112 protein-coding genes, 1 tRNA gene, 1 riboswitch and 2 other annotated features (1 of these 116 running past the window's edge) are annotated in these 115,343 nt (G+C 29.6%); of the genes, 12 read left to right on the top strand and 101 right to left on the bottom strand.

The genetic code is table 11. The features are described from left to right. The 8 genes from purH to dnaN all read right to left on the bottom strand — a co-directional run. Positions 1-1,275 carry the 5' portion of a bifunctional phosphoribosylaminoimidazolecarboxamide formyltransferase/IMP cyclohydrolase gene (gene purH / locus BR69_RS0109370; RefSeq protein WP_027632967.1) on the bottom strand. It extends 228 nt beyond the left edge of the window, so the window shows 1,275 of its 1,503 coding nt (coding positions 1-1,275); its start codon is at positions 1,273-1,275; its stop codon lies beyond the left edge, outside the window. A gap of 23 nt (positions 1,276-1,298) precedes the next feature. After that, complete coding sequence (gene purN, locus BR69_RS0109365; RefSeq protein ID WP_027632966.1) at positions 1,299-1,901, bottom strand: phosphoribosylglycinamide formyltransferase; 603 nt, start codon at positions 1,899-1,901, stop codon at positions 1,299-1,301. Continuing rightward, positions 1,889-2,887 carry a phosphoribosylformylglycinamidine cyclo-ligase gene (purM, locus tag BR69_RS0109360; RefSeq protein ID WP_027632965.1) on the bottom strand — a complete coding sequence of 333 codons (999 nt, stop codon included), beginning with the start codon at positions 2,885-2,887 and terminating at the stop codon, positions 1,889-1,891. Before purM ends, purN begins: the two co-directional genes overlap by 13 nt. An 11-nt stretch (positions 2,888-2,898) precedes the next feature. Next, complete coding sequence (gene purF / locus BR69_RS0109355; RefSeq protein WP_034849630.1) at positions 2,899-4,314, bottom strand: amidophosphoribosyltransferase; 1,416 nt, start codon at positions 4,312-4,314, stop codon at positions 2,899-2,901. Between the two features lie 21 nt (positions 4,315-4,335). Next, the gene (purC, locus tag BR69_RS0109350) at positions 4,336-5,037 is read right to left on the bottom strand and encodes a phosphoribosylaminoimidazolesuccinocarboxamide synthase (RefSeq protein ID WP_027632963.1); all 702 of its coding nucleotides are present in this window, start codon (positions 5,035-5,037) and stop codon (positions 4,336-4,338) included. Positions 5,038-5,092: 55 nt separating this feature from the next. Beyond that, a complete protein-coding gene (purE, locus tag BR69_RS0109345) occupies positions 5,093-5,569 on the bottom strand; it encodes a 5-(carboxyamino)imidazole ribonucleotide mutase (RefSeq protein ID WP_027632962.1) in 477 nt (158 codons plus the stop codon). 75 nt (positions 5,570-5,644) lie between these two features. After that, entirely contained in the window at positions 5,645-9,409 is a 3,765-nt protein-coding gene (locus BR69_RS0109340) for a phosphoribosylformylglycinamidine synthase (RefSeq protein WP_027632961.1), read from the bottom strand. 628 nt (positions 9,410-10,037) lie between these two features. Continuing rightward, positions 10,038-11,141 carry a DNA polymerase III subunit beta gene (gene dnaN / locus BR69_RS0109335; RefSeq protein ID WP_027632960.1) on the bottom strand — a complete coding sequence of 368 codons (1,104 nt, stop codon included), beginning with the start codon at positions 11,139-11,141 and terminating at the stop codon, positions 10,038-10,040. 268 nt (positions 11,142-11,409) lie between these two features. On the opposite strand from dnaN, the gene BR69_RS0109330 reads away from it, so the two are divergent. Beyond that, positions 11,410-13,323, top strand: a complete 1,914-nt coding sequence (locus BR69_RS0109330) for an NAD(+) synthase (RefSeq protein ID WP_278246091.1) — start codon at positions 11,410-11,412, stop codon at positions 13,321-13,323. A 280-nt stretch (positions 13,324-13,603) separates the two neighbouring features. On the opposite strand, the gene BR69_RS0109325 is transcribed toward BR69_RS0109330, so the two are convergent. Further along, positions 13,604-14,026, bottom strand: a complete 423-nt coding sequence (locus BR69_RS0109325; protein WP_027632958.1) for a YaaR family protein — start codon at positions 14,024-14,026, stop codon at positions 13,604-13,606. Positions 14,027-14,200: 174 nt separating this feature from the next. Between BR69_RS0109325 and BR69_RS0109320 the strand changes: the two genes are divergently transcribed. The 3 genes from BR69_RS0109320 to BR69_RS0109310 all read left to right on the top strand — a co-directional run bounded on the left by BR69_RS0109320 (position 14,201) and on the right by BR69_RS0109310 (position 18,440). After that, positions 14,201-14,737, top strand: coding sequence for a chromate transporter (locus tag BR69_RS0109320; RefSeq protein WP_027632957.1), 537 nt, complete (start codon positions 14,201-14,203; stop codon positions 14,735-14,737). 2 nt (positions 14,738-14,739) lie between these two features. Next, positions 14,740-15,264, top strand: coding sequence for a chromate transporter (locus BR69_RS0109315; RefSeq protein WP_027632956.1), 525 nt, complete (start codon positions 14,740-14,742; stop codon positions 15,262-15,264). 566 nt (positions 15,265-15,830) lie between these two features. Beyond that, on the top strand, positions 15,831-18,440 hold the full coding sequence (locus tag BR69_RS0109310) for a calcium-translocating P-type ATPase, PMCA-type (RefSeq protein ID WP_027632955.1): 2,610 nt from the start codon (positions 15,831-15,833) through the stop codon (positions 18,438-18,440). 456 nt (positions 18,441-18,896) lie between these two features. Here BR69_RS0109310 and BR69_RS0109305 read toward each other — a convergent pair whose 3' ends face one another. The 4 genes from BR69_RS0109305 to BR69_RS0109290 form a co-directional block, all read right to left on the bottom strand. Continuing rightward, a complete protein-coding gene (locus BR69_RS0109305; protein WP_027632954.1) occupies positions 18,897-19,382 on the bottom strand; it encodes a GAF domain-containing protein in 486 nt (161 codons plus the stop codon). Positions 19,383-19,523: 141 nt separating this feature from the next. After that, complete coding sequence (locus BR69_RS20270) at positions 19,524-20,345, bottom strand: ComEC/Rec2 family competence protein (RefSeq protein WP_051623556.1); 822 nt, start codon at positions 20,343-20,345, stop codon at positions 19,524-19,526. A gap of 248 nt (positions 20,346-20,593) precedes the next feature. After that, positions 20,594-21,436 (bottom strand): CvfB family protein, encoded by an 843-nt coding sequence (locus tag BR69_RS0109295; protein WP_027632953.1) that lies wholly within the window; start codon positions 21,434-21,436, stop codon positions 20,594-20,596. A 16-nt stretch (positions 21,437-21,452) separates the two neighbouring features. Then, a complete protein-coding gene (locus BR69_RS0109290) occupies positions 21,453-21,956 on the bottom strand; it encodes a gamma carbonic anhydrase family protein (RefSeq protein ID WP_027632952.1) in 504 nt (167 codons plus the stop codon). A gap of 371 nt (positions 21,957-22,327) precedes the next feature. Between BR69_RS0109290 and BR69_RS0109285 the strand changes: the two genes are divergently transcribed. Both BR69_RS0109285 and BR69_RS20265 read left to right on the top strand, forming a co-directional pair. Next, complete coding sequence (locus BR69_RS0109285; protein WP_027632951.1) at positions 22,328-25,327, top strand: vitamin B12-dependent ribonucleotide reductase; 3,000 nt, start codon at positions 22,328-22,330, stop codon at positions 25,325-25,327. Between the two features lie 515 nt (positions 25,328-25,842). Then, positions 25,843-26,202 carry a rhodanese-like domain-containing protein gene (locus BR69_RS20265; RefSeq protein ID WP_034849628.1) on the top strand — a complete coding sequence of 120 codons (360 nt, stop codon included), beginning with the start codon at positions 25,843-25,845 and terminating at the stop codon, positions 26,200-26,202. 22 nt (positions 26,203-26,224) lie between these two features. Here BR69_RS20265 and BR69_RS0109270 read toward each other — a convergent pair whose 3' ends face one another. The 26 genes from BR69_RS0109270 to BR69_RS0109140 form a co-directional block, all read right to left on the bottom strand. After that, positions 26,225-27,190: an ABC transporter ATP-binding protein gene (locus tag BR69_RS0109270; protein ID WP_027632950.1), complete on the bottom strand. Its 966-nt coding sequence runs from the start codon at positions 27,188-27,190 to the stop codon at positions 26,225-26,227. Next, entirely contained in the window at positions 27,190-28,170 is a 981-nt protein-coding gene (locus BR69_RS0109265) for an ABC transporter ATP-binding protein (protein WP_027632949.1), read from the bottom strand. The genes BR69_RS0109270 and BR69_RS0109265 overlap by 1 nt, the downstream gene beginning before the upstream one ends. Before the next feature lie 262 nt (positions 28,171-28,432). Beyond that, positions 28,433-29,254 carry an ABC transporter permease gene (locus tag BR69_RS0109260; RefSeq protein WP_027632948.1) on the bottom strand — a complete coding sequence of 274 codons (822 nt, stop codon included), beginning with the start codon at positions 29,252-29,254 and terminating at the stop codon, positions 28,433-28,435. Between the two features lie 2 nt (positions 29,255-29,256). Then, positions 29,257-30,204, bottom strand: a complete 948-nt coding sequence (locus BR69_RS0109255; protein WP_027632947.1) for an ABC transporter permease — start codon at positions 30,202-30,204, stop codon at positions 29,257-29,259. Positions 30,205-30,268: 64 nt separating this feature from the next. Beyond that, positions 30,269-31,837, bottom strand: a complete 1,569-nt coding sequence (locus BR69_RS0109250) for an ABC transporter substrate-binding protein (protein WP_027632946.1) — start codon at positions 31,835-31,837, stop codon at positions 30,269-30,271. 629 nt (positions 31,838-32,466) lie between these two features. Next, positions 32,467-32,817 (bottom strand): hypothetical protein, encoded by a 351-nt coding sequence (locus BR69_RS0109245; RefSeq protein ID WP_027632945.1) that lies wholly within the window; start codon positions 32,815-32,817, stop codon positions 32,467-32,469. A gap of 94 nt (positions 32,818-32,911) precedes the next feature. After that, complete coding sequence (locus tag BR69_RS0109240; protein WP_027632944.1) at positions 32,912-33,877, bottom strand: ABC transporter ATP-binding protein; 966 nt, start codon at positions 33,875-33,877, stop codon at positions 32,912-32,914. Beyond that, positions 33,877-34,896, bottom strand: a complete 1,020-nt coding sequence (locus BR69_RS0109235; protein WP_027632943.1) for an ABC transporter ATP-binding protein — start codon at positions 34,894-34,896, stop codon at positions 33,877-33,879. Before BR69_RS0109235 ends, BR69_RS0109240 begins: the two co-directional genes overlap by 1 nt. Positions 34,897-34,909: 13 nt before the next feature. Then, entirely contained in the window at positions 34,910-35,827 is a 918-nt protein-coding gene (locus BR69_RS0109230; RefSeq protein ID WP_027632942.1) for an ABC transporter permease, read from the bottom strand. Positions 35,828-35,842: 15 nt separating this feature from the next. Next, positions 35,843-36,799, bottom strand: a complete 957-nt coding sequence (locus tag BR69_RS0109225) for an ABC transporter permease (RefSeq protein WP_027632941.1) — start codon at positions 36,797-36,799, stop codon at positions 35,843-35,845. Positions 36,800-36,853: 54 nt separating this feature from the next. Beyond that, on the bottom strand, positions 36,854-38,578 hold the full coding sequence (locus BR69_RS0109220; RefSeq protein WP_027632940.1) for a peptide ABC transporter substrate-binding protein: 1,725 nt from the start codon (positions 38,576-38,578) through the stop codon (positions 36,854-36,856). Between the two features lie 46 nt (positions 38,579-38,624). Continuing rightward, positions 38,625-40,178, bottom strand: a complete 1,554-nt coding sequence (locus tag BR69_RS0109215; protein WP_027632939.1) for a hypothetical protein — start codon at positions 40,176-40,178, stop codon at positions 38,625-38,627. A 569-nt stretch (positions 40,179-40,747) separates the two neighbouring features. Further along, positions 40,748-40,930 carry a hypothetical protein gene (locus tag BR69_RS21150; protein WP_027632937.1) on the bottom strand — a complete coding sequence of 61 codons (183 nt, stop codon included), beginning with the start codon at positions 40,928-40,930 and terminating at the stop codon, positions 40,748-40,750. A 594-nt stretch (positions 40,931-41,524) separates the two neighbouring features. Then, positions 41,525-41,671, bottom strand: coding sequence for a hypothetical protein (locus tag BR69_RS21690; protein WP_207640763.1), 147 nt, complete (start codon positions 41,669-41,671; stop codon positions 41,525-41,527). A gap of 121 nt (positions 41,672-41,792) precedes the next feature. Next, positions 41,793-41,894, bottom strand: a riboswitch (SAM riboswitch). A gap of 44 nt (positions 41,895-41,938) precedes the next feature. Then, on the bottom strand, positions 41,939-42,349 hold the full coding sequence (locus tag BR69_RS0109195; protein WP_027632936.1) for a hypothetical protein: 411 nt from the start codon (positions 42,347-42,349) through the stop codon (positions 41,939-41,941). A gap of 208 nt (positions 42,350-42,557) precedes the next feature. After that, a complete protein-coding gene (gene asnA / locus BR69_RS0109190; RefSeq protein WP_027632935.1) occupies positions 42,558-43,577 on the bottom strand; it encodes an aspartate--ammonia ligase in 1,020 nt (339 codons plus the stop codon). 76 nt (positions 43,578-43,653) lie between these two features. Further along, positions 43,654-43,902: a binding site (T-box leader), on the bottom strand. Between the two features lie 52 nt (positions 43,903-43,954). Next, on the bottom strand, positions 43,955-44,233 hold the full coding sequence (locus BR69_RS0109185; RefSeq protein WP_051623555.1) for a DUF1653 domain-containing protein: 279 nt from the start codon (positions 44,231-44,233) through the stop codon (positions 43,955-43,957). A 436-nt stretch (positions 44,234-44,669) separates the two neighbouring features. Further along, a complete protein-coding gene (locus BR69_RS0109180) occupies positions 44,670-46,127 on the bottom strand; it encodes an amino acid permease (RefSeq protein ID WP_027632933.1) in 1,458 nt (485 codons plus the stop codon). 570 nt (positions 46,128-46,697) lie between these two features. Continuing rightward, the gene (locus tag BR69_RS0109175; RefSeq protein ID WP_027632932.1) at positions 46,698-48,032 is read right to left on the bottom strand and encodes an ABC transporter substrate-binding protein; all 1,335 of its coding nucleotides are present in this window, start codon (positions 48,030-48,032) and stop codon (positions 46,698-46,700) included. Between the two features lie 49 nt (positions 48,033-48,081). Then, entirely contained in the window at positions 48,082-48,903 is an 822-nt protein-coding gene (locus tag BR69_RS0109170; RefSeq protein WP_150112257.1) for a carbohydrate ABC transporter permease, read from the bottom strand. Beyond that, a complete protein-coding gene (locus BR69_RS0109165) occupies positions 48,893-49,774 on the bottom strand; it encodes a carbohydrate ABC transporter permease (RefSeq protein WP_027632930.1) in 882 nt (293 codons plus the stop codon). Before BR69_RS0109165 ends, BR69_RS0109170 begins: the two co-directional genes overlap by 11 nt. Continuing rightward, a complete protein-coding gene (locus BR69_RS0109160) occupies positions 49,755-50,813 on the bottom strand; it encodes an ABC transporter ATP-binding protein (protein WP_160169944.1) in 1,059 nt (352 codons plus the stop codon). The genes BR69_RS0109165 and BR69_RS0109160 overlap by 20 nt, the downstream gene beginning before the upstream one ends. Positions 50,814-51,116: 303 nt before the next feature. Next, the gene (locus BR69_RS0109155) at positions 51,117-52,265 is read right to left on the bottom strand and encodes a double-cubane-cluster-containing anaerobic reductase (RefSeq protein WP_027632928.1); all 1,149 of its coding nucleotides are present in this window, start codon (positions 52,263-52,265) and stop codon (positions 51,117-51,119) included. A gap of 348 nt (positions 52,266-52,613) precedes the next feature. After that, complete coding sequence (locus BR69_RS0109150) at positions 52,614-53,390, bottom strand: dimethylarginine dimethylaminohydrolase family protein (RefSeq protein ID WP_051623554.1); 777 nt, start codon at positions 53,388-53,390, stop codon at positions 52,614-52,616. 273 nt (positions 53,391-53,663) lie between these two features. Next, a complete protein-coding gene (locus BR69_RS0109145; protein WP_242840676.1) occupies positions 53,664-55,670 on the bottom strand; it encodes a methyl-accepting chemotaxis protein in 2,007 nt (668 codons plus the stop codon). Between the two features lie 244 nt (positions 55,671-55,914). Beyond that, the gene (locus tag BR69_RS0109140; protein ID WP_027632925.1) at positions 55,915-56,388 is read right to left on the bottom strand and encodes a GNAT family N-acetyltransferase; all 474 of its coding nucleotides are present in this window, start codon (positions 56,386-56,388) and stop codon (positions 55,915-55,917) included. 628 nt (positions 56,389-57,016) lie between these two features. Continuing rightward, positions 57,017-57,271, top strand: a binding site (T-box leader). 120 nt (positions 57,272-57,391) lie between these two features. Here BR69_RS0109140 and brnQ point away from each other — a divergent pair. After that, positions 57,392-58,726 carry a branched-chain amino acid transport system II carrier protein gene (gene brnQ / locus BR69_RS0109135; protein WP_027632924.1) on the top strand — a complete coding sequence of 445 codons (1,335 nt, stop codon included), beginning with the start codon at positions 57,392-57,394 and terminating at the stop codon, positions 58,724-58,726. Between the two features lie 213 nt (positions 58,727-58,939). Here the strand turns inward: brnQ and BR69_RS0109130 are convergent, their stop codons facing one another. Next, entirely contained in the window at positions 58,940-59,752 is an 813-nt protein-coding gene (locus BR69_RS0109130; RefSeq protein WP_027632923.1) for a RelA/SpoT domain-containing protein, read from the bottom strand. 279 nt (positions 59,753-60,031) lie between these two features. Between BR69_RS0109130 and BR69_RS0109125 the strand changes: the two genes are divergently transcribed. Together BR69_RS0109125 and BR69_RS0109120 are read left to right on the top strand one after the other, a co-directional pair. Next, positions 60,032-60,301, top strand: a complete 270-nt coding sequence (locus BR69_RS0109125) for a DUF1294 domain-containing protein (RefSeq protein WP_027632922.1) — start codon at positions 60,032-60,034, stop codon at positions 60,299-60,301. A gap of 371 nt (positions 60,302-60,672) precedes the next feature. Next, positions 60,673-61,002: a hypothetical protein gene (locus BR69_RS0109120; RefSeq protein WP_027632921.1), complete on the top strand. Its 330-nt coding sequence runs from the start codon at positions 60,673-60,675 to the stop codon at positions 61,000-61,002. A 260-nt stretch (positions 61,003-61,262) separates the two neighbouring features. On the opposite strand, the gene BR69_RS20255 is transcribed toward BR69_RS0109120, so the two are convergent. The 36 genes from BR69_RS20255 to dapF form a co-directional block, all read right to left on the bottom strand. Continuing rightward, positions 61,263-62,210 carry a tyrosine-type recombinase/integrase gene (locus BR69_RS20255; protein WP_051623553.1) on the bottom strand — a complete coding sequence of 316 codons (948 nt, stop codon included), beginning with the start codon at positions 62,208-62,210 and terminating at the stop codon, positions 61,263-61,265. Positions 62,211-62,375: 165 nt separating this feature from the next. Continuing rightward, positions 62,376-63,188 (bottom strand): sporulation transcription factor Spo0A, encoded by an 813-nt coding sequence (gene spo0A / locus BR69_RS0109110; protein WP_027632920.1) that lies wholly within the window; start codon positions 63,186-63,188, stop codon positions 62,376-62,378. 174 nt (positions 63,189-63,362) lie between these two features. After that, positions 63,363-64,571, bottom strand: coding sequence for a SpoIVB peptidase (gene spoIVB, locus BR69_RS0109105; RefSeq protein WP_027632919.1), 1,209 nt, complete (start codon positions 64,569-64,571; stop codon positions 63,363-63,365). A gap of 229 nt (positions 64,572-64,800) precedes the next feature. Further along, positions 64,801-66,498: a DNA repair protein RecN gene (gene recN / locus BR69_RS0109100; RefSeq protein ID WP_027632918.1), complete on the bottom strand. Its 1,698-nt coding sequence runs from the start codon at positions 66,496-66,498 to the stop codon at positions 64,801-64,803. A gap of 22 nt (positions 66,499-66,520) precedes the next feature. Further along, positions 66,521-66,970, bottom strand: coding sequence for an arginine repressor (locus tag BR69_RS0109095; RefSeq protein WP_027632917.1), 450 nt, complete (start codon positions 66,968-66,970; stop codon positions 66,521-66,523). Continuing rightward, the gene (locus BR69_RS0109090) at positions 66,967-67,818 is read right to left on the bottom strand and encodes an NAD(+)/NADH kinase (protein ID WP_027632916.1); all 852 of its coding nucleotides are present in this window, start codon (positions 67,816-67,818) and stop codon (positions 66,967-66,969) included. The genes BR69_RS0109095 and BR69_RS0109090 overlap by 4 nt, the downstream gene beginning before the upstream one ends. Positions 67,819-67,842: 24 nt before the next feature. After that, a complete protein-coding gene (locus BR69_RS0109085) occupies positions 67,843-68,652 on the bottom strand; it encodes a TlyA family RNA methyltransferase (protein ID WP_027632915.1) in 810 nt (269 codons plus the stop codon). A gap of 10 nt (positions 68,653-68,662) precedes the next feature. Beyond that, positions 68,663-70,531, bottom strand: coding sequence for a 1-deoxy-D-xylulose-5-phosphate synthase (dxs, locus tag BR69_RS0109080; RefSeq protein WP_027632914.1), 1,869 nt, complete (start codon positions 70,529-70,531; stop codon positions 68,663-68,665). Between the two features lie 27 nt (positions 70,532-70,558). Continuing rightward, entirely contained in the window at positions 70,559-71,428 is an 870-nt protein-coding gene (locus tag BR69_RS0109075) for a polyprenyl synthetase family protein (protein WP_027632913.1), read from the bottom strand. Beyond that, on the bottom strand, positions 71,428-71,646 hold the full coding sequence (locus BR69_RS0109070; protein ID WP_027632912.1) for an exodeoxyribonuclease VII small subunit: 219 nt from the start codon (positions 71,644-71,646) through the stop codon (positions 71,428-71,430). Before BR69_RS0109070 ends, BR69_RS0109075 begins: the two co-directional genes overlap by 1 nt. A gap of 18 nt (positions 71,647-71,664) precedes the next feature. Further along, positions 71,665-72,858 carry an exodeoxyribonuclease VII large subunit gene (gene xseA / locus BR69_RS0109065; protein ID WP_027632911.1) on the bottom strand — a complete coding sequence of 398 codons (1,194 nt, stop codon included), beginning with the start codon at positions 72,856-72,858 and terminating at the stop codon, positions 71,665-71,667. Beyond that, positions 72,848-73,696, bottom strand: a complete 849-nt coding sequence (locus BR69_RS0109060) for a bifunctional 5,10-methylenetetrahydrofolate dehydrogenase/5,10-methenyltetrahydrofolate cyclohydrolase (protein WP_027632910.1) — start codon at positions 73,694-73,696, stop codon at positions 72,848-72,850. The genes xseA and BR69_RS0109060 overlap by 11 nt, the downstream gene beginning before the upstream one ends. A 13-nt stretch (positions 73,697-73,709) precedes the next feature. Beyond that, positions 73,710-74,114 (bottom strand): transcription antitermination factor NusB, encoded by a 405-nt coding sequence (gene nusB / locus BR69_RS0109055; RefSeq protein ID WP_027632909.1) that lies wholly within the window; start codon positions 74,112-74,114, stop codon positions 73,710-73,712. 146 nt (positions 74,115-74,260) lie between these two features. After that, entirely contained in the window at positions 74,261-74,644 is a 384-nt protein-coding gene (locus tag BR69_RS0109050) for an Asp23/Gls24 family envelope stress response protein (RefSeq protein ID WP_027632908.1), read from the bottom strand. A gap of 82 nt (positions 74,645-74,726) precedes the next feature. Further along, the gene (locus BR69_RS0109045; protein ID WP_027632907.1) at positions 74,727-75,236 is read right to left on the bottom strand and encodes a SpoIIIAH-like family protein; all 510 of its coding nucleotides are present in this window, start codon (positions 75,234-75,236) and stop codon (positions 74,727-74,729) included. A gap of 37 nt (positions 75,237-75,273) precedes the next feature. After that, the gene (gene spoIIIAG / locus BR69_RS0109040) at positions 75,274-75,858 is read right to left on the bottom strand and encodes a stage III sporulation protein AG (protein WP_027632906.1); all 585 of its coding nucleotides are present in this window, start codon (positions 75,856-75,858) and stop codon (positions 75,274-75,276) included. An 11-nt stretch (positions 75,859-75,869) separates the two neighbouring features. Next, positions 75,870-76,454 carry a stage III sporulation protein AF gene (spoIIIAF, locus tag BR69_RS0109035; protein WP_027632905.1) on the bottom strand — a complete coding sequence of 195 codons (585 nt, stop codon included), beginning with the start codon at positions 76,452-76,454 and terminating at the stop codon, positions 75,870-75,872. 4 nt (positions 76,455-76,458) lie between these two features. Continuing rightward, entirely contained in the window at positions 76,459-77,652 is a 1,194-nt protein-coding gene (gene spoIIIAE / locus BR69_RS0109030) for a stage III sporulation protein AE (protein WP_034849623.1), read from the bottom strand. A 9-nt stretch (positions 77,653-77,661) separates the two neighbouring features. Beyond that, positions 77,662-78,048: a stage III sporulation protein AD gene (gene spoIIIAD, locus BR69_RS0109025; RefSeq protein WP_027632903.1), complete on the bottom strand. Its 387-nt coding sequence runs from the start codon at positions 78,046-78,048 to the stop codon at positions 77,662-77,664. 8 nt (positions 78,049-78,056) lie between these two features. Beyond that, the gene (gene spoIIIAC / locus BR69_RS0109020; RefSeq protein ID WP_027632902.1) at positions 78,057-78,254 is read right to left on the bottom strand and encodes a stage III sporulation protein AC; all 198 of its coding nucleotides are present in this window, start codon (positions 78,252-78,254) and stop codon (positions 78,057-78,059) included. Positions 78,255-78,279: 25 nt separating this feature from the next. Continuing rightward, positions 78,280-78,801: a stage III sporulation protein SpoIIIAB gene (spoIIIAB, locus tag BR69_RS0109015; RefSeq protein ID WP_051623552.1), complete on the bottom strand. Its 522-nt coding sequence runs from the start codon at positions 78,799-78,801 to the stop codon at positions 78,280-78,282. Then, positions 78,791-79,720: a stage III sporulation protein AA gene (gene spoIIIAA, locus BR69_RS0109010; RefSeq protein ID WP_027632900.1), complete on the bottom strand. Its 930-nt coding sequence runs from the start codon at positions 79,718-79,720 to the stop codon at positions 78,791-78,793. Before spoIIIAA ends, spoIIIAB begins: the two co-directional genes overlap by 11 nt. 326 nt (positions 79,721-80,046) lie before the next feature. Further along, complete coding sequence (locus BR69_RS0109005; RefSeq protein ID WP_027632899.1) at positions 80,047-80,436, bottom strand: CD1247 N-terminal domain-containing protein; 390 nt, start codon at positions 80,434-80,436, stop codon at positions 80,047-80,049. Positions 80,437-80,627: 191 nt separating this feature from the next. Further along, entirely contained in the window at positions 80,628-81,185 is a 558-nt protein-coding gene (efp, locus tag BR69_RS0109000) for an elongation factor P (protein WP_027632898.1), read from the bottom strand. Positions 81,186-81,427: 242 nt separating this feature from the next. Continuing rightward, positions 81,428-81,925 (bottom strand): shikimate kinase, encoded by a 498-nt coding sequence (locus BR69_RS0108995; RefSeq protein WP_027632897.1) that lies wholly within the window; start codon positions 81,923-81,925, stop codon positions 81,428-81,430. A gap of 4 nt (positions 81,926-81,929) precedes the next feature. Beyond that, positions 81,930-82,301 (bottom strand): hypothetical protein, encoded by a 372-nt coding sequence (locus BR69_RS0108990; protein ID WP_027632896.1) that lies wholly within the window; start codon positions 82,299-82,301, stop codon positions 81,930-81,932. Between the two features lie 9 nt (positions 82,302-82,310). Then, positions 82,311-82,733, bottom strand: a complete 423-nt coding sequence (locus tag BR69_RS0108985; RefSeq protein WP_027632895.1) for a hypothetical protein — start codon at positions 82,731-82,733, stop codon at positions 82,311-82,313. After that, positions 82,718-83,407, bottom strand: a complete 690-nt coding sequence (locus tag BR69_RS0108980; protein WP_027632894.1) for a hypothetical protein — start codon at positions 83,405-83,407, stop codon at positions 82,718-82,720. The genes BR69_RS0108985 and BR69_RS0108980 overlap by 16 nt, the downstream gene beginning before the upstream one ends. After that, positions 83,404-83,853 (bottom strand): hypothetical protein, encoded by a 450-nt coding sequence (locus BR69_RS0108975; RefSeq protein WP_027632893.1) that lies wholly within the window; start codon positions 83,851-83,853, stop codon positions 83,404-83,406. The genes BR69_RS0108980 and BR69_RS0108975 overlap by 4 nt, the downstream gene beginning before the upstream one ends. Beyond that, positions 83,831-84,253, bottom strand: a complete 423-nt coding sequence (locus BR69_RS0108970) for a prepilin-type N-terminal cleavage/methylation domain-containing protein (RefSeq protein ID WP_027632892.1) — start codon at positions 84,251-84,253, stop codon at positions 83,831-83,833. The genes BR69_RS0108975 and BR69_RS0108970 overlap by 23 nt, the downstream gene beginning before the upstream one ends. Continuing rightward, positions 84,246-84,674 carry a hypothetical protein gene (locus BR69_RS0108965; RefSeq protein WP_027632891.1) on the bottom strand — a complete coding sequence of 143 codons (429 nt, stop codon included), beginning with the start codon at positions 84,672-84,674 and terminating at the stop codon, positions 84,246-84,248. The genes BR69_RS0108970 and BR69_RS0108965 overlap by 8 nt, the downstream gene beginning before the upstream one ends. Beyond that, complete coding sequence (locus BR69_RS20250) at positions 84,661-85,110, bottom strand: type IV pilin protein (RefSeq protein ID WP_034849620.1); 450 nt, start codon at positions 85,108-85,110, stop codon at positions 84,661-84,663. Before BR69_RS20250 ends, BR69_RS0108965 begins: the two co-directional genes overlap by 14 nt. Before the next feature lie 9 nt (positions 85,111-85,119). Further along, entirely contained in the window at positions 85,120-86,268 is a 1,149-nt protein-coding gene (locus BR69_RS0108955) for a type II secretion system F family protein (protein WP_027632890.1), read from the bottom strand. A gap of 1 nt (position 86,269) precedes the next feature. Then, positions 86,270-87,628, bottom strand: a complete 1,359-nt coding sequence (locus tag BR69_RS0108950; protein ID WP_051623551.1) for a GspE/PulE family protein — start codon at positions 87,626-87,628, stop codon at positions 86,270-86,272. Between the two features lie 86 nt (positions 87,629-87,714). Further along, a complete protein-coding gene (locus tag BR69_RS0108945; RefSeq protein WP_027632888.1) occupies positions 87,715-88,770 on the bottom strand; it encodes a hypothetical protein in 1,056 nt (351 codons plus the stop codon). A gap of 11 nt (positions 88,771-88,781) precedes the next feature. After that, positions 88,782-89,606 (bottom strand): diaminopimelate epimerase, encoded by an 825-nt coding sequence (gene dapF, locus BR69_RS0108940; RefSeq protein WP_027632887.1) that lies wholly within the window; start codon positions 89,604-89,606, stop codon positions 88,782-88,784. Between the two features lie 152 nt (positions 89,607-89,758). On the opposite strand from dapF, the gene BR69_RS0108935 reads away from it, so the two are divergent. Next, a complete protein-coding gene (locus tag BR69_RS0108935; protein ID WP_027632886.1) occupies positions 89,759-91,453 on the top strand; it encodes an Rqc2 family fibronectin-binding protein in 1,695 nt (564 codons plus the stop codon). Positions 91,454-91,497: 44 nt separating this feature from the next. On the opposite strand, the gene BR69_RS0108930 is transcribed toward BR69_RS0108935, so the two are convergent. The 23 genes from BR69_RS0108930 to mraZ all read right to left on the bottom strand — a co-directional run bounded on the left by BR69_RS0108930 (position 91,498) and on the right by mraZ (position 112,821). Further along, positions 91,498-92,616 carry a THUMP domain-containing class I SAM-dependent RNA methyltransferase gene (locus tag BR69_RS0108930; protein ID WP_027632885.1) on the bottom strand — a complete coding sequence of 373 codons (1,119 nt, stop codon included), beginning with the start codon at positions 92,614-92,616 and terminating at the stop codon, positions 91,498-91,500. Positions 92,617-92,774: 158 nt separating this feature from the next. After that, positions 92,775-94,043 carry a uracil permease gene (uraA, locus tag BR69_RS0108925; RefSeq protein WP_027632884.1) on the bottom strand — a complete coding sequence of 423 codons (1,269 nt, stop codon included), beginning with the start codon at positions 94,041-94,043 and terminating at the stop codon, positions 92,775-92,777. 61 nt (positions 94,044-94,104) lie between these two features. After that, the gene (pyrR, locus tag BR69_RS0108920) at positions 94,105-94,641 is read right to left on the bottom strand and encodes a bifunctional pyr operon transcriptional regulator/uracil phosphoribosyltransferase PyrR (RefSeq protein ID WP_027632883.1); all 537 of its coding nucleotides are present in this window, start codon (positions 94,639-94,641) and stop codon (positions 94,105-94,107) included. A 156-nt stretch (positions 94,642-94,797) separates the two neighbouring features. Continuing rightward, positions 94,798-95,715, bottom strand: a complete 918-nt coding sequence (locus BR69_RS0108915; RefSeq protein ID WP_027632882.1) for an RluA family pseudouridine synthase — start codon at positions 95,713-95,715, stop codon at positions 94,798-94,800. Next, positions 95,715-96,170: a signal peptidase II gene (gene lspA / locus BR69_RS0108910; protein WP_423219675.1), complete on the bottom strand. Its 456-nt coding sequence runs from the start codon at positions 96,168-96,170 to the stop codon at positions 95,715-95,717. Before lspA ends, BR69_RS0108915 begins: the two co-directional genes overlap by 1 nt. Positions 96,171-96,181: 11 nt before the next feature. Further along, positions 96,182-96,787 carry a TraR/DksA C4-type zinc finger protein gene (locus BR69_RS0108905; RefSeq protein WP_027632880.1) on the bottom strand — a complete coding sequence of 202 codons (606 nt, stop codon included), beginning with the start codon at positions 96,785-96,787 and terminating at the stop codon, positions 96,182-96,184. Positions 96,788-96,983: 196 nt separating this feature from the next. Further along, a complete protein-coding gene (gene aroF, locus BR69_RS0108900) occupies positions 96,984-97,784 on the bottom strand; it encodes a 3-deoxy-7-phosphoheptulonate synthase (protein WP_027632879.1) in 801 nt (266 codons plus the stop codon). Positions 97,785-97,889: 105 nt separating this feature from the next. After that, positions 97,890-98,498, bottom strand: coding sequence for a DivIVA domain-containing protein (locus BR69_RS0108895; protein ID WP_027632878.1), 609 nt, complete (start codon positions 98,496-98,498; stop codon positions 97,890-97,892). A gap of 11 nt (positions 98,499-98,509) precedes the next feature. Next, positions 98,510-99,277: a YlmH family RNA-binding protein gene (locus tag BR69_RS0108890; RefSeq protein ID WP_027632877.1), complete on the bottom strand. Its 768-nt coding sequence runs from the start codon at positions 99,275-99,277 to the stop codon at positions 98,510-98,512. Then, complete coding sequence (locus BR69_RS0108885) at positions 99,277-99,735, bottom strand: cell division protein SepF (RefSeq protein ID WP_027632876.1); 459 nt, start codon at positions 99,733-99,735, stop codon at positions 99,277-99,279. Before BR69_RS0108885 ends, BR69_RS0108890 begins: the two co-directional genes overlap by 1 nt. 27 nt (positions 99,736-99,762) lie before the next feature. Beyond that, the gene (locus tag BR69_RS0108880) at positions 99,763-100,422 is read right to left on the bottom strand and encodes a YggS family pyridoxal phosphate-dependent enzyme (RefSeq protein WP_027632875.1); all 660 of its coding nucleotides are present in this window, start codon (positions 100,420-100,422) and stop codon (positions 99,763-99,765) included. 87 nt (positions 100,423-100,509) lie between these two features. Beyond that, complete coding sequence (locus BR69_RS0108875) at positions 100,510-101,250, bottom strand: DUF881 domain-containing protein (protein WP_027632874.1); 741 nt, start codon at positions 101,248-101,250, stop codon at positions 100,510-100,512. Positions 101,251-101,262: 12 nt separating this feature from the next. After that, on the bottom strand, positions 101,263-101,604 hold the full coding sequence (locus BR69_RS0108870; protein ID WP_027632873.1) for a small basic family protein: 342 nt from the start codon (positions 101,602-101,604) through the stop codon (positions 101,263-101,265). Positions 101,605-101,619: 15 nt separating this feature from the next. Continuing rightward, positions 101,620-102,342, bottom strand: coding sequence for a DUF881 domain-containing protein (locus BR69_RS0108865; RefSeq protein ID WP_027632872.1), 723 nt, complete (start codon positions 102,340-102,342; stop codon positions 101,620-101,622). An 11-nt stretch (positions 102,343-102,353) separates the two neighbouring features. Beyond that, on the bottom strand, positions 102,354-103,130 hold the full coding sequence (locus BR69_RS0108860) for a cell division protein FtsQ/DivIB (protein WP_027632871.1): 777 nt from the start codon (positions 103,128-103,130) through the stop codon (positions 102,354-102,356). Positions 103,131-103,655: 525 nt separating this feature from the next. Further along, a complete protein-coding gene (spoVE, locus tag BR69_RS0108855) occupies positions 103,656-104,753 on the bottom strand; it encodes a stage V sporulation protein E (RefSeq protein ID WP_027632870.1) in 1,098 nt (365 codons plus the stop codon). A gap of 21 nt (positions 104,754-104,774) precedes the next feature. Continuing rightward, entirely contained in the window at positions 104,775-105,752 is a 978-nt protein-coding gene (mraY, locus tag BR69_RS0108850) for a phospho-N-acetylmuramoyl-pentapeptide-transferase (RefSeq protein WP_034849618.1), read from the bottom strand. Positions 105,753-105,810: 58 nt separating this feature from the next. Further along, the gene (locus tag BR69_RS0108845) at positions 105,811-107,178 is read right to left on the bottom strand and encodes a UDP-N-acetylmuramoyl-tripeptide--D-alanyl-D-alanine ligase (RefSeq protein WP_150112259.1); all 1,368 of its coding nucleotides are present in this window, start codon (positions 107,176-107,178) and stop codon (positions 105,811-105,813) included. 9 nt (positions 107,179-107,187) lie between these two features. Then, positions 107,188-108,633, bottom strand: coding sequence for a UDP-N-acetylmuramoyl-L-alanyl-D-glutamate--2,6-diaminopimelate ligase (locus BR69_RS0108840; protein ID WP_027632867.1), 1,446 nt, complete (start codon positions 108,631-108,633; stop codon positions 107,188-107,190). 99 nt (positions 108,634-108,732) lie between these two features. Further along, complete coding sequence (locus BR69_RS0108835; RefSeq protein WP_027632866.1) at positions 108,733-110,907, bottom strand: stage V sporulation protein D; 2,175 nt, start codon at positions 110,905-110,907, stop codon at positions 108,733-108,735. A gap of 24 nt (positions 110,908-110,931) precedes the next feature. Continuing rightward, positions 110,932-111,417 carry an FtsB/FtsL family cell division protein gene (locus BR69_RS0108830; protein ID WP_027632865.1) on the bottom strand — a complete coding sequence of 162 codons (486 nt, stop codon included), beginning with the start codon at positions 111,415-111,417 and terminating at the stop codon, positions 110,932-110,934. Positions 111,418-111,435: 18 nt separating this feature from the next. Next, positions 111,436-112,377 carry a 16S rRNA (cytosine(1402)-N(4))-methyltransferase RsmH gene (rsmH, locus tag BR69_RS0108825; protein WP_027632864.1) on the bottom strand — a complete coding sequence of 314 codons (942 nt, stop codon included), beginning with the start codon at positions 112,375-112,377 and terminating at the stop codon, positions 111,436-111,438. 15 nt (positions 112,378-112,392) lie between these two features. Then, on the bottom strand, positions 112,393-112,821 hold the full coding sequence (mraZ, locus tag BR69_RS0108820) for a division/cell wall cluster transcriptional repressor MraZ (RefSeq protein WP_027632863.1): 429 nt from the start codon (positions 112,819-112,821) through the stop codon (positions 112,393-112,395). A gap of 391 nt (positions 112,822-113,212) precedes the next feature. Between mraZ and BR69_RS0108815 the strand changes: the two genes are divergently transcribed. After that, positions 113,213-113,309, top strand: a tRNA-Sec gene (locus BR69_RS0108815). 231 nt (positions 113,310-113,540) lie between these two features. On the opposite strand, the gene BR69_RS0108810 is transcribed toward BR69_RS0108815, so the two are convergent. Together BR69_RS0108810 and BR69_RS0108805 are read right to left on the bottom strand one after the other, a co-directional pair. Beyond that, positions 113,541-113,984 (bottom strand): GNAT family N-acetyltransferase, encoded by a 444-nt coding sequence (locus BR69_RS0108810; protein ID WP_027632862.1) that lies wholly within the window; start codon positions 113,982-113,984, stop codon positions 113,541-113,543. Positions 113,985-114,220: 236 nt separating this feature from the next. After that, entirely contained in the window at positions 114,221-114,847 is a 627-nt protein-coding gene (locus tag BR69_RS0108805; RefSeq protein ID WP_034849614.1) for a DUF3862 domain-containing protein, read from the bottom strand. Between the two features lie 264 nt (positions 114,848-115,111). Between BR69_RS0108805 and BR69_RS0108800 the strand changes: the two genes are divergently transcribed. Then, a partial coding sequence (locus tag BR69_RS0108800) for an HTH domain-containing protein (RefSeq protein ID WP_027632860.1) occupies positions 115,112-115,343 on the top strand: 232 nt, incomplete at its 3' end.

The following is a 115,343-nucleotide window of genomic DNA, read 5'->3' as shown; positions in this document are numbered from 1 at the left end:
TACTTGTCCTCCTCCAATCCCAAGGGTCATTCTATCTTTTGCTACCACAATGGCATTAGACTTCACATATTTTACTACCTTCATAGCAAAAATTAAATCATCTAATTCTTCCTTAGTTGGCTCTTTTTCTGTAGCAACCTCTATATTCTTAATTAAATCCTTATCTTCCTCTTGAAGAAGGATTCCTCCGTCTACAGATACCATATAATTCTTTGCCCTAGGCTTATTTTTACACTTTATTACCCTAAGATTCTTTTTAAGTTTAAGAATTTCTAAGGCTTCCTCTGTAAAGTCATCAGCTATTATAACCTCTAAAAATATTTCAGTAAGTCTTTCAGCTGTTTTTTTGTCTACTATATTGTTAAAAGAAACTATACCTCCAAAGATAGATATAGGATCACATTTATAAGCCTTCTCATAGGCATCTAATACATTCTCTCCTAAGGCCACTCCACAAGGACTATTGTGTTTTAGAGCACAGCAGGCTATTTCATCAAATTCATTTACAACCCTCCATGCTATATCTATATCCTTTATATTGTTATAGGATAATTCCTTACCATTTAGGATTTCAAAATTATTAAGTGCTCCCTCTTCAATTGAATTTACATAATAAGCTGCTTTTTGGTGAGGATTTTCTCCATACCTTAAATCACCATGTTTCCTATAGGTTAAGGTTAAATATTCATCATATTCCTCCCCTTCCTTAAGAAAATTACTTATAGCAGCATCATAGGAACTAACCAGGTTAAATACTTTAGAAGCTAAGTACCTTTTTGTGCTATAGGCAACCTGATTATTTTCCTCTATTTCCTCCATAACCTTTCCATAATCCTTTTTATCACTAAGTACAACTACATCTTTAAAGTTCTTTGCTGCTGACCTTAGCATGCTAGGCCCACCTATATCAATAAATTCTATTTTTTCTTCAAAGGATATGTCTTCCTTTACCTTCTCAAAGAAAGGATAAAGATTAACTACTACATAATCTATTGTTTCTATACTGTTCTCTTTTAAGGTCTCCATATGATTTTTATTATCTCTTATTGCAAGGATTCCCCCATGAATTATTGGATTTAAGGTTTTTACCCTTCCATCTAACATTTCTTTAAAATTTGTTACTTCACTAATTTCAATAACCTTTATGCCATTATCTCTTAAATATCTATAAGTCCCTCCTGTAGATATTATCTCTACCCCTTTACCTTCTAAAAACTTAGCAAATTCTACTATTCCTTCTTTATCATAAAGGCTTATTAAAGCTCTTTTTTTCATATAAATCACTCCTTAAAAGAAAACTATTTAAGTATCTCTACTCTTCCATTTGTTATTCTAACTTTATTTTCTGCTATAAGCTTAATTGCCTTTGGAAGTATATAATGTTCTTTCTCCATAACCTTCTTTTGAAGGTCCTCTTCATTATCATTAAAATCCACTTCTACAACATTTTGAAGAATTATTGCTCCTTCATCTATATTTTCATTGACGAAATGTACAGTGCAACCACTTATCTTCACTCCACTTTTAATAGCTGCCCTATGGACATTTAGACCATACATGCCTTTACCACAAAAACTAGGAATTAATGAGGGATGAATATTTATAATTTTATCTTTAAAAACTTTAAGTATATCTCCTTTTAATATGGATAAGAATCCTGCAAGGACAATTAAATCCACCTTATCTTCTACAAGGCTTAGCACTTCATCCCCTAAAGTTTCTCTGCAAACTTTTTTATCTACTACATAAGTTTTTATATGGTTTTTCTCTGCCCTTTTAAGTCCATAGGCATCTTTATTATCACTTATAACCATCTCTATATAGGGGTTTAAATTCTTATTATCTATTATAGCTTGAAGGTTGCTCCCTCCACCTGATACTAGTACCGCTATTTTAAACATATTCCATCCCCTCCACAGGCTATATATCCTATTTCATAGGCTTCCTCTCCCATGGATTTAAGCTCTTTTAAAATCTGAGGTTTTATATCTTTATCAACGCAAAGTATAAAGCCTATTCCCATATTAAAGGTGTTATACATATGGTCTTCTTCTATACCAAAGCCCTTAATATAATTAAATATTTCTGGTATTTTATAAGAATCTTTATTTATTACAGCAGTATACCCCTTAGGTAACATTCTTGGAACATTCTCTATAAATCCCCCTCCAGTTATATGACACATAGCTTTTATATTGAAGGTTTCTAAAAGTTTTAATATAGGTTTTACATAAATTTTAGTAGGAGTTAACAATACTTCTCCTATGGTTTTTCCATTAAAGTCTTCCTCGTAATTATTTATAAGTTTTCTAACTAAAGAGTATCCATTAGAATGTAATCCTGAGGAAGATAGTCCTATAAGGACATCTCCTTCTTTCACACCTGTTCCATTTACAATTTTTTCCTTTTCTACAATTCCCACAGCAAATCCTGCAATATCATACTCCCCTTCTTTATAAAAACCTGGCATTTCAGCAGTTTCTCCTCCAATTAAGGCTGCTTCACTTTCTATACATCCCTCAGATACTCCATATACAATATCACTTGCTGTTTTTGCATTAAGCTTTCCACAAGCAATATAATCTAGAAAAAACAAAGGCTTTGCTCCATGACACAATATATCATTAACACTCATAGCCACACAGTCAATACCTACTGTATCATATTTATTCATCCTAAATGCTATTTCAAGCTTAGTTCCTACTCCATCTGTTCCCGAAACTAGGACTGGCTTCTCATAACCACTTGGTAATTCTAGCATTCCACCAAAGCTCCCTATATTATTTAGGACTAAGTTTGTCATGGTTTTGCTTGCATATTCCTTTATAAGCTTTACTGCATTATATCCCTCTTCTATATTAACTCCTGCATCTTTATAAGTAATCATTAAACTCACCTCTAATTATTATTCTCTTCTATAATCTCACTAGGTGGAGCCATAGGATATTCCCCATTAAAACATCCAAGACAAAATCCTTTACTCTTTCCGAAGGATTCTAAAAGCCCATCTATGGTTATATAAGCTAAGGTATCCGATCCTATATTAAGTCCTATATTCTCTATCTCTTGAGTAGCACCTATAAGTTCACTCCTATAAGGGGTATCTATTCCAAAGTAGCACGGATATTTAACCACAGGAGAAGATACCCTAAAGTGGACCTCCTTGGCTCCTGCCTTCTTTAAAATATCAACTAATCTTTTAGAAGTTGTTCCTCTAACTATGGAATCATCTATTACCACAACTCTTTTATCCTTTATAACAGACTTTAAAGGATTTAATTTTACTGTTACAGTTTTCTCACGTAGTTCCTGAGAAGGAGCTATAAAGGACCTTCCTACATATTTGTTTTTTACAAACCCTATTTCAAATGGTATACCTGATGCTTTAGAAAATCCCATAGCTGCCGGTAATCCTGAGTCTGGTACTCCAATGACTATATCAGCCTCCACCGGGGATTCCTTATAAAGAATCTCTCCTGCCCTAAATCTCGCCTCATAAACATTAATATTATCTATTGTAGAATCAGGTCTTGCAAAATATATATATTCAAAAGAACAGGTTTCACATCTAGTTTTCTCTGAATAACTTAAGCTTTTAATACCCTTATCATCTATTATTACAATCTCCCCTGGTTTTACATCTCTTATAAACTCCGCCCCCACTGTATCTAAAGCTGCGCTTTCTGAGGATAAAATATAGGTATCATTTATCTTACCTATGCAAAGTGGTCTAATACCATTGTGATCACGAACCCCTATAAGCTTATCTTCTGTTAACATTACTATCGCAAAGGATCCCTTTACTGCCTGTAATGTGCTAAATATAGCTTTTTCTAATCCTTTTTTTGCATATCTTGCAATAAGTCCTAATATAACCTCTGAATCTATTGATGTTTGAAATATAAATCCTGAATCCTCTAAAAGCTCTTTTATAACCTCTGCATTAACTAAATTCCCATTATGGGCTATGGCAATATTTCCAAGCTTTCCTTGAGTTAAAAGAGGCTGTGCATTATCCTTACAACTATCCCCTGCAGTAGAGTATCTTACATGACCAATAGAAGCTTTACCATTTAGACTTTTTAGGGTTGTCTCCTTAAAAACCTCTGTAACAAGTCCCATATCCTTTTTACAAATTATTTTTTCTTCATTAAGAACAGCTATGCCTGCACTTTCTTCTCCCCTATGCTGAAGAGCGTATAGTCCGTAATAAGTTAATGCTGATACATCTAAGTTATCCTTAGAATATACTCCAAATACCCCACATTCTTCTTTAAACTTATCTAGCTCCATGTCTAAAATAGGACCTCTCATAATCTTAATTCCTTTCTTTAATTATCCGATTCTATTTAATATTTCTTCGTAAGCTTCCTTAACACTCCCCATATCTCGTCTAAATCTATCTTTATCTAATTTCTCATTAGTTGTTCCATCCCAAAATCTACAAGTATCTGGAGATATTTCATCTGCTAGTAATATTTCTCCATTAAACCTTCCAAACTCTAACTTAAAGTCTATAAGCTTTATATTTTCTTTAATAAAGAACTCCTTTAATATCTTATTTACCTTTTTTGTGATTTCATATATCTTTTCTAATTCTTCAAATGTGGTAAGTCCTATGGCTACTGCATGATGATCATTTATTAATGGATCTCCTAAGTCATCATTTTTATAACAGATTTCATAAACTTCATTTTTAAGTTCATATCCTTCTTTAAGTCCCAATCTTTTTGCCATACTACCTGCCGCTACATTCCTTGTAATCACTTCTATAGGAACTATTTCAACCTTTCTGCAAAGCTGTTCTCTTTCATTTAACCTTTTTATAAAGTGGGTAGGTATTCCTTCTTTTTCTAATAAGGTAAAGAGTTTAGATGTTATCATATTGTTTAATTCGCCCTTACTCTCTATTTGTCCCTTCTTTTCTCCATTAAATGCTGTAGCATCATCTTTATAATAAACTATAACCTTATCTTCTTCTTCACACTTAAATATTTTCTTTGCCTTTCCCTCATATAACATTTCTTCTCTCTCCATAATTTTCTCTCCTTCTCCTTTAATATTTATTCAAATACTTTATAATCTTAATATTTTATAAAGAAACATCCTCATTTTCTTCTATAAATTTTTTCTTCATATCTTTTCTAAATTCTAGGATCTTTTCTTGAATATTTTTATATTTTACTCCTAAGATTTCTACTGCTAATATACCTGCATTATAACTATTGTTAATTCCAACAGTAGCAACTGGTATAGACTTTGGCATTTGAACAATGGAATAAAGAGAATCAGCACCATCTAAGGCAGCATTTATAGGAACCCCTATTACTGGCAATACACTATGGGAAGCTATAACCCCTGGAAGATGGGCTGCAAGTCCTGCACCTGCTATTATTACTTCATATCCATTCTCTTCTATATATTTTAATGTTTCTATAAGTTTTTCTGGAACCCTATGGGCAGAGAGTATAAAAGCCTTATACTCTATACCAAACTCTTTTAAAGCCTTTGCTGCTCCCTTCATAATATCAGTATCTGATTTACTTCCGAAAAATATTGCTACTTTCATATAATCTCCTCCAATAAATTTAAACTTAACATCACATTAAATCTTATAATCATGAATTAAACCTATTTTTTATATTTATTTAGTAAAATAACTTACTCCTGACTTAAATATCTTATCATCAAAACTGCCTTCTATATTTTTATAAAGATTCTCTCCAATCCTCTCACTATGACCCATCTTTCCAAGAACTCTACCACATGGACTAGTTATTCCCTCTATACTAAATATAGATCCATTAGGGTTACACGGAATATGATTAGAAGGATTCCCATCCTGATCCACATATTGAGTTGAGACTTGTCCATTTTCTATAAGTTTTTTTACTAAGCTTTCTGGTGCTACAAACCTACCTTCTCCATGAGATACTGCCACATTATGAATATCATTAAGATTTACTTCACTATACCAAGGAGATAGCTTTGAAATAACCTTAGTTCTAACAATAGAGCTTACATGCCTTCCTAGGGTATTATAGGTTAATGTTGCCATATCTTTTTCTATATCCACTATTTCTCCGTAAGGTACAAGTCCTAGCTTTATAAGGGCTTGGAACCCATTACATACTCCAAGAATTAGCCCCTCTCTATTTTTTAAAAGTTCCATTACCTCTTCTTTAATTACTGGATTCCTAAAAGCAGTAGCTATAAACTTCCCTGAACCTTCTGGCTCATCCCCTGCACTAAATCCACCTGGAAGCATTAATATCTCACTATTTCTTATTTCTTTTCTTAAAGCTTCTATGGAATCTTTTAATGAACTTCTACTTATATTTTTAAATATAATTTCATTAACTATTGCCCCTTCTTTTTCAAAAGCTCTAGCAGAATCCCATTCACAATTAGTTCCTGGAAATACTGGTATCACTACTCTTGGTTTAGGTTTCTTTATAGATATGGAATAACTTTTTATTTTGTTATTAGATATATTTTCATTAATTATTTCATTGTTAGATACTTCTTTACTTCTTTTATCTTTTAGAGGAAATACTTCTTCCAAGGGACTTATCCATAAATTAATAAGTTCATTTAAACTCATATGGTTTTCCTTATATATAATTACCTCTTCCTTAGTCGTACTTCCTATTATTTTATAATTTATACCCTCTAATAACCCTAAATCTTCTTTATCTATCTCTACTAATATAGAGCCGTATCCTTCTTTAAATAGTTCTTCCTCTTTTATTTCCTCATCTAATATAACTCCTATTTTATTACCAAAGGACATCTTACATATTCCTTCTATTAATCCCCCATGCCTTACAGCAAATGCACTTAGAATGTTTTTATTCTCTATAAGATTTGATGCCTTATTTAACATATTTATAAAGTCATTAAAATCTATAATTCCCATGTTATCCTTTTTCACCTGTAGGCTTACAATAAGTGTATTACTTCTTTTAAGCTCTGGACTTATTATATTCTTTGATTTCTCTATAGCCATAGCGAAAGACACCAGGGTAGGTGGTACATTTAAGTTTTCAAAGGTTCCTGACATGGAATCCTTTCCTCCTATGGCAGCAATACTTAACTTTTTCTGAGCATATAAAGCCCCAAGAAGAGCACTTAAAGGTTTACCCCATTTTTCTTTATCTTCTCCTAATTTTTCAAAATACTCTTGGAAGGTTAGATAAATATTTGAATACTTTCCTCCCATAGCAACTATTCTTGTAACACTTTCAACTACAGCATATATTCCCCCATGGAAAGGACTAAAGCTACTTATATAAGGGTTATATCCAAAGGTCATTAAACTTGCATCCTTACTTTCTCCTTTAAATACAGGTATTTTCCCTGCCATACCTTCTATAGGCGTTAACTGATATTCTCCACCAAAAGGCATTAGAACTGTATTACTTCCTATGGTAGAATCAAAGTTTTCCACCAATCCTTTCTTGGCGCATATGTTTATATCACTTAATAAACTTTTTAAGCTGTCTTTAAAATCTCCATTATATCTATTTATGGTAAAATAATTTTCCTCTTCCTTAGGAGCTTTAATAAAAGCTTCCCTATATATTTTAGCTCCATTAGTATTTAAAAACTCTCTATCTATGTCTACAATGGTATCTTCCTCAAAGAACATTCTTACTCTATTTAAATCAGTTACCTCTCCTACCTTTGTAGCTTCTAGATTTTCCTCTAAAGCTAAGGATATAAACTTTTCATAATCTTTATTATCCACCACCACTGCCATTCTCTCTTGAGATTCAGATATTGCAATTTCAAGGCCATTTAATCCCTTATATTTTTTAGGTACTAAATCTAAATATATATCTACCCCATCTGCTAACTCTCCTATGGCAACTGACACTCCTCCAGCTCCAAAGTCGTTACATCTCTTTATTATTTTAGAGGCTATTTTATTTCTAAAGAATCTTTGAAGCTTTCTTTCTGTAGGAGCATTTCCTTTTTGTACCTCTGCTCCTGACTTTTCTATGGAGTTTTCACTATGTCCTTTAGATGATCCTGTGGCACCTCCACATCCATCTCTTCCAGTTCTTCCTCCTATAAGGATTATTACATCTCCATTACTAGGAACTTCTCTTTTAACATTTTCCCTAGGTACTGCTCCTATTACTGCCCCTATTTCCATTCTCTTTGCTACAAAACCTTCATGATATATTTCATCTACAAATCCTGTAGCCACTCCTATTTGATTTCCATAAGAAGAATATCCCTTTGCAGCTCCCTTAGTTATAACACTTTGAGGAAGCTTTCCTTTTAAGGTTTTCTCAACAGTTACCCTTGGATCTCCACTGCCTGTTATCCTCATGGCTTGATACACGTATCCACGGCCAGATAGCGGATCTCTTATTGCCCCTCCCAGGCAAGTAGCTGCTCCCCCAAAAGGTTCTATCTCTGTAGGATGATTATGGGTTTCATTTTTAAATAATATTAAATACTCTTCTACTCCCTTATCTGTCTCTATATTAGCTTTTATTGTACATGCATTTATTTCATCACTTTCATCTAAGTTTTTAAGTATCCCCTTATTCTTTAGCTCTTTAGCCGCTATAGTTGCTATATCCATAAGGGTTATATCTTTATGATTTTCTTTATAAATAAAGTTTCTAGACTCTTCATATTCTTTTAATCCAATTTTTATTGGTTTACTTAAAGAGCCCTCTTCTATTTCTATGTTTTTTATAGATGTGAAAAAGGTTGTATGTCTACAATGATCTGACCAATAGGTATCTATTACCTTTATTTCTGTTAAGGTTGGATTTCTATTCTCTTTTTTAAAATATTCCTTGCAAAGTTTTAAGTCCTCTAAGGTCATAGCAAGGGAAAGGCTTTTATGAAAATCTAATAGCTGTTCTTCTCTCATAGTTATAAAATTCTTTATAACCCCTATATCTTCTGTTTTAAATCCTTCTTCTTTTTCCTCTAATAGGCTTAAGGAGCCTTCCTTTGAATCTACTGGATTTATATAATATTCTTTTATTTTTTCTAAATCATCTAATCCTATATTTTTCATTGCAATTATTCTGCTACAAGAAACATTACATTCCTCTCCCATGGTTAGAAGCTCTATACACTGCATAGCAGCATCTGCTCTTTGATCATATTGTCCCTTTAGATACTCCACCACAAAGGCTTTATATCCATCTAAATTTATTTCATTCTCATAAAGATTGTCCACAGTTTTTTCAGCAAAAATTGTATACTTTGATAATTCCACAATATTAGAACTTAAGTTAGATATTACATATCTGTTTATTATTCTAATCTCATCTAATTTTATATTGAGGTTTTCCCCTATATCTTCCTTTAACTTTTCTCCCTCTATATTAAATCCTGGCATTTTCTCTACATAAAGTATCTTATTCATAGTAGCCATCCTCCTAAATATTAATCTATAAAGATAATTAAATAAGCTTAAAATATTAAACCCCTAAATTTTATTACTATCCTTAATAAAAACTATATATTTTAAGAATAAAAAACTTAATATCTTCCTTTATCCTCCAAAGATTCAATCGAACATTTATTGTCACTTAGGGTTTATTGTTCGTATAATTTACTTATAATTTATCATTACCTTAGATGAAAGTCAACATTTTTTATATTTTTTTCTATTAAAGAATATTTTATACGAATATTATTATCATTTCACGTTTTTTTGTTCATATATGTTATTATTCTAATACTCCATTTTTATTCAAATAACATTTTTAATAAATCATAAAAAATAAAAGGTTGCTAAAGAGCAACCTTTTATTAAAAACATATTTATTCATATTCATCTTAACTTTTGTTATTTTTATGTAATACTTTATAAGGTCTGTTCTTTATATATATTGTCCTATGTTTATTATTAATTTTACCATGTATATTAATTATATCCAATATGCTATTAGCCTTATAATAAAAAAACATAAATAATAATATATAAATATTATCAACAATATATTAGAACATAAATCTAAAATAATAGTCTAAAAAGTAGTATCTAAATTACCTTTACACTAACTATTCCTTACACTCCTAGTGGGTAATACTAAATATGTGTATGTATAATCATTTTCTGGTTTAATAATGCATGGACCTACTTTGCTCGTAAAATATATATTTATATTCTCACTATCTATGACCTTTAATCCCTCTAGTAAATATTTAGCATTAAATCCTATTAATAAATAACTTCCTTGAAGCTCTATGTTTAATATATCCTCAAAGTTTCCTACTTGCGATTCAGATTTAATTATCATGTTTTCATCTTTAATTTCTAAAGTAACTAAACTAGCCCCTTGATCTTTATTTAATAAGATAGCTCTTTCAATACTATCTTGAAATAATTTTTTATTAAGAGTTATCTTAGAATTAAAATCATTATCTAAAAACTTGTTATAATCAACATATTCTCCCTCTAATAATATAGATGTAACAACTATCTCTCCTATATTAAACTTAATGTAATTTTTAGAAAAGAAAATTTTTATAACTTCACTTTCTATATCTATTATTTTACTTAACTCATTTAATGTTTTAGCTGGTATAATAACATTTTTACTATTCTCACCTTCTATTCTTTCCCTTTTTACAGCTAGTCTATATCTATCTAAGGATATCAAAGAAATTTGATTATCTAGAACTTCTAATAGAGCTCCTGATAATATTGGTGTAATGTCTCCTTGTGCAGTGGCAAAAACTGTCTGTTTTATCATATTTTTAAAGACTTCGGAACCTATTTCTATACTATTATTCTCTTTCTCTATAGGTAACATAGGATACTCAGAGGATTCTTTACTATTAATATTAAAAAAAGATTTTCCAGATAATATTTTCAAGCTATTTCCTTCTGAACATATTTGAACATTATCATCATATAAACTTCTTACTATACCTCCTAATAACTTGCTTTCAACAACCCTAGACCCCTCTTCTATTACATTACAATTAATAATAATTTCTATTCTTAGGTCTAAGTTGCTTCCTACTAATTTTAACCTTCCATTTATAGTTTCAATCAAAATTCCATTAAGTATAGAAAAATTACTATTAGTATTAACTCCTCTTTGTACTATACTTATAGCTCTACAGAGTTCTTCCCTTTTCACATCTATCTTCACTTATAACTCCCCTTATAACATATATTTAATATGATTTTACAGTAAATATTACCATTTTGTCCATAATATATAACATATAATATATATGAAGATTGTAATGTTATACTTTTATTAAAATAATATTAATATGAATATGTATAAAACTTCTTATGATTTTAATTTAATCATGTATAATGCTTATATACCCATATATTGATATTGTAAGATAATACATGATAATATGAATATATAGACAAAATATATAATACTATATTATTTTTATGGAGTGATGACTATGAATTTTATTAGAGTCGGGGCTGCTTGTCCTGTTACTAAAGTAGCAAATATAGAGGAAAATATTAGAAATATAAAGATATGTATAGATAAAGGACACGAAGATAATATAAAAGTTCTTGTATTCCCAGAGCTTGCTACAACATCTTATACTTGTGGGGATTTATTTATGCAAAGTACTCTTATAAATAAAAGCTATAAGTCACTAGAGGAAATATGTGAATATTCAAAGTCCTTAGATATGATTATAGCAATGGGAGCTCCTCTTTTACATAACTATTGTTTATACAACTGTGCTTATATAATATTTAATGGCGAAATTCTTGGTATTGTACCTAAAAGTTATATTCCAAATTATAGTGAGTTTTATGAAAAAAGATGGTTTACTGAGGGGTTAAATATAAAAGAGGAACTAATTACCCTAGATTTTCAAGAGGATATTCCCTTTGGAACAAATCTTATTTTCTCATCTGGAAATGTAAAATTAGGTTTTGAAATCTGTGAGGATCTTTGGGTTACAATTCCTCCAAGTTCATACCTTTCTTTAATGGGGGCTAACATTATAGGAAACCTTTCTGCGTCTAATGAACTTGTTAGCAAAAACTCTTATAGAAAAAGCCTTATAGAAAATCAAAGTGCAAGAACTATGAGTTCTTATATATATGCCTCTTCTGGAGTTCACGAGTCTTCCACTGACTTACTTTTTAGTGGTGATTTAAGAATATCAGAGAATGGAACTACATTAAAAGAAAATGAAAGATTCCAAAGAGAAAATCAAGTTATTTCATCAATAATAGATATCGATAGACTTAATGCAGAAAGAAACAAAAATATAAGCTTTAGGGATAGTTTAAAAAATTCATGTTTAAAACCTATGGAAGTTAAATTTAAGTTTAAGTTTAATGACTATGGCATTTTTGATAGGTATATAGATAAACATCCTTTTGTACCTAATAACCCTAAGGAAAGAGAAGTTAGATGCAAGGAAATCTTTAATATTCAAACCTCTGCCTTAGCAAAACGCTTAGAACATACTAATATTAAAAAGGCTGTTATAGGTATATCTGGTGGCTTAGATTCAACCCTTGCTCTCCTTGTTATAGTAAAAACTTTTGACATGCTAAATATACCTAGAGAAAACATAGTAACTATAACTATGCCAGGCTTTGGAACTACAGATAGAACCTATAATAACTCTGTATCCCTTTGCAAGGAGCTTAATACTAACTTTAGGGAGATAAATATTGTAGCTGCCTGTCTACAACATTTTAAAGATATAAATCATCCTGTAGAGAAACATGATGTGACCTATGAAAATGTTCAGGCTAGAGAAAGAACTCAAATCCTTATGGATCTAGCTAATAAGGAAGGTGGATTATTAATAGGAACTGGGGATTTATCTGAACTTGCATTAGGTTGGTGTACCTTTAATGGAGATCATATGTCTATGTATTCTGTAAACTCTTCTATTCCAAAAACCCTTGTTAAATACCTCGTGGGATATGTGGCAGAACAAGAGGCTCAGGATAGAATATCAAAGATTCTTACAGACATATTAGAAACCCCTGTAAGCCCTGAACTTCTTCCAAAGGATAAAAATGGTGAAATATCTCAAAAAACTGAGGATATAGTTGGACCTTATGAGATTCATGACTTTTTCCTATATCACTTTATAAAACAAGGAGCTTCTTATGAAAAACTTCTTTTCCTTTCAAAGGAAGCATTTAAAGGAGATTATCCTGAAGAGATTTTAGAAAAATGGCTTAATCTATTTATTAAAAGATTTTTCACTCAACAATTTAAACGCTCTACTCTTCCTGATGGTCCTAAGGTCGGTTCTATAAGTCTTTCTCCAAGAGGAGATCTTAGAATGCCGTCAGATGCTAGTTATGGGAGTTTCTTAGACTAATTTAAATAATTTTTGTTAAGTATTATATTAAAATAGGTTTTACCATTAAGACTTTAAAAGTTGTTAATGGTAAAACCTATTTTCTTATATGTATTAATATATATTTTTTTATTTTATAAAATAATTTACATTCCTCTTCTTTATGAATCAATAAGTTTTAGCTAAATCTAATACATTTTTAATATCACAACTAACTATAATAGAGAAGTTTATATATAAAAAGTAATTTATTTAATGTCTATAAAAATGTTTAACATAACATTTTGTATAAGTCTACTTTTTACTTATATATATCTACTATAAGACCTTGAATCTCATCTATGGTAGATGCTACAGAAATGTTTTCTTTTTCACCTTCCATTATCATATTAGTAAGCTCTTCTAGTTTTTGGTCTATAATATCTACTGTAACAAAATATTGAGTTTGCCAAAAGCTTATATCCTTTTTTATTGAATACATATGATTTAAAACTGTTTTTAAATAATCTCTAATTAGGTTTTTGTAAACCCTAACATCTGCAAAACACTTAGTAATGGCAAGCCTATTACCTCTTTTATTTATATCTTCTAGCATTTTCTTTAATTCTTCTTCACTCTTTCTTTCCTTAGCAAAATTAAAACTTTGGGAAAAATCTTTTTTTAGATCTACCTTTTTTCTTTCTGAGGTTAAGGAAGACCCCTTTCTAACTCTTGAAATTTCCATACCCTTCTCCCCTTTTAGCTTATAGTGGATTAATAATTATCTCTTATTATACCCTAAAAAGTATTCTACTTTAAGTATATTATGAAAAAAACTATAAATACTCTTATTATAATATTCGATTAATTTGAAATTGTTTTAAGTTCTATTTATAATAAAGGCTATAGGAGGGGTAAAATGAATAAGATTTTTACTATGTTTTTTAGTTTCTTTAAAATTGGTGCTTTTACCTTTGGTGGAGGTTATGCAATGATTCCTTTGATTGAGGAAGAAGTTGTAAGATCAAAACAATGGATAAGTAAAGAAGAGTTTAGTGATATTATTGCCATAAGCCAAAGTTTCCCTGGAGCTTTAGCTGTAAATAGTTCCATATTTATAGGGTATAAAATAGGTGGTTTTATAGGAGCAATAGCGGCTCTTTTAGGCTCTATTCTACCATCCTTTTTTATAATAATTTTAGTTGCTACATTTTTTATGAATTTTAGAAATAATTTATGGATTGATAGAGGATTTAAGGGAATAACCGCTGCAGTACCTATTCTAGTTCTAATAGCTGTTAAAAGCCTATCAAAATCTGTAGATAGAAATATAATAAATGGAATAATTCTTATACTAACCATAGTACTTATATCATTCTTTAAAGTTCATCCACTTATAATTATTGTAGCTTCCGCTTTATATGGAGCTATATTCTTAAGGAAGAAGGTGAAATAGCTTTGATATTAATAAAATTATTCTTAACCTTCTTAAAAATAGGAATGTTTAGCTTTGGTGGAGGTTATGCAATGCTTCCAATGATTGAAAGAGAAATCGTTACCTCCAATGGATGGATTACCTATTCTGAGTTTATAGATATAATAGGAATATCTCAAATGACTCCTGGTCCAATAGCTATTAATTCCGCTACCTTTGTGGGATATAAAATTGCAGGAGTTATGGGAAGTATATTTGCTACCCTTGGTGTAGTTTTCTTTTCTTTTATAATTGTGTCAATAGCTACCCACTATGTTATAAAATTCAAAGATTCTATAATATTAAAATCTGTATTAACTGGTATGAAACCTGCACTAATAGGACTTATAATTTCTGCTTTTATCTCCTTAGCTAAAGAAGCCTTTGTAGATTTCAAAGGAATATTAATTGCAGTTATTATTGCTTTAATAAGTTTTAAGACCAAGATACACCCAATATTAGTTATAGTTATAGCTGCCTTACTTGGAGTAATTCTCTATAGTTTTTAATATTAATCATCTTTTAAATCATTGACTATATTTAAGGAAATCATGTATAATATTGTAAATAGCATTTTTTTACAACACATAAGGGAGTAACTGGCAGATTCTCTGCTGCATAGTCAACAACCGATGTTTATCATCTGGCTTTGCATTAAATAGTAAGACTTATGTATAATGTGTTCTCATACATTATGCATAAGTCTTTATTTTATCTAATAGTTGAAAGTTTATAATACTTTTTATAGGATTTAAAACCTAAACTTTTTATAACTTTCTCCTACTTATATTTATTATCTATTGATATTAATTAAATCCTATTTAAAATTATTAATTACTTAATTTTAACACCTTGACCTAAAACCTTTATGTCTAGTTATATTATATATAAATTTAATTAGGAAATAATAAGTTTATTAAGAAACTTTACAATTCCCAATATATACTTTTAAAGACCAATATAAAGATTGTAAAGCTTAAATACTGTTTCATCTTCAATTCATCTGGGGCACAGCTCCACCTGAATTAAGTTTAACGTTATAAAAAGTATGTTAATTCAATGGGAGGTATTATGTATGTGGTTTAACCAAAACACTGACGAGGTAATAAGTCATTTTCAAAGTGATGCTGTAAACGGCTTAACCTCTGAAGAAGCAAAAAAACGTCTAGAAAAGTATGGTAAAAACAAATTAATCACTAAGAAAAAGAAGTCAGTAATTCAGATGCTACTTGCTCAGCTAAAGGATACAATGATTTATATACTTTTAGGAGCAGCAGTTATATCTGCTATTATGGGAGACTTTAACGAAGCAATTATAATAGTTTTAGTTGTAATGCTCAATGCCATAATCGGAGTGGCTCAAGAATCTAAAGCTGAAAAGGCCCTTGAAGCTTTAAAAAAACTTTCATCACCTAAAGCCTTAGTTATAAGGGATAAGGTTACTATAGAAATTTCCTCTGAGGATGTAGTTCCTGGGGATATAGTAGTTCTTGATGCTGGTAGGTATATCCCTGCTGATTTAAGATTAATACAAAGTGCAAATTTAAAAATCGAAGAATCAGCATTAACTGGTGAATCTGTACCCTCTGACAAATTCAATGATACTATAGTAGAAGAAAAAGTTCCTTTAGGAGATCAAAAAAATATGGCCTTCACCTCTACCCTTGCCACCTATGGACGTGGTATTGGTATTGTAGTTGCAACTGCCATGGAAACTGAAATAGGTAAAATTGCAAAAATGCTAGAAAATGAAGAAAATGAAATGACCCCTCTTCAAAAAAAATTAGAGGAACTTGGAAAGGTATTAGGTTTAGGTGCCTTAATAATATGTGGAATTATTTTTATAATTTCTCTTTTTCAAAAGAGACCTCTATTTGAAATGCTCTTAACCTCTATAAGCCTTGCTGTAGCTGCAATTCCTGAGGGACTTCCTGCAGTAGTTGCTATTGTTCTTGCTATGGGCGTCCAAAGGATGATTAAGGAAAATGCTATTGTTAGAAAGCTACCTGCAGTAGAAACATTAGGCTCTGTAAATATTGTATGTTCTGATAAAACAGGTACCTTAACTCAAAATAAAATGACAGTTACAAAGTTTTACACAAACTCTAAGTTAAATAACATTGAAAACTTTAATGTATCTGACTCTACAGAAAAATTACTTCTTGAAAACTTAATTCTTTGTAATGATGCTACTTATTCAAGTAACAACTCCACAGGGGATCCTACAGAAATAGCTCTTCTTGAGGCTGGTATAAAATTCAATTTATCTAAGGATGATTTAGAAGTCTCTAATAAAAGAGTTAATGAAATCCCCTTTGACTCTGATAGAAAACTTATGACTACAGTAAATAAATATAATGAATCCTTTAGAGTCTTTACTAAAGGTGCCATAGATAATATATTAAAAATTTCAAAGGCTGTTTATGTGAATGGAGAAATCCTCCCTCTTACTGAAGAGTTAAAAAACACTATTATGGCTTCCTCCAACCAGATGTCCAATGATGCTTTAAGGGTTTTAGGAGCTGCCTTTAAAGATATAGAATCTCATAATGTTAATTTAGAAGATTTAGAAAAAGACTTAATTCTAATTGGTATGGTTGGAATGATAGATCCTCCAAGACTTGAGGTTAAAGACTCCATATCCCTTTGCAAGAAAGCTGGTATAAGCACTGTAATGATAACAGGAGATCATAAAAATACAGCCTTTGCTATAGCTAAAGAACTTGGTATTGCAAGTGATTTAGATCAATGTATGTCTGGAGCTGATTTAGATAACTTCTCTGAGGAAGAATTAAAAAATAAAATATCTTCTTTAAAGGTTTTTGCTAGAGTATCCCCTGAGCATAAGGTTAAAATAGTTAAAGCTTTCAAAGCTAATGGAAATATAGTTTCAATGACTGGAGATGGAGTTAATGATGCCCCTTCTCTAAAAGCTGCTGATATTGGTGTTGCCATGGGTATAACTGGTACTGATGTAGCAAAAGGTGCTGCTGATATGGTTTTAACTGATGATAACTTTTCTACTATAATATCAGCCATAGAAGAGGGAAGAAATATTTTTAATAATATTAAAAAGTCTGTAATGTTTTTACTCTCTTGTAATCTTGGAGAAATAGTTGCCTTATTTGTAGCTATACTTTTAAATTGGGCTACCCCTTTAAAGCCTATTCATATACTATGGGTGAATTTAATAACAGATACACTTCCTGCTTTATCCTTAGGTATAGATCCTGGTGATAGTGATGTTATGAATTACCACCCAAGAGATCCTAAGGAGAATATCCTTAAAAAGGGTGGACTTTCTCTTATCTTTAATGGAGCTTTAATTGGAATACTAACACTTATTGCCTTTAGAATAGGACTTAATAAATATGATAATGTAACTCATGCTCAAACTATGGCTTTTGTGGTTTTAAGTGTGTCTCAACTAATTCATTCTTTAAATATGAGACATGACAGAAAATCTATATTTACAGTTGGATTATTCTCAAATAAATTCCTTATCTTGTCCATAGTTTTTGGTATCTTCCTTCAAGATATTATAATAACTGTTCCATTTTTAGCTAATACCTTTGGTGTTTATGACTTAACACTAAATGATTGGCTTACTGTTAGCTTACTATCTATAGTTCCACTTGTAGCTAACGAAATAATTAAAATTTTCATAAGAGCTAAAAATAAATAAATCCGCATCTTCCTTCAGGTGGTGTTCTTTCCACCACCTAAAGGTTAGATGGGTTAATCTATTGGCTCAGCAACTATTCTCCCCACTGTGCATACGGATAGGTTGTTAAAAGTTCATAGCCATAAGATAAATGCACCTTATACTGTATTATTCTTTATATACTAAAGTATAAGATAAATAAAAACACTATTTGGTCTATTGTACTTTACTAAACCAAATAGTGTTTTATCTTTTCCTTTTATAATATAGTTCAATAATCTTTATTTAATTAGGATATATAAGATTAATATATATAAGTTGTAATATTAAAACTACATTAGATTCCTTTGAAACTTATTTAGTCATTAATCAATGAAATGTAAGTTGTTTAAATACTTTCATAATAAATCATAGTTTTATTAACTAACCCTATGATTTATAAAACTTATGTCTTCTTAACTAGTATAGTATATTATATTAATCTATATATTTTTCTATTTTTTCTACAACCTTTAAAAGGTAGTTCTCCTCAATTTCAGAAAATCTTCCTATACTTGGGCTATCAATATCTAAGACTCCTATAGTTTTTCCATGACTTTTAATAGGTATAACTATTTCGGATCTAGATGCTGAATCACAAGCTATGTGACCAGCAAAATTATGAACATCTTCAACTCTTATAACCTTATCCTCTAATACAGATGTTCCACAGACTCCCTTCCCTATTTGTATTCTATTACAAGCTGGGAGTCCCTGAAATGGTCCAACAACAAGTTCCCCATCCTCCATTAAATAAAACCCAACCCAGTTACAGTCCTCTATACAAGCATTTATTATGGAAGATAAATTTGAAAGATTTGAGATGAAATTCTTTTCAGAGCTTAATTGTCCTTCAGCAAGAATAACCATATACTTTAGTTTCTCTTCTTTAGTAAAATTCTTAATTCCTTGCAAATTAACCATGTTTCTCCCCCTATTTTTTATATAAATTTATCCTTATATCTTCAAAGCTAAGTGTTAAAATTTCTTATAAACCTCTCTATTAATATTAGTTTTATTATACCAAAAACCAATATTAATCATGATAACACCTATTAGATAAAATTATTCTACCATAGGATTTACTAATATTTCAAACTCTTTTGTGTTCTTATTTCTACCTATTATTATATCCTCATTCTTATGAGTCATAAAAATTTTACTATTTATTTTATTTAATCTATGAATAATTTCCTTTTCTGGACTTTCTTCTCCATCAGTAGTTATTATTGAAATTTGAGGCTTTGCCTTTTCTAAGAATTTTTCTATAGAACTTGTATTTAACCCATGGTGGGCTACCTTTAATACATCACAATTAGGAACTAAATTATTTTTAACCATATCTTCTTCTTCTTCTTTTTCTGCATCTCCCATAAATAAATACTTGATTCCATCTATATTAGCAGAAATTGCTATAGAATTATTATTTTCTATTTTCTTATCTACTTTTACAGGTCCTATGGCTCTTAAAGACATATCCTTAGAATTTAGTGTCCACCCTGCCTTTATATAATCCACCCCTACATTGTTATGTGTAAAATATTCATGTAAGTCATCTCTATATAAATTCTTATGTGGTGACATATATACCTTATCTACATGAAATTCCTTACATAAAGACTTTATTCCCCCTCTATGGTCATCATGATAGTGAGTTAAGATTATAAAATCAAGTTTCTTTATGCCCTTATTAACTAAATAATCTTTTATATATCCTTCATGACTTTCCCATCCACAGTCTATTAAAAAAGCCCCCTCCTCTCCCTCTACTAAGATACAATCACTTTGTTTAGTATTTAATATATGAACTCTCTCAAAAGCCAAAACTTCATATGTACCTATAATAGTACATATGAAAAAAGTTAATAAAAATATGAATCTTTTCATATGTGCCTCCTTATTTATACTATAGATATTTACATTTCTTATTATTCTAATAAAATACATATAATATCCTTAAACTATCTTATTAATAAATTTCTTCTATATAGAAAACATTAATTATGCTAAACATACAAAAGCACTAAAGACTTTAAAATCTCTAGTGCTTTTTATATTATTTTTTTATTATAAGTAAATTGTAAAACGGCTTGATTTTTTAGCATAAACTTCTAAAAGCTTCATTTTACCATGTCTTATTTTTTAAGAGTAGTTCCATTGTCATCTTGAGTTATTAATTTCTTCTTCATAAGTCCACCTAAAGCTATTTTAAAATAATTCTTGGAGGTATTAAAAGTTTTTCTAATATCATCTGAGGAAGACTTATCATTAAACTCCATATGTCCACCATTATCTCTTAGATAATTTAGTATTCTCTCTTGTATTATATCTCTTTCCTCTAATTTTCTTCCTCTTGTAGTAAGTCCAATTCTTTCATCCTCATAAAACTTCTTAACTGTAAGTTTTAATTCTTCCCCAATATGTACATAGTTATAGTACTCACTTTTTAGAACTATTCCTTTATATTTTCCTTCTACTGCAACTAATAGGTTTCCACATTTTTGAACCTCATATACTATACCATAAGTTTCTTCTCCAATAGCATAGTCATTATTCTCTTCTAGGAAGGATTCAATATTTGTAGTGGCAGCTAGTCTTCCACTTTTATCTACATAAATATATAAAAGGTAACTGTATCCTTTTTCAAGGGTGTATCTTTGCTCTTTAAAAGGAACTAATATATCACGCTCTAATCCAAAATCTACAAAGGCACCAAAATCCCCAGTGGATACAACCTTTAAATATGCTAACTCTCCTACTGTTGCAAGAGGAGTTTTTAATGTAGCTATTAACCTATCCTTTGAGTCCCTATATATAAAAGCTTCTACCTCATCATCTACATTAAATTCTTTTCCTAAGGCACTCCTTATTGGAAGAAGTATATCATCACTAGTACTCTCAGTATCCCCACTAAGATAATATCCAAATTCAGCTATTCTAACTACTTTTAATTTATTAAATTGTCCTAATTTAATCATTTTTTCCTCCTAAATATTATTTATAGTTGTTTGAAAGTTCTACATACAATTGGGCATGGTGTTTTAAATTTTCTATTTCCTCTTTTGTAAGTTCACGTACAACCTTTGCTGGAGATCCTAAACATAGTACACCAGATGGTATTTTCTTTCCTTCTGTTACTAAAGATCCTGCCCCTATTATTGTATTCTCTCCTATCTCTGCTCTGTTTAATATAATAGCTCCCATACCTATAAGGCAGTTATCTCCAACTGTACATCCATGAACTATTGCTCTATGCCCTATGGTTACATTATCTCCTATTTCTGTATCTATATTTTCTCCTGCAATATGAATTACAGAATTATCTTGTATATTTGTATTTTTTCCAATTCTTATAGCATTTCCATCAGCTCTTATAACTGTTCCAAACCACACGTTTACATTTTCATTAAGAGTAACCTCTCCTATTATATCTGCACTAGGTGCTACAAAACAACTCTTATGTATATTAGGTTCTTTCCCTTGGAATTTTAATATCAAACTACTCACTCCTTAGTATAACTTTAAATACTATTATATATATTACCACATAGAATGTGATAATAATACCTTAGTTTCTTTTAATATAATTTTAGATTTTGGATAAAATAATAAAGAACCAATTGAAGAAACTCTTACATATCTATGAAAAAATTAGCTATTAAAAGATTTTTTAATTTTAAGGTATTATAAGTTAATTATTTGAAGCTAAAGTTCGTTGCTTAATCTACACCTATAAAGTATAATATACATTGTTCTAAACAATATATAGTGTTTCATTTTAATAAAACCACTATATATTGTTTCATTTTATGGTTTATGAGGAAAATAAACACAAATTAATTATAAATTATCGGGGGTGCTTTACTATAATGAAGTCCATAAAAGACGTATTTAAAAGGTATTACACAAAGGAATTAGAAAATAATAAAAAGAAAACAGTCTATGACTTATTTAAATGGAAAAAGATAGATGTACTTATAAAGGATCATAAAAGCGGAAAAGTACTCACAGATATGAAGGATTTGGAGTTTCCTGTTCACTACTCTCAAAATGCTTGTGACATAATAGCATCTAAATACTTTAGGAAAGCTGGAGTTCCACATAGCAATGGGTATGAAACAAGTATGAAACAAGTTGCCCATAGAATGGTTAATTTCTGGCGTGAAGCTTTAGTAGAGGAAAAACTTATAAAAACTGAAGAAGAAGGAAATATCTTCTATGATGAACTTGTTTTTGCCTTACTTAATCAAATGTACGCTCCAAACTCTCCTCAATGGTTTAACACTGGTCTTGCCTTAAGTTACGGCATAAAAGGCTCACCTCAAGGAAGTTTTTACTATGATGAAAAACAAGGTAAAGTAGTAGAATCTAAGGATGCTTACACAAGAACTCAAGCTTCTGCTTGCTTTATAGTATCTATTGAAGATAAGCTTCTTGGAAAACACTCCATATCAGATCAATATATAACTGAAACTAAGCTATTTAAAGGAGGTTCTGGTACTGGAACTAACTTCTCCACTTTAAGAGCTGAAGGAGAAAAGTTATCTGGTGGCGGAATTTCTTCTGGACTTATGAGCTTTTTAAAAGGCTTTGATAGAAATGCAGGAGCCATAAAATCTGGTGGTACTACTAGACGTGCAGCTAAAATGGTATGTCTTGATATAGATCATCCTGAAGTAGAAGAATTTATAACTTGGAAGGCAAAGGAAGAAGATAAGGTTCGTGCCCTTGCTAAAATGGGCTATGACGCTGATTTAGATGGAGAAGCTTATTCTACAGTATCAGGACAAAACTCTAATAACTCCATAAGACTTTCTGATGAATTTATGAATAAAGTTAATAACCTTAATAATAATTCCGAAGAGACTCTAGAGTTAAAAGGAAGAGTTGATTCTAGTGTTAACAAAGAAGTTAAGGTTAATGACCTTTGGAATATGTTCAATGAAGCGGCTTGGAAATGTGCAGACCCTGCACCACAATTTAATGATACATTTAATGCTTGGCACACTTGTCCTGGCGGAGAGGATGGCAATGTAGGAGCTACATATAATAGACTTAACTCTACAAACCCTTGCGGCGAATATGCTTTCCTTGATAATACTTCTTGTAACTTAAGTTCTATAAATATATATAAATTCTATGATGATGAAAAGAAAACTTTTGATCTTGAAGGATATCTTCATATAATTGCTTTAAATCAACTTCTTCTAGAAGCTTCAATAACCTTCGGTCAATTTCCAACAGAAGATATAGCAAGAAGAACTCATCTATTTAGGACTACTGGACTTGGAATTGCTAATATAGCTTCTTTATTTATGGCTATGGGACTTCCTTATGATTCAGAGGAAGCAAGAACTCTTGCCTCCGCATTAATAGGTACTCTTACTGGTTACTCTTACTATATTTCTTCCCTAATGGCTAAGGAAGTTGGAACCTTTGAAAAGTTTAATATAAATAAAGATCATATGTTAAAGGTTATAAGAAATCATGGAAGAGTTGCCGGTTCTATCAACTCATCCTTTGAAGATTTAAATTATACTCCATTAAAGGTTAATCATGAAAGACTTAGATTATTAAACTCTAAGGACTTAAGTGATACTCTAAAGAAAGTTTGGTCTTTAGCCATAGAAGGTGGAGAAAATCATGGATTTAGAAATGCTCAAGTATCTGTTATAGCTCCAACAGGAACTATTTCCTTTGCTATGGACTGTGCTGCAACTTCTATTGAACCATTCTTTAGCCATATAGTATACAAGAAATTATCTGGTGGCGGATACATGACTTTAAGTAATCCTATAATTGAACTATCCTTAAAAAATCTTGGATATAGGGATAATGAAATAAAGGATATCCTTGACTATATAATGAGAAAAGAAAAGGTTCAGGCTGATGGCTTTGAATATGAAAAGATACTAGATGGTAAGATAGAAGGTGCTCCTCACTTAAATGCTGAACATCTTAAAATCTTTGATACAGCAAATGTTTGTGGAAGTGGAGAAAGATATATAGCTCCTCTAGGTCATGTCAAAATGGTGGCAGCTATAACTCCTTTAATATCTGGTGCAATATCAAAAACAGTTAATCTTCCAAAGACTGCAACTGTTAAAGATTTTAAGGATATAGTTTTAGATTCTTGGAAGTTAGGTGTTAAAGGAATATCTTTATATAGAGATGGATCTAAGTATAGTCAACCTTTAAATAACACTCTTGATTCCTCAAAGGGAGTAACTCTTAAAGACTTAACTTATGATGCCTTACTTAATGAAGCTACTGAAATGAAGGCTTCCTTAAATACATCAAGACGTGAAAAGCCTCAAGGAATTAGATATGGAACTACTCATCCTGCTCAAATAGAAGACGTTAAAATCTATACTACTGTTAATAGAAATGAGAAGGGTGAAATATGTGAAATATATATTACAACAGATAGAGAAGGTACAATAATTACAGGTCTTCTAAATTCATTATCAAAGTCTATATCTGTTATGCTTCAGTATCATGTACCATCAGAGGATATATCTAAAATGCTTAGAGGACAAAAATATGAACCTTATGGCTTTGTTCAAAAACATCCTTACATTAAGTATGTTTCCTCTATATCTGATTTAATAAGTAAGATAATAGATATAGAGCTTGGAGATTTCTCAAGATGCCAAGTTAAACCTGAAGTTCAAGTAGCTATTACTGAAGCTCCAGATTTATTAAAAGCTCAAACAGCAGTAACCACTGACAAAATAGAAGAAAAAGAAAGCCATGAAGGTGAAAGAGTTTATGGTAGCACATGCTCTACCTGTTCTTCTACAAGAATGGTTAGAAACGGTACCTGTATGGTTTGTCTAGATTGTGGATCTACTACTGGATGTTCATAAAATTTATCTTAGGATAATATTTAGATAATTATAATTATAAATTTAAGCTTTACTCATTAATTATCAATTAAATAAGAAAGACACTATTTATTTTAAATTTATAAATAGTGTCTTTTTACATGATTTTTAATATGTCCCCTACAGGTAGAATTATTTTATGCCTTTTATGTAAATGCAATAACACTTTATCCTTATGTGCTATATATGTATATGCTGTAAAATACTTATCCATTTTCATAACCCTCCTTTAATGTTATCTTTATATTATATTTTCAATTTAAGCTTCTAATATTAAGTTAAAATTTAATACACGTTTCACCATATAATTTATTTTATTCAATAGATTATAAATATGGATTTCTATTAAATCCTTTTTTATTCATATATTCCTACGATTTTAATATCTTCTATTATAATTAAAGATTTCCATGTAAAATGTAAAATCCTATATATTTAGTATACATAACTTATAATTACACATATTATATATTATACTTTTAAGGAGGATATCTTAAATGATACCTTATAATTTAATAAATAATCTTAAAAACAAAAATGTAAAAAATGTAACAGGTGAAGAAGCATTTGACCTATTAAAAACTAACCAAAAGGCTATTATACTAGATGTTAGAACTAAAGATGAGTATATTCATGGCCATATACCAAATGCCTTAAATATTGAAGTAAGATCTCTTATGAATAACTTAGATTCCCTTTATAGCTTCAAAGATATGCCTATAATTGTTCATTGTGCTTCTGGGAGTCGTAGTCTTATTGCAGTGAATATCCTATCTTCTAATGGATTTTCTAATATCTATCATATATCTAAAGGCTTAAAGGATTGGAAACATGAAATAAGCTATGGAGCAAAATAAACACTTTGCTCCATAGCTTATTTTAATAAAGATGGCAAGCCACATAATGATTACTATCTACTTTTTTATAGATTGGTACTGCTTCCCTACATATAGGTTTTGCATAAGGACACCTAGTATGGAATTTACATCCCTTAGGTGGATTTGCAGGAGATGGAATATCACCTTTTAATATTATCCTCTCTCTTTTTATTGTTGGGTCTGGTATAGGTACTGCTGAAAGCAATGCCTTAGTATAAGGATGAAGTGGATTTTTATACAAGCCATCCTTATCCGCAAACTCTATTAAGGATCCAAGATACATAACTCCTACCTTATGGCATATATGCTTTACAACACTCAAATCATGAGAGATAAATAAATAAGATAATTCATACTTCTCTTGAGATTCTATTAAAAGATTTATTATTTGAGATTGTATAGATACATCTAGAGCTGAAACTGGCTCATCTGCAACTATAAACTCTGGATTTAATGCTAAAGCCCTTGCAATGCCTATTCTCTGTCTTTGTCCTCCTGAAAATTCATGAGGATATCTTTTTATATGATAGGGTGCAAGTCCACAAAGATCCATAACCTCTAAAACCTTATCTTTTGCATCTAATTTAGAGACAAGTTTATGTTCTATTAATGCTTCTCCAATAATTTGCCCAACAGTCATTCTCGGATTAAGGGAACTATAAGGATCTTGGAAAATCATCTGCATCTTCGGTCTTAATTTTCTTAGTTCTTCCCTTTTAAGATCATGAATTTTTATTCCTTTAAACTCTACATTTCCTTCTGTTTTTTCATGAAGTCTTAGAATGGTTCTTCCTGTAGTTGACTTACCACATCCTGATTCTCCAACCAGTCCAAAGGTCTCCCCTTTATTTATTATAAAGGATATATCATCTACTGCCTTTACATTTCCTGTGGTTTTTTGAAGTAGTCCAGACTTTATAGGAAAATACTTTTTTAAATTCTCAACCTTTAATAATTCTTCTGCCATTATTGTTCCTCCTTATAAAGGATACAAGCCACCCTATGATCTTCTTTAATATTTTTAAGGTTAGGTATTCCTTTTTTACATTCCTCACTAGCATATTCACACCTATCATAAAAATAACAGTGATTTGGCATGTTAACTGGATTTGGAACCTGTCCTGGTATAGAGTATAGTTTATTATTATTTTTACCAGTTAGTGAAGGCTTAGAATTTAAAAGTCCTTTAGTGTAAGGGTGAAGAGGATTTTTAAAAAGTTCTTTAACCTCTCCTTCCTCAACTATTTTACCAGCATACATAACAACAACATGATCACACATTTCTGCTACTACCCCAAGATCATGAGTTATAAGCATTATGGATGTATTAAACTCTTCCTTTAAACTTCTCATAAGATCTAATATTTGTGCTTGTATAGTTACATCTAATGCTGTAGTAGGCTCATCTGCAACTAAAAGTTTAGGATTGCAAGAAAGAGCCATAGCAATCATTATCCTTTGTCTCATTCCCCCGGATAATTCATGAGGATAGGCATCTACAATCTCTTCTGATCTAGGTATTCCAACCAACTTTATCATTTCTATAGCCTTATTTCTTGCCTCTGCCTTAGATAACTTTTGATGAAGTATTATAGCTTCACTTATCTGATATCCAACAGTATAAACTGGATTTAATGATGTCATAGGCTCCTGAAATATAACAGATATTTTATTTCCTCTTATTTCTCTCATTTTTTCTTCACTTAAAGAAAGAAGGCTTTCATTTTCAAATATTATATCTCCACCTACTATTTTTCCAGGTGGATTTGGAATAAGTCTCATAAGAGACATAGCTGTTACGGACTTACCACATCCTGATTCCCCTACTATTCCAATAGTTTCTCCTTGGTTTATCTTAAAACTTACATCATCTACAGCTTTTACAACCCCTTCTTCTGTATAGAAATAAGTTTTTAAATTCTTAAATTCTACAAGTGTTTTTTTCATAAAACTTCCTACCTTTTCATTATAACGTTAGTTCAATTTATCCTATGACTTTACAATTTTACTATCTCTATCATCATTAATTAAAGTATAAAAAATAGTTCATTTTCAATTTATCTTAAATAAGTTATTTACTAAATTAAATTTCATTTAAAAAAATACTAACCCTTTAACCATATGTTTTATACATATCTGCTTTACTAAATATGTTTTTATTCTAAGTAAATTATATTCCTAAATAAAAATATACAAACTTCTATATTACTTATTTTCCTTGTAATACATCCCTAAGCATATCTCCTAAAATATTAAAACTTAAAACTGTAAGTAAAATTAAGAGTCCCGGAAATATAGCTAAGGAAGGTATGTCCATCATATATCCTTGAGCATTTTGAAGCATACTTCCCCAAGATGCGCTAGGGGCTTGTATTCCTAAACCTAAAAAACTTAATGATGATTCCATAAGTATAGCTCCTGCTACATTTATACTAGATGCAACAATTACACTTGGAAGTACATTAGGTATTATATGTCTTATAATAATGTTTTTAGGTTTTATCCCCTGGGCTATGGCACAGGTTACATATTCCCTTTCCTTTATAGATAAGGTTTCCCCCCTTATAATACGTGCTATCCCCATCCAACTAAATATGGCGATTATTACAATTATGGTACTTATACCTGGTTTTAAATATACATTTAATGTAAGGATTAAAAAGAAGCTAGGTATACTCATAAGAACATCTATGGTTCTCATAAATAAGCTATCAACTACTCCTCCTACATATCCACTAATAGCTCCAATTAAAGTTCCAAGAACACTAGAAATTATCATTGAAGAAAATCCAACCATAAGGGAAACTCTTCCTCCATATAAAGCTCTTGTAAAGTAATCACGTCCCATATCATCTGTACCAAAAATATGCTTTAAGCTTGGAGGTTGAAGCTTATTACCTATGTCTATAGAATTAGGATCATAGGGAGATAAAAATGCAAATAAACTCATTACACAAAGCACTATAATTATACCTAAGCTCATCATTGAAAGTTTGTCCTTTTTTAATGCTTTAAATACTTTACTTCCCATTATTACACCACCTTAATTCTAGGATCTACTATTCCATATAAAATATCTGATATTAAGTTACCTACTATAAGAAGTAGTGAAGAAATCATAGTTATTGCCATTATTATAGGATAATCAAAGCTGAAAATAGCTTGTATACCAAGCCTTCCCATACCAGGCCATCCAAAAATGGTTTCTGTAATAAAGGCGCCAGTAACTAAATCTGGAAGAGACATTCCTAATATAGTTATTATAGGTAACATTGAATTTCTTAAAATATGTTTTAAAAATATTACTCTTGAAGAAAGACCTTTTCCTTTAGCTGTTCTTACATAATCCTCTTTCATTTCTTTTATGGTACTACTTCTAAGATATCTTGATATAACAGAGGTATTATAGAAACTTAATACCAAGGTTGGCATTATAGTATGTTTTAACACATCTAAGAAAGAATCTTCTCCTACACTATGCATACCAACACTTGGAAGTAAATTTAGTTTCACTGAAAATACTACTATAAGTACCATTGCAAACCAAAATGAAGGTATGGATATTCCTATATATGTTATTATAGATATTACCTTATCAATTATCTTATTATGATAAAATGCACTTATAAGTCCAAAAGTAATTCCAAGAATTAAGGCAAGAAATAGTGAGGCTCCCATTAAAAGTAATGTAGCAGGTACTCTTTCACTTATTTCCTTTGCTACCGGTCTATAGTTTATAAGAGAATATCCAAAATCCCCTTTTACTGTTTTCTTAAGCCATGATAGATACTGTATATGTACCGGTTTATTAAGTCCAAGGTTTTCTCTTACCCTTTCTATATCCTCAGCTTTCATGTCAGGAGTTACATATGATCTTACTGGATCTCCTGGTGCCATTTTTATTATGGCAAAAGATATTATGGATATAATTATAAGCATAGGTATGGTTTGAACTATTCTTTTAAAAATATACTTTCCCATATAATTTACTCCTTATAATAATTTAAAAGGAAGGAGCCTCTTAAAAGAAGCTCCTTCCTTTATTTTACTCTGTGAAATAAAGTTTTGATAAATCTCTAAACATAAATATTGGTGCAGGTTTTGCCTCTTCTATTCCACCTATTTTCTTATCTATAGCTACTACTGACTTAGGATAAGCTATTGGATATATAGGTAACTCATCTGATACTATCTTTTGAATATCTTTATATAAGGCCTCTCTCTTAACTTCATCTGTTTCCACATTGGCCTTTTCCCAAAGCTCATCTAATTCCTTGTTTACATAGTTTGACATATTATTAGAATCCTCTGACTTAAAGATAGACTTATAAGCATTAGAATCATTCCCCATTACATATCCATTAAATCCTAAATCAAAGGTTTTATTCTCCTTAGGGTTATCAAAAAGCTTATAGAAAGCGTTTCTTTCCATAGGAACAAACTCTATTTCTAATCCTATTTCCTTAAGCTTCTGCTGCATTATTAAAGCTTCTGCTTCTTGATCCTTCTTTCCATTTATAAAGGCAAGTTTTAACTTTCCTTCCTTAACTCCAGCTTTATTCATAAGCTCCTTAGCCTTGTCTAAATTGAAATCATATTTTTCTACATCGCTACTATAATATTGAGTAGTTGGTGCAATAGCTGAATATGCTGGTTCTGCAAATTCAGTAGATAAATATCCACCCTTTATTATTTCATTTTTATCTAAGGCATAAGCTATAGCTTGTCTTACTTCTTTTTTCTTTAATAAATCATTATTAAAGTTCATTATAAGATTATTAACCATACCTTCATTAAAGGTTACCACATTTGTCTTCTCTTTAAATTTATCTACATCTTTTGGCTCTAGATACTTAGCTGAAATCTCTCCATTTAATAATGCTGAATTTGAAGAGTTAGCATCAGCAAGTACTCTGTAAACCACCTTATCTATATGTGGCTTTTCATCAAAATAATCAGTATTTTTAGCTAAGGTAACGCTTTCTCCCTTCTTAGCTCCTTCAAATTTATAAGGACCACTACCTATTGGAGATTCATTTTTCTTACTCTTTGCTATATCAGTTTCTCCCTCAAATATGTGTTTTGGAATAGGTGAAAATCCTGCTAAAGAGCTATCAAAGGACATTGAAACCTTTGGAAGCTTAAATTCCACAGTTAAATCATCAACTTTTTTATATTCTACTGGTGTTCCATCTATTACAAAACTTCCTCTTAAAAGGGAGTTCTGACTCTTATCCATTATTTTATCTAGGGTAAATACTATATCATCTGAAGTTATAGGTTTTCCATCATGCCATTTTAAGTCTTTTTTAAGCTTTAGTGTATATGTTAAAAAGTCTTTAGATATGTCAAGATTCTCCCCTAAATAATACTTAAATTTTCCATCTTCTTTAATAAATAAAGGAGAATATAATGCATTATTTATAGTCATAGTAACTCTATCATTACCATACATAGGATTAAGAACTCTTGGATCCCCACCTGCTGCAAATACTATAGTTCCTCCTTCTTTAATTTTTGAACCACTTTTTTCTACCTTATCTTTACCTCCACAAGCAACTAAGGTCACCAAAGATGCTGCTAGTAATAAAGATAGGAGTTTTTTACCTTTCATGGTTTAGCCCCCTTAAGCATATATATTTTTCTTTCAATTTTACCATGAACTCATACTTATATCATAATAGAAAATACAAATAACTACATATTATCCTATAGAAAAACAAAATAACTGTATATACATAGTAATTTTTACACGTAAATCTTAACAGTATAAAAATCACCCACCATGCATATTGTATTAATAGTAATTTACTTTACTTAAGAATTTAAGTAAATTATAAATCAATATAAGGTTTTAAGTTTTAAAATTAATTTATACATATTCCTAAAGTAAGATAAATAAGGTATATTTTTAATGAATAAGTAAAGGACTTATCTTAAAACCCTATAAGATTTTTAGTAAGGAACTAAGGTTTTATGTTAGAGACATACATAGGATTTATAGCTAATTTTTTAAGTTATAATTATGAATTTCACTTTATGATATCCTTTCTTTAATCTATGTTTAACTTAAGGTTTAACATAAAACTATATATATGAATCTTAACTTATATATGCACTTAAATCCTTTAAAACATTAGATCTTAAGTAATGCATAAGATAAGTTTTGAATCAAAAACCCTATAACTTTTAGCATAAGTTTATATAAAAAATTAGAGGTTGCATATAGCAACCTCTAATATCTTACAAGTAGAATATTATTACATCTATTATATTGCCAAATAATAAGATTATTACCCCTATTATAAGAAATACTTTTACAAAGGATAGAACTTTAAACTGTTCTTTCCATGAATCCTTATTATCTAATGGTCTCCTTGATTCCTTTTTTAATATAAATCCTGAAGATACTATAAGTCCTAAGGACCCTATTATGAATAAAGTTCCTTTAATAATTTGAAGTACAGATTTTATATCACCTTTTTTAATTATCATAGATATTAATCCTGACAAAACTATTAGAGCTAAAGAAATTATTACTCCTGCTAAAATCGATTTAGTTATATCTTTTATAATATATAAGGACTTATTCATAATTTTCTCTCCTTTGTTCTAAAGTAAACTTTAAATAAACTTACTCCTAATTTTTAAATATTAATCATCTAAACCTTTAATATACCTTACATGATTAATATAAGTGGCAAGCTACAAAATGTCCTGGGGCAACTTCCTTAAGAATTGGCCTTTGTTCCTTACAAATATCCTTTGCATATTTACATCTTCCTCTAAATCTACAGCCTTCTGGAGGATTTATTGGGCTTGGTACATCTCCTTCAAGCATTATCCTCTTCCTTGTTCTTTCTATCTTAGGATCAGGTATTGGAATAGCTGAAAGTAATGCCTGGGTATATGGATGAAGCGGATTTTTATAAAGCTCTCCACTGGTTGTAAGTTCAGCCATAGTTCCAAGATACATAACTGCAACCCTATCAGATATATGCTTAACCATTGAAAGGTCATGAGCTATAAAAAGATAGGTAAGTCCCATTTCTCTTTGTAGTTTTATTAAAAGATTAACTACTTGAGCCTGTATAGACACGTCAAGAGCAGAAATAGGCTCATCACACATTATAAAATTAGGTTCTACTGCCAAGGCTCTTGCTATACCTATTCTTTGCCTTTGTCCTCCTGAAAATTCATGAACAAATCTACTAGCATGCTCTTTATTTAATCCAACTAAGGATAAAAGTTCATTTACTTTTTCAATTCTTTCCTTAGAATTTGCTACGAGTCCATGGATATCTATACCTTCTGCTATTATATCAGAAACAGTCATTCTTGGATTTAAGGAGGCATAAGGGTCTTGGAATATTATTTGAACTTCCTTAGAAAAGGCTTTCTTTTCTTTTCCCTTCAAACTATGAACATCTTTTCCCTTATATAAAACCTGTCCTTCAGTTTTGTTATACATTCCTATAGCAGTTCTACCACATGTGGTTTTTCCACATCCTGATTCTCCAACAAGACCAAGAGTTTCTCCCTCTCTTATTATAAATGATACATCATCTACTGCTTTAAGAACAGCATTTTTACCTACATTAAAGTGTTTCTTTAAATTAGAAACCTCCATTATTATTTTTTTGTTATCTGACATTATTCTTCACCTCCAATTGCATAAGGTAAATCCACCTTTGGAGCCATTGGGTGATAAAGCCAACATGCTGTACTGTGCTCACCTTCAAAATCGTAAACAGGCGGTTCCTGTTCATGACATATTTTCATACATTTTGTACATCTCATAGCAAATCCACATCCTTTAGGAGGAGCAATAAGGTCTGGTGGAGTTCCTTGAATGGATACAAGGTTCTCTTTATTACCTAAATCTAATCTTGGTACAGCTCTTAATAATGCCCATGTATATGGATGTTTAGGACTATAGAATATATCATTACAATTTCCTCTTTCTACAACCTTACCTGCATACATAACAACTATTCTATCAGATAAATCTGCAACAACTCCAAGGTCATGAGTTATAAGAACTACAGCAGTTCCTAACTTTTCCTGAAGATTTTTTATAAGATCTATTATCTGAGCTTGTATTGTAACATCTAATGCTGTAGTAGGTTCATCTGCTATTAACATATTAGGATTACAAGCAAGAGCTATAGCTATCATGGCTCTTTGTCTCATACCACCTGAAAATTCATGAGGATATTGATTTATTCTTTTATCTGCGTTTGGTATACCAACCAGGGTAAGCATTTTTACTGCTTCTTCTAATGCCTCTGATTTACTCATTCCTCTATGAATCATTAAATTCTCAGCTATTTGCATTCCTATTTTCATAGTTGGATTTAAAGCTGTTAAGGCATCCTGGAATATCATACTACATTCTCCGCCTCTATAAGCTTGCCATTCCTTCTCTGAAAACTCTAGAATATCCTTTCCATTATATAAAATTTCACTACCTTCTTTTATTATACCCGGAGGTGTTTGTATAAGTCCCATAATAGATTTAGATGTAACAGTTTTACCACATCCAGACTCTCCAACTATGGCAACACATTCCCCTTTTTTCACATCAAAAGAAATTCCTCTAACTGCTTTTACTTCCCCAGCATAAGTTTTAAATGAAACCTCTAAATTTTTAACTTCTAATAGATTTTCCATAGTTTTCCTCCTCCTATTGACGAAGCCTTGGATCAAGAGCATCCCTTAATCCATCTCCAAGTAAGTTAAATGCTAAAACTGTTAAACAAAGAGCTAATGCTGGGAAAATTAGTTGGTACGGATAAAACTCCATTGCCTGTTGTCCATAAGATATTAAAACTCCCCAACTTGTGTTTGGTGGTTGAAGTCCAAGTCCTAAGAAACTAAGAGAAGCCTCTCCAAATATATATCCTGGTATACTAGTTGCTATATTAAGGATTAACACCCCTATGGTATTTGGAATTAAGTGTTTTATTATAACTCTTCCTGGAGATGCTCCAAGAGCCTGAGCTGCAAGAACATATTCACTTTCCCTAAGCTGCATAAGTTGTCCTCTTATCATTCTTGCAGTACCGCACCAAGCAGTTATGGTTAAAGCTATAATTAATGTGCCCATACTATTTCCTAAAACTACCATCATAAGTATAGTTAAAAGTAGTCCTGGAATACTTGTTACAACCTCAATAATTCTCATCATTATTTCATCTACCCAGCCACCAAAGTATGCCATTACACCACCGTAAAGACATCCAAGAGTAACTTGTATAAATGTAGCAACTAAACCTATGGCTATGGAAACACGTCCCCCATACCATATTCTTGAAAATAGGTCACGTCCTAAAATATCTGTTCCAAACCAATACTTACTAGATGGAGATAAATTTTTGTTTGCTGCATCAACCTCCGAGAATCCTTTACCATTTATATAAGGTCCTACTACAACCATTATAGTTAAAAATATTAACAATCCTAAAGAAAACATGGCAACGGGATTTTTCTTAAGTCTTCTCCAGGCATCCTGCCAATAAGTTATGGTAGGTCGTGTTATGATATCAGCATTTGAATTTTCACAGCCTATAATTTCAAACTTTTCCTTATTTAATTCAGTCATAAACTAACCTCCTCCTTATTTTTTACCACCTGAAAGCCTAATTCTTGGATCAACTACTGTATATAATATATCTGTTATAAATATACATACTATATAAATAGCTGTTAATATCAATGTTTCTCCCATTATTATAGGTAAATCACGTCCGTTAACCGCCCCTATATAATAAAGTCCTAATCCTGGTATAGAGAAAACCCTCTCTATGAAGAATGAACCTGTTATACACATAGCCACTGATAAAGGTAAATTGGTAATTATAGGAATAAATGAATTTCTTAAAATATGTCTAGATACTACCTTAAATTTAGATAGTCCCTTAGATTTCGCTGTTAATACATAGTCTTGATTTATTACATCTAGCATAGAAGTTTTTAAAAGTCTTGAATATCCTGCTATATATCCAAAACATCCTGCAAGGGTAGGAAGTACTGTGTATTTCCATCCTCCAAACCATAGATCTTTCCCCTTTGGCCATCCTATTACAGGGAACCAGTTCAAATTACCTGCAAACACCTTTTGAAGAGTAAGGGCAAACACAAAGGAAGGTATTGAAACAAATAGTATAGCTATGGTAACAATGGTATAATCAGCCCAAGTTCCCCTTTTCATAGCTGCTATAATTCCTAGTAAAAGTCCTACAGATACTCCTAAAACTAATTGTTGAATTCCAAGTCTTGCAGAAGCTGGTAACTTTTCTTTAACTATAGATGAAACAGTTTGTCCTGGATAAAGAATAGATTCACCAAAATCTCCTTTTACAATTCCCTGCATAGTTTTTAAATATCTTTCAAATACAGGTTTATCATAACCATACTTTTTGTACATTGCCTCCTTTATATTTGGAGGTAACTTCTCTACTTTCTCTGTAAGTGGATCTCCTGGGACAGCCGCAAGTAAAAAGAAAGTAGCTGTAGCTATTATAAACAACGTAAGTATCATTTCCACAAATCTTCTAATGGTATAACGTACCATAAAAATCCTCCTTTTTTAAGTACATAGGCTAAAAAGCCTATGTACTATATTTTTTTACTTATTTCTGCCTGATATATAAGCCCATCTCCACTCATAGGTTGTCCCAAACAAAGGCATTTGGAAGTCTTTTACATAATTGTGTATAAAGCTTCTTCTATCTTTATAGAATATAGGAGCTATACCTGCCTCTTCTTTAACTAAAATAGTTTCAAGCTCTTTATAAAGCTCTGCTCTCTTAGCTATATCTCCTTCTCCATCTAATTTCTTAAGAATTTCATCATATTTAGCATTGTTGAAAGCAACATAGTTATTTCCACTCTTAGAATCCCACATATCAAGGAAGCTAATAGGATCATCAAAGTCTGCTCCCCAACCTGACTGAATAATGTCAAATTTAAAGTCTTTTTTAGCTTGATTATATAATTTTGCATCCCCAAGAACTTCTACCTTAAGAGTTATTCCAAGATTCTTTTCTATTTCTTGCTTCCACCACTCTTGTTTTTGCCTCTCTCCTGATGACTGTCCTGTAGTTATATAACTCAATTCTATTTTCTTTAAGTCATCTACATCTTTTCCAAGCTCTTTTAATCCTTCTTTAAATAGTTTCTGAAGTTCTTCCTTATTTCCTTTATATTTATCATAATCGGCTTTTAACGGTTCTTGAACCTCTTTTCTATATTCCTTATCTCCACTGTGTAATGAATAAGGAATATATCCATAGGCAGGTTTAAATCTTCCATATAATGTATTAACATATTCCTCCCTATTAAATGACAACGCTAAAGCCTTCCTTATTTTCTCATTTTTCATAAGTCCACTTGGTCCACCAGTTTTTTGGTTAAATCCTAAATACCAAGTAGTAGGATCATCCTTTTTAATTGCAGCAAAGCTTCCCTTTTCAGCTTCCTTAGTCCATTTTTCAATAAACTCCTGACTACCTCCAGTAACATCAAGGTCTTTTCCTTCAAATAACTGTGCTTGAGTTGAGAATTCTGCAATATCTCTCATCTCTACCTTTTCTATATATACATTATTAGCATCCCAATATTCCGGATTCTTTTCAAAAGTTAAACTATTATTTCTTGTCCACTCTTTTATTTTATAAGGTCCACAATAAACCTGTTTACTTATATCTGTATCCCAGTTTTCTCCACCCTTTTCTATAACATCAAGTCTTACAGGGTAAAAAGAATAAAAGGCTAATTTTTTTTCAAAATATGGTGTTGGTTTTTCTAGGGTTACCTCAAAGGTTTTATCATCCTTTGCCTTAACTCCAACATCCTCTGGTTTTCCTTTTCCAAGGTTATAGTCCTTAGCTCCCTTTACCTCATATGCAAGATATGCATATCCAAAAGCATTATCTTTCTTTAATAATCTTAAGAAAGAATCTACATAGTTCTGAGCAGTAACTGGTTTACCATCACTCCACTTATAATCTCTAATTTTAAAAGTCCAAACTAATTCATCCTTAGATTTTGTCCAACTTTCAGCCCCTGCTGGAACTATTTTTTCTTCTCCATTCTCAATCTTAACCCTTGCTAGGCCCTCCTGAGTAGCACCTAAAACAGTACCTGAACTAGAATCTTGACACTTATTAGGGTCTAAGGTTTCTGGTTCTACAAGTATTAATTTTAATAATTGTTCCTTATCCTTTTCACTAGCTTCATTCCCTGAACTACTATTGTCTGAAGAATCCTTTCCACAGCCAACTAGTCCAACTGTAGAAGTTAATATCATGGCACCTGCAAGCAGCGCCCCAAGCCACTTTCTTGACTTCATAACTTATACCTCCTTAATATTTATTAGTTTGCATTTATATAAACCCTTAAAGGATATAAGGGAAATACACTAGTACACTTAACACTGTATCTAAAATAGCATAAAGTATAAAAATTCCTATAGCTATTCTCTCAGTATCTTTTTCATATTCCTTATATGATATATACATACATATAAGTGATATTGTTAATAATACTCCTAGAAGTATTAATGGATTATTTATAACCTTTGGTATTTTGTAATTAAATACCCCAAAAGCAACATCATAGGATTTCTTAAGTTTTAGAATAATCAATATTAAATAAGAAAATAAAAATAATAATTTTCTCTTTTTTTCATTTTTTCCATCCATAAGGAAAAAACTAAGGATACCTACTGGAATTAATGAGGGAATTAACCAATAAGCACTAGTTATAGGAACCCAAACAAAAGTTCTTATAATAGCTGCCATTCCATATTTTAAAGCTTCATTTAATTCCTCAGGTCTATTTTTATTATTTAAATTCTTAAATTCTTCTTCTCTAGATGTCATATATATGTTATAGTCTTCATCTTCAACATCACCAAAAACCATGGTATCTCCTACAACTCCTGGCTTCTCAGAAGCCTTTATAGTTCTTGTTACGAATTTATAATCTAATATTTCAGAACCATTTAAAGTTATATTTATAAAATCATACTGTGGTTTTGATGTATCCATTCCTGGTCTTTCTGTCCCTATGATAAACTCTGCCTTATCACCACTATTTTCTATAGAAATAGGATTATATAAAAATTCATGTCCTGGTACTTCAAGTTCCTTCACTTCTGAAGTACTTTTACTCTTATCATAGGATATTAATGATACTGTTCCATAGCCTCCCCTAAAGGAATTTTCAATAATCAGATATAGATAGTTTTCATCACTATTACTGGCTATAGAAATCAAGGCACCATCTCGTCCAAAGCTAATAGCTCCTATTTCTTTTCTATCTATTATTGTTTCTTCTAAAACCTTAAAAGAATAATACTTTCCATCTTGTCCATAACAGACTACATAGCTTCCATCTTTCTCCTTATGTCCTGTTATTATTTCATTTTTTACTTTTTCAGTTAAAACCTTAGAATTCTTTTTATTTCTAATTTCTATTTTGTCTTTATAGGATAAAATTAATATGCTATTGTCAACGGTTTGAATTGAATTTACTCCCTTTGTGAGATTTCTTTCCACTTCTTCTAGGTTGTCATTCAATGTTATATCGACTAAGGTGTTTTCTCCATGATCTGTTTTTACGAAAGAAAGAGTTATATCTTTTTCATTAGTTGTAAGACTTGTATAATTCATAAATTCATTAATATTCAAATAATTTTCCTTAAGTGCTTTTCCACTTTTATCTGTTAAAATAACCTTAATATTATCCCCATCATTATGAGCTACTACATAGTTTTCTTTAAATCTTATAATCTTTACATTTTCTTTTATTTTTCCTTTTGATAGATAAACTTCCTTGCCCCAAGTTTCTGATGGCGGAGTTGTAAGGTAGTCCTTTTTATCCTTATAAACTAACAATATACTTAATACAAGTATAGTTAAAAGCCCCAATAAACCATACTTCTTCATTTATGCTAATCCCCCAATTATTTTATTTTTCATACCATTTGTTAATTTTTAGATAAATTATATCACTGATTAGTTCATAACTCAAGAATGTTTTTTGAATTTTCTCAATATTCCATATTAATAATTAATTGTATGTTTTGTTTTGTCATGTTTCAATTTTATTAGATTATATACCCTATTTCTAAAGCTTTCAAGAAAAATTATATATTTTGTATTTATTACAAAATTATTAACAAAATACACCCTATTATTTTACGATTTCTACAAAAGTAAGTAGAATTTATATGATTTTATTTACTTTTTATACTTTTTTCTATAGAAATTCAAATAAGGTTCTGTATAAATGTATAGAACTACAAATATCCACATTATATATGGATAATATAAATACTTCATTATTTCCAAGGGAGATATCTTAGAAAGAGCATATACAGAAAGCAATTGAGCTCCATAAGGGATTATCCCTTGAAATACACAGGCAAACATATCTAATATTCCTTCTACTCTCTTAGAACCTAAATGAAATTTACTAAATATATCTTTCGCTATGGTCCCTACTGTGATTATGGCTAAGTATTATTGGCTGTACATATATCTACTAAAGAAACTAGGATTCCAATTCCAAATTCTGTCCCTCTTTTATTCTTAACTTTAGATTTTATTATATTAAGAATAAAATCTATCCCTCCATGATACTTTACCATCTCCACAATTCCACCAATAATAAGAGATATTATTATAATTTCTCCCATTCCCATAACACCCTTATATAAGCTTTAAATAGTATTATATATATCTAAATATCATACTAATAAGTCCACATATAGATATACTTAATGTCAAAAGAACTATTACATTTATCCCACTTAAAGCTCCTATTAAAATAAAGAAGTAAGGTAGTATTTTAACTATTACTCCTCCAGCTCCTACTAAAGTATATGATATATTTAAAGGATTAATTAAAATAAATGTTATTGATGTTATTTATGTAATAAGAACCGGTATAATTACAACCTTAAAATAACCGGTTTTGTTAGCAATAGCTTCAATAAAAACTCCTGGTTTTCAGCGGATTAACGATTCATATCAAATCTAATATCTTTTATTAACCTGCAAAACTTACCTCTATTGCAAGCTTATTTGCTATACAAAAAAATAAACAAACTTATATGATTTTCAAAGAACCAGTAATTCTATTAAAAATAAAGCTATTTTTTCATATCAGCTTAACAGAATCAATATTTTAATATCATAATAAAATATTTCTAGGGATATATATATAGACTAAAGTCACTATACAAATGACTTAAGTCACTATTCTATTAGATTGTAAAATATCCTTTAAGTTACTTATTTACTTCTATAAGCTTTTTATCTGAAACCCTAAGCTTATCATAAAGTTTTTGTGCTTCTACCTTAGTGCTATAAAGCCTGGATATGTAACTTAAAAGAATAAAAAATATTATAAGTAAAAAGAATATTATAAAAAACAATTAAAGGAATTACTCCTTTAAAACTGCCTTTGCTCTTCTTCAAAACTCTTCCTCATTATGTTTATAAATAAAAAAACTCCTACCTAAAGATAAGGTAAGAGTTTTCACTTTCTTCTTAAACATCTCATCTTCCAGGTTATACCTGCTGGATTTAGCACCTTAAGCTCTTAGCCTTGGTTGCCGGGTTTCATAGGGCCAGTCCCTCTACCACTCTTGATAAGATTAAATTGTAAACTTCATTATTTAATAGTAATTATATTATTATATTCATATATTGTCAACACTAATATTGAACTTTTGAAAAGCAATCTCCTTATTTATTTCATTTTTATCATAATCAATACTTATTTTATATATATTAGGACAATTACATTCTCTCCATTTTTTCATATATTTAGCATCAGCTTTCATTGAATAATAGTACATTTCATCATATTCATCAGAAAATTCAAGGTATTCGTTTATAGATTTCTTATCTATAATAACCTTGTCCTTAGGTAAATTTTTAAATATAGGAAAGAAAAACTTTAAGGGAAGAATATAATTATAGTTTCCTTTTACTTCTTTCCCTTCAAAAAGAGCTCTTTTTATTATAATATTTTCTCTCTCTTTATCACTTATCTTTATTCTAAATAATATATTTTTTTTATTATCATTCTGTAGCTTTATTCTAATCATAAACTCACCTTTTGTTATATTATATTAATTACTTTTACCTTATATGTATATTTAGCTTAGATAAAAATTCTTCTTAATGATTTTCATTTACTTGTAACTCTTTTAGGTTTCTATTTATATCTCCCTAAAAAAATTCTCCTATAGAAATTTTAGTATTTCTTATAAAAAGCAAGTATATACTTTTACTTAAGAATATACCTGCTTTTTTTTATAATAACTCTATAAAATTATCACTACAAATCTTAATAGTTTCTGTGTCCCATATAGACGCCTGCACCTCTCCTACATGAGCCTTATTTAAAAAGAACATACATATTCTAGATTGACCAATTCCTCCACCTATAGTATATGGTAGTTTTTCTTCTAGAAGCATTTTATGAAATTCAAGGTTTTTTCTATTTTCATGTCCACTTACTTTCAATTGATGCTCTAAAGCCTTCTTATCAACTCTTATCCCCATAGAAGAAAGTTCTACTGCCCTTTGAAGAAGTGGGTAGTAAAATAATATATCTCCATTTAGATTCCAATCATCATAATCCGGTGATCTTCCATCATGCTTTTCCCCCGATTTTAAAACTTCCCCTATTTTCATTATAAATACTGCACCTTTTTCCCTGCATATAGCATTTTCTCTTTCCTTAGAGGTAAGGTTTGGATATAAATCCTCAAGCTCTTGAGAAGTTATAATATGGATGTTATCAGGCAGATCTATATTTAAACTTCTATATTCCTCACTTATATAAGCTTCTGTCTTCTTAAAAACTTCATAAATATTTCTTACTACAGATTTTAGAGTTTCTTCATTTCTTTCTTTTTTATCTATTATAAGTTCCCAATCCCATTGATCTACATAAATTGAATGAAGGTTGTCTAAGTCTTCATCTCGTCTTATGGCATTCATATCTGTATATAATCCTTCTCCTCTTTTAAATCCATATCTAAATAAAGCTAATCTTTTCCACTTTGCTAAGGATTGAACTATTTCTATTTCCATATTCTCTTCTTCTTTTATTGAAAAATGGACTGGTCTTTCTATTCCATTTAAATTATCATTAAGCCCTGTTTCTTTTTCTACAAATAATGGTGCTGATACCCTAGTTAAATTAAGTTTTTTTGAAAGTTCTTTCTCAAAATAATCCTTTAATTTCTTAATAGCAATTTCTGTTTCCTTAAGATTTAAAGAAGACTTATATCCTTCAGGTAATATAACTTTTTCTTGTCCTATCATATATATTCCTCCATTTTAGTTAAAATCTTATTTCTGTATTTATAGCTATAAATAAAAAAACCTTCATCCTATAAAAATATAGGACGAAGGGTTACTTCCGCGGTACCACCTATGTTAGCTTAAAAAAGCTCATCTTTAATCAGTACAGATTTCTCGATACTGTCCAATAAATAACGGTTTGGCTCCGTCTAAGTCTACTAAGAATATATCCTTTCGATTAGAAGCTCTAGGATGTTTTTCATTATAGGTTTCGTACCCATCTTCCACCATTATGGGCTCGCTTTAACTACTTCCTTATAACTACTCTTCCCTTCAACGCTTTTAAAAATTTCATTAAAGATATAATATATTATATTTTTTCATAAGTCAACCTTTTACTAATTATTTTCACCAATTTCTTTTTTAACCTCTTCTATTGTAAGCCCAAGTTCATCTCTACTAGTAAATCTATATTCATAGATTGAATTTGGATATTTATCCTTATCAACTACCTCTAAGAACATTTCTAAAGGTCTAACAAATAACTTACTATGTCCATACATTGGTCTATAAACTACTAACTCTTCCCCTGTTTCACTATGAGTTGCCTTTTCATAAACATAATACCAATTGCCTTTAAAGTGTTTATAGTATTCATTTTCTTTTATATTTCTCATAATAATCTCCTTAATAAGTATTTGGTTAAATATATTTTATTTTATAACCATATTATTTGCAAATTTTTATATTCTTATTTTTTTATGTATTAATATCATTATATGCTAAATTTAATGATTATACTAAAGTCTATAATATTAAAAGAAAATATATTACTTATATATTAACCTAAGAAGCCATTAATAATAAAATATGATCTATATTGGATTAAATTTATTTATTGCATCCAATATAGATCATATTTTACAATTATCCTTAATTCTTTTATACTTTTAATCTAAAGACTTAAATATTCTTAGCCACCTAAGAATATACCAATCTAAGAATATAACAATTTAAATTATCATATAAATAAATCTCAAATATAAATATTATAAAACTATATTTATTAAATACAATTTAGATAAGTGTAAAAACACATAAAAAAACTGCATCCTAAGATGCAGTTTTATTTTCATTATCATTAATTTTATTTTTCTTAGCTAATATTGGTAGTATAAGTCCTAATCCAATAAGAACAAATGGAGTTAATAGATTAAGTGATATTTGGAAATACCATTGTGAAGTGTATGCCTCCACACCCTTTGGAAACATTCCCATTATACAAGCAAAAGCTGTAAATAAGAAACACCATAATCCAACGCCATAAGCTACCTTCGAATTTTTAATAAACTTATATTCTGAAGGAAACTTTCCATCCATTTTACCTCTTAAAACCATATAGGCAAAGAATACCCATAGGTATCTCATAGGCATAACCACTGAGTTTAAGTCAAGTAACCAGTTAAATAATGAGTTCATATCCCCTATTCCAAAGGCCGGAACCATTATTAAGATACTAACTAATACAGTAGTCATTATATATCCATTTATAGGTGCTCCATGTTTGTTAGTCTTAGTTAATGCATCTGGAATATATCTTCTATCTCCATCTGCTAAAAGAACCTTTAATGGGGCATCTATTGAAAATACTAAAGCAGATATTTGAGCAGTCATATTAGCTAAAGCATAAAGTATTAATAAAAGATTACCTACTCCATAGTACTCTCCAAGCATTTTAAATGCATAGTACTGACCATTCATCTTTAAGTCATTTGGTATAGCATTAGAATCAAACATTATTCCCATAGCAAAAGATCCTAAAAGAGCACATATTGCTACCATTATAGCAAGAGCTATCATTCCCTTTGGAAACTCTTTTGATGGCTTTTTCATGTTATTAACATAAGGTGATATCTTTTCACATCCCCCTACTGCAAATACAAGCATTGATATGGTTGTAAAATATGCAAAATTAAAATCTGGAATAAAACTTTTAAATGCAAAACTTGAAGTAGCTGGCTTTACTCCAACCATAGTAGGAGCTGCAACAACTAATGCAATATATAGTAGTGACATTATAAATATAGATGTACCTGCTATACTTCCTATTTTCTTTAAAGAGTTAACTCCTTTAGAAGCTACCCATAGGAAAAATAGAAATACCAATAAAGTTATAGATTGTAATACTATAGGATTAAATTGCTTTATAAAGCTTCCATCTTGATATACACTCCATCCTAAAGCAACTAAAACTGATTGAGGTTTTTGTGCTAAATATGGTATATGCACTACCCAGTATGTCCATCCCGCAAGATAAGCAAGTTTAGCTCCGCTAGTTTCCTTTATCCAGGTACTAACCCCTGCTTTTCCTTCCTTAAAGGTAGATCCAAGTTCTCCTACCATTAAAGCATAAGGAACAAAGTATAAACTTAATATAAGTACCCATGATACCACAACTGTAAGCCCTTGGTTTGCGTAGTTATTAACTACATTACCAAATCCCCAAACAGCAACAAAGGCCATTAAAGCAAGGTCATTCCACCTAAGCTTTTTTGAGTTTAGTTCACTCATAAATAATCCTCCTCATTTGCAATTCCATACCCTTAAGTATGTTTTACTTTAGTAATAAGTAAACATTATAATTTGTTAAAGATAAAATAATTATTTTTCTTTATTTTTCTACATTTTTTCATCTTTACATAGTAATTTTATCATTATTTTTAATCCATCTCAATAGAGGCTTACTTTTTTCAAAAAAAAATATTTATTATAATACTTATTTATCAAAATGAAAACGTATTTATATATATCATTGCCAATATTACTTAAAAGCATTTAAAATTCTAAGCAATATAATTTTACACAATTTATTTTAGTAGTTTTTAAAGTTAATTATTTAGGTTATTCTAAAATACGTTTTAAATAAAGCAATGTAAAAGTACAGTAAACTTAGAATCCTGCTTTTTATTTTTCTTAAGATATAAGAAATTAAAATAAAAAAAGAAGAACACTTTAAGTATTCTTCTTTTTTATTATTAAATTATATATATTTTTACAATTTAATTATTATATAGCATAAAAATATCTTATTATTTTTATGAATCATATATATCTTTTATTTAAACCTATAAAATATTGTAACTAGTTATTTCTTGCCTCTTTCATTGCCTTCTCTCCCTTTTCCTGAGCAGTTTTTAAAGCTTCATCTACAGATTTTTTATTTGCAAAAACCTGATTTAATTCCTTTCCTAATTCATCAAGAGCTGGTATTGAACCTATGGTTCTTGCCCCAGTATAACCTTTATCTATGGTTTTTAAAGGAACTTCTTTTACTGGATTTTCTTTTAAGAACTTTTTGTAGGAATCAAGCTCCCATGATGATTTTCTTACAGGCATATATCCTGTTTTCTCTGAAAAATAAGCTGTATTTTCTGTAGATGTTAAATACTTTATATATAACCAAGCTGCTAATTTTTCTTCCTTAGTGCCTCCATTAAATACTGCAACGTTTGTACCATAGTAAAGCTGAACATCTTCCTTATACACTGGTAGAGGTGCTGAAAACCACTTGCTTTTTATTCCACTACTTTTTATATATGGTATAGCAGATGTAGATGCTATACACATAGCTGCTCTTTCTTGCCCAAAAGGTATATTAGCATTTTTATCTTCTCCAGCTAATCTTGCGGAGCCATCCTGTATCATAGAATTTATAAATTCTACTGTCTCCTTAGTTTCCTTAGTATTAAAGTTTATTTTGTCTTCTTTCTCACTTATAACTTCTTCTCCTGCTTGCTTAACCCATATTCCTATATCTGTAGATATATTATTTTCAAAAACCAATCCATAGGTTTCTGGTTTTCCATCCTTATTTTTATCCTCTGTAAGCTTTTTAGAAGCCTCTTTTAATTCATCCCAAGTCTTTGGAACTTCTACACCTTTTGCTTTTAACATATCTTCATTATAATAAAGAACCATTTCACTTTTATTAAATGGGAAGGCATATTGCTTATCTCCCCATGCCCCATCTTCTAAAAACACTTTTGGAATATCTTCTACACTTTCTTTATTAAGACCTACTTCCTTATTATCTATATAAGGAGTCATATCCTCAACTAATTCTTTTTCTATATACCAAGATAGTCTATTACAATATATCTGGGTCATAGTTGGTAAAGTCTTAGATTTTGCAGCTCCCATAAGTTTATCAAAAAGATCTCTATATCCTCCTTGATTAACTAGATTAACCTTTATATTAGGGTTATCATTTTCAAAATCCTTTGTTATTTTTTCAAGAGCTTCTCCACTCTCCCCCTTCATAGAATGCCAAAACTCAATTTTTACTGGACTATCAATTTTAACCGCAATGGATTCCTGTGAGTTTTTTTTATCCTCCCCTTGCTTTTTACTAGTACATGCACCTAAGGATAACACCATAGTAGATGCAAGAATTAAAGATAAAAGTCTTCTTTTCATGTTTCTTCCCCCTATATTCCTTAATTTTTACTAATACTTTATGAATTATTTACCCCTTTACACCACTTCCCCCGACTCCACTTATTATATATTTCTGTAATAATAAATATAAAATTATTATTGGTATTATTATTAAAGAAGCCATTGCCATTATAAGGTGGTAATCAGAACCAACCTCTGAAGAAAATTTAGCTAAAGCTGTTGGTAATGTCCTCATAGATTCTGAATTTGTCATAACCATAGGCCACATAAATGCATTCCAGCTATTTATAGCCTTCATTATAAGTACCGTAACTATAGCTGGTCTAACAATAGGTATTAATATTCTTATAAGAAACTTAAAATCATTGCATCCATCTATCTTTGCTGCATAATAAAGCTCTTTAGGTACCTTTAAAAAATGCTGTCTTAAAAGAAATATGGAAAAGACGCTTGTACACCAAGGAATGATTAAGGCTTTATAAGAATTTATCCATTGAATATTACTTAGAAAAACAAAGTTTGGTATTATTAATATTTCACTTGGAACCATCATGGTACCTATAAGCATATAAAACAATATATTCTTTCCCTTAAACTCAAGCCTTGCAAAAGCAAATGCTGCCATTACAGTGGTTATAACCTCTCCTAATGTTATAAAAAAAGTAACTAAAACACTGTTTATAAAATAATTTTTAAAGTTATTAAGAGAAAAAACTTCTTTAAAGTTATTTAAGGTTACAGTTTTAGGTATAATTTTTTTAGGATAAGATACTATTTCTTCTGGAGTATTTAAGGCAGATAATGTCATCCATAAAAATGGAGTTACTATAAACACTCCTCCTAATATTAAAATTACATATATAATTAATTTCTCTCTCTTATTCTTCATAATACTTAAATCTCCTAATAACTTTAAATTGAAGATAAGTAAATACAGCTATTATTATAAATAGTATAAAGGCTGCTGCAGAAGCAGTAGCAAACTGCCATCTCATATAAAACTTATCAAAAACATAGTAAACTATGGTAAGCCCACTATCTAAAGGACCTGCTCCTTTGTTGTATAATATAAAAATTTCATCAAATATCTTAAAACACCCTATGGTAGTAGTTATAGAAACAAAGAAAATAGATGGCATTAGAAGTGGAAGAGTTATATGAAAAAAACTCTTTCTCTTACTAGCCCCATCTATTTTAGCTGCTAAATAATATTTTTCATCAATATTTTGAAGCCCTGCTAAAAAGATAATTATTTTGTATCCTAACCCCTTCCATAGACTTATCAGTACCAACATAGGCATGGTCCAATTACTATCCGTTAAAAACTCATTTCCATGAAGTCCTATTTTATTAAGAAGTAAATTTAAAAGACCAAACTCACTGTGAAATATCCATTTCCATATTGTAGCCATTGCCACTGTAGATGTGACAAAGGGTATAAAATATATACTTGTAAATAGCTTTTTAAACCTTATTTTTTTGTTTAAAAGCACTGCTATTAAGAGGGATATGATAATTGAAAGCGGTACTGACATAAGAACGAATTTAAATGTATTATAAATTGCTTTATAAAACCCTTCATCTGTAAGCACAGTCTTAAAATTATCAAAGCCTACTTCATAAACTTCATCTTTTATATAATTAAATTTTGTATAAAAGGCCATAGTAAATACCTTTATTAAAGGATACACCTGGAATAAGCTTATTATTAAAAAGCTAGGTAATAAATATCCATAAGGCTTAATTCTCTTCCACTTCATATTTCTCTCCCTTTAAAAGCTGGTTATCCTTATATAGTAAAATTTCTTTAAATGTAACCCTTATCACACTATCTTTTTCACAGTTCTTGTTCTTGCTGGCTATAATATTCAATATTAATTTTTCCCTTTCTATTTTAATCCATATATCCTTACCTAAAAGTTTTAAGTCTACTATTGTAAATTCTAAACCCACCTTGCTAATTTCTATATTTTCAGGCCTTATGGCTAATTTAATATTTTCTATATTTTTAAAGTCTTTCTTAAGATTTATAGAAAAATTCTCAGCTATAAACTTATTGTTTTCTATCTTTCCGTCTATTATGTTAATTGGAGGAGAACCTATAAACTCTGCTGCAAAGATGTTTAAAGGTCTTTCATATAACTCCTTTGGAGTAGATATTTGTATTACCTCACCCTTATCCATAAGAACTATATTATGAGACAAAGTTAAAGCTTCCTCTTGGTCATGGGTAACAAATAAGGTGGTTATTCCTGTTTCATACTGAACCCTTCTAATTTCTTCCCGCATTTCAAGCCTTAACTTAGCATCTAAATTACTAAAAGGCTCGTCCATCAATAGAATATCTGGTTCCTTAACCAAAGCCCTTGCAATAGCTACCCTTTGTTGTTGTCCTCCTGATAGCTCATTAGGTCTTCTATCTATAAGGTTTTCTATTTTTAAAAGGTTTAAAACATAGTTAACCCTTTCCATATTATATTCCTTTGATGTTTTTTTCATCTTTAATGGAAAGAGCAAGTTTTCTTTAACTGTCATATGGGGATATAGGGAATAATTTTGAAATACCATTCCTATATTTCTTTTCTCTGTTTCAACTAGGCTTATATCCCTATCATTAAAGTAAACCTTTCCATTGTCTATATTTATAAGTCCAGAAATAACAAATAAAAGAGTACTTTTTCCACATCCACTTGGTCCTAATATTGATGTAAACTCCCCTTCATTAAACCTTATACTTATACTCTCTAAAGCTTTTAATTCTTTATATTTCTTTGTTACATTTTTTAATTCTATCTTCATATTCATCACCGTTCCCTAGATTCTTCTATATTGTAACATTTTCCAATTATTATTTACAAATTGTTTATTCCTATAATACTTCCCCTATCTATAAATTTTACAAATAGTGTCCCCTTAAAATTTAATTTCTAATTTTAAATTTAATGTGCTCTATCTTTAAATAATGTAATTGGTTATAAAGACCATAGTTTTTAAACGATGGTCTTTATAACTTATACCTCTGCCTAAAACAAGATAAATTAAAGATATTTTAAATGTAGTAATTACACTTATTTTTAAAAATGTCCTAGAATTAGTGACATATTAATCTAGCATCTCAATAAATGCACTTATCCTAGTTGTTAATTGTCCTATATCCTTAGAGGAATAATCCGTTTCTATACTCATATATGGAGTATTGTTCTTATTACATATATTTTTCACCCTATAGGTCTCACAATTGTAGGTATGGCAAGAATACAGTACCATATCCATTACCCCATCTATTTTATATTTACTTATATAATGATTTATCATATTTAGCCTATTATCATTAGGGCTCATACAAGCACAAGCTGTTTTTAAGTATCTCTCCGCTAGAGCATCAAAGGCATTTTTCTTTTCATCAACTAAATCATCTATACTCTTTGTAGAGCTACAGTTTTCATAACAAACCACCACTCCTCCATTTTCCTCTATTATTTTAATAATTTTTTCTGTAGCTTCTCCAAGAGGTGACCCTGTAATTAAAATTCTTTTAGCTTCAGATGGAACCTCACTTCCATAAAGTTTATAATTTTCTTTTATACTTTCTGTAAGAAGTTTTATATTTTTTATTTCATTTTCTTTATCTGCTATATATTTGGTAGCTTCTAATACTTTTCTCATAGAAAATCCCCATATAGGCGGTGGAAAAAGTTTTCCAAGCTCATAAAATTCCCTAAGAGCCTTTCTTTCATTATTTCTTATTATTATATTTTTTCTTATATCTTCCTCGCTTATTTCAATATCTAAAACCTTTTCTACCGCTTCCTTAAGAAGATAAAGTTCATCTTTATAATAATCAAAGCTGCTTTCTCTTCTTAAATTTTGAGGAAGACTCATAATATACATAGGTTTCATCTGTCCCAGATATTCATACATCTTTTTTTTACCATCACAGGTAGTTTCCCCAATAAGCATGTCAGAAAAATAATAATAAGGACAACTCTCTGTAATAGCAAATCCATAACTAGACTTTAATAAAGGACATGAATTTCTCGGAAGATCTTTTTCTGCTGCTGGTATTGGCTCCTCACTCATACCACAAAGCCATGCAACTACAACATCATTAGATGCCAATATTTCCCAAGGAGCGAATCCACAATAAACTCCTATAACCTTTTTCCCTTGATCTTTTAATTCCTTTACCTCTACAAACCCATTTCTTCTTGCCTCACTAAATTCTTCTATAATTTCCTTATAACTTTTCATATTAACCCCCTAAGTCTATGTAAAAATCCATTATATAATATTCTTTCCCTTCTTAAACCTCAAGTAATATTGAATTAATCTATAGGTTTTAGCTTTTCTATAGATCAGTATAAGGTTTTAAGTTGAAAATTTAATTTATACCTCTTGAGGAATCAATATAAATCAATAAATATTTAATGAATAGGTTAAAATTTATTCTTAAATCCCTATATGAAAAATGAACTTATCTAGAAACTTCACTATATATAAATTCACTTTTCATATAGCATGGTATTTATAATCCTTACATTAAACTCTAATCCCTATAGGTTTTCCTCTATGAATAACTCTTCTATTTTTTGTAAATATTTATATCTCTCCTATTGGAAGAGTGCTGCACCCCAAACTTCCTCCTGCCTTTTCAATTTCCTCATAAGGACAATATATAGTTCTATAACCCTTGCCTTCTAAAAACTCTGCCATTTCTAAAACTCCAGTTACTATCGTACCATCTTTAAGCTTTACAAAATTAGTGGCTAGTTTATCGCTTAAAGGTTTTCCTATTTTATAAAGCTTTTTTACATATCTATTTAATATATGATTATCATATACGTAATCTGATGTTACTCCTTCTCCCTCCCTTAAAACATTAAATACACAATCTAAATGTAGTTTTTCCTTATTAAAATTTATAGGAATTACTTTCATATCTATATTCTTTTCTATTAAAACTTTCTGCACCTCCTCTATTCCTTCCTTAGAGGTTCTGTCGCTTAATCCAATAAATATATAATTATCGTAAAGAATAACATCCCCTCCTTCAATGTTATTTTTCATAGTATAATATTGTATTTTATGTTCTTCTATAAACTTTAAAAGAGGATTTATTTCATCCTTTCTATTTTCATCTTTTAAATTACTTACAAAGAGTATCCCACCTATAAAAAATCCTATATCCCTTGTAAAAACTTGACTTTTGCTTTTTGAAAAATTTATAAATTTAAGGTTAACTTGTTGGTTTATTAAAATATTTATAAAATTATTATATTCATTGATCATCTTTTCAAAATCAATATTATCCTTATTAGGATTTTTCTCATCTAAAATTTGAAAATTATATGGATAACTTACTATATAACTATTCAACCTTATACCTCCTAACCATAAAGTTTTAATATTAGTTTCTGTAGTTAACCTTATTTATATTACTGAATTACAAATAACATTAACTACCTCTTTTCTAAATGTATTTTCTCTTATAAAATAAGAGCCTATATTTATTCTTTTATAAATATCTCATTAAATAAACAGGAATTAAATATGATTATTCATTTAGCTTACATATAAAAACCCAAAAGCTTTTAAACAATATATAAGAGGATAGAATTTTAAAATAAAATTCTATCCTCTTGTTTTAATTTATATTTCAAACTTTTCAACTAATATGTTTAAATTACTTGAGTGTTCCTTTAGTATTTCAGCTTCCCCAGTCATTTCCTGAAGTCCAGAAGACTGTTCTTCTGATGCTGCACTTACTTCTTCTGTAGTAGCAGCAGTTTCTTGTGATACCGCTGCTACTTCTGAAATTTTTGTAACAACTGTATTTTTGCTCTTGTTTATCTTATCTAGGGAAAGAGTTACCTCCTCAATATTCCCCTCTAAGTTTTTAATACTATCATCAATAATTTTAAATTTCACCTTTGTTATTTCTAATTTCTCACTAGTCTCTTTATTTAGTATTTCTGTATTTTTAGTTTCCTTATATAGTTCATCTATACTTTCTTTTATCTCTTCAATGACAGTATTTATTTCTTTAGCTGATTCTGATGATTGCTCTGCCAATTTTCTAACTTCATCAGCTACTACAGAAAATCCTCTTCCTGCTTCTCCAGCCCTTGCAGCTTCTATACTAGCATTTAATGCTAAGAGGCTTGTTTGTTCAGTTATGGATTTAATTACATCTACTATTTTACCTATCTCCTCTGATTTACTGGATAGTATATCAACCTTTGAGGATATATATTCACTTGCTTTTTTATTATTTTCATATTTTTCACTAAGCTCTTTTATAGAGAGTAATCCTTCCTTAGAGGAGTTTTTGACTTCGCTCGAAAGACTATCCATGGTTTTAGCACTTCTTAAAGAATTATCAATGAATTCTTCTAAGTTATTTACAACTCCTACACTATATTCAAGCTCTGTTGCTTGAGTTGTTGCCCCCTCAGATATTTGTTCTATTGACCTTGCTACCTCTTCTCCAACCTGACTTGATTGACTTACTATATTAAATAATACATCTGCTCCATTATTAACCCTATCTGCTGCATCTTTAACCCCTTTTAATAAGTCTGTCATATCATCTATTAAGGAATTTACAGCCTTAACAATAGCATTTATCTCTTTGTTATAATAATCTTTTATCTGAGCCTTTTCTCTAAAATTACCATTTTTAATTTTATTCAGTATACCTACTACTTCATTAATAGGCTTTGTTAACCTTTTTGTGAATATCTTAGAGGATACAGCTACACATACTATAATTAGTATAAACATAATTATAGATACATCCATACCCTTTAAAACTACTTTAATAATTTCATTTTTAGGCATAAAAGTTACCATAATTAATCCTGTTTCTTTATCAAAATCCTTGTACACAAAGTAATTCTCATCTTTAATTTTGATGTCTTTATTCTCATTATCCTTAATATCTAAAACTTCTTCTATCCATGGCTCATCCTTTTTATTTTTACCAATTAGACTACTATCTTTATGAGCCACAATACTTCCCTCTTTACTTAAAACCACTGCAAAAGTGTTATTTCCAAACTTTATATTATTTACAACCTCTGAAATTCTATTAAGCTTTTTATCTAGAGCCATAACCCCTATAAATTGATTCTTATCATTCTTTACAGCTTTTGAATAGGTTATGACCATTTCACCTGTACTTATATCTTTGTAGGGTTCTGATATAATTACTTTATTTTCATTCTTCATTGCTTCCTCATACCATTTCCTAGTCCTAGGATCAAAATCCTTAGAAAACTCAGTCTTTGGTGCTGTAATAATATTTCCATAACTAGTTGCCATGGCAGTAAATAGCACATCATCGTTGGTTTTTATATATGTATTTAAGTTTTTCTCAAGCCAAATAGCCTCATTATTTTTATTCTCTATAAGTCCTGAAAGATTAGCATCTATAGATATATAATTTATATCCGAAGTACTATTCTTATTATTTGAACTCAAAGCTTCCTTAACTATTCCTAAACCATTTTGATTTATAATATCTAAATCATTTCTTAAGGTATTATTAAGGACATAGAAGTTAACCCCTGCAACTATTAATATTGGAATTATAGAGGTTAAGGCAAGAAGTAATATGATTTCCTTTTTTATACTTTTTTCTTTCTTCATTTTCATTTTTTTTATTCCCCTCTTCCATAGGTTATATCCCCTAGGCTATTGTGTCTATTTAAATAGATACAATAAATAGATCTTTATTCTAAGTCATTCTTACTAAATTTTTTATAGCTATTTAGTAGCTTTAGGGTTATACTTATAAAACTTTCTCTTTATGTATATATCTTATTTAATAACTTCTTAGTATTCCTAAGCTTAAGTAACTACACAGAAAATATTTTTATGTGTAGTTACTACCATAGTTCTATATTAACTTTTTTACATACCATGCATCACAAGAAAAATGCTCTGTTTTCAAAAGTGGCTCCTCAAGTTCTTTGAAGCCATTTTTTTTATAAAACTTATTTGCTGATACCATAGATTTTAATGTTTCTAAATAACATAACTCATAGTGTTCTTTTGCAAAATCTAAGGATAGGTCCATAAGCTTTTGCCCTACACCTAATGCTCTAGCCTCTGGTAGTAAATACATCTTTTGAAGCTCACAGGTTCCTTTAAGTTCTTTAACTGGAGCTATTCCACATCCTCCTAGTATATCCCCCTCATTTTCAACCACCCAATACTTGGTACTCTCTTTACTGTAAGCATTAGATAAAGTTGAAAGTTCAGGATCTGCCCAGGCAAAGCCTTCTCTATTTGCCCCAAACTCCGTTAAGCACTGTCTTATTACCCTCTCTATAGACTTATTATCCTCTTCTCTAATTTCTCTTATAACCATTTTAATCCTCCCATCCTAAGTAAAAATACGATTTTATAAATTTAAACTTAATCTACCATAATTGTTTATTTTCAATACAATTATAAATTTTAAGAATACTTCTTGTTAATAGATATTTTCGAAACTATCTATTAAAACCTTAGGTTAATTACTTGTACATATTAAAGTCAATTATAGGGTTTTTAATTAAAGACTTATTTTATATAATGATTTAGGTTTAAAATTAAATTATACATATTCCTTCCTAAAGTAAGATAAATCAAAGATATTTTCAATAAACAAATTAAAAACTTACATTAAAATTATATACACTCTTTAAAGTTTTAAATAAAAATATTGTGTTTTTTAGTATTTAAATATACCATCCCATTAATTTAACTTACTTATTAAGAATATTATAGATACTTAATATGTTATTTACAATAATTTATTATATAATTATGAAAATTTCTTATTTTTATAATTATAAATTTATCCCCCCTTAGCTTATTGCTAGTATATCTTTTATTTCTTTCATAGTGATTTAAAATAAACTAAAAACCAAAGTGTATTTAATTAAATTTATTATTTTTATAATGATTTATTTGACACTATAAGAATATTGTGGTATAAATATAAAAAACATATTATAAATTCAGTGAAGAGAAGCAGTAGGTTATAATATCTGTTCCAAAGAGAGTTGACATTTGGTGAAAGTCAATGTGCAGTATATAGCTGAAAATCATCTCTGAGAAGCAAATCTGAAACTTAGTAAGATTTGATGGATTCCACCATTAAAAGGAAGGGGTATCATAGGTACCTTTAATTTAAGTGCTATAAGTTTAGTTATTTTTACTGAATTTATAGAATTAGGGTGGTAACGCGAGTAAGCCTCGTCCCTTTTTGGGACGGGCTTTTTTTATTTTTAAAATTATAGGAGGTGGTATGGTGGATGGTGACATAGACATTGATATTAATATTTTATATACACTACACATCAATAATTTATTTGGAGGAATTAATTATGAATACTTTATCAAAAAAGAATTTACTTTTAGTAAGCTTAATGCTATTTTCAATGTTTTTTGGAGCAGGAAACCTAATTTTCCCGCCTCTTCTTGGACAACTTTCCGGAGATAATATGATATTATCTTTAATAGGCTTTTTAATCTCTGCCGTTGGTTTACCTATAATGGCTGTTGCAACTGTTGCAAAGGCTGGTGATCTTCAAACCTTAGCAAGTCGTGTTAATAAAACCTTTGCTTTAATATTTACTATATTGATTTATTTATCCATAGGACCACTTCTAGGTATACCACGTGCTGGAAGTCTAGCCTTTGAAATGGGGGTAAGTCCTTTTTTACCTAAAACCTTAAGTGGAAGTTTTTTACCACTTTTTTTATATACCTTAGTTTACTTTGCCATTGCCTATTGGCTTAGTATAAATCCTAGTAAACTAGTAGATCGTTTCGGTAAGTTTTTAACTCCAACCATACTAGTTCTTATAGGAGTTATATTCCTTGGCAGTTTAGTAAAGCCTATAGGAAGTTTTAGCCCCCCATCATTATCCTATGCTGAATCTCCTATACTAAAAGGATTTTTAGATGGCTATCTTACTATGGATGCCATAGCTGCTCTTAATTTTGGAATAGTTATAACCTTAGTTTTAAGGGAAAAAGGACTTAATTCTGAAAAAGCCTTAGTATCTAATACAATAAAAGCTGGTCTTTTAGCCGGAATATTTTTAACCATAATATATGGGATGCTTTCTTATATAGGGGCCTCTTCTACCACAAGGTTTGGTATGGCTGAAAATGGAGCAATTACCTTAACAAAAGTAGTTTATTATTTATTTAATGATAGTGGAATTGTGATCCTTGGAATAATCTTCTCTTTAGCTTGCTTAACTACTTCTGTTGGACTTATAACCTCTTGTAGTAAATATTTTAATACCTTAATTCCTAGAATAAGCTATAAAAACTTTGTTGCAATATTATCAGTATCTAGTATGGTATCTGCAAATATAGGTTTAACTAAAATTCTTCAAATTTCAGTGCCTATATTAAATGCTATATATCCTATGGCTATTATTCTGATAACTCTTGCCTTTACCCATAACATATTTAAAGGTTATAAATCTGTTTATTTATTCACTATGATATTTACTGGATGCTTTAGTATATTGGATGCCATAAATCATTTAGGAGCTAAAATAGGATTTTTAGACTATATGCCTTTTGCCTCTAAAGGGTTACCTTGGATTCTTCCATCACTTTTAGGAATATTACTTGGATTCCTATATGGATTTATAAAAGAATACTCTTTAAGAAAAGCACTATCAAAGGATATTGTAAAATAAAACATAATACTTGGAGATTATAACTATTAAGATAATTGAACTTAACGCCTCCTTATTATTCTAAATATTTTCTTTAAATAATAAGGAGATAATAAACTCTTTTAATAAGTATAATATTCTAGAAATACTATATTCTATTAATAAAAGTGCAAACTTAAAGGATTTATCACTATATAAGAAACATTTAGTGATAAATCCTTTATTACCTACTTTTTAAGGACAATTTTTCTCTATTTCACTTTTTAATCTATTTATTTCCTTATCCTTAGCCTCTATTTCTTTATTATACTTTCTCTCCATCTCTCCTAAATCTTTGTTTAGTAAATTTATAAATGATGCTATCTCATCAGCACTTCCTGCGATCCTATTAAAAAGAAGTAAATTCTCAGCTAATACCTTTGGTATTTCATTGTGACTATATCTTAGCTGATGATCAATTTCCCCATAGCCTTCCTCAAATATGGTTCTTACTTGAACCTCTGCTATAACCTTTTGACTTGTTGGATAAAATTCTATTAAATAGTGTACAGATCTATACCCTGATTTTCTAGATTTTATTTCTATTCCAAGATCCTCAAAACCTTTTCTATCATCACCATCTCTAATATTTGCAGTTATCTCAATAACTTTCCATGTATCTAATATAAACTTATGTATATCTTCCCAATCTTGTTTAAAAATATGTATTGCCCTTATACCTATAAGATCATTAATTTCTTCTTTATAATTATCTATAGAAAATTGAAAGTCTTCTCCGTATTTTAACTTTCTATCCTCAGTCTTTCTAATTACCTTCTCAATTAACCTCTCTGTATCTTTAACCCTAGATTTAACTGTATGTATCTTATTATGAGTTCTTAATATATTTGAAATAAAATCTGCTTGAGTTTCATAGGTTCCTTTGTAAATATTAAAGTCATCATATATATCTTTTAAAACATTCCATTCTATATTATTCTTAATTATCTCTTCTTCTATAGAAGGATACTTCTTTAGAAATTCTTCTTTTATAAGTTTATTTTCCATATAAAATCTCCTTACTTAAGTAACTTCTTATATTATATTCTTTCTCCTATATCCATGCAATAATTAATACGCTTCTTATATATATTACAATAATACTATCCATTAATGCCATCAACAATATGATTGTTACATCTTTATGTATTAAATCTCTGTGTTTAAGGACTAAAATTGTTTAATCACTAATTTTAATTTATAATTTTAATAAAGATAAGTATTTTTATATAATCGTCTTCTTATCTTTATCCTTATGTAAAACTATTCTATTTGGAGGTGCAATTATTGAAAAATTTATTTTTATATTATCTAGTATTTATAAATATTATTGGATTTTTATCTATGTATTTAGATAAGATAAAAGCAAAAAAACATCAGTGGAGAACTAAAGAAAGTACTTTAATACTTATTGGAGCTTTAGGCGGAAGTATAGGGTCTATATTAGGAATGTATATATTTAGACATAAAACTAAACACTTAAAATTCACCTTAGGTATACCTTTTATAATATTAATTCAACTGAGCATAATTATTTATTATTATAAGTTTGTTTAAATAAATTATGCTTTTATAATTTATACATTATAGGAATATATCTATCTATTATGAAATACTAATTTATTTATAAATTAGTATTTTGCTATAATGCTTCTATATCACACCTATACTCTAATTCTAAATCTCTAAATATAATATATGAACTATTTATTTTCTTAAATAATCCCCTTTAAGGAAGTTGGTGAAATTGTAAATTTTTCTAGCAATTTAATAACATAACGAGTTAAGTTATAGCTTACTAATATAATAAAACAAATATTGTGTTTATCGTAATATTTGTTTTAATTTGAATATAATTACAAATTATGTTATTATATACATGTAAGCAAACCAATTAAAATTAATTAAATAAAAGGGGGATTATGTATATGAAAGCTTTTAGAAGAATAGCAAGTACATTATTATTATTCACACTTGTTTTTGGCGGTTCTTCACTTATGTTTTCTAAACCAGCAGAAGCCAGGACTACAACAGTCGTAACTGGAACTGTAACTACTGCAACATTTGGTGGAAAAATAATGAGTCAAACAACCAAATATAGTCATGGCTGGCCTGCAGAACCTAGGTCAGATTCATTTATAGTTGTAAAAAAAGAATACCTAGGTACAAGTTATTACTCTCCAACAGATGGGAGCGTTCCTAAAGGAACTACTATAGCAACTGCTACTTATAGATATACTATAACAGAACGTTTCTAGTTTACTTATTAAATGAAAGAGATGTATGCATGCGTGTACATCTCTTTTTTTTACAAGTAACACATTAACTTTATTATACTGCTGTAGAATAGTATAATTTTAGTGGGTCAAATAAAAAAATATAATTATAAATCAAGAAAAAAGACAACTGGTATATACACTTCCGAAAAGGCTATGTAATTTGCAGTTATTAAGCCTTTATTTTTTATGTTTAAAATCTTTAGTTTCTTACTCTCTATCTAATAGCATTTCTTTTATACTTAAAGCTTTCCAGCCCATGTATTTTCTGTAACTGTAACTGAACTATGTCCTAAGATTTTAGACAGTGTAAATATATCTCTACCGCTTAGTAAAAATCTTTTAGCAAAGTTATTTCTAATTTGGTGACAAGTTATATTATTTTCTAGTCCAGATTTAATACAATATTTCTTTAAATTTTTTTCAAGATTAGTGACTGAAAAATTGCTTCCTCTAGTGGTACAAAATAAATTATTATTGCTAAAATATCTATCTTTATAATCAATCCATCTTTTTAAATAATTCCATATAGTCATACTGAAAAACACATACCTATCTTTTCTACCTTTATTTATCTCACTTGGAATAAATATTGCTTTTTTATCTAATAACACATCATCAGTTTTAAGATTTAAACACTCACCTATCCTCATCCCTGTATCCATTAACAATTGAATTATTATATAATCCCTATATTCTTCATATTTGGTTAAATCTAATCCTTTTGATAATTTATTGAAATCTATGTCCTTTATCTCATTCTTAGGCCTCCTAGAATGCTTATATTGCCTTATAGGTATACTTGCATTAGTATTTATAGCTCCATTTTCATACAAAAATGTAAAAAACACTTTTAAGTTCCTTAAGTAATTATTTACTGTCCACATTGATACTTGTTTCCCAAAATCTTTTCTATTAGCTGGATTATTACTATATATTGTCTCTAAGCTACTTATATAAGAATATTTACCTCTATCTACAGTGAATTTTAAATAATTCTTTATGTGTTTTGTTGTTACAGAACAAGAACTAAATATTTTTTCCTCTTCCTCCATATACTTAGAAAATAATCCTATTGTGCTTTCATAACTTTTCATGGTTTTAGGTCTTAAATCCTTGTTACTGCAATGAATCATAAAATCGTTTATAGAATCATCAAATTTTAATATGTTCTTTGTAACTCTAGGCAAAAAAATACACTTCCTATCAGTTCAATTCAAAAACTGACAGAAAGTGTATTTAAACTTTAATACTTATTTGATGGTATAAAAATATGTTGGTTGCATACATTTATATACTCTTTCTAGTTAAAAAAATTCTTATAAATCCAGTTATATCAATTATTAATGTTAATACTAGCTTACCTTATTTTTAAGTCTTAATTTATCAGCTACCATTGCTATAAATTCACTATTTGTTGGCTTGCCTTTATCATTGTGTATAGTATAGCCAAATATTCTATTTATTGCTTCTACTTGTCCTCTTCCCCAAGCCACTTCTATGGCATGACGTATAGCTCTTTCTACCCTACTTGCTGTGGTATTATACTTTTTAGCTATAGATGGGTATAATTCTTTTGTAACTGCAGATAATAACTCCATATCATTTACCACCATAGTAATAGCTTCCCTTAAATACATATACCCCTTAATATGTGCTGGTACCCCTATTTCATGAATTATGGTTGTTATTTCTGACTCTAAATCAATAGGTTCTTTCTTTGATGATTTAAATTCACTATTATCAGTGTTAGATACAGTTTTCTTTGACTCTTCACTACTTATAGTGTTGTTAAACATTTGTCTTATTCTTTTTGTGAATACTTCCATATCAAACGGTTTTATAACATAGTAATCTGCCCCAAGAGTTATAGCTCTTTGAGTTATTTTATCTTGTCCAACTGCTGAAAGGACTATTATTCTTGGCATAGGATCTAAGTTCATGGTATTTAGTCTTTCTAAAACACCAAGTCCATCTAAATGAGGCATTATTATGTCTAGAACTACAAGTTCTGGTTTTCTCTCCTCAATAAGCTTTAATGCTTCTAATCCATCCTTAGCTATACCGATTACATCTATGTCCCTCTGATTTAATAAATAATCGTTTAATATATTGCAGAATTCCTTATTATCATCTGCTATAAGAACTGTTATTTTAGAATCTTCCATTTTACTACTCCCCTTTGACTTTTATTCCATTTCTTAACAATTTATTTATTCGATAAAAAACTTTTAAATCCTTCTTTAGATTTGAATTTTGTAAATATATATATATAATATGAATAGTATAGTACATTATACCATTCATATTATTATATTACTCTTAATTCTATTAAAATACCACTATTTTGATAAAATATTTGAATCTTTTATCATCCATTCTATATATATTCCATACCCTGTATCAGGCTTATTGATTAACACATGAGTTACCGCTCCCACAATCTTATCATTTTGAATTATAGGACTGCCACTCATACCTTGAACAATTCCACCTGTTCTTTCTAATAATTTAGGATCTGTTATTTTAATTATCATACTTTTTGCTCCAGGAGCCTCTTGATATAATAGCTTTTCAATAACTATATCATAATATTGTGGCCCATTTTCATCTATAGTTGTTATTATTTTGGCTTTTCCTTCTTTTATTTCATTTCTTAGTCCTATTTTTAATGGCTTATCAGAAATAGATTTATATATATTATCAGTTCCTACCCCAAATACTCCACACTCTGTATTAAAGTTTATATTACCAAAACTTTTATCTTCATTAACAAATATACCCTTAAGTTCTCCAGGATTTCCTTTTATCCCTTTTCTTACATTTATAATAGAAGCTTCCACTATGCTTCCTTTGCCTACTTTAAGCACACTATTAGTGTCTATATCTGTTATAGGATGGCCTAAGGCTCCATAGGCACTAGAATCCTTATGATAGAAGGTAAGTGTTCCTACTCCAGCTGTGGAGTCTCTAAGCCAAAGACCTATTTTATATTTATCTTCGTTATTAAATTTAATGGGGTTTAGTTCCTTTTCAAAAATTTCTCCTTTTCTTTCAACTGTTAATTTTACCTTTGCTCCTTTTTCCTCATTTATAATTTTAATTAATTCATTAGATGCATTTACTTCTTTATTATTTGCCTTCAGAATTATATCTCCAATATTAAGTCCTGCTAATGCTCCTGGACTTTGTATTTTTCCATCGTCTCCCCTTACATCTGAAAAAGCTACCACTAAAAGTCCCTTAGTATTCATTTTTATTCCTATAGGAGTTCCTCCAGGATAAAGTTCTAAATCTGGAATTTTGCTAACATTAACATTTTTAATGGGAACCATACCTAGAAGTTTAACCTGTGTTCTTCCTCCAAGTCCCTTGAAATTATTTACTGGCGCTGATTTCTCTAAAGTAAATAATTTACTTATTTTTGTATTTTCAAAATTTCTTACATAAATTGTACTTGGTATAGCTTTTACTTCAATATAAAGGGCAAGAAAAATAATTAAAATAGGAGTCAATATAGAAGTTAATTTAATTATTGACCTTTTTTTCATTCTATCGCCTCCCTTTCTCTATTTTTAAATTGCCCGGTTTTTATTATAGTTATGCTGTGATAAGTCTGTTATTAAAGTAAAAGTATTAAGGTAAATCCTAATTTATATTTATCTTTAAATATTTAAAATTAATAGATTATTATACTAGTATAAAAATTTTCAAACAAAAAAAACCATAAGATAAAACTTATGGTTTAATTTGCCCATTAATTCAAAATTTTATGTATTTTTAACTTCTTAATCCGCTCTTTTTTTTCTCTGCCATATCTATAAGTTCCTTTGAGTTTTCTAAGGTAACCTTAGTAACCTCAACTCCACCTATCATTTTTGCAACCTCAACTATTTTTTCTTTATCACACAATTTTTCTACCCTAGTAAAGGTCTTATTGTCTATAACTTCTTTACTAACTAAATAATGATTGTCTGATATACTTGCTATTTGTGGGAGGTGAGTTACACAAAACACTTGATGTTTTGTTGAAATAACATACATTTTCTCCGCTACTGCTTGGGCTATTCTTCCACTTATCCCTGTATCTATTTCATCAAATATAACAGTTGGGATAGAATCCTTGTCTACAAAAACAGTTTTAAGAGCTAACATTATTCTTGACAGCTCTCCTCCAGATACTACTTTCTCTAAAGGTTTAATTGGCTCTCCTGGATTTGTAGATATTAAAAATTGAACTTTTGAACAACCATTACTTCTAATTTCTTCTTCTAATTCTACATTTATAACAAAATTACTTTTTTCAAGACCTATATACTTAAGCTCATTAGCTATATTTTCTTTTAATATATTAGAAAATTCTTTTCTTTCTTTATGCAGTTCTAATCCTATATTTCTTAAATTATCTTCTATTATTCTTTTCTCTTCTTCTAATTTCCTAATTATCTCTTCACCATTAACTAACTCTTCATATTGATCTTCTAATTCTCTCTTATATTGTAATAATTCTGTTATGGAATTTTTTCCATATTTCTTTTTATAGCTCCCTATAATATATATCCTTCTATTAATTCTTTCTAGTTCATCTTCATCATATATTATAGAATCCCTTAAATCTCTTATATCTCCTATCACTTCTTGAAGGGTAAAATATATATTTTCTATAGTTTCCCCTAAATTTTTAACCTTCTCCACATGATTTTCTACAGATTTTATATCTTTTATCACTGTGTTTAAAGAATCATAAATAGAACTATTTTCGTCTCTAGTATCGTATAATAGCCTATAGGAATTGTTAAGGGCAAAGCTTATTTTTTCAGCATGAGTAAGGATGTTGAACTTTTCTTCAAGTTCCTCTTCCTCTAATGGAATTAATTTTCCTTCTTCAATATCATCAATTTGATATTTTAAATAACTTGACAGCTTTTCCCTATCCTTATTTCCTTTACATCTATCTATTTTATTATTTATTTCTAGATATTTATTATACTCTTCATCATACTTAAGTCTAATATATTTTATCTTATCTATTCCATAATAATCTAAGTAATTTATGTGATTACTACTATCTAAAAGATTTTGATTTTCATGCTGACCATGTATATCTAGTAATGTCTCTGATATACTTTTTAATTTAGCTATCATCAAAGACTTTCCATTTACCTTTACTACACTTTTGCCACTTTGGAATGACTCCCTACTTATTATTACTAAATCTTCATAATCTATTTCTAATTCCTTTAAGACTTCCTCAGTTTTACTATTTTTAATAGCAAAAATAGCTTCTACAAAAGTTTTTGTTTCACCTGTTCTTATAAAATCTCTATTAAACTTTCCACCTAAAACATAATTAACTGCATCTATTAATATGGACTTACCTGACCCTGTTTCTCCTGAGAGTATATTGAAACCTTGTTCAAAATTAAGAGATAGGTGTTCTATTAATGCAAAATTATTTATATTTAATTGTAATAGCATCCTTTCCCCACCTTAAAAAATATTATTCTATCATCTCGTTAATTTTTTCTACTAATTCCTGTGCTTTATCCTTAGTTCTTGTAAGTATAAATATTGTGTTATCTCCTGCTATGGTCCCAGCTATTTCTACAGGGTTTAATATATCTAAAGCTTCTGCTGCCCCTCCAGCTGCTCCTGATATAGTCTTAATTACAACAAAATTATCTACACATTCAACATTAAGCACAGTGTTAGAGAATATATTTACAAGTTTACTAGAAAGATCTCTAACATCCTTTTCTACAGCAACATATTTATATTTGCCATTATGTGAAAGTACCTTGGCAAGTTTTAGATTTTTTATGTCTCTGGACACTGTAGCCTGAGTTACATCAAACCCTGAAGCCTTTAACTCTTCTGCAAGCTCTTCTTGAGTTTCAATATCCTTTGAATTTACTATCTCTATAATTTTCTTATGTCTTATTGATTTCAATTTTTATCACCTGCACATTCCATTGTTCTCCATAATATCTTATTTCGTAATATAGAAAAATAGTCATAGTCCTCTAATCTAATAAGTTGACAATAGTGTTCACTTTTAGTTATACTAACCTCTTCTATACCATCAAGCTTTGTAGCTTCTTGTCCATCAACAGTAAGAAAAACACTTTCATTTCCTTTTCTAACCTTTATATTTAATATATCAGTTGCAGGAAGTATTAAAGGCTTTATTCCTTGAGTATGTGGACATATTGGAGTAAGCTCAATCACATCTAAGGTTGGAAAAATAATTGGACCTCCTGCCGATAAGGAATATGCTGTAGATCCTGTTGGAGTAGATATTATTACCCCATCTGCCATAAATGATCCATAAAAAATATTATTTACCTCTATATCATGTCTTATCATTCTAGATAAAGTTCCCTTTGATATTACTATATCATTTAAAGCATCAAAGGATAGAAAAGAATTATGCTTTTTAAACTTGCAGCTTAACATTGTTCTCTTTTCTATTGAGAATTCTCCTTTAGAAATTTTTTTAATTGCTTCTATAAATCCCGATACCTCTACTGCTGTTAAGAATCCTAATGTGCCTATATTTACTCCTAATATGGGAACATTAAATTTACTTACTTCCCTAGATGTACTTAACATTGTGCCATCTCCACCTAAAGATATTATGAAATCTAAATCTTTTGATGCCTCACTATCTAAATTTTTAGAGTCCTTAAAAATAATTACATTACAATCCATATAGGTTTTTATTATTTTTAAAATTTCTTTTAAAATTTTTTCATCCTTATCCTTTGAAGTATTTATATTTAGTCCAACATTTTTCATAATTTCCACCAACCATTTATAAAATTAGAGTTCCTTATGGGATAAATCTACCACTTCATCAATTCTATCCATAGTAAAATCACTACTATCATTTTTATCCTTTGTAAAATAAACTAAAAACTCTCTATTTCCCTCTGGACCCTTTATTGGAGAATAATCTATATCAATAACCTTAACATCTTTAGTTATTAAAAATTCAATTATATGATTTATTACTTCCTTATGAGTAGAAGCTTCTCTTACTACACCTTTTTTCCCTACCTTTTCTCTTCCCGCTTCAAATTGAGGTTTTATTAAAGCAACAACCTCACCCTTTTCATTAAGAAGATCTAACACTACAGGAACTACTTTCCTTAAAGATATAAAAGATACATCTATACTAGCAAAATCTGCCTCTTCTCCAAGATGCTCCTTTTCTACATATCTTATATTGGTTCTTTCCATACATACAACCCTTGGATCTGTTCTAAGCTTCCAAGCAAATTGTCCATATCCCACATCTACAGAAAAAACCTTTCTTGCATGGTTCTGGAGCATACAATCTGTAAATCCTCCAGTTGATGCTCCAATATCCATACATACCTTATCCTTTAGTTCTATGTTAAATTTCTTTATTGCCTTCTCAAGCTTTAGTCCCCCACGGCTAACATAAGGTAGAGTTTCTCCCCTAAATTCTATGTTTGCCTCTCTATTAACCTTTTCTCCAGACTTATCTACCCTTATATCATCTACAAAGACCTTCCCTGACATTATCCCTGCCTTTGCTTTTTCTCTCGAAGAAAATATACCCTTCTCAACTAAAAGTATATCTAATCTTTCCTTTGATTCTGCCATTGTAATCTCCTTACCCTATGGTTTTTAAAATCTCTTCTGCTATTCCCTCTGGATGAAGATTAGACATGCTATAAAGATTATCTAAATCTCCATGGGGAACAAAATTATCATTAAAACCTAAGTTTTTTATATTAACTTTTCCATTTATTTCATTTACATAACTTAAGATACTTTCCCCAAGTCCCCCTGTTATTACATTATCCTCTACAGTTATTATATTATAATTTTCCCCTACTAACTCTTCTATGATGCTATAATCTAATGGTTTTATAAAGGAAGCATTGATGATTTTAGGATTAAGTCCTTTATTTTTTAAAATTTCTTTTACTTTAATAGCATGTTGAACCATTTTACCAGTAGCAATTATCGCTACTTTCTCTCCCTCATCTATAATTTCCCATTTCCCCTTACATATAGTTTTCATAGAACATATATCTATATCTTTAAGATCCCCCCCTCTAGGGTATCTTATAGCCACTGGTCCCTTATTATAATCTATTGCCCATCTTAACATTACCTTTAGCTCTTCTACACACTTAGGAGCAATTATAGTAATATTGGGTACTAAGTTTAAGTATGATATATCAAATATTCCTTGATGAGTTTCTCCATCTTCTCCTACAATTCCAGCCCTATCTATGGCGAAAACCACAGGCAAATTTTGGATGCAAACATCATGAATAACCTGATCATAGGCTCTTTGAAGGAAGGTAGAATACACTGCAAAAACTGGCTTCATCCCTTCACTTGCAAGTCCTGCAGCCAAGGTAGCACCATGTTGTTCTGCTATACCTACATCAAAAAACCTATTTTTATATATTTTAGAGAAATTTTTAAGCCCGGTACCATCTGGCATTGCAGCTGTTATAGCAACGACTCTATCATCCTTTTCAGCTAAACTAATCATCTCTTCTCCAAAGGCAGATGAATAAGTTTTACCACTGCTTTTACCTAAAATTTCTCCACTTTCATAATTAAAAGGTCCTACTCCATGGTACTTATTAGGATTATCCTCTGCAACCTCATACCCCTTTCCTTTTTGGGTTAAGGTATGAATTATAACTGGACCATCTATATCCTTTGCTGCTGAAAGAACCTCACTAACCTCTTTTATATTATGACCATCTATAGGTCCTAGATACTTTATACCCATTTCCTCAAAAATCATACCTGGCATTATCATTTGTTTTATACCATCTTTTATCTTATTTAAAGAGGATACTATATTTTTACCAAATATAACTTTTTCTAAAGTATTATTAAAATCATTTTTTATCTTTCTGTATCCTGGATCCACTCTAAGCTTACTAAGATAGCTTGAAAGACCTCCTACATTTTGTGATATAGACATTTGATTATCATTTAATATAATTATCATCTTTGTCTTATTAAAGCCTAAATCATTTAAAGCTTCTAAAGCCATTCCTCCTGTAAGAGCTCCATCACCTATTATAGAAATTACATTAAAGTCCTCTTTCTTTATATCCCTAGCTCTTGCAATACCTAATCCAGCAGATATGGAAGTACTACTATGACCTGTTTCAAAACAATCATATTTACTTTCACATCTTTTAGGAAATCCGCTTAGTCCATTAAACTTTCTAAGACTATTAAACTGATCTTTTCTTCCTGTAAGGATTTTGTGCACATAGCTTTGATGACCTACATCCCATATAACCTTATCTTCTTCCATATTAAATACTTTATAAAGGCTTATAGTAAGTTCTACTACTCCAAGGTTAGATGCTAGATGTCCGCCAGTTTTAGAAATGCTATGTATTAAAAATTCCCTTATATCCTCTGATAAGTCCTGAAGTTCCTTTGAAGACATTAACTTTATATCACTAGGACTTTTATATCTATCTAATACTTTATACATATGACTCCTATCCTTTTCTCTATAATTTTAGAAATTTCTTTCTAAAAGAAGCTCCGTAAGTCTTTCCATCTCTTTTGTATCCCTATTTAAGCTTTGAAGATCTTTTATACATTCCTCTGTAAGTTCTTTGCACTTTCTCTTACACTCTTCTAATCCAAAAAAGGTTATAAAATTTCTTTTATTGTTATTTTCATCACTATTAACTGTTTTACCTAATGTTTCTGTATCACTAGTTATATCTAAAATATCATCTTTTATCTGAAAAGCAAGACCAAGTTTTTCTCCAAATGACTCTAATATCTTAAGTTCTTGTTCTTCAGCCTCTCCCATTATAGCTCCAGATAGTATAGAAGCTTTTATAAGAGCTCCTGTTTTATTCTTATGCATATATAAAAGTTCATTAAGGTCAATTTCTTTTCCTTCACTTAATATATCCACAACCTGACCACCTATCATACCTTCTACTCCTGAGCTCTCACTTATTAAAGCTCCTGCCTTTAAAGCTTTATGACCATGGTTTAAACTCATATTAAATAAAATCCTCATGGCTTCATTTAAAAGTCCATCTCCTGACAACACCGCCATGGCTTCTCCATAAACCTTATGATTAGTTGGTTTTCCTCTTCTTAGGTCGTCATTATCCATTGCTGGAAGATCATCATGGATTAAAGAATAGGTATGTATCATTTCCATAGAAATTGCCATAGGCATTACATCCTCATAATTATCCTTATATAGGCTATAAGATAAGAGTAATAGCATTGGCCTGATTCTCTTTCCTCCAATTCTCATACTATAGCTCATAGCATCATATATAATCTTATTATAATCATTATTCCCCTTAAAATAGCTATCAATACACTTATCAATATGTTCTTTTAAGCTTTCTAAATTAATCATAATTCCTCACCAAAAACCTCTTCATTCTCATTATTTAAAACATTTATTTTTCCTTCCATATTATTTAATATGGTATATAATTTATTACAAAGCTTTACCCCTTCTTCATAGCTTTTCATAGACTCCTCAAGGGGTTGCTCATTATTTTCCATGCTATTTACAATGTCCTTAAGCTTATTTAAAAGCATCTCATAATTTTCACTTTTCTTAGCCATAAAATCCTCCTAATAGGCTTACTTAGAAATAAAAGTTCCACTTATTTCTCCATCCTTTAGAACTATGTTTATATCCATAGTCTCATTAAACTCTTCCTTGGATGTAATCACCTTTTCTTCATTTTTTATTATGGCATATCCCTTATTTAATATATTTAATGGATTATGTGCCATAAGAAGGGAATTTAAATTATTTATCTTATTCTTTTCATAATCTATTTTTCTAAGGATCGATGTATTTAAAGACTGTTTAAGCCTTATTAAATTCTCATATTCGTTAATTAGATAATTTTTAGGACTATTATAATCTAAATTTCTTTTTAATAGATCTAGCTGAAATTTGTTTTCCTTTAATATATTTAAAATTCTATCCTTTAATATAGAATTTATGCTATCTACCTCATTGTTTAAGTTTTCTAAAGAAGGTACCACTATTTCAGCTGCTGCAGAAGGAGTTGGAGCTCTTCTATCACTTACAAAATCAGCAATAGTAAAATCCGTCTCGTGACCTACTCCTGTTACTATAGGGACTTTTGAGTTAAAAATAGCATAAGCTAACTTTTCATCATTGAATGCCCATAGTTCCTCTATAGACCCTCCACCTCTAGCAAGAATTATAACATCTATATCTTTAATTTTATTTAAGGCCTTAATACCTTTTATTATATTCTCACTAGCATCTTTTCCTTGAACAAGGGATGGATAAATAAGTAAGGACATTGAATTATTTCTTCTCTTTGAAACATTTATTATATCCCTAATTGCAGCCCCTGTTGAGGAGGTTATTACCCCTATCCTTCTTGGATAAGGGGGAAGAGGCTTTTTATGTTCCTCTTCCATAAGACCCTTTAGTTTTAATTCATCCTTAAGTTTTAAAAAGGCTTGATATAAATCTCCAAGCCCTTCCTTCTTTATTTCATCACAATATAACTGGTAGCTACCCTCTTTAGTATAGGTTCCTACCCTTCCCTTAATTTCAACTTTCATTCCTTCTTCAATAGCAAAGTTTACACTTCTTGCCCTATCCTTAAACATTACACAATTTATCTTAGATAAATCATCCTTTAAAGAAAAATACATATGTCCACTACTATGAAGCTTAAAGTTTGAAATTTCTCCCTTTATGGATACATTATTAAGAATAATATCACTATCAATTATCCTTTTAATATAGTTATTTAAAGCTGAAACTGTTAAAGTTTTAATATACATTTTTCTCCCATGCCTCACATGTATTTTTTAGTAGGAGGGTTGTTGTTACAGCTCCAACACCTCCAGGTACTGGGGTCAAATGCCCAGATTTATTAATTACTTTTTCAAAATCTACATCTCCTGTAATTTTTCCATCTACAGAGGAGGTTCCCACATCTATTACTATTGCCCCTTCTTTCACAAAAGAATCATCTAAGAAAAGAGGTCTTCCTATAGCAACTACAATAATATCTGCATTTTTACATACCTCTTTTATATTCTGTGTTTTTGAGTGACATATAGTTATAGTTGCATTTTCATTTAAAAGAAGCTGAGCTACTGGCTTTCCTACTATATTACTTCTTCCTATAACCACAGCATTTTTCCCTTTAATATCTACTCCTGTACTTTTTATAAGATGAAGAACACTTCTTGGAGTACATGGAACAAAAGCATCTTGTCCCTTATAGAATTTACCATTATTATAATCTGTTAATCCATCTACATCTTTTTCTGGAGAAATAGAGTTAGTTACTAGTGCCTCATTAAAGTTCTTAGGAAGTGGTAACTGAAGCATTATTCCATCAACTGTTTTATCCTCATTTAACTTCTTAATTAAGCTTATTAATTCCTCTTCCTTTATGTTTTCCTCTAACAAAATAGCCTTGCTTTCTAAGCCTAACTTTTCACAAAGCTTTCTTTGGTTATTTAGATAATATATAGATCCCCCATCATTTCCAACTAAAATTGTTACAAGACAAGGTACCCTATATCCTTTATCCTTTGCATCTTCAATAGATCTTTTTATTTCCTCTCTTATCTCTTCTGCTATAACCTTTCCACTAATAACCTCTCCCATTGTAATCCTCCCTTTAATTATTTTTTGCTATTTTATCAAGAACTCCATTAATAAACTTAATAGAGGCCTCATCAGAATATTTTTTTGCAAGTTCTACTCCTTCATTTATAGCTACTTTAAAAGGTATATCTTCTTCAAATAATATTTCATATGTACAAAGTCTTAATATAGAAAGATTTACTTTAGAAATTCTTTGTATCTTCCAATTAACTAGGTATTTTTCTATATTTTCATCTATTTCCTTTATATTTTTATTTACTCCATAAACAATCCTATTTATATATACCATATCCAAATCGTTTATATTATACTCTGTATTCTCTTTAAAATTCTCTATAAGGTCTATTGGTTCCTCTTTTTTTATTGCATTTTCAAATAAAAGCTCCATTGTTACTTCTCTTGATCTCTTTCTATTCATGGTTTCCTCCTACAAATATGTATTATAAATTTCATATATAAAATTATACTATATTATCAACGAAATTTATTTCAAAATATACCTAATTTTCCTAGAAATTTTCTAAAAGCAATTAAACACCCTCTTTAGAAGAGGGTGTTTATAAGTTACTTATCAATATTAGCTGCTGTTTTCTGAACAACTATATGTTGAACAAATATATTAACACTAGATACTTTTAAACCTGTCATAGCCTCTACAGTTTTTCTAACATTCTCTTGAACCAAACCAACTACTTCAGGAATCTTTATACCGTAATCTACACCAAGTGCCATCTCAATGGATGTACTTTCCTCTTCTACAGTTACCTTAACACCTTTTGTGCTATTCTTTTTACCAGTTAATAATTGGGTAATTCCACCTGTAAGGCCTGGATTCATACCAACAACACCCTTTATTTCCGAAGCTGCTATGGCGGCTATAACGCTTATTACCTCATCAGATATTTTAACGATTCCTATATTATAGTCTTCTCTGTTTAATTCATCCATAGAACAACCCTCCTACATTTGCATAGCAAAACTTGCTAATCTTATGTTTATTATAACAAATATATTTATGTTTTACAATTAATTATTGTTTTGTTTCTATTTCCACATTCTTAATTTTACTAGTACCAACTACTGTATCTTGAATTTGTTTTCTTTGCTTTTCATCAAGTTGCTCTTTGTTTTTAACTATTATATTTACCCCACTCTTGTCATCTTGAATCAAACATAGAACATCCTCAAATCCTTTACCCTTTAAAGCTAACTCTATACTGCTTTCTTGGCTTCTTTTTTCTGAAAGAGATTTTTGATTAGTTGCTGCTTCATCTCTTTTTTCCTTAGATAAATTTTGATTGTTTAATATGTTTGATATGTCTTGTTCCTTCTTAGAATCTCTCTTATCCTTATCAAGTCTTGCATTTGTAAAATAATCTCCATCTGCCTTGTCGTCCCCTAAGTTAGCTGCGGGTTTACCTATGTTCCACTCATTCTTTACAATACCATCTACAGGTCCATTAAGCTTAGCTGCTGATACCCCCGCCAATACAATTAGTGCAAGTAATGCTAAAATTATACCTGCTTGCTTTTTATTCATACAATCTCCTCCCATTCTTTTCTCTTTAAAATATATGCTACTTTTTCATGGAATATACATTAACTTTATGATCTGGAATATCATATAATGCTGATACAGTTTTTGTTATCTTATATTTAAGATCATTATTTTCAGCTCCCTCAGCCACTATAAATACTCCCGTTACCTTTGGATTCAATGTTTTTAATATAAAAGGTTCATTATTTGTTACAACAACTTTATTTCCATTGTTATTTTGGGTATTTACCCTAGTTCCTCCTGAGGTATCTTTCTCTTCTGTTTTACTAACAGAGTTATTGCTATCCATTGCTGGAACACGCTCAGTACCTCCCTGAAAAGAAATCATAACCTCTACTTTTCCAATACCGTTTATGTTACTTAATATATATTTAAGTTGATTCTTTTGTGTTTGCTCATATAGGCTTAGGTTTTCATCATTCCCCACCTCCTTACCTTCTTCATTGCCTGTGGTAGCTGCTACCCCCTTAGCATTACCCTTAGATGTAAAAAAGCTACCAGTAATTATAATTAGTATACCTACCAATAATACGATTAATATATTATAAAAATTTTTCTTTAGTCCTTTGCTTTCTAAAGTTTTTAGGAATTTTTTAAAATCCATAAACTTTCCCCCTATTTACCTTCTATTTTATATACTGTTATATTTTTCTCATTTATATTAAGGCTATTACTTACATAGGAAATTATCCCTTTTTCTCTCTCTCCATACTCTTCTTTCTCTTTATCTAAGGTAGTGCTTGCATCTATATGAATCTTTTTCACTGGCTTAATTGAACTATTTTTTCCAAGACCTATGTTAATACTTTCAATATAAAAATTCTCTTTTTTATATCCTCCTTTTACCTCAACTTTAAAGGTATCCTTAGGATACTTATCATTTAGTAATTTTTCACAAGATTTAGATATATTATTTTCAAAATTCTTAAGGGTGGTAGCTATATTTTTTTCCTTATATTCTTCTTTAGATAGGGACTTTTCTTCTAATACACTTTCATAGCTGTTTAAATAGTTTTTCATATCTACATTACTTCCAGTAAAAATCTTTATTATTGGATTTATTATTACTGTCATTAAGATTAACCCTAAAACAAATCTACTATATTTTTTCATTGAATTATCAGGCAATATAAGTTCTACTGCTGTTATAAAAATTACAGTTACGCAAATACTAGTTATCCACTCTTTTAATATACTCATACCCTTATGCTCCTATTATAAATTTTCCTGCGGAGGCCATTATGGCAATCATTACGAAAAACATTACTGATAGACTTATAACACAAGACATTATTAATATTAATGAATCTCCAGCAGAAGTTATACAATTTACTATACGATCATCACTTATGGGCTCTAGTAATGCTCCTGTTAACTTATATAACATAGCCATTAGAAAAATCTTAATTATTGGAACCAATATTATAAGGAGCAATACAATAAACCCTATGGTGCTTAAAGCATTTTTTAATATAAGTGAATAACCTGCAACAGTTGCTATTGCATCTGATAAAGCTTTTCCAACTATAGGTATAAAGTTATCTACTGCAAATTTAGCAGTTTTAGCTGTTACTGCATCTAAAGTTGTAGCTGTAATTCCCCGTATACTAAGTATTCCTATAAATATAGTCATAAGTACCCCTTGGCTTATTAGAACCACTTGTTTAATAAGCTTTGCAAGCTTTGATATCTTGTAATCTTTAGATATGTTATTAACAAATTGAAGAACAAAAACCATAAGTATAAGAGGTATTATAAAATCTATATATATTCTTGGTGCTATATTTACTGCTCCAAGAACTATAGGGTCCATAGTAGCTGCCTCTGTTATCCCTCCTACAGATAAAAGTAACATAAACAATACTGGGATTAAGGCTGCCATAAAATTAGTTATATCTGTTATGGTTGTCTTTACTAAGTCTAGAGCCAATAAAAAACTTTTAGAAAGAACTATTATAAGCAAGGCATAACCTGCAAAATAAGCTATATTAGATAAACTTTCATTATTAAATGCACTTTGAAGATTTTTAATTAATGCACAAATAGTTCCTATTACTATAACCAGAATCATAAGTTTTGTTGTAGCTATTACTTCTTTAAACACTAACTTTTTTATTACGTTTTTAAAACTGCTAATGGATATATTTCCTTCTCCATCTTTAATGTAGCTTTTTACAAATTCTTTTGGGTTTAATTCATTTAAGAGCTCGTCTTCAAACTTCATATTAGTTATATAATTATAAAGTCCATCTATTTTTTTCTCAGTATCCTCTTCTAATTTACTGTTTTCTGTCTTTGTCTTATCCTCTTTCCCATCTCCTTCAATACCATAAGCCGGTATTGAAAAAAGTGTAATAAAAACTATTATTAAAATCAGTATCTTACTTTTTATATTCATATTTTTCACCTACATTATCTTAAGAATTGAATCTAATACTGCCATAAGTATAGGTATTGCAAGAACAAGAATTAAAACCTTTCCTGAAAGCTCAACTTTTGATGCTAAGCTTCCTGCTCCTGCATCCTTGCATATATCACTACAAAAGGAGGCTATATAAGCTATTCCTATTATTTTTAATACAGTATTAAGATACATGGTATCTATATTAGCCTTAATGGACATGCTATTTAAAAAATTAATTATTCCATTAATCTTTGGAGCTAAAAATATAAGTATCATAACAGATACCACAATGGATATCTGAATTCCTAAGTCATCTCTTTTAGCATTCTTCATAAGTGTTACAAGAAATAGTGCTATTAGGATAAAACCAGCAATTTTAAGTATCTCCATAACTTCACCTAAAACATAAACATGGTCTTTACAGAGTCAAAAAGTTTTGAAATCATAGTTATTACCATAATTAAAATAATTACAATACCTGCAATATTAGTCATAGTTGCCACATCATCTTTTCCACTGCTTTTTAAAACTTTTTCTAATATTAAAAGCACTATTCCTATTCCTCCTATTTTAAAAAGCATATTATAATCAAGCATTTACTCTCCCCCTTATTTCAGTTTATTATATTAAGAAAATAACAATGGTAAGGCCTAAGGAAACACCAAGAGCTCTATACATCTTTGAGCTTTTAAGTGACTCTTCATGAGCCTCTCTTATTCTAATTTTCAATTCACTACTAGTTAAAGAAAAAATTTTTTTATGTCCTTCCCTATCTATGGCACCTAGATTTTTAGAGAGATTTAATAGTATGCTTCTATCCCCCTTACTTAAAGATAAAAGGTCATTATACTTCTCCAAGGCTTTATCTAGTGCCTCATATACCCCCTCAACTTCTCCTTCTGAAAGTAGGGAAGATGCAAATAAAAATATATTTTTTATATTTCCTTTATTTTTTTCCCCTATGGATAAAAATGCATAAGGAAGGGGCTCTTGTATGTATAGTATTTCATTTTCAAGATCAACTAAGGCTCTTTCTAAATCTTTAAGTTCCTCTTCTCTTTTTAAAAAGCTCTGTCCATATATAAATCCACCTAATGTACAGGCAATTAAAATTAAAGAAAAGCCTATTATCTTAAAAATCATTCTTTTCCCCCCATACTACTTTATTATTTTCCATATCATAAACATACTCTATGGTGGAAATACCTTTTCTATTACTTAAAATTATGGCTTTTTTAAAAACTTTATTATCTATAAGATCTAAAAATACCTTTCTTCTAAATAAATCTTCTACTCCATATCCATGAATTGTGGTTATAACATTTACTCCCGAATTCATAGCAAGGACTATGCTTTCCATATCCTTTCCTACTCCTATTTCATCACATATTACAATATCTGGAGATAATGCTCTTATAGCCATAATCACTCCCTCACTTTTAATACATCCATCATATACATCTGTCCTTATTCCTACATCTAATTGAGGTACACCAAGATATGAAGCTGCTAGTTCACTTCTTTCATCAATTAAACTTACCTTTTTTCCCCCTATATTTTCGTATCCATTGGAAAGAATCCTACATATATCCCTTAGAAGGGTAGTCTTACCACACTTAGGAGGAGATATTATTATAGTGTTTTCAAGAGATTTGTCTTTAACTATAAATGGCATTAATTTTCTCCCACACCCTATAACTTCTCTACATATACGTATGTTTATGGAGGAAATATTCTTTATAGTTTTTACTTTATTATTTTCAATAACACAGCTTCCACTAATCCCTACCCTATGCCCTCCTTTAATTGTTATATAACCTTGTCTTATATCTTCTTCAAAAGCATAAATTGAAAAATTACTAATTTTCCTTATAAGACCTTTAAGATTTTCTGAAGATACATTATAAGATGTTATAACTTCCTTTTCTCCTAGTTGAAAGGTTAACGGCTTATTAGCTCTAAATCTTATTTCCTGAAGGTAGGGTAGGTCATCCCTATCCTTTAAAAGATCTAAAATCTCCTTGGGTAAAATTTCTAAAACATTATTAAAATTTTTATTCATAAACTGGCCCTGAACTTTGCAGTTCACTCTAGCCTTCACCACCTTTCATATCTAATTTTTATTTTAAATATGAGGAAAATATTACTACTTTTTAAAAATATTTAATAACATTTTTTTCTATTTCTAATATACTATGTGTTATTTGCTGTAAATATTTTTATATCTCTCTGGTCTTATCCTTGTATTTTTCTACTGAAAACTCTGTCCTTTATATTTGAAATAGCCTTACTCCTAAATCTATTTAGTTACTTATAAAAAAATGCAATGAACTCTTTTTCTTGTATTTGCAAAAAAATAAAGCACCCTAGCTACTACTAGGATGCTTATTATTTAGAACTTAATATTATATTGTTTTGACAACAAGGACATGGTACCTTATTATCATCCTCCATAAGGTTCTTCTCTACATATATAACCTCATTACAATTACTACATTCTACTTCACAGTACTCTTCTTCAACCTCTTCTATATCCTCTTCTAGGTTTTCGATGGCATCATCAAAGTCATAGTAATCTCTTTTTATAAGAGATAGTTCCGAATCTACTGAATCTACATATTCCTCAAGATCACTGTAGGAGTTATCCATATTTACTCCTAATTCTTCTATAAGGTTAAGTATTTCTGTAAATATCTTACCTTCCTTACTATCCTTATTTATCTCTAGCCCTTCCATAAGACCTTTAACATAGGAAACCCTATTATGTATTTCCTTCATAATCACAACCTGCCTTCTTTAATATTAGGAATCTAAGTTTAAATATTTTTCTATTAATTGCCTTCCACTATTTCTTAGAATACTACTAAATGCTTAACAAAACTCTATCATATTCCTTATATTTTTTAAGATTCCTTATAAAATATGCTAAGCTCCATATAGAAACTTAGCATAATAATCTTTATAAGAGATTAAACTCTCTCCATGTAATCCCCTGTTCTTGTATCTATTCTTATAGAATCTCCTTCATTTACAAATAAAGGTACATTAACTATTGCTCCAGTTTCAACTGTAGCTGGCTTTAATGTATTTGTAGCTGTATTACCCTTAAATCCTGGATCTGTTTCTATTATTTGAAGCTCAACAAAGTTTGGAGCTTCTACTGAGAAAGCATCTCCTTTGTAAAACTTTATAATAGCAAACATATTTTCTTTTAAGAACTTTATAGCATCCTCTACTTTTTCAAAGTTTAAAGGTATTTGCTCAAAAGTTTCTTGATCCATGAAGTAGTATAACTCTCCATCAGAATATAGGTATTGCATTTCTTTTCTTTCTATAACAGCTTCTTGTAGTTTTTCAGTTGGGTTAAAAGTTCTATCTGTAACCCCTCCTGATTTAACGTTTCTAAGCTTAGTTCTAACAAAAGCAGCTCCCTTTCCTGGTTTTACATGTAAGAAATCCACTACTGTGAACACTTGTCCATCTAATTCAAAAGTATTACCTTTTCTTAAATCTCCTGCTGATATCATTCAAGTATCCCTCCAAAAATCTATAATTCATTTATATTATAACCTTTTCAGGCAATTAAATACCAAAGATTACTTTTATCTTCTTTTAGTATTTAATATTTTTAGATTAATTTAAACCTTTAGGCTATATTAACCTAAAATATGTTTATAAAATAACATATATGTATATCTAGAACAATGTTATTTTATCAAAAGAAATAAAGATTTGCAATTATTAATATGGAATTTATATTATAATTTATCTATATTTCTAAGATTTTTATTATTTCATCTACTATAAAGTCTATGTTTTTATTTTCACAATCTACTACTTTATGTGCATTTAAATATATATTTTCTCTAGAGGAATATAGGGTAATTAAATATTCCCTTCCCTTCTTAGCCAGCGGCCTTTTTTTATCCTCTAATATTCTTTCTAAAAAGGTTTCCTCATTAACTCTTAGGAATATAGTATATCCTATTTTCTTTAGTTTATTTATATTATCTTCGAATACGGACATGCCTCCACCTGTGGCTATTACTGCATTTTCTATGTTATGACTTTCTTCTATTATTCTCTTCTCTAAATCCCTAAAGTATTTTTCACCTTTTAGTTTAAATATACTACTGGTGGAAAGCCCTTCTTCCTTTTCTATTTTCTCATCAGTATCTATAAATTTCATTCCTAGCTTTTCACTTAAAGCTTTGCCTACAGTGGTTTTCCCACATCCACTCATACCAATTAAGATTATATTCTTCATTAAATCACCTATTTATTCTAATTATGATTTCTCCATTAAAATTATTTTCCTCTTCTACAGAGCCACTTAACTTTTCTATACTTCCATTGAAATCTAGAAAATATTTAATTCCTTCATTTATATCTCTTAAGTCACCTTTAATATTATAGCATAAATTTACATAATCTTTATTCTTATCTATTTCTTTTAGAATAAATGTAGGATTTATACTCTCCACCTCTAGGTTATTAATGTCCATACTACCCTTCTTTGTTTCCTTAAAAGTAATCTTAGTATTTGTATTATTTAAGGAATCATTATTCTTTATAATATAGCATTGGATAAATATCATAACTATAAGTAAAATTAAAGAACTATACATAGATAGCTTTTTCATAAACTCCTCCTAAAAAGTAACCTTATATATATACCCTTGCTCTTGTTTTTTCATATTTATTAGCATTTCTTTATTTAATTGTTTTTCTATAGTTTTTATCATATAATCACCTTCTTTTACACTTTCAAAATATAAGGTTATATAATTATTATCCTTATTAAAATCAAAATTTATAATTTTAAGTTTTTGGTTTTCTAATAGAAAGTTATAATTTATATTTTTATCTATAGTAGTATCTTCTTTAGTATCTATAATATTACTTTTATTATATGCTTCCTTATACCCACTTCTTTTTCCTATTGTAATAGGGGATAAAATTACATTTATCACCATTAATATTCCTATATATATTTTTATTTTTCTTAAAATCTTCTTTTCCTCTTCCTTCCTATACCAAAGAGGAGTTAAATTTTTTCTTATATATATTGCCATAAATCCTCTCTTTCCTCTAAGCTTACTAGTTTAGTAAGTTTTATTTTTCCATTGATTTCTCCATAAAATATGTTATTCCTATCCTCTACAGCCTTAAGTCTATAAGTCTTATTTATATAGTTCTTTATAAATCCTATATGGTCTGGTATATCCTTACTATGCCTTGTATTACAAGCAGATAACAAAATTCCATTATAAATATAGTAAATATAATAAATATCCCTATAACAATAAATTATATAATAAGCATCTTTTCTTACTTTCCTTCTTAATTCTTTTAATATTAATTCATGAAGAACCCTAACTTCTCTTATATATATCTGTTCTTTAAATTCTTTTAAAGAACTTAGGGTTTTAGAATATATGCAATAGTACAGTATCCTATATTCTTCATTTATTTTATCTAACACTGAATAATTGAAAACCACATCTTGAAAGTTAATAAACTTACTTTTTATATGATTAAAAACAATTCCATCTATATTGCTTTTTTTAGTTTTAGGTATGGTGATTATATCATTATATACTTCCTCTTCTAATATATTTATATATAAAATTTTATTCTTAAAGATTTTATACAAATATAATTTATCATTTATATCTACTTCTAAATTTTCCTTCTTAGATTTTATATAAACTTTATTTATCCCTAAATCTATTTTTAGCCCCCTCACGTAATATCCTCCTCCTTGTTTTCTCCTGATTTAAGCAAAAAATCTATCCGTCTACTAATATTATTTATTTCAAAATCATAAATAAGCTGACTTTTTACAAACTTAAAAACAAATACTTCCTTTTCCTTATTAAATCCAATGTTATATCCATTCATTTTTTTATGAAAGCCGTGATTTATTAGATATTCCTTTAATTCTTCTTTTGTTTTTATATTATTTAATGTAATAATATTATTTAATTCCCCTTGAAGTCCTTCTATTTCTATATCTATTTCTTTGTCTTTAACCATATTAACTATCTCCTCATCTAAGGACTTTCTGCCATCAATTATTAATATTTTTCCATTTATAATCACCATAGTAAAAATGGTAATCATAACAATAAACACAAAGGCTGTAACACTGCCCCTTAAGCTTTTCTTTCTATATGGGAATAGCCCTTTCAAATTCCTTTCCTCCCCTTAAAGCTATATAAATATATAGTAGATTATCTTTTTTATAAAATCTTATATCCTTAATATTCCCTCCTATAATCTCCACCTTGTTATTATTACTCCTATTGATCACTAAATTTCCAAGCTTTGATAAACTAATCTCATATACTCCGCTCTCTTTTAATATTGTTATCTTGCTATTATCTATTCTAATTTCCTTATTGTTTTTTATTTGAGTATTAATTACTATAAAGGTTTGTTTAATAAGTTCTTCTTCCAAGGATATATCTTTAGATTTATTATTTATTCTTATAATGAACATAACAAAAGAGCTTACCATGGATAAGATTATAATAAAAATTACAATGGCTGCCATAAGTTCCACTAATGTTGCTCCTTTTCTCTTATACACCTTTAATCCATTGCCCCCTTAAGAAAAAACCCCTAATATTTATTTCATACTCTATAAATATCATAGGTAAATTATTTTCTATTTTCTTATTAAAATATAGACTTATATCACCCTTCTCTTTTCTTTCCTCACTTTTAATTAAATTCATAATCCTATTATTTTTTATATCCTTAATATTAATATCCTCATTATAAACATAAGCTTTTTTATTATAATATGGCTCTAAATCCTTTAATGAAGTGTTATATCTTATTTCGTATTTTATAGCCTCCATCACACTAGCCTTTTCACTAATAGCTTTCTTTAACTCCCTTATTGTGTAATCACTTATTACAGCCTTTATAGTAGCTAAGGATAAAATTAAAAAAATACTTATGGCTACTATACAATCTAATAAAATAAAACCCTTAATTTTTCTCATATATACCTCTTGAATAACTATTAATTCCTAATATTTTTCTCTTATCCTCATCATTTATAATATTGATTTCTCCTGATCCTGATATTACTCCATCACTGTTAATGCTTATTCTTATGTCATATCCATTGGTATTAGGAAGGGTTATTGTTTTTATATTACTTGGTATATAAAGAATCATTCTCTCCTCTGTGTTAGATGAAAACTTTAAAAAATGTTCATTACTATCCTTTACTAAAGCTATCTTTCCTGATGTATTTTTGTTAATACAATAATATCGACTTTCATTTATAAACCGTACAACCTCTCCTGTAAACTCTTCAAGACTTACTCTATTAGATTTCTTTATATTAATTCCCAAAGGAATCATTGCTAAAAATATTAAAAGTATAGCTACTACAGCCATAAGCTCTACTAATGTAAAACCTTTCTTTTTCAATTTTCCCTCCTAAAATTTATACAAACTATTCATTAATGGAATTATAACCTTAATTAAAAATACTCCAATGAAAAATGCCATGATTAATATAATTATAGGTTCCATAAGCTTTATAACCTTATCTAAATCATCCTTGATCTCCTCTTCATATAAGCCACATATAAGCTCTAAGGCCTTTTCTACTTCTCCACATTCTTCTCCTTTATCCATAATATTTATAGTACTTGTTGGAAAAACATTAGAAAATATAAAACTCTCGCTTAGTCCATATCCTTCATTTATATTGTCCATTATTTTCTTTATTCCCCTGGAAAAATTCTTGTTATTTGATACTCCCTGGCAAACCTCTAAAATATCTAAGTAATTTACCCCACTCTTAAATAATATGGTAAAGGTTTTGAAAAACATTAATATACAATATTTATTTACATAGGTTTTTATAAGTGGAAGATTTTTAGCTCCTCCTCCTTTTATGATCTTATAGATAATAAAATATAAAATTATGTTTAAACTTATGGATATTACCTTATGGCCTATAATAAATTTGCTTAATCTAAAGATATAATTCACTATAATATCATTATTACTAGGGATTAAATTCTGAAATTTTGGTATTATGCTTATCATAAAAATAAAAAAGATTATATTACACATAAAAATTATAAATATTGGATAGGTTATCTTACTTATAATCTCTTTTCTTGTTTTCCATTTATACTTATATACCTCTGAAAGCTCCTTTAATACCTCCTCTAAGGAACCACCTGCTTCTCCAACCCTTAACATATAAAGAAAATCTAAGGGTAGTTTTTCTTCCTTAAAGGCTTCCTCTATACTACTTCCTCCTAAAATTCTTCTATATGCATTATCAAATATTCTATTTATGTTTTTACATATATTCATATCCCTTATGTTCTTTATGGCTTCTTCTATTTTATTCCCACTTTTTATTTGTACATATAGTATCTTACAAATAATGTACATGTTTTTATAAGTTAACTTCTCTCTAAAAACATAGCTATTTGACTTTTCCTTTAAACTAATAAGATATAGTCTATCTTTAGCAATCTTACTTCTTAACTCTTCTTCTGTCCCCTTATATATATCCTTCTTTTTTTCTCCTGTAGAACTTAAGTATTTATATTCATATACACCCATTTTATATACTTAAATACCTCATTCCTTCCTCCCTAGATATAATTCCCTTACTTATACTTTCCCTTATGTTCTCTTCTAAATTAGTTAAAAAAGTCATAGACTTATCCTTCCTATTAATAACCATAGCCTCACTTAAGAGTACCCTTCCCCCTATGCCTTTAAAACTACATTTTGTACATCCCCTGCTTTGAAAGGACTTATATATATTTTTTTCCTCATTTTTTAAATATATTTCTTCCTTGCAATAGGGACATAGGGTTTTTACTAATCTTTGAGATAATATAACTTTTATAGAGTCATAAAGTAGGTATTTAGGTACTCCCATATCTTCAAGCCTATTAAAGGCTCCTAGGGCATTATTAGTGTGAAGAGTTGACAATACTAAGTGTCCTGTTATAGCTGCTCTTACTGCTATTTTTGCAGTTTCCTCATCTCTTATTTCTCCTACCATTATAACGTCAGGATCCTGTCTAAGAGTGACACGCAAAGAGTTAGAAAAATTTATTCCTAGACTATTATTTATATTTACTTGATTTACGCCTTTTAAGGTATACTCTACTGGGTCTTCTATAGTAGTTATATTAATCTTACCTTCATTTAAATAATTTAACATAGCATATAAGGAGGTGGTTTTTCCACTTCCTGTAGGACCTGTTACAAGTATAATCCCACCTTGATTCTTAAGCATATTCTTTAAAGGTCTATTTACTTTTTCTCCATAGTTTATATCCTCTAAGTTTTTTATGTCTTCGCCCTTTTTAAGAATTCTTATAACAACCTTTTCTCCATTTACTGTAGGAATTATTGAGGTCCTTAGATCATAATTTTTATCCTTGTATAAAAATCTTATTTTTCCCTCTTGGAATTTTCTTTTTTCTGCAATATCCATAGAGCTTAAGATTTTAATTCTACTTATAACTCCTTCATACTCCTTTAAGGGTATAACCCTATCTTCCTCTAAAATCCCATACACCCTAAGCCTTATTCTTGCTTCCTTATTAAAGGGTTCTATATGTATGTCACTGGCATTATCTTCTATACCCTTTTTTATTAAATTCTCTACAAAATCTATATAGGTAGAGTTACTACCCTTATCTTCTTCTTCCTTCTTAAAAATTTCACTGGATATATGGGTATCTCCATAATATTTAAATATAAGTTTTTTTACCTTCTCATCCTTAACTCTTGTTAAAAACACTTCTTTTCTATAAATAAATTTCAAATAAGCTTTAAATGTATCATCAAAATTTTCTCCACATAAAAAATTTATTGTCTCTCCCTTTGTGGAAACTGGTATAACAAGATTTTCTAAAACAAACTTTCTTGGAATCACATTAATTAAATTAATATCTATATCCATATTCACACCCCTTTATTTGTATTATTTCAAATATATTACATTTTAAACATAAAAAAATAAAAATATCAGCTTTATAGCTAATATTTTTATTTTTCTCTAAAAACTCTATACTGGGCTTCCTTAGAAGATATGATATTCACACTTCCATCCATTTTAATATTATATATATCCCTCTTGTCTTTATCATTATCATATCCTATAAAATATACATTATTTTCCTTATCTTTCACTAATGGATATTCCTCGCTTATGTTCTTTGGAAAATTATAAATTACTTTTTTTATATTTTTTCCATCATACTTATAAATAGAAGTTTTTTTATTTGACTCTCTTATAAGAAAATAATAGATATTCTCCCCTGCATCTATTGTGGAATATAGTGATTCTATATTTCCTCCTATTTTCTCATAGGTTAAATCTTTTAAATCTATCTTTCCTAAAACTGATGACTCATTGGAGGTATTTATAATAAATAATTCTTTATTGTTTACTATATTAAATCCAGTAATATTCCCCTTATCTACCTTATATAATAACTCTTCCTTTTCAGTTAAAAAAGAGTACTTAAATATCCCTCTTTCTTTAGACTCTGGGTTTATTCCATAATAAATTAAAGTATCCTCATCTAAAAATTCATATAAGTTTCCTGATATTATGGTATTACCTTCTAAAGTCATTTTTTTCTTATCCTTAATATCAAATATAGATAAATCATTTATGGAACTTAAATCATCACTTTTATAATATCTATAAGCTAATTTTGATCCTTTTAGGCTAATTTTCATATCAAAGGCACTAAAAAAATCATTAATCTCAAACCTATCCTCTTTATTTTCTATAAGGATTTTATTTTTATTAAGGTTATTTCCAGTTTCTAAGTAAATAAGCTTAGCATAAATACCTTCAGATTCGTTATATTTTAAATCAATAAGGTTATCACACTCTCCTAAGTAACTTCCTATTCCATTTTTTAAATTATAAATTTTAGTTTTATTCTTAACTACCTCTCCAACCATATATTTTTCTAGATGTATTAAATCCCTTGTATCTTTTTCCTCTACTTTAGGTTTACTAGTACATCCACTTAAAAATAAACAGAGTAAAACTATAATCCATATTGACATACTACTCCTCTGCTTCAATTTACTCTCTCCTAAATATTAATTAATACCTTTCCTGAACAAACAAATTCTGCATTACCTATCATATAAACCTCACCATTTTCTATTAGGATATTTAATATCCCTCCTTGAACTTCTACCTTAACCTCTTCGCTAACTAAACCTAAAAAGTTAGCTACAAATGCTGAGGCACAATTTCCAGTTCCACAGGCTAGTGTAGGTCCTGCCCCTCTCTCCCAGGTTTTAACCTTAATATGATTTTTGTTTACAATTTCACAAAAGTTAACGTTAGTACCTTCTTTAAAAATACTTGCTCTCTCTATAGCCTTCCCTTCCTCTATGTCTACTTCCTCTAAATCTGTAAATATTACAGTATGAGGAACTCCCATTCTAATGGTTGTTATAGTATAGGTTTTATCTAGAATTAAGGGATAATTTATTATATTATGGGTTGCATCTGCTGGTATGTCCTTAGGATTAAAGGATGGTTTACCCATGTTTACCTTTATACTTTTAACTTTTGAGTCTTCTTCTTCTAAAAATACAGTCTTTATTCCATCCCCAGTCTTAACTTTCATAGGATTTTCTATACAAATGTTTTTTTCATAAACATACTTTACAAAGCATCTAAGCCCATTTCCACACATGGCAGCATAGGATCCATCGGAATTTATTATAACCATTTCTATATGAGCATCTTCACATTTTCTAACTAATAATATTCCATCTGCTCCTATAGCAAATCTTCTATGACAAAGCTTTTTAGCTAGAGCTGATTCTTTATTAACATATTCATTATTAAAGTCTTCTAGGACTATAAAGTCATTTCCATTTCCATGCATTTTTGTGAAATTCATTTTAACCACCTTTTCCTTAATATAAATACTTCAATTATATATCTATGATACTTTATATTTTATGAAAAATCATTACAAATTGAATAAATTTATATATAATTGACTTATGTGTTAAACTATTCATATAAATAAATAGAGAAAGGGTGAATTTTATGGCTCTTGATGGAGTTTTTTTATATACAATTAAAGAAGAATTAAAAAACACCTTGGTTAATCTTAAAGTTGATAAGGTTAATCAACCAGAAAAAGATGAAATCTTCCTTACCCTTAGGGGTAATAAAAAACTTTTAATAAGCGCGAGCTCCTCTTATCCTAGAATATATCTTTCAAAAACTTCTAAGGACAATCCACTAAAACCTCCAATGTTTTGCATGGTTCTTAGAAAATACTTATTAAATTCTAGATTAATTGATATAAATCAATTAGATGGAGATAGGTTACTAATTCTTAAATTTGAAGGAACTGATGACTTAGGCTTTAACAGCCTATATAGTTTAATAGTTGAGGTAATGGGAAGGCATAGTAATATAACTTTAGTTAGAGATAGGGATAATATTATAATGGATAGTATTAAGCATATTACCCCTGATATAAATAGCTATAGATCTCTATACCCCAATATTAAATATATATATCCTCCTAAATCCCAAAGACTTAATCCTCTAGATTTTACCTTAGAAGACTTTAATAAAATGTCTTTAGGATTAGAATTAGATTCCTCTATATTCTCAAAAATCTTCACAGGGATTAGTAAAATTTTATCTAAGGAGTTATTCTTTAGATTTGAAAAAAGTAATTTATCCTTATATGAGTTCTCTAAGGAATTCTTTAAAGATTACTATGATTTTAAAAACTTTAGCTATAATTCCTATGTTGATGAAAAAGGACTATTAAAAGAATTCTCTTCAATTTCTTTTGAAACCTATAATGAATATAAGGCTATTAGTTTTGATTCTCCTAGTGAGTTACTAGATAATTATTATAGAGAAAAAGATAAACAGGACAGGATTCATAATAGAACCCTAGATATCCAAAAAATTATTTCTAATAACCTAGACAGATGTAATAAAAAAATTAAAATCTTAGAAGATACTCTAGAGAAATGTAATGAAAAAGAAGATTTAAGAATAAAAGGTGAACTTCTTACAGCAAATATATACTCACTAAAAGAAGGTATGAAGGAAGTATCTCTTCTAAACTATTACAAAGAGGAAGAGGAGTATATTAATATCCCATTAGATGAATTAAAAACTCCTTCTGAGAATATACAAAGCTATTATAAAAAATATAATAAATATAAAAAGGCTGAAGAATCCGCATTGGTTCAATTATCCTTAGCTGAAGAGGAGCTTAATTATCTAAATTCAGTATTCTCCACCTTAAAAACCATAGATAGTTATGATGAAATTGATGAAATCAGAAGAGAACTTATGGAAAGTGGCTATATAAAGTTTAAAAAGGAAGGCAAGAAAAAAATCAAACCTTCTAAGCCCCTCCATTTTTTATCCTCTGAAGGTTATCATATATATGTAGGCAAAAATAATTCTCAAAACGATTATTTAACCCTAAAATTTGCAGAAAGAAATGACTTATGGCTTCATACTAAGAATATACCTGGATCCCATGTAATAGTTAAAGGCCAGAATATACCTGATAAAACCTTAGAAGAAGCTGCAACCCTTGCTGCCTACTACAGTAAAGCAAGTAACTCCTCAAAGGTTCCTATAGACTACACTGAAGTTAAAAATGTAAAAAAACCTTCCGGTAGTAAGCCTGGAATGGTAATATACTCTACTAATAAAACTGCTTATGTGGATCCTAAAGAGTTATCTTTAGAAAAGCTATAATAAATAGGCTAGAAATATTTTTCTAGCCTATTTATTATGCAATCTTATTTTTCTCCAAAATACTGATAATAGTAGCATTGTATTCTACCATTATATAGCTTTCTATTTTTATCAGCCTTATGTCCAAATAATCTTTCAAATCTATCATAGGAAGTTAATACGTAAAACTCCCAGTTTTTAAGCCTTCTATAATCTAACCCTAATTTTTCATAAAGTTCTTCGATATCCTTCTCTACTCCAATTCTTTCTCCATAAGGAGGATTAGTTATTATAAAGCCCTTATTTCTTTTAGTTGAAAAATCATTAAAATCCATGACTTGGAAGGTTATATATTCCCCTACGCCAGCTTTTCTAGCATTCTCCCTTGCCATCCTTATAACTCTTGAATCTATATCATATCCTAAAAGGGCCATGTCTTTATCATTAATAGAAGCTCTAGCTCCCTCTCTCACTTGATCCCATACTTCTTTTTCCATAGTAGGCCAAGTTTCACAAACAAAGCTTCTATTAAGGCCTGGTGCTATATTTTTAGCTATCATAGCCGCTTCTATAAGTATTGTTCCTGAGCCACAGAAAGGATCTATTAATAGATTATCTCCCTTCCATTTACTTATTAATGCCATAGAAGCTGCTAAAGTTTCCTTTAAAGGTGCTGCTCCTGCAACTTCTCTATATCCTCTTTTATGAAGTCCTGGTCCAGTAGTATCTATAGTTAAAGTTACAATATCCTTTAATATAGCAACTTCTATTTTGTACACTGGTCCCTCTTCACTAAACCAATCCGTATTATATGTTCTTTTCATAGATTCTACTACAGCTTTTTTTACTATAGACTGGCAATCCGGCACACTATGTAGAGTAGATTTTATAGACTTACCTGTTACATGCATCTTTCCATCTACGGGTATTAAACTTCCCCAATCTACTGCTAAAGTTCCTTGGAAAAGCTCTTCAAAGCTTTCAGCCTTAAACTCTGCCATCTTTATTAAAACTCTATCTGCTGTTCTAAGCCATGTATTGCATATGGCTATATCCATATCATCCCCTTCAAAGGTTACACGGCCATTCTCCACATTTAAATCCTCATATCCTAAATCTTTAAGTTCCTTTGATGTTATAGCCTCTATACCAAAGGTACTTGTAGCTATTAAAGAATAATTCATAGCTTTTTCTCCTTTATGTAAATTTAATTATCTTGTATACTATTACTTTATAATTTTATCTTTACTTTTAAGTATTCCCTCTCTTTAAAAAAATTAAAATAAGTGAGGTTACCCTCACTTATTTTAATTATATTACAAAAAGTTATATTAATATAGTGTTATTCTTCATTTTTACTTACTTCTGGCAGTACTAAATTTAAAATTATTCCTACTAAAGTGGCAAGAGCAACTCCTGAAAGTTCAAAGCCTTTAATGTTTATAACTGCTCCACCTATTCCTAGGACAATTATAACTGATACTACAATAAGAGTTTTCTTTCTTGAAAAATCTATTTTATTCTCAACAAAAACTCTAAATCCTGAGGAAGCTATAATTCCAAATAATAATGTACTAACACCACCCATAACTGGAAGTGGAATATTTGTTATTATCTGAGCAACTGGTCCTATAAAGGAGAGTACTATAGCAACTACCCCTGCAACACCTATTACCCATACGCTATAAACCTTAGTTATAGCCATAACACCTATATTCTCTCCATAAGTTGTGTTTGGAGGTCCACCAACAAGCCCTGCAAATAATGTAGCAACTCCATCTCCTAAAATAGATCTATGAAGTCCTGGTTCCTTAGTGAAATCTCTATTACAAACATTATTTGTAACATATACATGTCCAATATGTTCTGCTAGAGTTACAAAAGAAACAGGTGCCATAAGCATTACTGCTCCCCAACTAAAAGTAGGAGTAGTAATAGTAGGAAATGAAAACAGTTTTGCATTAACAATTGCATCTATAGCTTCTTGAGGTACAAGACCTAATGCAAAGGACATTATATATCCAACTATCATGGATATAAGTATAGGAATAACTCCTAAAAATCCTTTAAAATACATACTTCCAAATATTCCAATTCCTAAGGTAGTTAAAGATACTAAAATCCAGTAAAATCTTGGTACATCCTTTAAAGCATCTGTTGTAAAGTTAGGATTAAGACCTGCCCAATTTATTGCAACACCTGCAACCCCAAGTCCTATTACTATAACTACGGCACCTACAACTATAGGTGGTAGTATTTTATCAATCCAACCTGACCCTGTAAACTTTATGATAATAGCAACTAATATATAAACTAAACCAGCTGCAACCACCCCTGAAAGCATTCCACTTGGTCCAAATTTTTCTGATGCAGTAACCATAGGTACTATAAAGGCAAAGGATGAACCTATGTAAGCAGGCAATTTTGCCTTTGTACATAAGATGTATAATAAAGTACCAACTCCACTACAAAATAAAGCCACTGAAGGACTAGTTTTTGTAAGCATAGGAACTAAAATTGTAGCTCCCACCATAGCAAATAAATGCTGGATACTTAATGGTATGGTCTTTAATATAGGTAATCTTTCTTCTACGTCAACATAATTTTTCATATTATTCCTCCTTTTAATAACCTCACTGGGCTATTTTAAAAAGTATTATTTTGGCTTTTAATTATTTTTCATATATTTTCACTGAATCTTCTCCGTCAATTTCTAATATCTCAACGGACACTATTTCCTCCTTAGAAGTTGGTATATTTTTTCCTACATAGTCTGCTCTTATTGGTAGTTCCCTATGTCCCCTATCTATAAGAACAGCTAACTGAATAGAACTAGGTCTTCCTGAATCCATTATAGCATCTATAGCTGCTCTAACAGTTCTTCCAGTATAAAGAACATCATCTATTAATATAACTTTTTTGCCCTGAACACAAACTCCAATTTCTTTATCATTTACAGTTGGTAAATCACTTATGTTATTTAAATCATCTCTATAAAGTGTTATATCTACTTTACCTACTGGAACATTAACTCCTTCAAACTTTTTTATATTTTCTGCTATTCTATTAGCAATTGGATATCCTCTTCTCTTTATTCCAACAAAAACTATATCATCTGTTCCTTTGTTTTTCTCTATTATCTCATGAGAAACCCTGATTAAACTTCTTCTTACAGAATCCTTGTCTAATAAAGCTGCCTTTAACTTCATTATTAATTCACCCCAAATATTTTATTTTATAATAAAAGTCCTATTTCCAAGAGGAAATAAGACTTATAAATTCTATGTTACAAAATTTATTGCCTTATGACCTCTCTGGATCATGTTAAAGGTAATTTTCTATAACATAATATCATATTTCTCATTCTATTTCAATTCTTTTCTCAATATGTTTAGTATATTAATAAATTCTTCTGGAAGGTTACTTTCAAATTCCATAAATTTATTAGTTATAGGATGATTAAAGCCTAAGGTTTTAGCATGTAATAATTGCCCTTTTATTTTAAACCTTTGTTTCTTATGTCCATAAACTGGATCTCCCACCATTGGATGACCTATATGGTTCATATGAACCCTTATCTGATGGGTTCTTCCTGTCTCTAGGTTACATCTAACTAGAGTATTATTATTAAACCTTTCTATAACCTTATAATGGGTTATTGCTCTTTTACCTAATTTTGTAACCGCAAACTTAATCCTATCTGAAGGATGCCTTCCAATAATAGTATCTATAGTTCCTTCCTCATTTTTTAATCTTCCCTCTACTAAGGCATAATACTCCCTTTTCATAGAATGCTCTTTAAACTGCTCTCCTAACTTATTATGGGAATAATCATTTTTTGCAATAACTAAAATTCCTGAGGTATCTTTGTCTATTCTATGTACAATTCCTGGCCTTATAACCCCATTAATACCTGATAAATCGTCACAATGATTTAAAAGAGCATTAACTAAAGTTCCATTATATACTCCTGATGCAGGATGTACTACCATCCCTGAGGGTTTATTTACTACGGCTACATCCTTATCTTCATATATAATCTCTAAAGGAATATCTTCTGCCTCTATAGTAAGCTCTTTAGGCTCTTCTATGGTAAAAGTAACCTCTTCATTTTCTTTTAGTTTATAATTACTTTTTACCACTTTTCCATTTACTATTACCTTTTCTTCCTCTATTATTCTTTGAATAAAAGATCTTGATCTATCTTTAATTTTACTACTTAAAAATTTATCTATTCTTATGTTAGATTCATCTTTTTCAACGAAAAATTTCATTACTTCCATTACTTAACATCCTTTATTATATATATTCCAAGTAGAACAGTTCCTACTACTACAAGTATATCTGCCACATTAAATGTAGGGTAATAATAAACATCTTTGTAATGAAGAAGAATAAAGTCTACCACATACTTATAATATACCCTATCAAACAGGTTTCCTATAGCTCCTGATATTACCATACTTAAACTTATAGCTAAAAGTTTACTGCTCTTTCTATTTTTATATAAGTAAAAAATCATAGCACTTATTAAGATGCAAGTAAATAAAGTAAGAAATATTACCCTATTTTGAAATATACCAAAGGCTGCTCCACGATTTTCTAAATAAGAAAATTGAAAGAAATCCTTTATTATTATTAAATCTTTTTTTCCTGCTAAATTGTTTAAAGCATATATTTTAGTAACTCTATCTAAAATTATACCCAAAATAATTATTACTAATTCCAAATTTCCCATCCCCCTAGTTTTTAATCTGGCAACTGTTTTTTATAGTCCTCGTTACTAATAGCCTCAATTGGTTCCACATAATCATTATCATCCTCATAAAACTCATCCCTATCAGGAAGCTGATTAAACCTATCTACAGCTTGAAGAGAATCCTCTCCATCAAACCCCACCTCATCTTTTCTATCGTTAAATCCATAAATAAATGGCTTTTTTAACAACACATCTTCTCCAGTATCTTTACTCCTTTTATAATACTCTAAGGAGTTTTTTGACTCTTGGCAATTAACACAGTAAGTAGCATAGGGTAAAAACTCTAATCTTTCTCTTGGTATTGTCTTCTTGCAACTTTCACATACTCCATATGTACCCTTTTCTAAGCTATCTAAAGCCCCATCAATCTTTTTTAATATATTATATTCATTATCCTTTAGAGCTATAGATTTTTCCTTATTAAAAAGCTCTTCTCCTAAATCTCCTGTATGATTATCATAAAAGGAGATTTCCTGGGCCATTTCTTCATTAGAATTTATAACATCATTTCTTTTTAAATGTTCTAATAACTCATTAACCCTAGCCTTTTCATTTAATAACTTATTTTTAAAATATAATTGTTCTTTATCATTCATCTTATTGACTCCTTTGCAAAAACCATTTTTTTATTCCACATATAACTTTTCCTTATAATAAATATTTTTCTATTTAAAATAAATATAAATTATTTTATGGATAAGTTATCTAAATTTAATTAAGTAATATCCCAATTAAATAAGATTCACTTTATGAATACTTTTTGCAATATTGTCTTATTTTATAACTATAAAACTATAGAATATTCTCCATGGTCTTTACTGACTTAATTATCCCTTCAAGAGTATCTAAAGAGATTGTTTGTCTAGCATCTGAAATTGCTTCCTCAGGCTTTAAATGACTTTCTATTATAAGTCCATCTGCTCCAGCTGCAATTCCTGCTAAGGACATTTTATGGACAAGTTCACGAAGTCCTGTACCATGGCTTGGATCTACAATAATAGGTAATCTATACTTTTCTTTTACGTAAGCTACAGCATTTAAATCTAAAGTATTTCTTGTATATGTTTCAAAGGTTCTTATTCCTCTTTCACATAAAATTACTTTTTCATTTCCTTCTCTCATTATATATTCAGCTGCATAAAGCCATTCCTTTATGGTAGAACTCATTCCTCTTTTTAAAATTATTGGAATATCTGTCTTTCCTACTTCTTTTAAAAGAGAATAATTATACATATTTCTTGAGCCTATCTGTATTATATCTATATAATTTAATGAGTTTTCTACATCCCTAGTATCCATTATCTCTGTAGATACTATCATATCTAATTCTTCTCCCACTCTTTTCATAATTTCAAGGCCTTCTTCCTTAAGTCCCTGAAAATCATAAGGAGAGGTTCTTGGCTTAAATACTCCTCCTCTTAGCCCATGAACGCCTAAAACTTTGAGTCTTTTCCCTAAAGCTATCATAGAGTCATAGTCTTCCACAGCACAAGGCCCTGAAAATATAAACTTTTCTTTTCCACCTAATCTTCTTCCTTTTATATCTATTACTATATTACTACCACTATTTTTTTCTACTAACAATTTATTCATCCTGTATCACCTCTGAACTTAAAATAAAAGCTTTTTTCTTTTAATAATATTTATATTATTTTACCATAAATAATCAAGAAAAAAACCCACTCAATTGAGTGAGTTTTAATTTTCATCCTTTATAAAAAAACTTTTAATAGCATCTAAATCATCTTTTTTAAAATCATCCTCATTTACATCACTTAAATTTAAAGTAATAGGTTCTTCTATTTCTTTTTCCTTAACTTCATCTTCAATAGTGTATCCTACGCTATAATTTTTAATAAAATCTTTTTCTAAATCATCAAAAGTCTCTAATTGAATTTGCATAAAGTTTCTAAATTTAGCTCTAAACTTTATAAATTCTTGTTTCATTCTATCATACTCTTCTGTTACTTGCATTACATCATTATGAGCCTTATCAAGAATCCTTTGTGCTGTATCATTAGCATTTCTAAGCAACATATCTGATTCTTTTTGAGCAACACTCTTTGCTTGCTCTGCAGCATTTTGTGCTAATACTAATGTGTTTTGTATAGTAGATTCTACCTTTGTATAATGCTCTATTCTTTCATTCATTGCAGCCATTTTTTCTTTTAAAACTGAATTTTCCTTAAATAAACTTTCATAATCCTCTACAATTTTATCTAAAAACTCGTCTACTTCCTCTGGATTATATCCTCTTATCCCACGCTTAAATTCTTTATTATTTATATCCATTGGAGTCAATTTCATGCTATTCACCTCTAACTATATTTTTTTATTCTCATCTTTATTCTTCCACTAGAACTATTTCCTAAAACCTTAAAAACTTTAAATTTACCATATCCTCTTATAGTAATAACATCTCCCATAGATATTTCTTTGCTTTTTTCTAAGGAAGGAGAATAATTTAATAATACTCTACCCTCTTTTATAAGTTTTTCAGAATTACTTCTAGACACCCTTGTAATAGCACTAACCATGCAATCCATTCTTAAGGAAGAAGAGATTATATCTACGTCCTCAAAATTAACCTTAGGCATTTCTTCTACATTATCTACAATAGAAACTTCACAAGAAGTATTAGCTACAGAAGTTAGGTTATTAATTATATAGGGAGCAACTTCGTTTATAACAGGTATATATGCTTCATTATCCTCAACAATTAAATCTCCGAATTTCTCTCTTACTATTCCTAAAGATACTATAGCTCCAAGGAAATCTCTATGAGTTAAGTTATGAAATTTTGATTTACATTTAAGTTTTAATATTGCATAAGGCATATCATAATAATCTTCACTATTAAAACCTATAAGTTTTCTTTCAGCTTCTTCAAATCCACCTAAAAATTTCATATCAATATACTCTAATTCTTTCATATCTTTTAATGTATTTATAACATTAGGTGGATAAAATTCATTAGTGTATAAAGGATAAGAAACCCTCTCAGCAACCTTTATCTTCTCGTATAAGGCTGCTAAGGAGGTCTTATCATCAGAGGTAAATCTATTTAAAAAGTCTTTTTTATTCATTATTTCCAGTTAAATAATCCCTTTGAAGTTATTTCTGTTTTAAATTCATTGGAAACTTCAACATTAGAAGGTGAAAGAACATAAACTCCACGCTCAACTTCTTGAAGTTCTCCACCTAAAGCATAGCTAGATCCACTTATGAAGTCTAAAAGTCTTTGAGCTACTTTAGGTTCTAAAGCACTTGTATTAAAAACTACTATCTTTCTATTTTGAAGATCATCTACTATATCAGTAGCTTGTTCAAAAGCACTTGGCTTAACTATAGACATTCTTGTAGTACTGCTTTTTGCAGAAGGTGCAGCTGAAATATTAACAACCTTATTAGGTCTTCTACTTGAAGTTACAACTGGCTCTACCTCTTCTGCTACCTCTTCCATTTCTATATCTTCATCGTACTCTTCATCGTACTCATCATCTAATCCTAAGAATCCTCTCATTTTATGTAATACGTTTGACATACTAATCCCTCCTAAATTGCTTAAATTTTATTTATATTCTCTTTTTCCAAAAATACCTTCTCCAACTCTAACTGTGTTTGATCCCTCTTCTATGGCAACCTTATAATCATTTGTCATTCCCATAGATAATACTTCCATAGATATATTATTAAGGTTTCTTTCCTTTAAAGAATCCCAAAGATTCTTTACTTCCTTAAAATAATTTCTTGAAGTTTTTTCATCACACTTAGGTATTATTGTCATAAGCCCCTTAACTTTTACACTTCTACATGTTTGAACCCTATCTAAAAGCTCCTCTAAATCCTCTAAAAGAAGTCCTGTTTTACTTCCTTCCCTTCCTATGTTTATTTCTATTAATACATTAACAGTTTTCCCCTTAGTTTCATATTGCTTTTCTAATTCTTCTAATAAGGAAATCCTATCTAAAGAATGTATTAAATATACCTTATCCACAAGATATTTAACCTTATTTCTCTGCAAATGACCTATAAAATGCCATCTTACATCCTGATGAAATTCTGGAAACTTATCTCTAATTTCTTGAACCTTATTTTCAGCAAAGTCTCTAGCCCCAGCCTTATAAGCCTCTTCCATCTCTTCAAGAGATCTGGTTTTACTCACAGAAATCAAAGTTACACTTTCTGGGATTTCAGATTTTAGTTTTATTACTTTCTCATATATTCCCAAAGATAGTCTCCCCTCACCTTTTTGTATAAACTCACACTTAGTTTTAATATTCTTCATTAATTTAAAAATTCCTTCAAAAAACCTTAATTATTTTGAATAATAATTCAAATCATTGACTTTCATAGTTCCTGTATATGCTGGAACTTCAACTTCATCTTCCTCATATATAGTTACATTTATACCTCTATTCATTAAACTTTTTAAATAACTCTCACTGCTTAGGAGGTACTTTTTCATTAACTCCTTATTACCAATAGCAGTTATATAAAAAGGTGCAGGGGTTTTAACTCCATTAACACTTAAAAATGCCCAAGAACAATAGATTTCAGAATTAGACATTACCCTTTGACCATTGATAGATAGTGCCTCTGCTCCTACATTCTTTATTTCATTAATAACATTAAGCATATCTGTATTGTGTATTAACATATCTCTAGCCTTAAAGAGATCTTCTTCTGCCATACTACTTATAAATCTGCTTTCTGTAGCATCAATTAACGTAATCTTAAGGCCAGGACCCTTAACCTTAGAGTACCCTAAAATATTTTTATTATGGTCTATTTCTTCTCTAATCTCATCTAAAATCTTATCCTTATCATTATCTTTTAAATGATATCCCTCAAGCTTGGTAAGATTTTTATAGTATCCCTCTTTTGCTGAAGAAACCTCTCCTATAAGCTTAGTCCTTTGGTTATTAGCTTCTTGATATTGTTTAGCACTTAAAACAACTCTTTCCTCCACCCCAGTTAAATTAATATTCAAGGATATTAAAATACCTATTATAATAGCAGCTATGAAAACAAAAATATTTGCCTCATTTATCTTCATAAAACCACCTCATTATTCATGGGATTTAGCTTTCTCTATTATAAGTCTTCTTATAATAGCAAAATTATCAAATATTCTTCCTCCAAAAACTATAACTGCTGCCATATATATAGGTATTCCTAACTTATCTCCAAGATAAGCTAGTGCTGCTGCTAAGGCTGCATTTCCAAAAAATCCTGATATAAAAATATCAGCATGGAAGTTCTTTGAAAGAGATGCTCTTATAGCTCCAAAAACAGAATCAAGGCAAGCAAGTATCGCCACTGACATATATGGTGAAAATTTATCTGGTATATTTACCTTTGAAAATAATCCTATTATTATCCCTATTAATAATCCTATAAATGCTATCATCTTTATCACTCCTAATTATTTTACAGGTTTCATATATTCATTCTTATATATTTTAGAAAACTTAGGAATCTTTATCTTATCCGTTTCTTTTATATCCTTATCATAAGAAGGCAACCCTTGAAACTCTAAAGCTCCTGGGAAATTCATGGCTGCTAAAAGATTTTCCTTATTTCCAATAGCCTTTATAGTAATTCTTTCTCTTGGAGAAATTCTCTCATCATTTATTAATATAAAACTATTTCCTCCTGAACTCTTAATACCACTTTGGATAGTAACCCTCTTATCATTTATAGAGATAGCCTCTGCTCCAGAATAATTAAGCTCATTTATTATATATACAAGCTCACTATCTGTTAAATACTGAGCGGCTAAGTTACTTGAAAAAATATTGCTCTTTGGAGTTAAGTAAACAGTTATCCCTGGTCCTTCTACATCTACACTTCCTATAAGAAGTCTCGTATCATCTAACTGTTTCTTTAGTTCCTTTGTAATATCATTATTACTTGTGGCAGCTTCTTCATATTTTTTTAACTGCTGAAGTGTTTCATTATTCTTCTTCTCATACTCTATCTTTTCCTTTTTAAGCTGCTCAATCTCTGATGTTAAGTCTTGAGAATTATAATTGTTTTTCACCATATCCTTTTCTTGATTATTTAAGAGTTTAAATTGATAAGTCAGTAAAAATCCTAGTATTACACAAACTAAAGCTACTGCTATTTGAGATATATATTTTTTCATAAATATTCCTCCTAACCTTCTAAATATACAACTGGATTTCCATTAAAACTCACATCTATATACCCTTTTCCGTTCCTTACGTCCTCTCTATCTATTAATATGTTTAAAACCTTATTTAACTTTTCTTTTAATCCATCCTCTGTACCTATTCTAATTTCTATATCTTTATACCCAAATTTTATACTTAATGGATCTTCAATATTTATGGAAGTAAATTGTATTGTGGATACATTCGCGGCTAAAAGCTTAGATATGTCCTTAATAAGATCATTTTTTCTTACACTTTCATCCTGTATAGTATGACCAACTTCCACATTAGAATAATCAAAACCTGTAACATTTACTAAATTTAATCCTTCTAAATTATCTCTTTTTTCTAAAACCCTCATATCTTTATCAAAAACATAATAGGTTTTATCAAAAATCCCATAAAAAAAAGCCTCTCTTTCCTTAACCTTTAAAATTATGGTTTTTGGAAGCTGTCTCTCTATTTTAACTTTTTCTATGTAGGGTATTTCCTGTATAGATTTAATAATATTATTCTTATTAAAATAAAAAATATTATGTCCTGTTTTTATAGGAGACTTCTGTAATATCTCATCATTAGATACTATTTTATTATTTTCTACAAATATTGTACTTATATTAAAAAATGGCGCCTTTATTGCCACCGTTATAAGTATAGCTACCATGAAAATCATAAAAAAAACTACTTTTTTTAGGCTTCTTTTAAATTTTCTTTTCTTTAAAGTTTCTTTTGAATATACTTCATTTATTGCTTTTTTCATCACATCACCCTTGCATTATATTTACAATTATATAATAACATTTATAAAAAATTATTTCATTAAAATTTGGTGAAAATTTAATGAAATAAATTACTTTATTAAAATTTTATTCTAAAATTCTAATATACCCTAGCTGTTTCCCTTATAACAACTTATATCAATAGTATTTTTTCAGTTATTCAGTGACTAAAAATATATACTAAAAACTTATATATATTATTTCTAATTTATAATTTGTATATATTATTGGTTAATAATGTATAGTTATTATTTGCTAATTCTCTTAACTAAACTAGTAATATAAATTATATAGACTATGTAAGTATTAAAATACAGTGGGTTATCCCTATAATTAATCATTAATATATAATATAGACTTAATCTTCAGTATAAGATCTTAAATATATTATAGTATCCAATATATAACTTCTTATTATTTTCAATTTATAATAAACCTTTTCCTCATTCTATGAAGCATAAGTTAATAAAAAAAGGAATAAATCACTTAAGATTTATTCCTTAAAGCTATTCTAGATTTCTTGATACATTTAAAAGAATTCCCATAGCTATCATATTTATTACAAGGGATGTTCCCCCAGAACTTATAAATGGAAGAGGTACTCCTGTAACAGGCATAGATCCTGTTACAACAGCTATGTTAATAACAGCCTGAATAGCTATTACAGATGTTATACCTACTGCAAGTAAGGTTCCATATGTGTCCTTTGATTTCTGAGCAATGGTTATCCCTCTCCAAATAAATATTAAAAACATAGCAATTACAAATAAACACCCTATAAGGCCAAGTTCCTCCCCAATAATTGCAAATATAAAATCATTGTGAGGTTCTGGCATATAAAAAGCTTTCTGTCTTGAGGCACCTAGACCAAGGCCAAGGATTCTTCCTGAACCTAATGCATAAAAAGATTGTATAAGCTGATATCCATTTCCCGCTGCATCCTTCCACGGATCTAAAAAGTTAAGCATCCTCGCCCTTCTATAAGGAGCTGCAAAAGCTAGAGCCAACAGTCCTGGTATAAAAACCCCTAAAACTATAGATACTAAATGCTTAAAATTACTGCCTGCCACAAACATAACTATTAATGTAAGTGTCATTATAACTGTTGCTATACTCATGTTCTTTTCCAGTAGTATAAGTCCTGCAAAGAAGCCTGATATTAAAAGATATGGAAGTACCCCTTTTTTAAACTCCTTCATCTTTTCCCCTTGGTTTGACATGCTAGCTGCTAAAAATATAGCCACAGCATATTTGGTTATTTCAGAAGGCTGAAAGGTTACTATCCCAAGATTTATCCATCTTCTTGCCCCATTAACAGGTGGAAAAAAGAATACTGCTATTAAAAGAGGTATGCATCCTAATAATCCAATAAAAGCATATTTTTTATACTTATGATAGTCAATACTCATGGTAAATACCATGGCTACGAATCCTAAAACTCCCCATAATAACTGTCTCTTGAAAAAGAACATACTATCTCCATATTTATGAAGTGCAAAATATGAACTTGCACTATATACCATAACAATACCTATTGCTAAAAGTACCATTATAGTAGAAAATAGTATGAAATCCACCTTTTTATTAGGTAAGTTTTTTTTCATATATTCTCCTCCTAAATATTACTAAAAGGATAAAAATGCAATAAAGCAAAATATTACTGTAAGTATTGAAAACACAGATACTATCTTTGTTTCACTCCATCCTATTTGTTCAAAATGATGATGTATAGGTGACATTTTAAATACTCTTTTTCCTGTTAACTTAAAGGAAGTTACCTGTATTATTACAGAAAGAGTTTCCATAACATATATACCCCCTACTATAATTAATAGAAATTCAAGCTTTAAAATCATAGCTATGGTTCCCACTGCTCCACCTAAAGCTAATGATCCCGTATCTCCCATAAACACCCTTGCTGGGAAGGCATTATATCTTAGAAATCCTAATAAGGCCCCAACAAGAATTAAGGAGAAAAGAGCTACTGTATAGTTTCCCATGCTAAAGCTTACTAAAGCAAAGAAAGTTACCACTAATAAGGTTACTGAAGTAGCAAGTCCATCTAATCCATCTGTTAGGTTTACCGCATTAGTTACCCCTGAGAAATAAAACACCATAAATGGTATAAAGAAAATCCCAAGATCTATATATATATTAGCAAAAGGAATTAGTACCCTAGTTCCAATATTAATCTTAGCATAATAAGCTAAGGCTCCAGATATAAGTATGAGAAGAATCATCTTCTGCCATGCTTTAAGTCCATCATTATTTTTATAAAGAATTTTTAATAAATCATCTAAAAATCCTACAAAGCCAAAAGCTATAAAAGCATATAAAGCTACCATAGCCTCATCACTTGGATTCTTAACTATTATAACCATAGATATTAAAGTTGCTAATATGAAAATTATCCCTCCCATAGTTGGAGTTCCAGCTTTTTTTTGATGGCTCTTTGGACCTTCCTTTCTTATATACTGGCCAAACTTTAACTTATGTAGTATAGGAAGCACCAAAGGTGCTAAAAGTGACGAAATTCCAAATCCTAATAATATAGATAATAAGGTTTTATAATTTAAAATATGGTTTAAGTTTCCGTTAAACATTTCCCCGCATCCATTTTAAACTGTTTAAAATGGATTCCTCCCTTCTTTAGCTAAGTAATTATATCTCTTTTAATTTATTTACTATTTTTTCAAACTTCATACCTCTTGAACCTTTAATAAGGATTATATCTCCCTCTTTTATTAAATACTTTATATTGTCTTTACATTCATCTGTTGTATTAAATATAGTTATATCTTCACCAAAACCTTCCTTAAACATAGAAGAATATTCTCCAACAGCTATTATTATGTCAATTCCTTTTTTCTTTGCATAGACTGCAATTTCTTTATGAGCATTTTCTGCCTCTTCTCCAAGTTCTCTCATAGTTCCTAAAATAGCAACTCTTCGTCTTCCCTTTAATGAATCAAGTACATCTATAGCAGCATTCATAGAATCAGGGCTAGCATTATAGCAATCATCTATTATAGTAAAGCTTTCTTTCTTAAGTATATCAAGCCTCATTGAGGTGGCTTCAAGATTTTTTATTCCCTCATTAATATCTTCTATGGATACATTAAACTCCTTACAAACTCCATAGGCTAATAATGAATTAAGTACATTATGCTTACCTACCATAGGTAATCTTATTGTTCCTACTACCACATTATTATCCTCTACATCAAAGATAATGCCATCTTCTAAAAGTTTAATATTATTCCCCTTTATACTCGATGTTTTTTCCTCTACACCAATGGATACTGTATTAATATCTTTGGTCTCTAAGGTATTTAACATATCGTTGTCCTTATTTATTATAAGAATATCTTCTTTTGTGAAAAAATCACATATTTCCATTTTAGCTTTTAATATATTCTCCTTGGTCTTTAAATTTTCAATATGAGAAATACCTATATTAGTTATAAGAGCTATATGGGGTCTTGCTACCTTAGCTAAATTGTGAATTTCACCAAAATTATTCATTCCCATTTCAAGAACAGCTATATCATAGCTATCATCTAAGGATAACATCATAAGAGGAAGTCCTATTTCATTATTAAAGTTCCCCTTTGTTTTAAACACCTTATACTTAGAGCTTAAAAATGCCGCTACTATGTCCTTAGTAGAAGTTTTTCCTGTAGAACCAGTAATACCTACAATCTTTATGTTTAGCTTATTCCTATAGGTTTCAGCTAAATCTAAAAGTGCCTTTTTTGTATCTTCAACTTTTATTATAGATACACCATTAGAAATTTCTTCTATATTAAATTTTATTTCAGATACTATACAAATAGTACTACCTTTTTCTATTGAATCTAATATAAAGTCATTACCGTTAAAATTCTCACCTTTTAGGGCTATAAATATACTATTTTTCTGCAACTTCCTAGTATCAGTTTCTATGGTATCATAATCATAATCTTTTCCATCTAAAATTAATTCCCCATTAATTCCTTTTAGAATTTCATCCATACTCATTTTCATAATTATCACTTCCTACTTACTTTCTTCTAGTATGTCTTTTACAATCTCTCTTTCATCAAAATGTATAGTTTTATCCTTAAGAACTTGATAATCTTCATGTCCCTTTCCAGCAATAACTATAACATCTAAGGGCCCTGCAATGTTAATAGCCTCTTTAATAGCTTCTTTTCTATTCTCTATAATTTTATAATTATCTTTTTTAACTCCCTCTAATATATCATTAATTATGTCCATAGGATCTTCTGTTCTTGGATTATCTGAGGTAATAACTGCAATATCACATAATTTCACACCAATTTCCCCCATTATAGGTCTCTTAGTTTTGTCCCTATCTCCTCCACATCCAAATACACCTATAAGCCTTCCTTTTGTGAACTCTCTAGCACATTTTAATATATTTTCGAGACCATCTGGACTATGTGCGTAATCAACTACAATATCATATTCTAAATTCATTCCATTAGATATTATCTCACATCTTCCTGGAACTACTGACTTTTTGAGTCCATTTTTTATAATTTCCATATCTATATCTTCTAAAAGGGATGCTCCTATTACTCCTAAAGCATTATATACATTAAATATTCCTGGAATATTTAACTCTATTAAATGATTATTACCATTTATATCTAAATTAAACTTAGCTCCCCTAGGTTCATTTATTATATTACTACAATTTAAATCTCCATTATTTTCTCTTCCAAAGGTTAAAACCTTATCTTTAAATTCTTCAACTATTCTTTTTCCATGCTCATCATCTATATTAATAACTTTATTTTTACTTACATTAAATAAGATTTTCTTAGCATTAAAATAATTTTCTAGTGTTTCATGAAAATCTAAATGATCTTGGGTTAGATTAGTAAATATTCCTGTTATAAACTCAATTCCATAAACTCTATCTAAATATAAAGAGTGGGATGATACTTCCATAACGCAGTATTCAACTCCATTATCTACCATATCCCTAAATAACTTTTGAAGTTCTAAGGATTCCGGAGTAGTTCTTTCTGATTTAAGCTTCTTATCTCCTATATAATTAGCAACTGTTCCTATGAGGCCTACCTTAAAACCTGCTTCCTCTAGAATTGATTTCATCATAAAAGCAGATGTAGTCTTCCCATTGGTACCAGTAATACCAATTATCTTAATATCTCCACAAGGATTCTTGTAATAGTTTTTACTACAAATAGCTAACGCCTTTCTTGAGTCCTTAACCTTAAGTATTGTAATCTCTTCACTGCTACATAAGTCATCCTCACAAATTATCACTTTTGCCCCATTATCTACAGCGGAATTAAAGTATTTGTGTCCATCCACCTTAAATCCCTTTATGCAAAAGAACAGATCTCCTTGTTCTACTTCCCTTGAATTATAAGCTAATTTATTTATATCCCTATTTAGATCTCCTTGTAAAACTTCAAATTCTACATCTTTTAAAATATCTTTTAAATTCATAGTCTCACTCCTTAAACTTAAAATACCATATTAATAATTACATAACATAGGCATGGGGTATTTTAAGTTTCTTTATTAAAACACCCCATGCCTAAACTATTAATCTCCTGCGTTTGGTGACAAGATAATATTTATTATAGTTCCTTTATTTACAATAGTCTTAGGTTCAATGCTTTGCTGTGAAGTTATCCCTTCTCCTTCAAAGCTTGCCTTAAGCCCTAAACTATTTAAAAGTTCTGTGGCTTTTTCCTTAGACATTCCCCCAAGGTTTGGAACCATCACCTCTTTATTATAGTTTGCTGAACCATCAGTGTAAAGTATGATTTTAGTTCCTTCTTTAACTGTGTAACCTGGTTTTGGATTCATATCATTAATTACAGAACCATTTCCTTGTATTTCAACCTCAAGCTTTGCATCCTTTAAAGCCTTTGTAGCTTGAGTCTTATTCATTCCTCTAACTTCTGGTACTATTACATCCTTTAATAAGCTCTTTGCAATATTTTCTTCACTAGCATCTCCCTTAAACTCTAAATAATTAAATATATCATTAAACAATTGTTTTGCCACAGGTGTTGCTATTACTCCTGCATAGTAAGCACCATCACTTGGCTCGTCAATGGCAATAAATATACTAAGTTTTGGATCATCTGCTGGAGCCATTCCAACAAAGGATGCAACATATTTACCCGCCTCATAAGTTCCATTTTGAGGGTTAACCTTTTGAGCTGTTCCAGTTTTTCCTGCTATATGATATCCATCAATAAAGGTTCCTTTTCCGCTACCTTCAGTAACAACTCTTTCAAGATAGGTTCTTAAGGTTTTAGTGTTTTCCTCACTGACTATTCTTTTTGAATCATAATCATCATATTTTATAACCTCTTCCCCAGCTCCTTTTATTTCCTTCATTACATGAGGTCTAATCCAAACCCCATTATTTGCAATAGCATTAAAAGCCGCTAAAAATTGTACTGGGTTTACTGTATTAGTTTGACCAAAAGCAATAGTTGCAAGATCAATCTCACTGATTTTATCTGTCTTTTTAACAATTCCTTTCGCCTCTCCTGGAAGATCTATTCCAGTTACCTTGCCTAATCCAAACTTATCAATGTACTTATTAAGAGTCTCTGCTTTAAGACGTCTTCCAAGCTCAACAAATCCCATATTACAGGAGTTCTTAATTATATCTGCGAAATTTTGTGGTCCATGTCCCGTTCTCTTCCAGCAGTGTATGGTTCTATTACCTATTTGTATACTTCCACCGCAGTTAAATGTATCATTTTCTCCCACTAATCCTTCTTCCATAGCAGCTATAGCTGTAATTACCTTAAATATAGATCCAGGCTCATAGGTATCATTTACTGCTCTATTTCTCCACATCCTTTGAAGTTCATCACTATTTTCTGCTCCTTCTCTTGGATTATTAGGGTTAAAATCAGGCTTATTAACAAGGGCATAAAGTTCTCCTGTTTTAGGATTTGTAACAACTATTGTAACAGCCTTTGCCTTGTTATCCTTCATAGCTTGTTCAGCTGCTTTATCTGCAAAGTATTGAATTTTTTCATCTATGGTTAAATATACATCTTTTCCTTGTATAGGGTCTGTATATTCAGAAATTATGTTTGGAAGCTCTCCACTATTTCTATCAAGCTCCGTTATACGCATACCAGGAACCCCTGCTAAATATTTATTATATGTTAATTCTACTCCTGTAAGTCCTTCTCCATCTACATTTGTTGTACCTAAAACATGAGATAAAAGATTATTATTAGGGTAATATCTTTTGGTGTCTGGAGATACCATAATAGATTTAATTCCAAGAGCTGTAACCTTATCCGCCTCTGCTTTTTCAATTCTTCTTACTAAATTAGCAGACCCCATAGGTTCTCCACTTGGCAGAGTTTTTGTTATAATTCCTAGGATTTTATCTTTTTCCATTGATAAAGCTACCGATAATTTATCTGATATTTCCTCTAAGGTTATTCCCTTTGTATTACTATATTGTCTTAATCCATTTAAATCTAAATCAACCCTATATACATTAGCACTTACTGCAAACTCATTTCCATTTCTATCTAGTATCCGTCCTCTTTTTGCTGATAACTTAACTTCACTAGTCCATTGTTCCTTAGCCTTATAAGATAAAAATCCTCCCTTAATTATCATTAAGTAAAATAATCTAAATACTAGAACAAATAATAAAAGGAATAACCCTAGTAAAACTATGGTCATTCTCTTTCTTACTACAACTTCATCTCTATAATTACCCTTTGACACATTCCTACCTCCAAACAAGTTTTATTAAAAGAATAAATCCTTAATAAAACTAACTATACTATTTTTTTCCTCCTTTACTAAAGACTCCTCTTTAAAGTTATCTCTATTTAAATCTACGCTTATCACTTTACTTCTATCTGGAGCTATCATAGAAAGTTTACCTTCAGCATTAGATTTTACATATTCAAAACTACTGAATTTTAATAGCTCTACCTTTAAATTATCATTCTCCATGTTTATATCTCTTTCACTCTTTTGAAGTTTGGCTAATTCTTTTTGCTTTGTAAATGCTGCTCCATAACTATAAATTACTGAAAACCCACAAATAAATAGTAAAAGAATACAAAGCAATGTACCTCTTTTAACCTGCCATTGTTTTTCTTTTAATCTTTTATTTCGCTGATTTTTGGCCTTCTTAAGTTCCCTATATCTCTCTTTTCCTTCCTTATCTTCTTTTCTTTCAGGTACTACTGCTAAGGAACCTTTCATATACTTTTCATTTACTATCATTTTTATTCACCTCCAAGATTATTTAGAACAAATTTTTTTACATACCCTAAGCTTTGCACTTCTGCTTCTTGGGTTAATCTCAAGTTCTTCTTCTGAAGGTTCTGTAGGTTTTTTAGTTAAAACTTTTATTTTAGGTACTTTATTACAAACACAAATTGGGAACTCTCTTGGACAAGTGCAAGGATTCTCAATATCTCTATATTTGATTTTTACTATTCTATCCTCAAGAGAATGAAAAGTTATTATGGCCATTCTACCATCTACATTTAAATGATTTATTCCATCTTCTATGGTTTTATTTAATATTTCAAGCTCTCTATTTACCTCTATTCTTATAGCTTGAAATGTTCTCTTAGCTGGATGAGGACCTTCTCTTCTTGCTCTTGCTGGAATTGCTGCCTTTATTACCTCAACTAATTGGAAGGTTGTTTCAATAGGAGCTTCTCTTCTTTTATTCACTATAAAATCTGCTACTCTTTTAGCAAACTTTTCTTCACCATACTCTTTTATAATTCTATATAGCTCTTCCTTTGAATATCCATTGACTACATCATAGGCTGAAAATTCACTGTCTCTGTTCATTCTCATATCTAAGGCTCCATCATTCATGTAACTAAAGCCTCTTTCCCCTGTATCAAGCTGATAAGATGAAACTCCAAGATCCATTAATATACCATCTACCTTCTCAATACCAAGGTTATTTAAGATATTATCTATATTGTAAAAATTATCATGAACATAAATTACATTTTTATATTCTTTTAATTTTTCTTTAGCTGCATTTAATGCATCTTGATCTTGGTCTATTCCTATTAATGTACCTTTTTCACCTAACCTCTTTAGAATTTCACTAGAATGTCCTGCTCCACCTAAAGTGCAGTCTACATAAATTCCATCTTCTCTTATATTAAGTGCTTCCATGCACTCATCTAATAATACCGATACATGTTTAAACTCCATATTATGTCTCCTTCTCTAAATTCCTAGTTCTCCCATTTTTTCAGATATGCTATCAAAATCTACGTTATCCTTATTGTATTCTTCCCACTTTTCTTTACTCCATATTTCAATCCTAGTAAGAACCCCTATACTTACTATTTCCTTTTCTATGGATGAGTATTCCTTTAGGCTCTGAGGAATAAGACCTCTCCCTTGTTTATCTATTTCAATTTCATGAGCTCCACCAACAAAAAATCTCACGAAGGTTCTAGCATCTTTATTTGTTAAGGGCAATGCTTTAAGTTTAAGTTCTAGGTTTTTCCACTCTTCTAGGGTGTAGGCATATAAACATCCATCTAAGCCTTTAGTTAAAATAAATTTACTTCCTAAAGCTTCCCTAAACTTTGATGGGATAATCATTCTATTTTTGCCATCTAACCCATGAGTATATTCCCCAACAAGCATTATATAAACTCCCTCCACTTTGAACCACTTTAAACCACTTTACATTATTTATTCTCTAAAAATCAAAAAAAACCTTCTTTTTAAATGATTTTTTTATTAAGATTAATTTAATTTGTGAATTACCTTAATATAATGATTAATATTATATTTATTTATAGCTTTTATTCACATATACAATAATCATGTTTTTTATGAGATTTATTAATTTTTATTAATTTTTTTCTAATATTTTTTCATTCTTTTTTTATTATTAAACTTTTTTTCCTTATAATATCTTATAAAGTCTAATATTATTTTTAATTTTTATGTTTTTCTTCTTTTTTATTATTTTTATTTCAAAGTCCTTGACTAATTTCTAAATACCTTGTATTATAAGTTTTGTAATCTTCATGGGAGTAGATGAGTGCTGGTGTGCTCGCCGGTCTTCAAAACCGTGTTGTGGTGCTAAGACCACCATGGGTGGGTTCGATTCCCACATATTCCCGCCAATTGATATAAGAGGCTTTAGAAAGTGTTATACTTTCTAAAGCCTCTTATTTATTATATTATATTTTAGATTTTCACCACATTTTACTGGAAATAACTTTTTCTTTTATATTTTTAATTGACTATATTCTAATATAGTTTTAAAATATAGCCTAAAAAAATACAGGTAGAACTCTCCACCTATATTTTTCAATATAAGAAAATATGAAGTATTTCTTTATAAATTCTTTTTACTATTTACCAAGAACTATTAAATCATTAATTATTTTAAATCCGTTTTTCTCATAAAACATCTGTGATGGATAACCTTTTTCTGTGTGTAATATGATTCCATTCATTCCTTGATTTTTAATACTTTCTTCTATTTCTTTCATAAACCAACTTCCAATACCTCTTCCATGCATTTTGTAACTAACGCAAAACTGATCAATATAGTATTCCATCCCTTCCATCCATGGCTTTTTCATACCAAGGCTTAAGGCTACAATTTTATCATCTAACATAGCTACATAACCTAGAAAGTAATTATTATTAAAATGATTATTAAAAAAACTAACTACTTGTTCCCTTGATTCATAAACATCATTCCATGGTTCTTTAGTAAATATGTCAATAAATAAATCCACGCAATTATTAATCATATGTTTTTTCATTTCTAATAAGACTAACTTTTCCATATTACCCCTACTCTCCTCATATCATAATAATAAGCTATTTTTCATTATATTATAATAACATATTTTTTAAAAATTACATTGCTTTATATATCTCCGCCACAACCTCTATTAAGCCCTATTACTATCCGTTAAATTTTTTCCTTAAACGAACAACTTAAAACTAAGAAATATAAATAAAACCCAGCTTAAAATAATAAAATGCATGATCAGTATAACCATACATTTTATTATTTAATTTATTTTAATTGAAACTGTGCCTTTGTTGTAACTTTATCTCCTTGGAAACTTATATGTGAGTTACTACCATCCTTATTTACCCATCCATAGCTATCACTTTCACTATTCATTATTTTTGTTCTAGAAACTAAGGTTCCCTCTCCTAATATATTTTCTACTTCTTTTAAACTCATACCTGTTTCAACTTTATTGTATTTTTCTAGATTTATATCTGCTTTATTCTTATTTAACCCAGCTTGTCCTTTTCCTGTTACAGCACCATTTTGGATAGTAATAGTAACATTACTTATACCTGTACCCTTCCAAGTATATATAGTACTCTTTATTCCCGCTACCTCTGAGGAGCTTGACTCTTGACCTTCTCCAATAATTTTTACAACATCTTCATAAGAAGATCCCATTCCTATCTTTAAGAAATTATCATAATTAACTTTTGAATCTTCTTTCTTTTTCTCTTCTTTCTTATCATTATCTTTTTTAGCATCCTTCTTTTCAGATTCTGTGGTTGCTAAAGTCTTACTATCACCATTATCCTTTTTACTACTCCCTGCTCCTGCTGCCCCCGCACCAACAATAACTACTACTATTAACCAAAACCACCACTTTTTATAAAATTTCTTTTTCATAATAATCTCCTCCTATATTAAGATACATTAATAATTTTACCATAATTTCTTATATGATCCCTATGCATATGTCTAATTTTGGATATACTTACAAATAATTTGTCTTTTAAATGACTAAAAGCAAAGATTTATTTCTTACAAATTAAAAAAATGGTCTAGAAAACACTCTAAAATATACCCTATAGAGTAGACATGATAAAAAAAAGTCTATTCTATAGGGTTTTTATATTTATAATAGAATTATAAAGTTAGGAGTGAATAGAGATGAGTGAGAAATTATTTTCAAAAGAAGAGATAGAAATACTTTCTAATAATAAATATGTTAAAAATGTTAGCGAAAAAGGAATTACATACACTGATGAGTTTAAAAGACTGTTTATCGCCGAAAATGAAAAGGGTAAATTCCCGAGAGATATATTTTCAGAATGTGGTTTTGATATTAATATAATCGGTTTAAAAAGAATACGATCATCTGGTAGCAGATGGCGCTCCGCAT

Origin of the sequence: Clostridium hydrogeniformans DSM 21757, from assembly GCF_000686705.1 — a bacterium.
GTDB lineage: Bacteria > Bacillota > Clostridia > Clostridiales > Clostridiaceae > Clostridium_Z > Clostridium_Z hydrogeniformans.
Note: the sequence above shows the minus strand (reverse complement) of the source record. Positions and strands in the feature narration are given on the sequence as shown.

Coding starts and splice junctions, on each gene's coding strand:
- xseA (WP_027632911.1), bottom strand. CDS start 72,858: ATGTATATTAAAACTTTAACAGTTTCAGCTTTAAATAACTATATTAAA.
- dapF (WP_027632887.1), bottom strand. CDS start 89,606: ATGAATTTCACAAAAATGCATGGAAATGGAAATGACTTTATAGTCCTA.
- BR69_RS0109255 (WP_027632947.1), bottom strand. CDS start 30,204: ATGGGAAAGTATATTTTTAAAAGAATAGTTCAAACCATACCTATGCTT.
- BR69_RS0109340 (WP_027632961.1), bottom strand. CDS start 9,409: ATGGCTACTATGAATAAGATACTTTATGTAGAGAAAATGCCAGGATTT.
- BR69_RS0109230 (WP_027632942.1), bottom strand. CDS start 35,827: ATGACTGAATTAAATAAGGAAAAGTTTGAAATTATAGGCTGTGAAAAT.
- BR69_RS0108860 (WP_027632871.1), bottom strand. CDS start 103,130: ATGAAAAAAGCAATAAATGAAGTATATTCAAAAGAAACTTTAAAGAAA.
- BR69_RS0109175 (WP_027632932.1), bottom strand. CDS start 48,032: ATGAAAAGAAGACTTTTATCTTTAATTCTTGCATCTACTATGGTGTTA.
- spoIIIAD (WP_027632903.1), bottom strand. CDS start 78,048: ATGGAGATACTTAAAATTGCTGGTTTTATCCTAATAGCACTATTTCTT.
- purC (WP_027632963.1), bottom strand. CDS start 5,037: ATGGAGAGAGAAGAAATGTTATATGAGGGAAAGGCAAAGAAAATATTT.
- BR69_RS0109140 (WP_027632925.1), bottom strand. CDS start 56,388: ATGGTTATAAGAGAAATTAGAGAAGAGGATAATAAGTCTATAGAGAGG.
- BR69_RS0108950 (WP_051623551.1), bottom strand. CDS start 87,628: ATGGATATAGATATTAATTTAATTAATGTGATTCCAAGAAAGTTTGTT.
- spoIIIAF (WP_027632905.1), bottom strand. CDS start 76,454: ATGAGTATATTAAAAGAGTGGATAACTAGTATTTGCGTAACTGTAATT.
- BR69_RS0109180 (WP_027632933.1), bottom strand. CDS start 46,127: ATGAGTGAACTAAACTCAAAAAAGCTTAGGTGGAATGACCTTGCTTTA.
- purM (WP_027632965.1), bottom strand. CDS start 2,887: ATGATTACTTATAAAGATGCAGGAGTTAATATAGAAGAGGGATATAAT.
- purN (WP_027632966.1), bottom strand. CDS start 1,901: ATGTTTAAAATAGCGGTACTAGTATCAGGTGGAGGGAGCAACCTTCAA.
- BR69_RS0109310 (WP_027632955.1), top strand. CDS start 15,831: ATGTGGTTTAACCAAAACACTGACGAGGTAATAAGTCATTTTCAAAGT.
- aroF (WP_027632879.1), bottom strand. CDS start 97,784: ATGAATAAATTGTTAGTAGAAAAAAATAGTGGTAGTAATATAGTAATA.
- BR69_RS0109220 (WP_027632940.1), bottom strand. CDS start 38,578: ATGAAGTCAAGAAAGTGGCTTGGGGCGCTGCTTGCAGGTGCCATGATA.
- BR69_RS0108865 (WP_027632872.1), bottom strand. CDS start 102,342: ATGAAAAAATATATATCTCAAATAGCAGTAGCTTTAGTTTGTGTAATA.
- BR69_RS0109245 (WP_027632945.1), bottom strand. CDS start 32,817: ATGAATAAGTCCTTATATATTATAAAAGATATAACTAAATCGATTTTA.
- uraA (WP_027632884.1), bottom strand. CDS start 94,043: ATGAAAAATTATGTTGACGTAGAAGAAAGATTACCTATATTAAAGACC.
- spoIIIAB (WP_051623552.1), bottom strand. CDS start 78,801: ATGATTTTTAAGATAATAGGCTTTTCTTTAATTTTAATTGCCTGTACA.
- BR69_RS0109305 (WP_027632954.1), bottom strand. CDS start 19,382: ATGGTTAATTTGCAAGGAATTAAGAATTTTACTAAAGAAGAGAAACTA.
- BR69_RS0109250 (WP_027632946.1), bottom strand. CDS start 31,837: ATGAAAGGTAAAAAACTCCTATCTTTATTACTAGCAGCATCTTTGGTG.
- BR69_RS0109325 (WP_027632958.1), bottom strand. CDS start 14,026: ATGGAAATTTCAAGAGTTAGAAAGGGGTCTTCCTTAACCTCAGAAAGA.
- BR69_RS0109295 (WP_027632953.1), bottom strand. CDS start 21,436: ATGATTAAATTAGGACAATTTAATAAATTAAAAGTAGTTAGAATAGCT.
- spoIIIAC (WP_027632902.1), bottom strand. CDS start 78,254: ATGCTTGATTATAATATGCTTTTTAAAATAGGAGGAATAGGAATAGTG.
- BR69_RS0108995 (WP_027632897.1), bottom strand. CDS start 81,925: ATGAAGAATATAATCTTAATTGGTATGAGTGGATGTGGGAAAACCACT.
- BR69_RS0108930 (WP_027632885.1), bottom strand. CDS start 92,616: ATGAATTATTCTTTAATAGCTACAAGTACCTTTGGTATAGAGGCTATA.
- efp (WP_027632898.1), bottom strand. CDS start 81,185: ATGATATCAGCAGGAGATTTAAGAAAAGGTAATACTTTTGAATTAGAT.
- BR69_RS0109145 (WP_242840676.1), bottom strand. CDS start 55,670: ATGAAAATGAAGAAAGAAAAAAGTATAAAAAAGGAAATCATATTACTT.
- BR69_RS0109155 (WP_027632928.1), bottom strand. CDS start 52,265: ATGAAAAGTTATAAGGAAATTATAGAAGAATTTAGTGAGGCAAGAAGA.
- BR69_RS0109270 (WP_027632950.1), bottom strand. CDS start 27,190: ATGGCAGAAGAATTATTAAAGGTTGAGAATTTAAAAAAGTATTTTCCT.
- BR69_RS0109070 (WP_027632912.1), bottom strand. CDS start 71,646: ATGGCTAAGAAAAGTGAAAATTATGAGATGCTTTTAAATAAGCTTAAG.
- brnQ (WP_027632924.1), top strand. CDS start 57,392: ATGAATACTTTATCAAAAAAGAATTTACTTTTAGTAAGCTTAATGCTA.
- BR69_RS0108885 (WP_027632876.1), bottom strand. CDS start 99,735: ATGTCAAACGTATTACATAAAATGAGAGGATTCTTAGGATTAGATGAT.
- BR69_RS0108810 (WP_027632862.1), bottom strand. CDS start 113,984: ATGGAAAAGTTAGTCTTATTAGAAATGAAAAAACATATGATTAATAAT.
- mraZ (WP_027632863.1), bottom strand. CDS start 112,821: ATGCTTGTTGGGGAATATACTCATGGGTTAGATGGCAAAAATAGAATG.
- purE (WP_027632962.1), bottom strand. CDS start 5,569: ATGAAAGTAGCAATATTTTTCGGAAGTAAATCAGATACTGATATTATG.
- spoIIIAG (WP_027632906.1), bottom strand. CDS start 75,858: ATGGATTTTAAAAAATTCCTAAAAACTTTAGAAAGCAAAGGACTAAAG.
- BR69_RS0108915 (WP_027632882.1), bottom strand. CDS start 95,715: ATGGAAGTAATGAAATTTTTCGTTGAAAAAGATGAATCTAACATAAGA.
- spoIVB (WP_027632919.1), bottom strand. CDS start 64,571: ATGAAAAAAAGGTCAATAATTAAATTAACTTCTATATTGACTCCTATT.
- BR69_RS0108935 (WP_027632886.1), top strand. CDS start 89,759: ATGGCTCTTGATGGAGTTTTTTTATATACAATTAAAGAAGAATTAAAA.
- BR69_RS0109050 (WP_027632908.1), bottom strand. CDS start 74,644: ATGGATGAATTAAACAGAGAAGACTATAATATAGGAATCGTTAAAATA.
- mraY (WP_034849618.1), bottom strand. CDS start 105,752: ATGTTTAACGGAAACTTAAACCATATTTTAAATTATAAAACCTTATTA.
- BR69_RS0109090 (WP_027632916.1), bottom strand. CDS start 67,818: ATGAAAAATGTTGGACTAAATATAAATACTTCAAAGGATAAGGATGAA.
- BR69_RS0108990 (WP_027632896.1), bottom strand. CDS start 82,301: ATGAAAAAGCTATCTATGTATAGTTCTTTAATTTTACTTATAGTTATG.
- BR69_RS0109320 (WP_027632957.1), top strand. CDS start 14,201: ATGAATAAGATTTTTACTATGTTTTTTAGTTTCTTTAAAATTGGTGCT.
- BR69_RS20265 (WP_034849628.1), top strand. CDS start 25,843: ATGATACCTTATAATTTAATAAATAATCTTAAAAACAAAAATGTAAAA.
- BR69_RS0109260 (WP_027632948.1), bottom strand. CDS start 29,254: ATGGGAAGTAAAGTATTTAAAGCATTAAAAAAGGACAAACTTTCAATG.
- BR69_RS0109235 (WP_027632943.1), bottom strand. CDS start 34,896: ATGGAAAATCTATTAGAAGTTAAAAATTTAGAGGTTTCATTTAAAACT.
- BR69_RS0109330 (WP_278246091.1), top strand. CDS start 11,410: ATGACTATGAATTTTATTAGAGTCGGGGCTGCTTGTCCTGTTACTAAA.
- spoVE (WP_027632870.1), bottom strand. CDS start 104,753: ATGAAAAAAAACTTACCTAATAAAAAGGTGGATTTCATACTATTTTCT.
- BR69_RS20270 (WP_051623556.1), bottom strand. CDS start 20,345: ATGAAAAGATTCATATTTTTATTAACTTTTTTCATATGTACTATTATA.
- BR69_RS0108890 (WP_027632877.1), bottom strand. CDS start 99,277: ATGAATAAAAAAGACTTTTTAAATAGATTTACCTCTGATGATAAGACC.
- BR69_RS0109130 (WP_027632923.1), bottom strand. CDS start 59,752: ATGGAAAATAAACTTATAAAAGAAGAATTTCTAAAGAAGTATCCTTCT.
- dxs (WP_027632914.1), bottom strand. CDS start 70,531: ATGTATAAAGTATTAGATAGATATAAAAGTCCTAGTGATATAAAGTTA.
- BR69_RS0109005 (WP_027632899.1), bottom strand. CDS start 80,436: ATGAAGGAAATACATAATAGGGTTTCCTATGTTAAAGGTCTTATGGAA.
- BR69_RS0108905 (WP_027632880.1), bottom strand. CDS start 96,787: ATGAATGATAAAGAACAATTATATTTTAAAAATAAGTTATTAAATGAA.
- BR69_RS0108870 (WP_027632873.1), bottom strand. CDS start 101,604: ATGATAGCATTTATAGGATTATTAATAGGGATAATAATAGGATTATTT.
- BR69_RS0109265 (WP_027632949.1), bottom strand. CDS start 28,170: ATGAAAAAAACACTTGTAGAATTTAAGAATTTAAAAACTTATTTCTAT.
- BR69_RS0108965 (WP_027632891.1), bottom strand. CDS start 84,674: ATGAGAAAAATTAAGGGTTTTATTTTATTAGATTGTATAGTAGCCATA.
- BR69_RS0108875 (WP_027632874.1), bottom strand. CDS start 101,250: ATGAAGATAAATGAGGCAAATATTTTTGTTTTCATAGCTGCTATTATA.
- spoIIIAA (WP_027632900.1), bottom strand. CDS start 79,720: ATGAATAAAAATTTTAATAATGTTTTAGAAATTTTACCCAAGGAGATT.
- BR69_RS0108985 (WP_027632895.1), bottom strand. CDS start 82,733: ATGGCAATATATATAAGAAAAAATTTAACTCCTCTTTGGTATAGGAAG.
- BR69_RS0108805 (WP_034849614.1), bottom strand. CDS start 114,847: ATGAAAAAGAAATTTTATAAAAAGTGGTGGTTTTGGTTAATAGTAGTA.
- BR69_RS0109285 (WP_027632951.1), top strand. CDS start 22,328: ATGAAGTCCATAAAAGACGTATTTAAAAGGTATTACACAAAGGAATTA.
- nusB (WP_027632909.1), bottom strand. CDS start 74,114: ATGAATAGAAAGAGATCAAGAGAAGTAACAATGGAGCTTTTATTTGAA.
- BR69_RS0108955 (WP_027632890.1), bottom strand. CDS start 86,268: ATGGGTGTATATGAATATAAATACTTAAGTTCTACAGGAGAAAAAAAG.
- spoIIIAE (WP_034849623.1), bottom strand. CDS start 77,652: ATGAATATAAAAAGTAAGATACTGATTTTAATAATAGTTTTTATTACA.
- BR69_RS0109160 (WP_160169944.1), bottom strand. CDS start 50,813: ATGAAGATAGAATTAAAAAATGTAACAAAGAAATATAAAGAATTAAAA.
- BR69_RS0108830 (WP_027632865.1), bottom strand. CDS start 111,417: ATGATAGTAAATGAAAAGTATATGAAAGGTTCCTTAGCAGTAGTACCT.
- spo0A (WP_027632920.1), bottom strand. CDS start 63,188: ATGGAAGATTCTAAAATAACAGTTCTTATAGCAGATGATAATAAGGAA.
- BR69_RS0109240 (WP_027632944.1), bottom strand. CDS start 33,877: ATGTCAGATAACAAAAAAATAATAATGGAGGTTTCTAATTTAAAGAAA.
- BR69_RS0109170 (WP_150112257.1), bottom strand. CDS start 48,903: ATGAAGAATAAGAGAGAGAAATTAATTATATATGTAATTTTAATATTA.
- BR69_RS0109225 (WP_027632941.1), bottom strand. CDS start 36,799: ATGGTACGTTATACCATTAGAAGATTTGTGGAAATGATACTTACGTTG.
- BR69_RS0109120 (WP_027632921.1), top strand. CDS start 60,673: ATGAAAGCTTTTAGAAGAATAGCAAGTACATTATTATTATTCACACTT.
- BR69_RS0109195 (WP_027632936.1), bottom strand. CDS start 42,349: ATGATTAGAATAAAGCTACAGAATGATAATAAAAAAAATATATTATTT.
- BR69_RS0108840 (WP_027632867.1), bottom strand. CDS start 108,633: ATGAATTTAAAAGATATTTTAAAAGATGTAGAATTTGAAGTTTTACAA.
- purF (WP_034849630.1), bottom strand. CDS start 4,314: ATGAGAGGTCCTATTTTAGACATGGAGCTAGATAAGTTTAAAGAAGAA.
- rsmH (WP_027632864.1), bottom strand. CDS start 112,377: ATGGAGTTTAAACATGTATCGGTATTATTAGATGAGTGCATGGAAGCA.
- pyrR (WP_027632883.1), bottom strand. CDS start 94,641: ATGAAGTTAAAGGCAGCTTTATTAGACAAGGATTCTGTAAGAAGAAGT.
- BR69_RS0109045 (WP_027632907.1), bottom strand. CDS start 75,236: ATGAATAAAAAGCAAGCAGGTATAATTTTAGCATTACTTGCACTAATT.
- lspA (WP_423219675.1), bottom strand. CDS start 96,170: ATGGGAAATTTGGAATTAGTAATAATTATTTTGGGTATAATTTTAGAT.
- recN (WP_027632918.1), bottom strand. CDS start 66,498: ATGCTATTACAATTAAATATAAATAATTTTGCATTAATAGAACACCTA.
- BR69_RS0108895 (WP_027632878.1), bottom strand. CDS start 98,498: ATGAAATTGACTCCAATGGATATAAATAATAAAGAATTTAAGCGTGGG.
- BR69_RS0109215 (WP_027632939.1), bottom strand. CDS start 40,178: ATGAAGAAGTATGGTTTATTGGGGCTTTTAACTATACTTGTATTAAGT.
- BR69_RS0109185 (WP_051623555.1), bottom strand. CDS start 44,233: ATGAGAAATATAAAAGAAAATGAATACTATAAACACTTTAAAGGCAAT.
- BR69_RS0109060 (WP_027632910.1), bottom strand. CDS start 73,696: ATGGGAGAGGTTATTAGTGGAAAGGTTATAGCAGAAGAGATAAGAGAG.
- asnA (WP_027632935.1), bottom strand. CDS start 43,577: ATGATAGGACAAGAAAAAGTTATATTACCTGAAGGATATAAGTCTTCT.
- BR69_RS21150 (WP_027632937.1), bottom strand. CDS start 40,930: ATGGGAGAAATTATAATAATATCTCTTATTATTGGTGGAATTGTGGAG.
- BR69_RS0109085 (WP_027632915.1), bottom strand. CDS start 68,652: ATGGCAGAATCAAAGGAAAGATTAGATATACTTTTAGTTGAGAAGGGT.
- BR69_RS0109165 (WP_027632930.1), bottom strand. CDS start 49,774: ATGAAGTGGAAGAGAATTAAGCCTTATGGATATTTATTACCTAGCTTT.